This is a genomic window from Ideonella sp., from assembly GCF_041287625.1.
In the GTDB taxonomy this organism is placed as follows: Bacteria; Pseudomonadota; Gammaproteobacteria; order Burkholderiales; family Burkholderiaceae_C; genus Ideonella.
On the sequence record NZ_JBGGNH010000027.1, the window covers coordinates 55,899 to 169,488 of the forward strand.

The following is a 113,590-nucleotide window of genomic DNA, read 5'->3' on the forward strand; positions in this document are numbered from 1 at the left end:
ACTGCGCGAGCTTTCGGGCGGCAAACCAACCGGCTTCAAGCTCTGCATCGGCCATCCGTGGGAATGGTTTGCGCTGTGCAAGGCCATGCTGGAAACCGACCTGCTGCCGGACTTCATCGTGGTGGACGGCGCCGAAGGCGGCACTGGCGCCGCGCCGCTGGAGTTCACCGACCACGTGGGCGCGCCAATGCAGGAAGGCCTGCTGCTGGTGCACAACAGCCTGGTCGGCCTGGGCCTGCGCTCGCGCATCCGCATTGGCGCTGCCGGCCGCATCGTCAGTGCCTTTGACATTGCACGTGCGATGGCGCTGGGCGCCGACTGGTGCAACTCCGGCCGCGGTTTCATGTTCGCGCTGGGTTGCATCCAGGCCCAAAGCTGCCACACCGGCAATTGCCCGACGGGGGTGGCCACGCAGGATCCGGTGCGCCAGCGCGCACTGGTCGTGCCCGACAAGATCGAGCGCGTGACCCGTTTCCACCGGAACACGCTGCACGCGCTGAAGGAGCTGGTGCAGGCCGCCGGCCTGCACCACCCGAACGCCATCTCGGCCCGCCACATCGTGCGCCGCACCGCGGGCGACCAGATCCGCCTGCTGTCCACGCACCTGCAATTCCTCAAGCCCGGCGAACTGCTGGCCGCCGCCGCCGGCCAACAGCCGTGGCCACACAAGGTGTTCGAGATGTACTGGCCGATGGCCCGCGCCCACAGCTTCCAGGCTGCGGAGGCCGAGTTGGAGGCAGCAGGCTGACTTTCAGCTGCTGTCCATTTTCACGCCGACAGAAGGAGGGCCGCGAACGGCAACTTCCGTGTGGTCCTCTTGCTTGGGTGGCTCCCCAAAGCGGTACTTTCTGCCGAGCACCTGGTGACCTTACGTGTGGCGCACGCTTTCTGCTGAAGCGCGCTTGGCCGCAGCCGAAACTGCGAGCCAGGGGCGGGCAATCAATCGCCAAACGCAAAGGTTGAAACCCTGCAGCTAGATCAAGGTTTCGTCATCAATTGAAAAGACAAAGGCTCCGCCCACACGGAATCCGTTCCAATATCGAACCGAACATTGGATTTCTCGAACTGCCTCATCATCGATACACAAATGGCAAGGGCATCGGAAATCGATGCTGGCGCGTGTTCACCGGGGCAGTTGTACGAGACAAAATTGACGCCATCTTCCCGAGGCTTCTCGATGGACGTGTTGAACGCCGTAAACCCTTCCCAGGCGATGACATAGCCGCCATCAGTGCCCGAGCCATCCTTGTTGAACTTGATATACGGCAAAGCATAGTAGAGGCCGCCGCTCAGCGGCGCGTCAAGGTCAACGTGATAAATCACCTTGACTTTGGAGCCCACCTTCAGGAATGACGGGGGCTCGAAGCCCTCCGTGGTGCTCCGGACTTTGGCAATCAGCTGCCACTGCTGAATTTCGGCGTGGGTTGACATGGACATCAACGTCATTACCAACGCGGCTGCCAGAATGTGTTGTCGTTGCATTGAACTCTCCCTGTAAATGGATTTGCGCGATGGGGTCGGCCGACATCGCTTGGTCGAGTTTATTGCAACGGCTTCGGTTGTGGAATCGTCAAATTGTCGAGCTCCTGCAGTTTGCGTGCAGGCTGGGGTTTGTCCTTGAGTCAGTTCGCGACGAAGCATCGCCACCTTGCAATTCCCATCCCGTTTGCGCAGGTCGTAGCAGACAGGCGCCGGCAGGAATTTGGAATGCCAAGCTTCGGGGGCGTCCGCGCCCTTCATTACGGAGAACGAGCGCATCGGCAGGTTGATGCGGCGGCCTTGTTCGCTGAACGCGAGGTGGCTCAACTGTTTGTAGCACAGGCCGACATGTGCCGGCTTTCCGAGGGCAGCGTCCGACGCGTTTTAAGCAGGCACGGTATCGATGAAGCTCTGCCGGGCCGCGAGCTTGTCGTAGAGCTTCTGGAGATTCGGGTAGGGCGTGCGCCAGTCGATCTCGGGGTAGCGGAAGTCCAGGTAGCCGAGCGCGACGCCGACGGCGACGTCGGACAGCGTGAAGTGGATGCCGACGCAGAAGGGCTTGTCGCCCAGGCCGCGGCTCATGGCCGCCAGTGCGGATTGCACCCGCGCCATGTAGCGGTCGATCCAGGCCTGCGAGCGTTGTGCTTCGGTGCGGCCGGCCCAGTGCTTTTCCAGCCGGGCAGTGATGCTGGCGTCCAGCAGGCCGTCGGCCAGCGCTTCCCAGGTGCGCACTTCCACCCGCTCGCGGCTGTTGGCGGGAATGAGCTTGCCGACCGGCGACAGCGTGTCGACGTATTCGACGATGACGCGCGAGTCGAACACCGCCTCGCCGCCTTCCATCACCAGGCAAGGCACCTTGCCCAGCGGGTTGGCGGCCAGGATGGCGTCATTGCCCCAGACGTCCTCCAGCACGAACTGGCAATCCAGCTTTTTCTCGGCCAGCACGACGCGTACCTTGCGAACGTACGGGCTGGTGAGTGATCCGATCAGTTTCATGCTTGTTGTCGTCTTTGGGCTGTCCCTTGGCGGCGATTCTATCGAAGCTGCCCATGGGCCCGCCGAGGGGCCTCGCTGGCTGCCCCCGTAAAATGAGGCGCTTCGCAGACGCGCCCCGCGTGTGCGCCTTGCCTGGCTTGCGCCCCCGCTCCTATGCAGAACTCCTCCTCGCCGTCCTCGCTGTCATCCCATTCGGCCCTGATGGCCCTGTCCCCGCTGGATGGCCGCTACGCCGCCAAGGTCGCGCCGCTGCGCCCGCTGCTGTCCGAGTACGGCCTGATGCACCGCCGCGTGCAGGTCGAGGTCGAGTGGTTCATTGCCTTGTCCGACGCCGGCTTGGCCGGTTTTGCGCCGCTGTCCGAAGCCTCTCGCGGTCTGCTGCGCGGGCTGGTGGCGCGCTTCTCGGAGGCCGATGCGCAAGCCATCAAGGACATCGAAAAGACCACCAACCACGACGTCAAGGCGGTCGAATACTGGCTCAAGGCCCGTTTCGAGCAGAACGCCGAGCTGACCGCCGCGGCCGAGTTCGTGCACTTCGCCTGCACCAGCGAAGACATCAACAACACCAGCCACGCGCTGATGCTGAAGGCCGCGCGCAGCGAGGTGCTGCTGCCCGGGCTGGAACGTGTCATTGCCCAGCTGACCGACATGGCGCACGGCTTCGCCGATGTGCCCATGCTCTCGCGCACCCATGGCCAGACGGCCAGCCCGACGACGGTGGGCAAGGAATTCGCCAACGTCGTGGCCCGCCTGCAGCGTGCCCGCGAGCGCATTGCCGAGGTGCCGTTGCTGGCCAAGATGAACGGCGCGGTGGGCAACTACAACGCCCACTCGGTCGCCTACCCGGACAAGGACTGGGAGGCCTTCTCGCGCCAGGTCGTCGAGAGCGGCCTGGGGCTCACGTTCAACCCGTACACCATCCAGATCGAGCCGCACGACTACATGGCCGAGCTGTTCGACGCGGTGACGCGCTGCAACACCATCCTGATCGACTTCTCGCGCGACGTGTGGGGCTACATCTCGCTGGGCTACTTCAAGCAGAAGTTGAAGGACGGCGAGGTCGGCTCCTCGGCCATGCCGCACAAGGTCAACCCGATCGACTTCGAGAACGCCGAGGGCAACTTCGGCCTGGCCAATGCACTGCTGGCCCACTTGAGCCAGAAGCTGCCGATCAGCCGCTGGCAGCGCGACCTGACCGACTCCACCGTGCTGCGCAACATGGGCGTGGCGCTGGGCTACGCGGTGCTGGCGCACGAATCGCTGTCGCGCGGCCTGGGCAAGCTGGAGATCAACACCGCGGCGCTGTCCGCCGACCTGGACGGCGCCTGGGAAGTGCTGGCCGAGGCCATCCAGACGGTGATGCGCGCCCATGCATTGCCGCAGCCCTACGAGCAACTCAAGGCCTTCACCCGCGGCAAGCCGATGACACGCGACATGATGCAAGGCTTCATTGCCAACCTGGCGCTGCCGCAGAGCGAAAAAGACCGCCTGCTCGCGATGACCCCGGGCCGCTACGTCGGCCTCGCCGCAGCGCTGGCAAAACGGGTCTAAACGGTAACGAAATGCAAGGGGGCCGGGGTGCGTGCCCCGCGTCCCGCAAAAGCACGTCAGGCCGGCAGCGGATTCACTTGTTCGGTCACCCCTGCGGCAGGGGGCGCTCATTAGAATCGCCCCATGCATTTTGCTTCCCAGCTGGCGCGCGCCACCGCTCGCCACGAATCCCTGCTGTGCGTTGGCCTGGACCCGGACCCGGCGAAATTCCCCGCCGGCCTGCGCGGCGATCCCTCCCGCATCTTCGATTTTTGCGCCCGCATCGTCGACGCGACCAAGGACCTGGTCTGCGCCTTCAAGCCGCAGATCGCCTATTTCGCCGCCCACCGCGCCGAGGACCAGCTCGAACAGCTGATGGCCTACATCCGGCGCAACGCGCCCGAGGTCCCGGTGATCCTGGACGCCAAGCGCGGCGACATCGGCAACACCGCCGAGCAGTACGCCCGCGAAGCCTTCGAGCGCTACCAGGCCGATGCGGTCACCCTGTCGCCCTACATGGGCTTCGACTCGATCGAGCCCTACCTCAAGTTCGACGGCAAAGGCCTGATCCTGCTGTGCCGCACCTCCAACCCCGGCGGCAGTGACCTGCAGTTCAAGCCGCTGGCCAATGGCGAGCGCCTGTTCGAGGAGGTGGCCCGCCAGGCGGCTGGCAAGTGGAACCGCGACGGCCGGCTCGGTCTGGTCGTTGGCGCCACCTTCCCGGCGGAGCTGGCGCGGGTGCGCGAATTGGCGCCCACTTTGCCGCTGCTGATCCCCGGCGTGGGCGCCCAGGGTGGCGACGCTGCGGCCACCGTCGAGGCTGGCTGGCGCCCCGAGGCGCCCATCATCGTCAGCTCCTCGCGTGCCGTGCTGTACGCCGGCAGCGGCGAGGACTTTGCCCAGCAAGCCCGCGCCGCGGCGCAGGCCACACGCCTTGAGCTGCGCGGCGCGCAAAGCGCCTTGCTGGCCCGCTTGTCGTGAAGTCGCCGCAGTTTGCAGTCCCCGCCAGGTCGGCCCAGCCGACCGGCGCGGCGGCGCACTGACCCGCGCCCGTCGAGCAGGTCGTCGTCATGGCTCGCCGTCCTGCTCGCCTGACCCCTCCCGCGGCGTCGCACCTGCGTGCGATTTCGCGCTGGCGCGCGCTGGCCGGCGCCGGCACCAGCGGCTTGCTGCTGGCGCTGGCCGCGATGTCGCTGTGGCAGCTGTACCCCGGCGAATGGCCGGCGCCGCTGCGCTGGGGCCTGGGGGCGCTGATCGGCGTGGCCGGCGGCGTGTGGCTCAGCGTGCGGCTGCAGCGCAGCCGGGCCGTCGCCCAGCCCGAGGTTCTGCCCGTGGCGGCACCTGCTGCGGCAGCCTCGCCTGTCCGCGACCCGCTGGCCGCCGGCTTGCTTGCCATGACCGCCGACGCGGTGCTGACGCTGGACGACCAAGGCCGCTTGCTGGGCCTGGTCGAACAGGACGGCCGGCAGCGCCTGGCCGCGCTGGGCGCGTTGACCGGCCAGCCCCTGTGGGCCTTGCCTGGCGCACGGCTTTCGCCGCGTGACCTGCCCGCACTTCAGCGTGCGCTGAAGGAAGGTCGGCCCTGGCGCGACCTGGACTGGCATTGGCAGGCGCCTGACGGCCACGCCTGGCATTTCGCCCTCAGCGGCCTGCCGCGCCACGGCAGCGGCGGCCGCTTGCTGGGTTTTGGTGCCGTGCTGCGCGACCTGCGTGGCGAGCAGCGCTTCCAGGCCTTGTTTGCCGAACTGCCGCAGCCGCTGCTGCTGCACCGTGGCGCCCGGCTGCTGGACGCCAACCCGGCAGCCCTGCAACTGCTGGGCGTGGCCCAGCGCGAAGCCTTGCTGGCGCGCGACCTGCTCGAAAGCTTTGCGCCTGGCGACAGCCGGGCACAGGTGGCGCGCCAGTTCGAGGCCGCGCGCAGGCAGCCTGCGGGCGCTTCACCGCTGATCGGCCGCTTCCTGCTGGACGCGGCTGGTGGCGTGCCGCAGCCGGTGCAGGTGCGCAGCCAAGTGCTGGACGGTGGTGGCGCCGGCGAGGCGCCGGCCACGCTGTCGCTGCTGCTGCCCGAAGACATCGCCTCGCACGGCAGCAGTGGCCGCACGCATGCGCTGATGTCGCACCTGGTCGACACCAGCCCCGACGCGATCACGCTGACCGAGCTGGCCAGCTCGCGCTACGTGATGGTCAACGCCAGCTTCGAGCGCCTGACCGGCTACCGCGCCGCCGATGTCGTGGGCCGCAGCGCGCTGGAGGTCGGCATCTGGGCCCTTCCTTCGCAGCGCGGCGAGCTGCTGGAGGCCTTGCGCCGCCAGCCCACGGTGCTGGACATGCCAGTGGCGCTGAAGGCTCGCAACGGCCGCCGGCTGGAGGTGCTGCTGTCGGCCGCACGCTTCAGCGTCGAGCAGGTCGACTACCTGGTGGTCACCTTGCGCGACGTGACCCAGGTCGAGCAGACCCGGCTGGAGTACCAGGCGATCCTGGACAACGCGCTGATCGGCATCGCGTTTGCGCGCGACGAGCACTTCGTGATGGCCAACCCCCGCTTCGAGGCCATGCTGGGCTGGCCGCCGGGCACGCTGGTCGGCCAGCATGCGGCAGTGATCTGGCCCACCCGGGCCGACCATCTGGAGGCCCAGCGGCGCTTCGATCCGCGGCTGACGGCCGGCGAGCCGATCGAGCTGGAGCACCTGCTCAAGCGGCGCGACGGCAGCGTCTTCCTCTGCCGCCTGATGGCCAAGGCCATCAACCCGCACAAGCCCGGCCCGCGCGGCAACCTCTGGCTGGCCGAGGACGTGACCGAGCGCCGCCAGGTCGAGCAGCAGCTGGCCAAGGCGCGTGATGAGGCCCAGGCCGCCAACCGCGCCAAGAGCGACTTCCTGGCCAACCTCAGCCACGAGATCCGCACTCCGCTGAATGCCTTGCTCGGGCTGGCCCGGCTGGCGCGCCAGCCAGAGGTCGGCGAGCGCCGCCGGCAGGACTACATCGAGCAGATCAGCGAAAGCGCCGAAACCCTGTCGGCCATCATTTCCGACATCCTGGACCTGTCCAAGATCGAGGCCGGCAAGATGCACCTGGAGCACATGCCGTTTTCACTGCAGGCCCTGCTCGACAGCCTCTACCAGGCCTATGGCGCACTGGCCGACACCAAAGGCCTGGCGATGCGCCTGGCCTGCGACGCGGACGTGCCGGCCATCGTCATCGGCGACTCGGTGCGGCTGCGCCAGATCCTCAGCAACTACCTGACCAACGCGCTGAAGTTCACCCAGGCCGGCGAGGTCGTGCTGGCGGTGCAGCGCATCGGTGGCAACGCGCTGCGCTTCGAGGTGCGCGACACCGGCAGCGGCATTGCGCCGGCTTCGCAGGCCCAGCTGTTCACGCCCTTCACCCAGGTGGACAACTCGGTCAACCGGCGTTTTGGCGGCACCGGCCTGGGCCTGTCCATCTGCCGCCAGCTGGCGCACCTGATGGAAGGCGAGGTGGGGATGCTCAGTGAACCGGGCCGCGGCAGCGTGTTCTGGGCCGAGCTGCCGCTGCCCAGCGGCAGCAGCGAGGACCTGGAAGCCAGCACCGGCAGCGGTGGCATGGACCCGGTCAATGGCGCACGCGTGCTGATGGTCGAGGACAACCCGGTCAACATGATGATCTCGGTCGCCCTGCTGGAGCAGTGGGGTGCGCTGGTCACGCAGGCACACGACGGCGCCCAGGCCATTGAGGCAGTGGAGCAGGCCTTTGCGCTGGGCCGGCCTTACGACGTGGTGCTGATGGACGTGCAGATGCCCGGCATCAGCGGCCACGAGGCGACCCAGGTGCTGCGCCGCCGCCACTCGCGCGAACAGCTGCCCATCATTGCGCTGACGGCTGCCGCGCTGGTCTCCGAGCGCAACCAGGCGCTGGCCGAAGGCATGAACGACTTCCTGACCAAGCCCATCGACGCGCAACGCCTGCGCGCTTCGCTGGTGCGCGCGCTGCGCGCCCTGCACGGCGACTCGTGACGGTCCCCTGGGCCCGGCTGCGCCCGGCCCACCCCGAGTTCCTTGCGGCCTCTGTCAGGCGGCCAACGTCAGCGGCAGGCTGCGCAGCCGCTGCCCCGTCAGCGCAAACAAGGCATTCGCCAGCGCTGGTGCCACCGGTGGCACCGCGGGCTCGCCAATGCCGGTCGGCGTGCGGGTGCTGGTGATGAGATGGGTCTCGATCAGCGGGCATTCGCGCAGGCTCAGCAGCGGCTGGTCCGGGAAGTTCTTCTGCTGGACTTCGCCGCCCACGATGTCGATGCGGCCGTAGAGCGCGGCCGTCAGCCCGAACACCACGCTGCTCTCGACCTGTTGGGCCACGATGTCGGGCTGCAGCACGCTGCCGCAGTCCACCGCGCAGACCACGCGCAGCACACGCGGCTTGCCGTCGCTCAGCGTGACTTCCAGCACCTGCGCCACCACCGTGCCGAAGCTCTCGTGCAGCGCCAGCCCGCGGGCGATGCCGGCCGGCAGCGGCTGGCCCCAGCCGGCCTTGTCGGCGGCGCGCTGCAGCACCGCGGCATGGCGCGGCTGGTCGGCCAGCAGGCCCAGCCGGAAGGCCAGCGGGTCGGCCCCGGCGGCATGCGCCAGCTCGTCGACGAAACCTTCGCTGAAAAACGCATTGTGCGAATGGCCGACCGAGCGCCAGTTGCCGATCGGCACGTCGTGCTGCGTGGCGACATGCGCCATGCGCTGGTTCGGCACCGCGTACGGCAGGTCGAACAGGCCTTCGGCCGCGGTCTTGTCCGGCAGGTCCACCGGCCCGGCCAGCTGCGGCGCGTTGCGCGCCATCCAGCGTGGCGTGATCGCGTCGCCGGCGCTGTGGATGCTCAGGGCCTGCAGCTTGCCGTCGGCCGCGAGCACGCCGCGCAACAGCGCCGCGCCGGCCGGGCGGTAGAAGTCGTGCGTGAAGTCTTCCTCGCGTGGCCACAGCAGCTGCACCGGCCGGCCGCCCGTTTCCAGTGCCACGCGCACCGCCTGGCCCACGTGGTCGGTCTCCAGCCGCCGGCCGAAGCCGCCGCCGATCAGCGTCATGTGCAGTTTGACCTTCTCCAGCGGCACGCCGGCCACGCGCGCCGCGAGCTGGCGCGCCATTTCAGGCACCTGTGTCGGCGCCCAGATTTCCACGCCCTGCTCCGTGACCTGCACGGTGCAGTTCATCGGCTCCATCGTCGCGTGGGCCAGGTACGGTGCCTGGTACGCGGCTTCCAGCCGGTGGGCGCCGCCTTGTTCGCCGGCCCGCCAACTGGCCGCCGCGTCTCCCAGGCTGTAGAAGCCAAAACCATGACTGGCGTCGGCCGCGTTGCGCGCGGTCTGCGCCAGGCTGGCGGCAATCGCCGCCGAGTCCAGCGCGCCAGCCGGCCGGCCTTGCCAGCTCGCGTCCATCGCCAGCGCCGCCTGCTTCGCATGCCAGCTGCTGTGCGCTACGACGGCCAGCCCGGCGGTGCTGCCAGCCACCGGCCCCAGCCGCACCACGCGCTGCACGCCGGGCCGGCGCAGCAGCGCGTCCATGTCCACCGCGCCGGGCGCGCCGCCGAGTGCTGGCGCATGGCGCATCACCGCGAACAGCATCTCCGGCAGCCGGGTGTCGATGCCGTAGCGCGCCGTGCCGGTGCTCTTGGCCAGCGTGTCGCTGCGGGGCTGCGGCTTGCCCAGCAGGCGCCACTGGCTGCTGGCTTTGAGTTTGATGCTGCCGGCCGGCACGCTGGCCGCGGCCTCGGCCAGCTCGCCATAGCCGGCGCTGTTGCCGCTGCTGGCGTGTTGCACCACGCCGTCCTGCACCTGGAATTCGTCCACCGGCAGGCGCCAGCGCAGCGAGGCCGCGCCCAGCAGCTGGGCCCGCGCGGTGGCCGCGGCCAGGCGCAGCGGTTCCCAGGCGTCCGCCACGGTGGACGAACCGCCGGTGATCACGATGCCGAGCTCGCGCGCCACCTTGCGCACCATCCACTGGCCCAGCCGCGCGCCGGTGGTCTCATGGCCGGGCTCCAGCGAGCGCGGGTGCACCGGCAGGCTGGCGGCCAGCACCGCCACGTTGCCGTACAGCGTCTCACCCGCGGCCGGCGCGGTGAGCCGCACGCGCGTGGGCGCGACGTCCAGCTCTTCGGCCACCAGCAGCGCCAGCGTGCTGTGCACGCCCTGGCCCATCTCGGCATACGGCATCGCCAGCAGCACGTCGCCGTTGCGCGCGACCTTGATCCAGCCGTTCAGCCCGACCTCGCCCGCCACCGGCGGCAAGGTGTCGGCCCGGCCCAGCCGGCCGCGCGGCGGCAGCCCGCTCCAGCCCACGATCAAGGCACCGGCGCCGGCCAGGCCGGACCACAGCAGCGTGCGGCGCTTCAGCGTCATGCGGCGCTCCGGTCCTGGCCCGCCGAGGCCGTCTTGACGACCGACTTCGCCCCGGGATTGCCGGCCGGCGCCAGCGCCGCCGCCGCGGCATGGATGGCCGCGCGCACCCTCGGGTAGGTGCCGCAGCGGCACAGGTTGGTGATGGCCGCGTCGATGTCGGCGTCTGTCGGCTGTGGCTTCTGGCGCAGCAGCGCCTCGGCCGCCATGAGCATGCCGCTCTGGCAATAGCCGCACTGCGGCACCTGGTGGGTGACCCAGGCCTGCTGCAGCGGGTGCAAACCTGCGCCCGCCAAGCCTTCGATCGTCTTCACGGCCTTGCCCTGCACCGCGCCGACCGGCGTCACGCACGAGCGCACCGCCTGCCCGTCGACCTGCACCGTGCAGGCGCCGCAGGCGGCGACGCCACAGCCGTATTTGGTGCCGGTCAGCCCCAGTTCATCGCGCAGCACCCACAGCAGCGGCATGTCCGGCGGCACGCGTTGCTCGTCGAGGGCATGGGCTTGGGTGTTGACGGTCAACTGCACGGGCGCGTCTCCTACGCTCCTGGAAATAGGAGCGCCGCGAGTTTGGCAGAAGCCGGCCCGCTGCCGACTGTCGCGAGGGTGTCCACCGGTGACAAGCCTGCCCGGACTAACCCGAGGTGACGTGGCGTTTGAAGCTCACTGCCCCTTGAACAGGCCCTGGAAGTGGCGCGACACCGGCAGCTTCTCGCCGCGGCCGCGCAAGCTCAGCAGCATCGTGCCCTCGTCCACCCGCAGCGCGCTGGCGATGTGCCGGTGGTTGACGATCACCGAGCGGTGCACCTGCCAGAACTGCTGCTCGTCCAGCTGGGCCAGCAGCTCCTTCAGCGGCGTGCGGATCAGCGCTTCGCCGGGGCCGGCCTCGTCCTGGTAGACGACCCGTGTGTAGCGCGCGTCCGACTCGAAATACACAACCTGTTCCACCGGGATCAGCCGCACTTCCTTGCCGACGCTGGCCTGGATCATCGGCGCCGGCCGGCGCGTGGGCAGCAGTTGCTGGCTCAGCTGCGCGAGCAGCGCCGTCATGTCCGGCGCCGCGGCGGCAGGCTGCGCGGGCTGCAGCCGCTGCTTGAGCCGCGCCACCGTCTGCGCCAGCCGGGCCGGGTCCACCGGCTTCATCACGTAGTCCACCGCGCCGGCCTCGAAGGCCTGCAGCGCGTGGTCGCCATAGGCGGTGACGAACACCACGTCGGCCCGGCCCTGGATGCGCTGCGCAACCTCGATGCCGCTCAGGCCCGGCATGCGGATGTCCAGGAAACACAGCGCCGGCTCGTGTTCGAGGAAGGCGTCCCAGGCATCCACGCCGTTGACGGCTTCTGCCACCAGTTCCAGCTCCGGCCAGGCTTGGGTCAATGCGGCTTTGAGTTGCCCGCGCGGGGCTTCTTCGTCGTCGGCGATCAGGGCGGTGATGGGGCGCATCGAGTGATCCGGTGTCATGCAGAAAGGGGCAGGGACAGCAGCGCGCGGCAGCCGCCTTCGGCGCGGTTGCCGAGGCTCAGTTCGGCGCGTTGGCCAAAGGCCTGTGCGAGCCGGGCGCGGCTGTTGACCAGGCCGACGTGGCCTTCGGCCGGGCCGGGTTGCAGCGGCAGGCCGGGGCCGTCGTCGTCAATGGCGATGCAGAGCTGGCCGGCTTCGCGCCAGGCGCTGATCTGCACGCTGCCACCGGCCAGTTGCGGCGAGATGCCGTGTTCCACCGCGTTTTCGACCAGCGTCAGCAACAGGCCCGGTGGCAGCGCGCTGGCGCCCAGCGCCGGCTCGGCGCGGATCTCGAAGCGCAGCCGCTCGCCCAGGCGCGCCTGCATCACTTCGAGGTAGCGACGCACGGCTTCCAGCTCCTGGTCCAGCCTCAGCAGCGGGCGGTCGAACAGCGGCAGCGTGGCGCGCAGGTAGCCGGTCAGCGAGTCCAGCAGCGGCGCGGCGCGCGGGTCGCTGCTGGCTACCCAGTGCTGCAGCGAGGCCAGGGTGTTGAACAGGAAATGCGGCTGGATCTGCGCGCTGCCGAGCTGGCGCGCCATTTCCAGCGCGCGCTCGCGTTCGTCCAGTTCGGCCAGGCGCAGCGCGATGTGCTGGCTGCGGTGCATGGCGGTGAACCACAGCCCCACCATGCCCATGCCGAACAGCGCGCCCAGCACGCCGGGGCCGGCCGGCGCGTGGGACAGGTTCTGCGCGGTGTGCAGCACCTGCCCGAAGGATCCGCCGTGGGTGAGCATCGGCACCAGCAGGAAGCCGCTCGCGGTGGCCATGGGCATCACGTAATAGGCCCAGCGCCCGGCTCGGCAGCCGGGGTCATGCCACAGCGCCCACAGGCCGCCGAGCAGGCCCAGCAGGTAGAAGCCCATCACGAACCAGATCGGCGCGGGCACCATGGCATGGAAGGCGACCGCGTACATCGCCATCACGAAGATCACGTTGAACAGCACCGCGCCGACGATGGAGGGCGACGGGCCGTGCGGCACGGCGCGCGCCAACTCGGCCATCGTGAAGCGCCGCCTGGGCAGCATCATCATCACGCAGCGCCAGTCGAACCAGCGGGCGTCGGAGGGCACGGCGGCGAAGGCCACATCATTCTTTGGGGGCGCGGGACCCTTTCCCGTTTGGGCTGAGCCCTCCGCCGTTCGGGCTGAGCCCTCCGCCGTTCGGGCTGAGCTTGTCGAAGCCCCTGGCCCTTCGACAGGCTCAGGGTGAACGGATGCCGATGCACGTTGTCCGTTCGTGCCGAGTCCCCCACCGTTCGGGCTCAGCACCCCACCGTTCGGGCTGAGCTTGTCGAAGCTTGCGGGCCCTTCGACAAGCTCAGGGTGAACGGGGGAGGCGGGCCCTTCGACAGGCTCAGGGCGAACGGGGGAGGTGGGTCCTTCGACAGGCTCAGGGCGAACGGACGCGCGGAGCTCAGGGTGACCGGAGACCGGTTGTGCGCGGTTCACCGCACGGCCTCCGGCAACCACAGCGCGGCGCGTGTGCTGCCATCGGCCTGGCGCTGCAGGGCCAGCGTGGCCTGCGGACCGGCCAGGCGCTGCAGGCGCTCGCGGCAGTTGCGCAGGCCCACACCTTCGGGTGGCAGCGGCTCGGCCAGCGGCTGGCCGGTGTTGTCGACCCAGATGGCCCAGCCATCGGTCTGCCGCGCGCCACCGAGGCGGATCTCGCCCCCGGCCAGCGCCGGGCTCACGCCATGCTCGATGGCGTTTTCCACCAGCGTCAGCAGCAGCCCCGGCGGCAGCGGCAGCGCGCCGGCTTCGGGCGGCAGCGACTGGGCGGTCTGCAGCCGCGTGCCGAGGCGGGCCTGCTGGATGGCCAGGTAGTGCGCCACCGTGGCGGCTTCCTCGGCCAGCGGGATGTGCGCGCGCGACAGCGTCTCGGTGCTGGCGCGCAGGAAGCCGGTGAGGGCGCGCAGCAGGCTTGGCGCGCGCGCGTCGCCGCTGTCCACCCAGTGCTGCAGCGCGGCCAGGGTGTTGAAGATGAAGTGCGGCTGGATCTGCACCTGCAGCATGCGCAGCCGGGTCTCGGCCAGTTCGCGGGCGGCCTGGTCGCGTTCGCGCTTGAGTTGCAGCGTGCCCAGGGCCTGTTCCAGCTGGGCCTTGCGCCCGGCGGAGATCAGCCAGAGGAACAGCATCGTCATCAGGCCGATCAGCAACTGCAGCGGCGTGGCGGCCCAGAGCAGCGCGGGCCATTCGTCCCAAGCCGGCCAGCCGCTGCCTTCACGCTGGCGCCAGGCCAGCGCCAGCGTGCTGGAGTAGGTGGCCACGGCCATCAGCAGCGCAATGCGCAGCATGCGCTTGCGGCCCTCGGGCGAGACCATGCGGCCGGGCTGGCGCCAGGCGCGCAGGCCCACCATGCACAGGCCCGCGAAATACAGCGTGCTGAGCAGCAGCGCCACCGGCCAGCGCAGGCCGTTGGCATGCAGGCCGGCGGAGGCGCCGATCACGGCGCCCAGCAGCCCGGTGCCCAGGCCCACGCCGAAGCGGCCGACGATCAGCCGATCCAGCGACTCGGCCAGCTCGCGCTGCTCCGTCGGCCAGGTGGCCCGGTCCAGCGCCATGCGGGACAGCAGCCAGCGCTGCAAGGCGTTGGGCGGTGTGTTGGCAGGCGGGGCAAAGGATGTCATGGCCTCAGCATCGCTGCTGCGGTGGCCGCGCAGCGGCCTGGCGCGGCGAATGGCGGGATGGGCGGTGTGAAGGGTGGCTGCTGCGCATGAACGGCGGCCGGCGTGCGCGGATGGCGCTCAGCCCCTGGGCTGGCCGTCGACAAACACCTTCAACTCACCGCAGGTGAAGGCGGTCCAGGCCTCGTGCTGGGTCAGCGGCTCGGTGGCGATCACGGCTACCCGGTCCTGGGGCGTGGTGTGGTGCGCGAAGTCCACGCTGAGGTCCTCGTCTCGCAGCGCGACCGCGCCGAACGGATGCTGGCGCACGACCCAGTGCAGGTGGGTGGACGCATGGGCCCACAGCGCCTGGCCGTTGGACAGCAGCATGTTGAAGGTGCCGTGGCGGTGCAGCGTGGGCATCAGCTCGGCGAGCGTGCGCGTCAATTCGTCGATGGCCGGCACGCCGGCATGCGCCTTGGCGAGTTCCTGCATCAGCCAGCAGAAGGCGCGCTCGCTGTCGGTGTCGCCCACCGGGCGGAACGCGGCGTGCAGCCGGGGATGGAAGTCCACCAGGTTGCCGTTGTGGGCGAAGACCCAGTAGCGGCCCCACAGCTCGCGCTGGAACGGGTGGGTGTTCTCCAGCGCCACGCGGCCCTGCGTGGCCTTGCGGATGTGGGCGATGACGTTGTCGCTGCGGATCGGGTAGGTCTTGACCAGCTGCGCCACCGGCGACTGGCGGGCGCTGTGATGGTCCACGAACAGCCGCACGCCGCGGTCCTCGAAAAAACCGATGCCAAAACCATCCTTGTGCTCGTCCGCGCGCGTGGCCAGGCCGGTGAAGCTGAACATCACATCGGTCGGCGTGTTGGCATTCATGCCGAGCAGCTGGCACATGGTGGTGACCTCAGACGCCGATCATCGCGCGCGCCAGGCCACGCACGGTCACCAGGCTGCCGGGGTTGCTGGTCTCGTCGAGGATCTTCGCCATGCGGCCGCGCAGGAAGGCGCTGTGGCGGCCGCGCCAGATCAAGAGGTCGGCCAGCCAGGGGTGGCTGTTGATCAGGTTGGCCTTCTCGTACAGCGCGAAGCGGGGCTGCAGCGCGCGCAGCCGGGCCTCGTAGGCGGCGCGCTGCACGCCTTCATCTTCCGACACCAGCAGCGCCTCGGCGGCCAGCATGCCGGTTTCCATCGCCTTGCCAATGCCTTCGCCGGTGAAGTGGTAGGTGGCGCCCGCGGCCTCGCCGGTGACCAGCACGCCCGGCGCACTCCATTTCGCGCCGTCCAAGGAGCAGCGCAGCGGCGCACCCTTGAGCGCCCAGCCGCCGGCCTCGCGCTTGATGTCGCCCAGCACTTCGCCGTCTTGCATCAACAAGCGGGCGGGCTCGTAGGCTTCCAGGAAGGCATTGAACACCTGGCGCAGATTCGGGGCAGATCTTGGGCGCCCCCAGGTCCGGGCTGTGCCCGGCCCGCCCCCCGAGGGGGACCAGGAATCTTGGGACGGCCCGGCGATTCCTTCCGAGTCCGTCTGGAACAGCCCCACGCCGATGTTGAACACGCCGTCCTTCATCGGGAAGATCCAGCCGTAGCCCGGCCGCAGCTTCTCGTGCCAGATCAGCTCCAGCCCGCGGATGCGGTCCACCAGTGCCGGGCAGCGCACATGCGCGCGCAGCGCGATGGCGCTGGGCGTGCGGCGTTCGCACAGGTCGGCCGCCAGCAGGCCCTGGGCGACGGCGCCGGTCGCCAGCACGACGCGGCTGGCGCGCACTTCCTGCTGCGTGCCGTCCGCGCCTTTCAGGCGCGCACCGGTGGCAGGGCGGCCCGCTCCGTCGGCATGCAGCAAGGCTTCGAAGCGCCACGGCGCGTGGAAGGCGGCGCCAGCGCGGCGGGCGGCTTCCAGCAGGATGACGTCCAGCTCGCGCCGGGCCAGCGTGGCCAGGTGGCCCGGGATCTCGATGCGCCCGCCACGCGGGCCCACGCAGACCAAGTGAGGGACGGGGTGCGCATAGGCGCGGATCTGGTCGGCCACGCCCAGGCGGGCGAAGGCGGCGTGGGCATCCGGGATCAGCCCGTCGCCGCAGATCTTCTCGCGCGGGAAGCTCTGCGCGTCCATCAGGCAGACCGCCTTGCCGGCGCGCGCCAGCAGCTGGGCGCAGGCGCTGCCGGCCGGGCCCGCGCCGATCACCAGCACGTCGCAGGCTTCGGGCAAAGGGGATGCGGAAGGAATGGCGGCCAGCGGATCCATGGGGGCGAGGTGATCGGTGGAAGCGGGCATCGTAACGCCGCGCCCGTCTCACTCCGGGCTGGCGAGCAATTTCAGCGTGCGGTCCAGCGCCTGGGCGACCGGGGCCAGCGCCTCGGGGCCGGTCGTGGCGGGCGTGTCGCCCGGGTTGTGGAAAAAGCGGTGGCCAGAGGCCAGTCCGAGGTAGCGGCTGTAGCCGGCGGCGTGGATCTCGCGCAGCTCGCCCGGCGGCGCCGCGCTGCCCACCTGCACCCGCCGCAGCGGCAACAGGCCTTCGCTGCCGACATTGGCGGCTGGTGCCAGTGCGGCGCTGTAGAACAGCGTGCGGCGGGCGTCCACCGCGCGGTCGGTGACCCATTGCTGGCTGGTTTCGTCCTTGCGCCACTCGTAGCAGGCCAGCGAGGCGCCCAGGTGCAGCCAGCTGACCGTCTCGGCTGGCGGCGGCTCGCGCTGCAGGAAAACTTCCATGCCGCCGTGGCCGATCTCGTGGCCGGCGGTGGCCACGAAGACGAAGTTCGCGCCCAGGTCGCTGGCCGCCACGCTGCGCGCCAGCGCCAGGAACACCGCGATGCCCGAGCCGCGTTCGCAAGCGCTGGTGAACCAGCCGGTGGTCGGCGTGGAGACGACGATGGTGCGCGCGGCGTGGCGGTCCAGCCGGGCCACGACGTTGCGGCCGGCGACCTGTTGTTGGTAGCGGCCTTTGACGGCGATGTCCACCTTGCGGCCGGCGGCTTGCGCAGCGCGCAGCACGCCAGCGTCTGCCGTGCCAATGGTGAGCACCGGCACCGGCCACGGCACGTCTGACTGCGCAACGTTGTAGGCATACGGCTGCTCGCCGGGGCTGGCAATGCTCAGCAGGATCGCTGCCGGGTGGCGCAAGGCGGCGGCGGCAATTGCGTCGCGCTGCGCGTTGCCGAGGTAGGCGGACTGGTCGGAGGGCAGCGTGAGCCAGACGATCTGGCCGCTGGCGTCTGCCGTGCCGTCGGGCGCAATCGGGGCGCTGAGCCGAAAGCTCGCCTGGTCGGCCGGTGGCCACCAGAACGGCAGCGCCTGGAGCCTGGCTTCGCCGACCGTGACGCTGGCGCTTTCCAGTTGGTACTGGCGGCCCATCGTGAAGGGCTGGAAGCTGGTTTGCAGGCCGACGTGCTTCAGCTCGGCGGCCAGCCAGTCGCTGGTGGCCTGGTCGGCGGGCGAGCCGAAGCGGTGTTCGCCAAGGCTGGCGTAGTGCTGTACGTCGGCATACAGCTGCGTGCCGGCGAGCGGGTCGGCAGCTGGCGCTGGCGGGAGCGGCGGGCTTGCGCAGCCGCTGGCCAGCAGCGCCAATGCAACGAAGAAGCCGCTCACCCAGCGCATCGCGCCTGCCTTGTCAGTTACGCCGCAGCGCCTTGCCAGCCCTTGGGCACCGCACTGATCAGCTTGCGGGTGTATTCCTGCTTGGGCGCATGCAGGATTTCCTCCACGCCGGCCTGCTCGACGACTTCGCCGTCCTTCATCACCAGCACTTCGTCCGAGATGAAGCGCACGACCGACAGGTCATGGCTGATGAAGATGTACGACAGGCCCAGCTCATCCTGCAGGTCCTTCAGCAGGTTCAGCACCTGGGCCTGAACCGACACGTCCAGCGCACTGACCGATTCGTCCAGCACCAGCACTTCCGGGTTCAGGCTCAGGCAGCGGGCAATCGCCACGCGCTGGCGCTGGCCGCCGGAGAACTCGTGCGGGTACTTGCCGAAGGCCCGGCCGTCCAGGCCCACCTTGACCAGCAGCTCGCGGGCGCGTTGCTCGCGGTCGCGGTCGTCCTTGCCAATGCCGTGGATGCGCATCGGCTCGATCAACGCCTGGCCAATGGTGAAGCGCGGGTTCAGCGAGGCATACGGATTCTGGAACACGATCTGGATGCGGCGGCGCATCAGCTGGCGCTCGGCGGCCGACAGCGCCAGCAGGTTCTTGCCGTCGAAGATCACCTCGCCGCTGGTTGGCTCGTGCAGGCGCAGCAGCGTCAGGCCCATGGTCGTCTTGCCGGAGCCCGACTCGCCAACGACGCCCAGCGTGTGGCCCTTGCGCAGCTTGAAGTTGACGTTGCGCACGGCCTTGAACTCGCGCTTGCCGAACAGGCCTTCCTTCATGAAGAAGCTCTTGGCCAGCGACTTGACTTCCAGCACCACCGGCGCGGCCGGGTCCTTGGCCTTGCTGTCGGTGCGTGCGGCGCGGCCCTGGATGTAATCGTCGATCACCATCAGCCGCGGCGGGTTGTGCTCCAGGCTGGGCCGGCAGGCCAGCAGCGCCTTGGTGTACGGGTCCTTCGGCGCGCTGAACAGCTCGGCCGTGGTGCCGGCTTCGCGCACCGTACCCTGGCGCATCACGACGACGTGGTCGGCAATCTCGCCGACCAGCCCCAGGTCATGGCTGATGAACAGCACCGACATCTTGTGCCTGGCCTTCAGCGAAGCCAGCAGCTCGATGATCTGGCGCTGGATGGTCACGTCCAGCGCGGTGGTGGGTTCGTCGGCGATCAGCAGCTTGGGCTCGCAGGCCAGTGCCATCGCAATCATCACGCGCTGCTGCTGGCCACCCGAAAGCTCGTGCGGATAGGCCTTGAGCCGGCGCGCCGGCTCGGGGATCCCGACTTCCTGCAGCAACTGCTCGGCGCGCGCCAGCGCGGCCTTGGCCGAGAGGCTCAGGTGCACCTTCAGCGTCTCGACCAGTTGCTGGCCCACGGTGAAGACCGGGTTCAGCGAGGACATCGGGTCCTGGAACACGCAGGCGATTTCGGCGCCGCGCAAGGCGCGCAGCTCGGCCGGCGTGGCTTCCAGCAGGTTCTTGCCGCGCCACAGCACCTGGCCCGAACGCTCGGCGTTCTTGGGCAGCAGGTTCAGGATGGACATCGCGGTGACGCTCTTGCCCGAGCCGGACTCGCCGACCAGGGCCACGGTGCTGTTCTCCGGCACGTCGAAGCTCACGCTCTCGCCGCCGCGGCCCACGGCCTCGGCACGCACCATCTCGCCGTTCACGCGCCCCATGCGGAACGCGACCTTCAGGTTCTGAATGCTCAACAACATGGTGGCTTACTCCTGGCCGCGCAGCTTGGTGTCCAGCGCGTCGCGCCAGGCGTCGGCCATCAGCGAGAAGGCCGTGACGAAAACCGCCATGAAGACGGTGGCGGCAGCCAGTTGCCACCAGTAGCCGAGGATCAGCTCGGCCTGCGATTCGGCCAGCATCGTGCCCCACGACACCTGGTCCACCGGCACGCCCAGCCCCAGGTAGGACAGGATCACCTCGCTCTTGATGAAGCCGACCACCATCAGCGACATGCGCACCAGCACCACGTGGCTCACGTTGGGCAGGATGTGGCGGAACATGCGCGAGAACGACGATGCGCCGATGGCCTCGGCCGCGCGCACGTATTCGCGCTGGCGGTGCTTGATGAACTCCGCGCGCACCTGGCGGTACAGGCTGGTCCAGCCGGTCAGGCCCAGGATCAGCACCACGGTGCCAATGCCACGGCCCAGCACTGCGGCGAAGGCGAAGATCAGCAGGATGTCTGGGATCGCCGTGAAGACGTTGTAGAGCCACTCCAGGAAGTCGTCCACCTTCTTGCCGAAGAAGCCGGCCGAGGCGCCCAGCAGCGTGCCGAGGATGGTGGCCACCAGCGCAGCCAGCACGCCGACGAAGACCGAGATCTCGGTGCCCTTCTGCGCCTTGGACAGCACGTCCCGGCCCAGCCGGTCGGCGCCCAGCGGCAGCGTCGTGGCCTTCACGGTTTCGGTCGTGTGGTACTGCTTGGCCTTCTCGGCCCACTCGGCGTAGCGCGGGGCCAGCGGATCGATGTCGCTGAGGTCCACATTGGGGGTGAGCGGTGCGGCCACCGCGGCTGCGGCCTTCTCGGCCGCACGGGCGCCGAGGAAGGTCGGCGGCGCGTTTGGCACGGCCACTTCCTGCTGGAAATTGCGCGCCACCACGCCGGTGGCCGACAGCAGGATCATCACCAGGAAGGCGCACACCACGGCCATGGACACCAGGCCCACGCGGTCAGTCTTGAAGCGCCGCCAGGCCGCGCGCCACACACCCTCAGACCGCTCGTTCATCTCGGCGGCCGTTGCATTCATCACTGCGCTCATTTCAGCACCACCCGCGGGTCCACAACCTTGTAGAGCAGGTCGGTGGCCAGGTTGATCAACATCGTCATCATCGCCAGGTAGACGGCCGAGGCCTGGATCACCGGGTAGTCGCTGCGGTTGACCGCCAGCAACACCTCGCGACCCATGCCGGGAATCGAGAAGAAGAATTCGATCAGGAACGAACCCACGAAGATGCCCGGCAGCGCCAGGCCGACGTTGGTCAGGATCGGGATCATCGCGTTGCGCAGCACGTGCTTGAACAGCACGCTGCGCTCGCTCAGGCCCTTGGCGCGCGCGGTGCGCACGTAGTCATGGCTGAGCTCGTCGAGGAAGAAGGTGCGGTAGAGGCGGGTCTGTGGCGAGATGCCCACCGCCACGGCCAGCAGCACCGGCAGCGGGCAATACACGATCAGGTTGGTCCAGACCGAATCGCTCCAGCCCTGCACCGGGAACCAGCCCAGCTGGAAGCCGAACACGTACTGGCCGATGATCACGTAGACCAGGAAGGAGATCGACAGCGCGATGGTGGTGGCCACCATCAGCGTGCGGTCGGTCCAGGAGCCGCGCACATAGGCCACGCCCAACGCCACCGGAATGGCCAGCAGCGTGTCCAGCAGCACGATGGGGATCATGACGGTCAGTGTGGCCGGCATGCGGGTGGCGAACAGGTGGCTCACCGCCTCGTTGGTCGCCCAGCTCTTGCCCCAGTCGAAGGTGGCGATCTGCTTGATGAAGATCCACAGCTGGAACCAGGCGGGCTGGTCCAGGCCGAGCTGCTGGCGGATGGCGGCGATCTGGGCCTGGGTGGCGTTCTGCCCGGCCAGGATCACGGCAGGGTCACTGCCGAAGTACTTGAAAAGCACGAACACCAGCAGCACCACACCGATCAAGGTGGGAATCATCTGCCACAAGCGCCGTATCAGGTAAGCGAGCATGGGGGCAACAGCGGAAGTTGAGGCGCACCCAGCTTGTGGCGGGCTGCCAGTTGGCGAAAACGCGAGAGTGTAGGGCCACGCCCTTGTTGAGCTTTCCTCACGCAAACCCTGTGCCAGCAGTGGATGCGCCGCCAGCCCGGATAGACTCCGCAGCTTTTGCAACGGAAGCAGCGGCATATGGGCCGGATTCGCAGTTTGGCGCGGGCCACAAGCCATGCGCTGAGAATCGCTTTGATCTTCGGGCTGGCGGGCGCCGGCCATTGGGCTACCTCTGCACCCGCGCCTTCCGTGGCGACGCCGCAGAAGGTCTTGCGTTATTCGCTCAACGCCGCAGAGACCGGCTTCGATCCGGTGCGCGTGTCCGACGAATACTCGAACACGGTGATTGCGCACATCATCGAATCGCCGCTGACCTACGACTATCTCGCCGATCCACCGGTGGTGGTGCCGCGCACCGCGGAGGCGCTGCCTGAGCACTCGGCTGACTTTCGCACCTGGACGGTCCGCATCCGGCCTGGCGTCTACTTCGCGGATGACCCGGCATTCGACGGCAAGCGGCGCGAGCTGACAGCAGCGGATTACGCTTACAGCCTCAAGCGCTATTACGACCCGCGCTGGAAGAGCCCGATCTACACACAGTACCGCGAGAAGGATCTGCTGGGCCTGGAAGCGCTGCGCCAGCGCTCGCTCGACACCCGCCGGCCTTTCGACTACGACGCGCCAGTGGCCGGGCTGGAACTGAAGGATCGCTACACGCTCAGCATCCACCTCGGCCGGCCTGATCCGCAGTTCCTGCTCAACATGGCCAACCCGAACTACTTCGGCGCGGTGGCGCGCGAAGTCGTGGAGCGCTACGGAGAAGACGTGGACGCCCATCCGGTGGGCACCGGGCCGTTCAAGCTGGCGCAATGGCGACGCTCGTCGCGCATCGTGCTGGACCGCAATCCCGGCTTCCGCGAAGAGCGCTTCGACGCCCAGCCCGCTGCCGACGATGCCGCGGGCCAGGCTTGGCTGGCCCGCCACAAGGGTGACCGGCTGCCCATGGTGGACCGCATCGAATTCGCGATCATCGAAGAGGCCCAGCCGACCTGGCTGTCTTTCCTGACACGGGACTTCGACCTGGTGCGCGTGCCGCTGGAATTCGCGCAGATCGCGGTGCCGGGCGGCAAGCTCGCGCCCAACCTGGCCAAGCAGGGGGTCACGCTGAGGAAGGTGCTGCAGGGCGACCACGCCTACACCTACTTCAACATGGACGATCCGGTTGTGGGTGGCTACACGCCGGACAAGGTGGCCCTGCGGCGCGCCATCAGCCTGGCCTACGACAACAACCTGGAAATCTCGCGTGTGCGCCGCGGCCTGGGCATTCCGGCGACCAGCATGCTGGTGCCGCACACGCTGGGCTACGACGCATCGCTGGACTTCGGCTTCAGCGAGTACGACCCGGCCAAGGCCAAGGCCTTGCTGGACCTGTACGGCTACGTCGACAAGGATGGCGACGGCTGGCGCGACCTGCCCGACGGCAAGCCCATGGTGCTGAACTACTACTCGCCCGGCAGCGAGACCTATCGCCAGTTCAACGAACTGTGGGCGAAGGCGATGAAGGAAATCAACGTTCGCATGGTGTTCGTGCAAGGCCTGTGGCCGGACCAGTTCAAGCAGGCACAGGCCGGCAGCTTGCAGATCTGGGGTCTGGGCAACACTGCGACCTCGCCAGACGGTTCGGACTTCCTGCACGAGGCCTACGGCCCTGAAGCCGGCGCCAACAACCTGCCGCGCTTCAAGTTGCCCGCCTACGACGAGCTGGTCAAGCGGGTGGACCAACTGCCCGATGGCCCGGAGCGCCATGCGCTGCTGAAGCAGGCGCAGTCCTTGCTGGCGGTCTACCTGCCGATCAAGCCGCATGTGCACCGCATCCGCCTCTACCTGTCCCAGCCCTGGCTGACGGGCTATCGCACCCATCCATTTGCGCTGGACTTCGGCCGCTATGTGGATGTTGACGCAGCCAAGCAGGCGGCGGCGATTCGCTAAGCGCCACACGCCCCACAAGGACGTTTCACCCGAGAGTTGTCGTGAAGAAGAAGAGTTTTGTCCCCACGGCCCCGCGCCTTCCAGCCCGGCGCCGCGGCCTGCAAGCCGCTGGCGCTGTCGCCGGCCTCTGGGCCAGCGGCCTGGGCTGGGCCGCGGACCCCGTGGCTTCTGGCACGCCGAGCAACACGCCGGCGGGCCAAAAGGTCATGCGCTACGCATTCAAGACCTCCGAGACCGGCATGGACCCGGTGCGGCTGTCGGACCTCTATTCGCGCTACCTCACGGCCCACATCTTCGAGAGCCTGTACACCTACGACCATCTGGCGCGGCCGGCGCTGATCAAGCCTTTGACGGCCGACGGCATGCCCGAGGCCTCGGCTGATTTCAAGGTCTTCACGATCAAGGTCCGGCCCGGCATCTTCTTCGCCGACGATCCGGTCTTCCAGGGCAAGCCGCGTGAACTGGTGGCCCAGGACTATGTCTACACCTTCAAGCGCTTTGCCGACCCGGCCAACAAGGCGCAAAGCTGGAGCGACCTGGAAGAGCTGAAGTTCGTCGGCCTGAACGAGCAGCACGACGAGACCGTCGCTTCGCGCAAGCCGTTCGACTACGACCGCGTGGTGCCCGGCATCCGTGCGCTGGACCGCTACACGCTGCGCCTCGAACTGCGGGACACGCGGCCGCGGCTGATCGAGTCGCTGGCCGACTGCAGCCTGCGTGGCGCGGTGGCGCGCGAAGTGGTTGAGCACTACGGCGATCAGATCAACGCCCACCCCGTGGGCACCGGGCCGTTTGTGCTGGCCGCCTGGCGGCGCAGCTCGCTGATCACGCTGGCGCGCAATCCAGCCTACCGGGAGCGCTACTACGACGCCCAGCCGGCCGCCGACGACGCCGAAGGCCAGGCCTTGCTGGCACGCTTCAAGGGCCGTCGGCTGCCGATGCTGGACCGGGTCGAGGTCTCCATCATCGAGGAGCCGCAACCGCGCTGGCTGTCCTTCCTGAACAAGGAGCACGACTTCCTGGATGTCGTGCCCGAGGAGTACATCAACCAGGCCATGCCGGGCGGCAAGGTCGTGCCCAGCCTGGCCCACCACGGCGTGCAGGGCTACCAGTCGCTGGCGCCGGACCAGTTCCTCACGCTCTACAACATGGAGGACCCGGTGGTTGGCGGCTACACACCGGAGAAGATCGCGCTGCGCCGGGCGATGAACCTGGCGATGGATGTCCGACGCGAGATCGACTTCGTAAGGCGGGGCCAAGGCATCCCTGGGCAGTCGCCCATAGTGCCGCACACCTCGGGATACGACCCGAAGTTCCGCTCCGAGATGGGTGAGTACGACCCAGCCAAGGCTAAGGCGCTGTTGGACCTCTACGGCTACGTGGACCGCGACGGCGACGGCTGGCGGGAGCAACCCGACGGCAGCCCGTTGCGCCTCTGGCATGCCACCCAGAGCGATCAGCAATACGTGGCCTTGTCCGAGCGCTGGCAGCGCGACATGACCGCGATTGGCATCAAGGTCGAGCTGCGTGTGGCGCAGTGGCCGGAGAACCTGCGCGCGGCCGAGGCCGGCAAGCTGATGATGTGGTTCCTGGGCTTGAGCGCCGCGCAGTACGACGGCCAGGGCGCATTGACGCTCTACTACGGCCCGCAGGCCGGCGCCGGCAACCTGGCGCGCTTCAAGAACGAGCAATTCGACGAGGTCTACCGCAAGATGCTGGTGCTGCCGGACGGCACGGAACGCGAGGCGCTGTTCCTGCAGGCCAAGCGCATTGCCGTGGCCTACGCGCCCTACAAGATCCACCTGCACCGCTACGTGACCGACCTGGCCCGCCCGTGGATCGTCGGCTACCGCCGGCCGCTGTTCTGGCTGGACTGGTGGCAGTACATCGACGTGGACGACAGCCAGCGCAAGGCCTGAGCCGTGATGAGCAAAGACGATTTCCATGGCCCCGTCGACCACGGGCGACGCCTGGGCCTGGGCTTCGCTGCGGCCGCCGCAGGGGGGCTCTTCGCGCCCGCGCTGGGTCTCGCCGCCTCGGCTCAAACTGACGCTGGTGGACTGAAGGTCTTGCGCTACTCCCTGGTCAAGGCCGAGACCGGTTTCGACCCGGCCAAGATCTCCGACCTGTACTCGCGCATCGTCACCAGCCACATCTTCGAGAGCCTCTACACCTACGACCACCTGGCGCGGCCGCCGGTCATCAAGCCGCTGACGGCCGACGGCATGCCAGAGGCTTCGGCGGACTTCCAGGTCTTCACGGTCAAGGTCCGGCCCGGCATCTTCTTTGCCGACGATCCTGTGTTCAAGGGCAAGCAGCGTGAACTGGTGGCGGAAGACTTCGTCTACGCCTTCAAGCGCTTTGCCGACCCGGCCAACAAGGCACCGACCTGGAGCGATCTGGAAGAGCTGAACATCGTCGGCCTGAACGAGTTGCGCGACGAGACCATTGCCTCGCGCAAGCCGTTTGACTACGACCGCATGCTGCAAGGCATCCGGGCGCTGGACCGCCACACCTTGCGCATCGAGTTGAAGGAGCCCAGGCCGCGGCTGATCGAGTCGCTGGCCGACGCCGGCTTGCGCGGTGCGGTGGCGCGCGAGGTGGTGGAAGCCTACGGGGACCAGATCATGGCGCACCCGGTCGGCACCGGCCCGTTCAGGCTGGCCGCGTGGCGCCGCAGCTCGCTGATGACGCTGGTGCGCAACCCGGCCTACCGTGAGCGCTACTACGACGCGCAGCCCGCGGTGGACGACGCCGAAGGCCAGGCCTTGCTGGCCCGCTTCAAGGGCCGCCGCCTGCCGATGGTGGACCGCGTGGAAGTCGCGGTCATTGAGGAGCCTCAGCCGCGCTGGCTCTCGTTCCTGAACCAAGAATACGACTTCATCGAGCGCGTGCCGGAGGCCTACGTCAACGAGGCCATGCCTGCCGGCAAGGTGGCCGCCAACCTGGCGCGGCGAGGCGTGCAAGGCTACCGCTCGCCAGCGCCGGACATGGTCATCTCCGTCTACAACATGGAGGACCCGGTGGTCGGCGGCTACACGCCGGAGAAGATCGCGCTGCGCCGGGCCATGAACCTGGCGATGGACATCCGCGCCGAGATCGACATCGTGCGCCGGGGCCAGGGCTATCGGGCGCAATCGCCCATCATCCCCAACACGTCGGGATACGACCCGAAGTTCAAGTCCGAGATGGGCGATCACGACCCGGCCCGGGCCAATGCGCTGCTGGACCTGTACGGCTATGTGGACCGCGATGGCGACGGCTGGCGCGAGCAACCCGACGGCAGCCCGCTGCGCATCTGGCGCGCCAGCCAGACCGACCAGCTTTCGGTGGCGCTGGACGAGCGCTGGCAGCGCGACATGAAGGCCATCGGCCTGAAGGTCGAGATCCGCCCGGCGCAGTGGCCGGAGAACCTGCGCGCCGTGCAGGCCGGTACATTGATGATGTGGTCGCTGGGCATCAGCGCCTCGCAGTACGACGGCCAGGGCGCGCTGGGCCTTTACTACGGCCCGCAGGTTGGCAGCGGCAACTATGCGCGCTTCAAGCTGCCCGCCTTCGACGAGATCTACCGCAAGATGCAGGTGATGCCAGACGGCCCCGAGCGCGAGGCCTTGTACCTGCAGGCCAAGCGAATCGCCGTGGCCTACGCCCCCTACAAGATCCACCTGCACCGCTACATCACCGACATGGCCCGCCCCTGGATCGTCGGCTACCGCCGCCCGGTCTTCTGGAACGACTGGTGGCAGTACGTGGATGTGGACGACAGCCAGCGCAAGACCTGAGATTCCGATGAGCACCGATTCCGATACCTCTTCACTGCCAATCGACCCGAGCCGCCGCCAAGTCCTGGGCTTGTCCGCCGCCGCGGCAGCCGGCTTGGTGATGCCGGCGCTGGGCATGGCCGCGCCTGCACCGACGGAGGCCGCTGGCGGCAAGAAAGTGCTTCGCTACGCGTTCCAGATCGCCGAGACCGGCTTCGATCCGCCCAAGCTGTCGGACATCTATTCGCGCATCGTCACGCAGCACATCTTCGAAGGGCTGTTCACCTACGATCACCTGGCGCGCCCGGCGAAGATCAAGCCGCTGACCGCCGCTGCGATGCCGGAGATCTCTGCCGACTTCCGTGTCTACACGGTCAAGATCAAGCCCGGCATCTACTTCGCGAGCGATGAAGCCTTTGGCGGCAAGCCACGCGAGCTGGTGGCGCAGGACTATGTCTATGCGCTCAAGCGTTTTGCCGACCCGGCCAACAAGGCGCCGCCCTGGGGTGACCTGGAAGAGGCGGACTTCATTGGCCTGAACGCCCTGCGCGAAGAGTCGCTGGCCAAGCGCACGCCGTTCGATTACGACCGTGAAGTGCCGGGCTTGCGGGCGCTGGACCGCTACACGATCCGTTTCGAGGTGGCCGCCGCGCGGCCGCGTTTGCTGGAACTTCTGGCCGGCGGCGACCTGTATGGCGCCGTGGCCCGTGAGGTGGTTGAGCACTATGGCGAGCAGATCCCCGCGCATCCAGTGGGCACCGGTCCGTTCAAGCTGGTGCAGTGGCGTCGCAGCTCGCTGATCGTGCTGGAGCGCAACCCGGAGTATCGGGAGATGCTCTATGCGGCGGAGCCGGCTGCGGACGATGCCGAAGGCCAGGCCTTGCTGGCCAGGTTCAAGGGGCGCCGCCTGCCGATGATCGACCGCGTGGAAGTCTCCATCATCGAGGAAAACCAGCCGCGTTGGCTGTCCTTCCTGAACCAGCAGAACGACTTCGTCGAACGGGTGCCAGAGGAGTTCATCATCACCGCGATGCCGGGCGGGCAGGTGGCGCCGAACCTGAAGCGCCACGGTGTCCAGGGCTATCGCGTGCTGACGTCCGACATCGTGCTGACGCTCTACAACATGGAGCATCCGGTCATCGGCGGCTACACGCCGGAGAGGGTTGCGCTGCGGCGCGCCATCAACCTGGGTGTGGACATCCAGCGCGAGATCGACCAGGTCCGCCGGGGCCAGGGCATCAAGGCCCAGGCGATGGAAGTGCCCAACACGACGGGCTACGACCCGCACTTCAAGTCCGAGATGAGCGACTACGACCCTGCCAGGGCCCGGGCGCTGCTGGACATGTTCGGCTACGTGGACAAGAACGGCGACGGCTGGCGTGAGCAGCCTGATGGCAGCCCGCTGGTGCTCGTCAAGCACACCCAGCCGGACCAAAAGTCGCGCCAGCTGGACGAACTGTGGCAGCGCAACATGAATGCGCTGGGCCTGAAGATCGAGTTCAGCGCCAACAAGTGGCCGGAGAACCTGCGGGCTGCACAGGCCGGCAGCGTGATGATCTGGGGTGTGGCGTCATCTGCTGCGCAACCCGATGGCCAGGGTGCGCTCGGTCGCCTGTACGGACCGCTGAAAGGCAGTGCCAATCTCGCGCGTTTCGAAAACAAGACGCTCGACGAGATCTACCTGAAGATGCAGGGCCTGCCCGACGGCCCCGAGCGCAATGCCCTGTTCCGCGAAGCCAAGCGCATTGCCATTGCCTACGCGCCCTACAAGTGCCACCTGCACCGCTACGTGACCGACATGGCCCACCCGTGGATCGTCGGCTACCGCCGGCCGGACTTTTGGCAGGACTGGTGGCAGTACGTGGACGTGGACGACAGCAAGCGAAAAGCCTGAGATGCGCATTGACCTTGATGCCCCCGTGAACACGGGCCGCCGCACCGCCCTTGGCATGGCCGCTGCCGCTGTGGGCGGCTTTCTGGCGCCGAGCTTGGCCAGCGCAGCACCTGCAGCAGGCGACAGCGGCCCCAAGGTCCTGCGCTATGCCTTCCGCGTCGCCGAAACCGGCTTTGATCCGGCCAAGCTGTCGGACCTCTATTCGCGCATCATCACCGCGCATCTGTTCGAGGGCCTGTACGGATACGACTACCTTGCCGAGCCGGCCAAGATCAAGCCGCTGACGGCGGCAGGCTTGCCCGAGGTGTCGGCTGACTTTCGCGTCTTCACCGTCAAGCTCAAGCCCGGCATCTTCTTCACTGAAGATGAGGCCTTTGGCGGCAAACCACGCGAGCTGGTGGCGCAGGACTACGTCTACAGCATCAAGCGCTTTGCCGATCCTGCCAACAAGAGCCCGGCTTGGGGGGAACTGGAAGAGCTTCGCCTTGTCGGCCTCGCCGAGGTGCGTGAAGAAGCGCTGAGCAAGCGCACGCCATTCGACTACGAGCGAGAAGTGGCTGGCCTGCGGGCATTGGATCGCTACACCATTCGCTTTGAAATGCGTGAGCCACAACCGCGGTTGGTCGAGTTCCTGGCGCAAGGCGACCTGTACGGGGCTTTGGCGCGCGAAGTTGTGGAACGCTACGGCGACCAGATCCCGGCTCACCCCGTGGGCACTGGCCCGTTCAAGCTGGTGCAGTGGCGGCGCAGTTCGCTGGTGGCGCTGGAGCGCAACCCGCAGTACCGCGAAGTGCTGTACGACGCCGAACCGGCAGCCGACGACGCCGAGGGGCAGGCGATGCTGGCGAAATACAAGGGCCGCCGCCTGCCGCTGGTGGACCGGGTGGAGGTGTCCATCATCGAGGAGAACCAGCCGCGCTGGCTGTCCTTCCTGAACCAGCAGCACGACTTCATCGAGCGTGTGCCCGAGGAGTTCATCAACATCGCGATGCCAGGTGGCAGGCTGGCGGCCAACCTGAAGCACCAAGGCATCCAGGGCTATCGCACGCTGTACTGGGACGTGGTGGTCACGCTGTACAACATGGAGCATCCGTTGATCGGCGGCTACACGCCGGACAAGGTGGCCCTGCGCCGCGCGATCAACCTGGGCACCAACATCCAGCGCGAGATCAGCCTCGGCCGCCGTGGCCAAGCCATTCCGGCGCAGGCGATGGAAGTGCCGCACACGACCGGCTACGACCCCAAGTTCAAGACCGAGATGAGCGACTTCGACCCGGGCCGGGCGCGGGCTCTGCTGGACCTCTACGGCTACCTGGACAAGGACGGCGACGGCTGGCGCGAGATGCCCGATGGCAGCCCGCTGGTGCTGGTCAAGAATACCCAGCCCGACCAATTCACCCGCGGGCTGGAGGAGATCTGGCAACGCGACATGCAGGCCATCGGCCTGAAGGTGGACCTGCGCATCGCCAAGTGGCCTGAAAACCTGCGCACTGCGCAGGCCGGCAAGGCCATGATCTGGGATGTGGCCTCGTCATCGTCCCAGCCCGACGGGCAGGGTGCGTTGGGCCGGCTCTATGGGCCCATGAGCGGTGGCGCGAACCTGGCGCGCTTCAAGAACAAGCAGTTCGACACGATCTACGAAAAGATGAAGGCTTTGCCCGACGGGCCGGAGCGCCTGGCCCTGTTCCAGGAAGCCAAGCGCATTGCCGTGGCCTACGCACCCTACAAGAACCACGTGCACCGTTACGTGACGGACATGGCGCACCCGTGGGTCCAGGGCTACCGCCGACCGGTCTTCCACAGCGACTTCTGGCAGTACGTGGACGTGGACAACAGCCTGAAGAAGGCCTGAAGTTTTCAGGCCCCGGGGCAGCCCGGATGGCGCGGTGCAGCAAAGCTGCCTAGTCTGCCGGCATGACACGTGATGCCGCTGCCCTGCCGGAACCTCAGTTGATTCGTTTCGAGCGCTGGCTGGAGGCGCGCAGCGGGCGGCGTTTCGCCAGCTACGACGCGCTGTGGCAGTGGTCGGTCGACGAGCTGGAGAATTTTTGGCAGGCGGTGTGGGAGTACTTCGACCTGGCGTCGCCCACGCCACACCGCTGCGTGCTGGCCGAGCGCTGCATGCCGGGCGCGCAGTGGTTTCCCGGCGCCCAGGTCAACTATGCGCAGCAGGTGCTGCGGCATGCAGACGCGGCACACGCCGCCGGCCATCCGGCCATCGTGTGGACCGACGAGCCGGGCTTGGCGCGCGGCGAGCTGCGCCAGCTGGACTGGCCTGCGCTGCGGCGCCAGGTCGGCCTGCTGGCCGCGCGGCTGCAGGCGCTGGGTGTGCAGCGCGGCGACCGGGTTGCGGCGCTGCTGTCGAACCGGCCCGAAACCATGGTGGCCTTTCTGGCATGTGCCAGCCTGGGCGCGGTGTGGTCGGTCTGCTCGCCGGACATGGGGCCGGTGGCGGTGCTGGACCGCTGGCGCCAGATCGGGCCTGTGGCACTCATCGCATGCGACGGCTACCGCCACGGCGGCCAGGCGCACGACCGGCGTGCGCTGGTCGCGCAGCTGCAGGCGTCGCTGCCCAGCCTGAAGCTGCGGGTGGACGTGGATGTGCTGGGCCTGAGCACGGAGGCGCTTCCCGTCGACTGCCCGCGCTTTGCCTTTTCGGCGCTGGTGTCGGACGCGCCGCTGCCCGGTGAGGCCGATGCGCCTGCGCCGCTGGCGCCCGCCTGGCTGCCCTTCGACCACCCGCTGTGGATCGTCTATTCCAGCGGCACGACAGGGCTGCCCAAGCCCATCGTGCATGGCCATGGCGGCGTGGTGCTGGAGGCGCTGAAGATGGGCGGGCTGCACAACGACCTCGGCCCCAGCGCGCAGACCGGCGACCGTTTCCACTGGTACAGCAGCACCGGCTGGATCATGTGGAACAGCCAGGTTGCCGGCCTGCTCAGCGGCACCACCGTCTGCCTGTTCGACGGCTCGCCGGCGTGCCCCGCCAATGGGCACTCGGGCGCGCCGGATTGGTCCACGCTGTGGCGCTTTGCCGGCCTGGCCAGCTGCACCTTCTTCGGTGCCGGCGCGGCGTTCTATGCCGCTTGCCTGAAGGCTGGCGTGGCGCCGCAGCAGATGGCCGACCTGCACCGCCTGCGCGCGGTCGGCTCGACCGGCTCGCCGCTCGCGCCGGAGTGCTACGAGTGGATCTGGCAGCAGTTGCCCAAGCCTGGCGGTCGGCCAATCTGGATCTCGTGCATCTCCGGCGGCACCGACTTCGCCGGCGCCTTCCTGGCCGGCACGCCCGCACTGCCGGTGGTCGCCGGCGAGATGCAGTGCCGCTGCCTCGGCGCCGCAGTGCAGGCCTTCAGCGAGCCCGATGCACAGGGCCGGGGCCGGCCGCTGATCGACGAGGTTGGCGAGCTGGTCTGCACCGCGCCGATGCCGTCCATGCCGCTGTACTTCTGGGGCGACCAGCCGCCGGGGCCGCAAGGGCGCCGGCTGTACGACAGCTACTTCGACACCTACCCCGGCGTCTGGCGCCATGGCGACTGGTTGCGCCTCGTGCCGCACCCGGACATGGGTGCGACCGGCGCCATCATCTACGGCCGCAGCGACGCGACCATCAACCGCCACGGCATCCGCATGGGCACGGCCGAGCTGTACCGCGCGGTCGAGGCCGAGCCCGAGGTGCTGGACAGCCTGGTGGTGGACCTCGAATACCTGGGCCGGCCGTCGTTCATGCCGCTGTTCGTGGTGTTGCGCGAAGGGCTGGCGCTGGACGAGCCGCTGGTCGCGCGGCTGAAGGCCGGCATCCGCCAGGCGCTGTCGCCCCGCCACGTGCCGGACGTGGTGCTGCAGGTGCCGGCCGTGCCGCGCACGCTGTCGGGCAAGAAGATGGAGCTGCCGGTCAAGAAGCTGCTGTTGGGCGAGGCGGCAGAGAAGGTGCTGAACCCGGACGCGATGGCGAACGCCGACGCGGTGGGGTGGTTCGTGGCGTACGCGAGGCAGCGAGCGGGCTGACAGGCAAGGGCTTCGACAAGCTCAGCCCGAACGGTTTGGCTCAGCCCGAACGGGAAGGTGGGCCTTCTCAGCCCGCGAACTGGGCAATCGCCGCGGCCGGCCGCGCACCGGATTGGCGCGCTACTTCCTGGCCGCCCTGCAGCTTGAGCAGCGTGGGAATGCTGCGGATGCCGTAGCGGCTGGAGACTTGCGGGTTTTCGTCGCTGTTGACCTTGGCGAACACCACCTTGCCCTTGAGCTGGGCGGCGGCCTGCTCGAACTGTGGCGCCATCATGCGGCATGGGCCGCACCATTCGGCCCAGAAGTCGACCACCACCGGCAGGCCGCTGGCGCGCACGAAGGCGTCGAAATTGGCGTCGGTGAGGGTGACGGGGTGGCCATCGGCCAGTGCCGTGCCGCAGCGGCCGCAGACCGGGTCTTCGGCCAGGCGTGCGCTGGGCACGCGGTTGGTGGCGCCGCAGTGCGGGCAGGCGAGCAGGGTGCGGGCTTCGGTGTCCATGGCCTGATCGTGAGGCCGGGCCGGCGGATTTCAAGCCGCCAAGGCCTTGTGCCTCAGGACTGCGGCGGGCGCACTGCCGTGGTGGGCGCCGCCGCGGAGGCAGGCGGGTCCTCGAACTGGGTGCTCTGAAACGCGCTGGGCAACATCGGCTGGCCCTGTTCGACCGCGTCGATCAGGTGCAGCAGCTTGGTCTGCGCCCGCTTGAGTTCTTCGTCGGCCTGGGCCATGGCCGCGGCGTGGATGGTTTTCAGCTGTTCGAGCTGCTGGCTGTGGCGGGCGGTGGCATCGGCCAGCCGGCCGCGCAATTCGGTCTGCAGCTCACGCATGCGCTCCACGTCGCGCTTCAGGCCGGCTTCGTTGCGCAGCGCGGTGGCCAACTGCGAAGCGGCCTTGGGGTGCCGGCCAGGGCCCAGGCGCCAGCCCAGCACCAGGCCCAGGACCAGCCCGGCCAGCAGCCAGGCGGCGTGGATCAGGGCGGGCGAAGTCAGCAACATGCGGGCGCGAGCGGCAGCGGCGGCTGCCTCAGTGCGAAGAGGAACGCGGGCGCGTGGGCGGGCCGGGTGGGGCCGCTGGCAGTGGCCGCATGTCGCCGCCCATGGTCATCGTCACCGGGCGGGTCAGGGCTTCGGAGGCGGCGGCCTCGGCGCTGGTCTGAGAGGCGCGCTTCAGGCGCTCGATCTCGCCTTCCAGCGTGTGCACCTGGGCAGCATGCTCGCGCTGCATCGCGTCGACCTGCTCAACCATGGCGGTCATCAGGTGCGAGAGTTCGGACGAATGGGCCTGGCGCAATTCTTCCAGCTGGCGCTCGTGGCGCATCTGGTCGGATTGCTGGGCCTGGCTGCGCTCCAGGATGTCGCGTGCGTGCTGGTCGGTCGAGGCGCGCAGCTTGGCGTTCAGGTCGAGGTTGGTTTCGCGCAGCTTTTCCAGCAGGCGCTGGGAAGGGCCGGCCTCCGCGGCGGCGGGCTGGGCGGCGGTGGCGGCTGAGGGCAGGCCGGTGGCGCCGGGCGGGCGACTGGGCCGAGCCGGCAACGGCACCGTGCTGGACGGCCCGACGGTCTGTGCGCGAGGCGCATTGGCGGCATTGCCCTTGCTGTTTCTGCGCTTGTGCAGCGCACCCAGCACCAGGCCCAGTCCCAGGCCGCAAATTGCGCCCAACACTTGCCAGTACCAGGCGGGAACATCTGCCATCAAGCCCACACGCGCCACCCCATTGGTTGTTGACATGGCCGACGCGCGCACCCTGGCGGTGGGCTGTCGTGCCCGAAGGGTCATTCCATCACATTTTCCCGGCACCACCGCAGAGCCACCGGCCCCGGTGTCGCGCTTTTGCTGCCAATTTGCTGAATCTGGCGTCAGCGCCGCGTCAGAGGCGGCATCTCGGGGCCAGGCCGGTGCGGCAGGACTGGACGATCGCGCTTCGCCATCGAAAAAGCCGGCCCGCTTGCACGGACCGGCTTGAAGGAGGCGACCCATGGCCGCCAGGGAGGGAGCGAAGCCTGCTTACCAGGTCTTCAGCGCAGCGCGCACTTCATCGCGGTACAGCTCGGTCGACGCGTCGTTGTAGGCGTTGACGTAGTTGGTTTCTTCGGTGCAGCTCCAGCAGGAGACCGGCACATCCGAGATCAGGCGGGCGAAGCTGTAGACCTTCGGTGCGATCACGCCGCCGCTCTTGAACGGCAGGCTGATCAGGCCGGTGCCGGAACGGATCGTGACCTTCTGGCCGCAGCCGCCGTTGGCGTCCGGCAGGCAGGTGCCGTAGCTGCCGCCCTTGCCCCAGCGCTTGATGTTGGCGCCGAAGCTGGACGCGATCGCCGACTTGCCCAGCGCCGCCGCTTCTTCGTTGATCAGCGTTTGCAGTGCGGGGTCCGAGCCGGCCGACGGGTTGGCCGATTCCAGGAACTCGGTGCGGGCGTTGAAGTTGTTGCTCAGCAGCGTGCTGTTCCACACGCCTTCATAGATGCGCGCCAGGTTGCTGGCCGTGGTGTCGTTGCGCATGTTGGTCGGGTCGTACTTGCCGGTGTTGAGGTTCTTGTAGCCGCAGCCGATGTTGTGGCGCAGCGTGGTGCCCGTCAGGCCAGTTGCCGCAGCGGTGTTGTTGAAGGGCGTGAAGCCGCCGTAACGGATCACCGTGCCACGCGTGGTGCGGTTGTCCGAAATGGCCATCATCTGGTCCAGGCCGGTCTCGAAGTTGTAGTTGGTGCGCAGGTTGGCGGCGGTTTCCAGCGCCGGGTTCGGGCAGGCGTCCTTGCCCTTGACCGGGTCGTACTCGTAGTAGCTGAAGGCCGAGGCCAGCGTGTCCGCGCCGGCGGCCACTTGCCGCATCGAGTGCAGCAGGTGCACCGACTTGAACGAACTGGCGGTTTCGGCGCGGCGGCTGCCGTTGAGGTCCACCTTGACGCTGCCGCTGACTTCCTTCAGATAGGCCTCGAAGATGCCCTTGGTCGGATTGCCGTTGGCGTCCAGGAAGGTGGGGGCGAACTCGCCGCGCATGCGGCGGGTGCTGGTGTTGGCGTTGTCGATGAAGGCCGCGTCGTAGCGGCGGGCGCCGTTGGCATCCACGTAGGTGGTGATGTCGACCGGGCGCGAGGCCAGCTGCAGCGCGTAGTTGTTCATGTCGGCCATCGAGGCGAAGCCGTACTGGTACCACCAGGCGGAAGCGTCGCTGCCGGTGTTCTTCACCTGGATCATGTTGTAGGTGCCGTCGCTGGCGCGGTCCAGCTTGACGATGCGGCCCTGGAAGGCTGAAACCTTGCTGGCAATGCTGGCGGGCGTCTGGCCGTAGAACCACTGCCAGGACTTGGCGTCGGCGCCGGTGTTGGCCACGAACACTGCGCTGTACTTCTTCACGCCGCCTTCGACGTAGCTGTCCAGGTCGATCAGGCGGTGGCCGCTGTTGGTGATCTGGGTGCTGATCTGCGAAGTGCTGGCCCCCATCAGGTAGCTCCAGGCGCGCGCCGCGCCGCCGGTGTTGGAGACCATCACTGCCGCGTAGCGGATCGTGCCGCCGCCGGCGTCGTAAGGCTGCAGGTCGATCAGGCGCGCGGTGTTGGCATTCACCTTGGCGGTCACGTCGGCCGATGTCAGGCCGTAGTACCACCACCAGCCGGGCACGGCGTAGGCGCCGCTGTTGGCCACCATGCGCACGCTGAAGGTCGGCGTGCCGTTGCTCACGCCATAGACCTTGACTTCGGTCAGGCGGGCGTTGTTCTGCGACAGGTAGGTGCCGATGGTGGAGGCGCTGACGTTGGTGTACGTCCACCAGCCGGTCGGCACGTTGACCGAGTGGTCATCGGTCATCGACGTGGTGTCGAGGATCTGCGGGGTCGGGTTGGCGCCGGCCGACAAGGCTTCGTCCTGGGCGACCATCATGTCGGCCTGGGCCGAGAGGTCTTGTGCGTGGGCGCTGGAAGCAGCGGCCAGTGCGGTCATCGTCGCAACGGTGGCGAGGGCGGCCAGTGCCGAGTGGGTCAGGTGCTGGCGGGCGGTCTTGCGGGTCTTCATGTTGATCTCCGAGGGTGTGAATCAATGCGTCAGCACCGGTGTTTGTTGAGGTGCTTACCTATCAATTCGCACTGCCGGGACGAAACCGGACACGCGCTGTCTCCCTCCGATGGGGGGATTTCCGAAAGTATTTTCAGAGCCGCTTCAGAACACGTAGCTTGGCCGCTCCGGCAAGGTGCCGCCGGAGCGCTCGGTGTAGCGCGCGCGGGCCTGGTTGCGCATCGCCTCTGCGGCCGCTGCCTGGCCGCTGGCCTGCAGCAAGGTGGACCGGACCCAGGGCAGCAGCTGGCGGTCCGGATGCTCGGCCGGCAGTTCGGCGCTGAACAGGCGCTCGGCCTCGGCCAGGCTTTGCGCGGCCTCGTCCGGCCTTTGCAGCGTCACCAGGGCCAGCGTCTGCATCAGCAGGCACTTGGCGCGGCCGAGGCGGCCGATCGCGTTGTCACTGCGGCCGAACAGCGCGGCGCCGGCCTGGGCGCTGGCCAACGCTTCGCGCGGCTGGCCCACGGTGTTCAGCGCGCCGGCCTGCAGCAGCAAGGTGGTGGCATGGCGGGTGTCCAGGCCACCGGCGGCGCGCTCGTCGTCCGCCAGCGTGGCAAATTCGGCCAGCGCCTGGGGTGTCTGGCCGGCGGCCAGCAGCGCACCTGCGAAGCGGCGCCGCACCCCGCGCTGTTCCGAGACCGACAGCGTGCCGGGCCCGGCGCCGACCAGTCGCCAGGCCTCGCGCGCGGCCACCAGCGCGCCGGCCACGTCATTGGTGCGGTACAGCGGCAGCACCAGGAAGGACAGGTTCAGCGCCGTCTCGCTGTCACCTGGCCCGTAGAAAGTGCGGGAGCGGGCGACGTTGCTGCGCAGCACCTCGGCAGCGCGTGCGTATTGGCCACTGTCCATGTAGAGCATGCCCAGCGTGCGGCTGGCCTGGATGGTGCCGGCATTGCGCGGCCCGGCCAGCCGCTCCAGCTCGGTGATCGAGCGCCGCAGCAGCTCGCCGCTGGCCTCGAACTCGCGCAGCTGCCACAGCGCGTAGCCCACGTCGGCCCGCAGCTCGGTGGCCTCCAGGCCTTGCTCGGGCCAGTCGCGCGCCAGCAGCGGCGCCAGCTCTTCCAGCAATTGCCGGCTCGGGGCCGTCTCGCCTGTGGCCGCCAGCAAGGTGGCTTCCTGGACCTTCGCGCGGATCACCGGCCAGCTCTGTGCGCCATCCCGGGCCACCAGTTGTTGCAGCGTGAGCTGCACCAGCTTCAGCGCGTCGGTGGGGCGTTGCAGCGCCTGCAGGTTGTCGGCCTTCATCATGGCCAGCGCCAGCCTGGCCTCGGCGCGTGCTTCGCCGTGGCGCGCCAGCACCGCATCGGCCCCGGCCAGCGTGGTCATGGCCCGCTCGTGGTGGCCCAGCATCGTGTGGATGCTGGCCAGCGCCATCAAGGCATCCCCGTGGGCCAGGCTGCCGGCGCCTTGCTGCTGCAGCGCCCAGGCCACCTGCTGCTCGGCCAGCGGCAGCGCGCGCACGCCGTCGCCCAGCTTGCGGTACAGCGTCATCAACACGCCGCCGAGCTGGGCCGACAGGTCGGGCTCGGCGGCCAGCCGCGTCAGCTCGCGCTCGCCACGCGCCAGCAGGTCGTGCGCCGACAGCTCGCGGCCCTGCGCGTGCGCCGGGTCGGCTTCGTTGAACAGGCCGATCAGGAAGTCCTGCACGGCCAGCGTGCGCTGGGCCTGGCGGCGCGCGGCCTCGGCCTGGTGCAGCGCCATGCCCAGGCCCACGGCCAGGCTCAGCGTGGCGACCGCACCGGCGGCCACCGGCAGTGCATGGCGGCGCATGAACTTGCGCGTGCGGTAGGTCCAGTGGCTGGGGTGGGCCAGCACCGGCTCGTGGCGCAGCCAGCGCCGCAGGTCCTGCTCGAAGGCTTCGGCCGAGACATAACGCTCGGCCGGCGCCTTGCGCAAGGCCTTCAGCGCGATGGTGTCCAGGTCGCCGCGCAGCTCGCGCCGCAGCAGCGGCTGCTCGGCCCCCACCAGCTGGCTGGGCCGGCTGGGTTCAGTGTGCAGGATGGCGTCTTCCAGCGCGCCGCGGCTGGCGCGCGCCAGGCGGTAAGGCCGCTGGCCGCTGAGCAGCTCGCACAGCACCACGCCCAGCGAATACACGTCCGACGCGGTACCCAGCGGCTCGCCGGCGATCTGCTCCGGCGAGGCGTAGTTTGGCGTCATCGGTGCGTTGGCCCATTCGGTGGCCGGGCCATGGCCGGGCTCGGCTTCGTCGGCCAGCAAGGTGGCAATGCCGAAGTCCAGCAGCCGCACCTGGCCCTCGCGGTTGACGAAGATGTTGGACGGCTTCAGGTCCCGGTGCACCACCAGCTGCGAGTGCGCATGCTGCACCGCCTGCAGCACCTGCAGGAACAGCTCGATGCGTGCGCGCAGCGGCAGCGCCTGCTGTTCGGCCCAGGCGGTCAGCGGCTGGCCGTCCACATATTCCATCGCCAGGTAAGGCTGGCCGTCGGGGGCGATGCCGGCGTCGTACAGGCGCGCGATGTGCGGGTGCTCCAGCGCCGCGAGGATGTCGCGCTCGCGCTCGAAGCGGCGTGCGAGGCGCTGCGGGTCGGCGCCGGCCGGGCGCGCCGGCAGCTTCAACGCGACCTCGCGCTGCAGCCCGCCGTCCACCCGCTCGGCGAGCCAGACCTCGCCCATGCCGCCTTCGCCAATGCGGCGCAGCAGGCCGTAGGGGCCGACGCGGCTGTTGCTTGCGTTGGCCGGCTGGCCCAGCGCCTGGCGCGCAGCGTTGGCGGCCATCGCGGGCAGGCGGTCCAGCAACGAGATCGGCCCCGGCGCCACCGCTGCGCGCGACAGCGGCGCAGCGTCGTCCGCCAGCAATTCGGCCAGCAGCGGGCGCAGGTCGGCGTCTTCCGGCGGCAGGTTCTGCAGCCACGCCTCGCGGCCGGCTTCGTCCAGCGGCAGGGCCTCGTCCAGCAGGCGGGAGAGCCGTGTCAGGTCGGCTGCGGGCAGCGGCATGTCCGACGGGTCAGGCCAGCGCGGCCTTCAGCATCAGCCTGGCCTTCTGCCAGTCGCGCCGCACGGTGCGATCGGTGATGCCCAGCGCTTCGGCGATGGTGGCCTCGTCCAGCCCGCCGAAGCAGCGCATGTCGACGATGCGCGCCAGCCGCTCGTCCACCTGCGCCAGCTCTTCCAGCGCCTCGTGGATGCGCAGCACCTCGGTGTCGTCCACCGCCAGCGAGTCGCCGATCTCGGTGTTCAGCGTGACCTGGAACTGTCCGCCGCCGCGCCGCTCGGCATGCCGCTGGCGCACGAAGTCGATCACCACGAAACGCATGCTGCGCGAGGCATAGGCCAGGAACTGCCCCGGCGGCAACTCGGCCAGCGCCGCGTCTTCCTGCTGCTGCATGCGCAGGTAGGACTCGTGCACCAGCGCAGTGGTGTCCAGCAGCGTGATGTCTTCGCTGCGGCGCAGCCGCGCCCGCGCGAGGCGGCGCAGGTCCTGGTAGAGCTGCTGGAACAGGGCGTCAGCGGGCGGCGGCTCGGCGGCAATCATCGCGGGCTCTCCGAGGGCGAAGGAAGGGGGCCGGGCGAGTATGCCAGCGGGTGATGACGGCTGGGATCGGTGTTTTGACCCTCAATCCAGGGTCTGCCGGTAACGCGCCAGCGCCACGGTCCCGGCGACGACGAGGAAGCCCAGCAGCGGCCACAACTCCGGCAGCACCTGGCCCACGGTGTTGCCCTTCAGCAGGATGCCGCGCACGATGCGCAGGAAGTGCGTCAGCGGCAGCAGCTCGCCCAGGTGCTGGGCCCAGACCGGCATGCCACGGAACGGGAACATGAAGCCCGAAAGCAGCATCGACGGGAGGAAGAAAAAGAAGGTCGCCTGCAGCGCCTGCATCTGGTTTTTCGCCAGCGTGGAGAAGGTGAAGCCCACGGCGAGGTTGGCCAGCATGAACACGCCGATCATCGCCATCAGCAGCGTGAAGCTGCCTTCCATCGGCACCTCGAAGAGGAACGCGCCCGCGGCGAGGATCACGCCGAGCTGGATGTAGCCCACCAGGATGTACGGCAGGATCTTGCCGGCCATCACCTCGAACGGGCGCACGGGCGTGGCCAGCAGGTTTTCCATCGTGCCGCGCTCGCGTTCACGCGTCATCGCCAGCGCGGTCAGCATGACCATCGTCATGGTCAGGATGGTGCCGATCAGGCCGGGCACGATGTTGTAGCGCGACAGGCCTTCGGGGTTGTAGCGGCGGTGGATGCGCATCTCGAACGGTGCCCGCGCCGGCTGCAAGTGCGCCAGCGGGCCTGTGAGCTCGCGCCGCAGCGCGGTGGCCCCGAGCTGAGACAGCGCGGCCAGCGCGTTGCCGGCAGCTGAGGGGTCGGTCGCGTCCACGCTGACCAGCAGCGCCGGCTGCTCGCCACGCACCAGGCGGCGGCTGAAGTCCGGCGGGATCACGATCAGGAACTGCACCTCGCCGTCGGCCACCAGCGCGTCGCCCGCGGCCTCGCTGGCGGGTTGATGCGTCACCTTGAAATAGCCGGTGTTCTGCAGCGCGGCCAGCAGGCTGCGCGACATCGGCCCGCTGTCCTGGCTCACCACCGCGGTGGGCAGGCCTTTCGGGTCGGTGTTGATCGCGTAGCCGAACAGCACCAGCTGCAGGATGGGCACGCCGACCGCCATCGCGAAGGTCGGCCGGTCGCGCATCATCTGCTGGAATTCCTTGAGGAAGATGGCCCACATGCGGGCCAAGCTGAAACGCTTGCCTGCGTTCATTTGCCTGCCTTGGCCGGTACCGCGCCGAAGTTGTCGCTGCTCTGCGAGATCAGGCTGATGAACACGTCTTCGAGCGATGCCTCGGCGGGCGCCCAGCGCAGGCCGGGCTGGTGCTCGAACGGCGCGATGGCTTGCCGCAGCGCCGCTTCGTCCTGGCTTGCGACGTGCAGCGCGCTGCCGAACGAGGCCACGCTCTGCACGCCTGCCGCAGCCTTCAGGGGCTCGACCAGCGGCGTCAGCGCGGCCGGGTCGTCGCGGTCCGACTGCACTGCCCACACCGTGAGCTTCGCGCCTTCGATGATCTCGCGCTCGCTGCCACGCGCCAGCAGCTTGCCGTAGGCGATGTAGACCAGTTCGTGGCAGCGCTGGGCCTCGTCCATGTAGTGGGTCGAAACCAGCACCGTGATGCCTTCGGCGGCCAGGCGGTGGATCTCGTCCCAGAAGTCGCGCCGTGCCTTCGGGTCCACGCCGGCGGTGGGTTCGTCCAGCAGCAAGAGGCGCGGCTCATGCAGCAGGCAGGCGGCCAGCGCCAGACGCTGCTTCCAGCCGCCCGATAGCGTGCCGGCCAGTTGCTGCTGGCGGCTGGCCAGGCCCAGGCGCACCAGCCCTTCGTCCACCCGGCGCTTGCGGTCTGGCAGTTCAAACAGCCGGCCGATGAAGTCCAGGTTCTCGCGGATCGACAGGTCCTCGTACAGCCCGAAGCGCTGCGTCATGTAGCCGACCTGGCGCTTGATTGCCAGCGCCTCGCGCCGGATGTCCAGCCCCAGGCACTGGCCTTCGCCAGCGTCCGGCGTCAGCAGCCCGCACAGCATGCGGATGGTCGTCGTCTTGCCGCTGCCATTCGGGCCCAGGAAGCCGCAGATGCGGCCGGGACGGATCTGCAGGTCGATCTGGTCGACGACGGTGTGTTGGCCGTAGCGCTTGGTCAGCCCGCGCACGTCGATGGCGAGGCCTGTTTCAGTTGAGCTCATGGCGCGCTGCTCAACTTCACATCCAGCGGCTGCCCCGGCTGCAGCCGCAGCGCATCGGCCGCTGCCGGCACCGCTTCGACCAGGAACACCAGCCTGGCGCGCTGCGCGTTCGAGTAGATGACGGGCGGCGTGAATTCGGCCTGCGGTGACAGGTAGCTGATGCTTGCGGCAATCGGCGCGCCGCAGCCGTCGCAGCCCAGGCTCACCGCCTGGCCCACGCGCAACCCGCCCAGCTCGGCCTCGGGCACGTAGAAGCGCGCCTTGCGGCGCGCCGGTGGCAGCAGCGACAGCACGGGTTGGCCGGCCGGCACGTACTCGCCTTCGCGGAAGAAGGTGTCGGCGACCAGACCGGCCGCCGGGGCGCTCTGCTGGGCCTGCTGCGCGCGCCAGGCGGCCTGCGCCAGCGCCTGCTTCGCCGCCTCGGTGTTGGCCTGCGCGGCTTTCAGCTCCTCGGGCCGGGCCGCGGGCAACTCGCCGCTGCGCAGTGCGGCCTGCAGCTCTGCCACATGATCGTGCGCCTGGCGGGCGGCGGTCACCGCGTCGTCCAGCCGTGAGCGCGAGATGAAGTTCTGTGCCACCAGCTGCTGCTGGCGCTGCAGCTCGGTGTCGGCCCGCTGCGCGGCGGCCTCGGCCTGCGCGAGCTGCGCGCGGGTCACCTCCAGCTGCGGCGTGCGCTGCCCGCTGCGGCCGTTGTCGGCCTCGGCCTGCGCGGCAGCCACGCGGGCCTGGGCCTCTTCGTTGGCGGCCCGCGCGCTCACGTCGTCCAGCGTGAACAGCGCCGCACCAGCCGCCACTGTCTGCCCGCGCTGCACCGCGAGCTTCGTCAGCGTGCCTGCCACCGGCGCGGCGACCAGCACGTAGTCACCTTCCACGTAGCCGGACCAGCCGGCTGGCGGCGCCTGGTGGCAGGCCGCCAGCGACAGCAGCAGGGCTGCTGCGCCACCGTTGAACCTCGGATCCAGTTGCTTCATGTGACGATCATTCCTCCGCTGCGCGCAGCCGCTGCAGCGCATTCATTATTTGCCGGGGGTTCAGCAATGCCAAGTCAGGATGGGTGGCTGTTAAACTGCACGCATTGGCGCCGATTTGTTCCGGATTGCGGGCGCCGGGAAGCCGAGAGGCCGTCCCGAAGAAATGCCGCTAAAGAGGGACGCCCCGACCCAACAGTCACCCGGTGTCCGCTTCTTGTGCGGTGCCGGGTGTTCTTGTTTTGGGGTTTGCAACATGGCTTCGCTGGGCGTCGTCACACCGCAGCAGATGTTTTTCGAGCAGCCGCTGCCGCTGCAAAGCGGCGCGCAGTTGGCCGGCTACACGCTGGTCTACGAGACCTACGGCACGCTGAATGCCGCGCGCAGCAACGCGGTGCTGGTCTGCCATGCACTGAATGCCTCGCACCACGTGGCCGGCCTGCATGCCGGCGAGCCCAAGAGCGAGGGCTGGTGGGACAACATGATCGGGCCCGGCAAGCCGCTGGACACCGACAAGTTCTTTGTCATCGGCATCAACAACCCCGGCTCCTGCTTCGGCTCGACCGGGCCGATGCACACCGACCCGAACCCGGCGAAAAGCGGCCAGCCCTATGGCGCCGACTTTCCCGTCGTCACGGTGGAAGACTGGGTGGACGCGCAGGCGCGTTTGATCGCGAACCTGGGCATCACGCAGCTGGCGGCGGTGCTCGGTGGCAGCCTGGGCGGCATGCAGGCGCTTGCCTGGACGCTGCGCTACCCGGAGCGGCTGCGCCATTGCGTGGCGGTGGCCACGGCGCCGAATCTTTCAGCCCAGAACATCGCTTTCAACGAGGTGGCGCGGCGCGCCATCGTGACCGATCCGGACTTCCACGGCGGGCACTTCTACGCCCACGGCGTGGTGCCCAAGCGCGGCCTGCGCGTGGCCCGCATGATCGGCCACATCACCTACCTGAGCGACGACTCGATGGAGGCCAAGTTCGGCCGCGAGCTGCGCAATGGCGCGCCCAGCTACAGCACGCAGGACATCGAGTTCCAGATCGAGAGCTACCTGCGCCACCAGGGCGACAAGTTCAGCGACTACTTCGATGCCAACACCTACCTGCTGATCACCCGCGCGCTGGACTATTTCGACCCGGCGCGCGCGCATGCCGGCGACCTGACGCGGGCTTTTGCAGTGGCGCGTGAAAAGAAGTTCCTCTTGGTCAGCTTCACGACCGACTGGCGCTTTTCGCCGGCCCGCTCGCGCGAACTCGTCAAGGCGCTGGTCGACAACCGCGTGGACCTGAGCTACGCCGAGATCGCCGCGCCGCATGGCCACGACGCCTTCCTGCTCGAAGACCCTCGCTACCACGGCGTGATGCGGGCGTATTTCGAGCGTGTCCTGTGAGCCCCCACGCTCCCTGCCGGTCGCTGCCCCCCGCGGGGGCGCTTGCAGCGGACCGGCAAAGCCGGATCCGCGCCAGAACCTTGGACAACACCGCCCTGAGCCGAACCTATGAGTGAACGCAAGGACCTCGAAGTCATCGCCAGCCTGGTGCCGGAAGGCGCGCGCGTGCTCGACCTGGGCTGCGGCACCGGCGAGCTGCTGGCCTATCTGCAACGGCACCGTGGCTGTACCGGCTATGGCATCGAGCTGGACGACGCCAACGTGCTAGCCTGCGCGCAGCGCGGCGTCAACGTGATCCAGCTGAACCTGGAAGAAGGCCTGGACCTGTTCGACGACCGCAGCTTCGACGTGGTGCTGCAGCTCGAAACCCTGCAGCACCTGCGCAATGCCGAGCGCATGCTGCGTGAAACCGCCCGCGTGGGCCGCATCGGCATCGTCAGCTTCCCGAACTTCGCGCACTGGCCCAACCGGCTCAGCGTGATGCGCGGCCGCATGCCGGTGACCCGCGCGCTGCCTTACGAGTGGTACGACACGCCGAACATCCGGGTGGGCACGCTGGCCGACTTCGAAGTGCTGGCGCGAAAGAACGGGCTGAACATCGAGGACAGCTTCGGCCTGCAGGGCGGGCGCGTGGTGCGGCGCTGGCCCAACCTGCGCGCCAGCGTGGCCGTGTTCAAGTTTTCGAAGTAACGCCCGCGCCGGACCGGGTTGGGGTGCTCAGAACCCGACCTTCACGCCCAGGCTGTATTGGTCGATGTCCTGGTGGTCGGAGAAGGCGTCGAAGCGGTAGCGGTTCCATTCGCCGCGCAGCGCCACCTGCTTGCTCAGGTCGTATTGCACGCCGGCGCCCAGCTTCAGGCCGTTGCCGTGGTCGTCGCCCGCGGTGGTCTTCAGGTTCGCGCCGGCATAGCCCAGGCGGCCCAGCAGCGAGAAGCCTTCGCCGACCGGCAGTGTGCCGACGGCATCCAGGTAGCCGCCCTGGGCCTTGGCGGAGGTGCTGAGGCCTTCCACGTCGCCCTTCAGCCGGCCGAGGTTCATGTAGCCGGCTTCGAGTGACCAGTTCGGTGTGAACGAATAGCCGCCGTAGAGGTTCACGCCCACGCCCTGGTTGTCGCCATCGCTGCCGTTGACCGGCCCGTGCCACTGTGGCGCGGCCAGGCTGCCGCCGAGGTAAAGCCCTTCGGCGCGCGAACTGGCGGCAAAGCCCAGCGCCGCAAGGCCCAGCAGCGCGACGCCGATCTGGGCGGCGCGTCGGCCATGGCGCGGCGTCACCAGCCGCAGCACCTGCGGCTGTCCTGAACGGGGGGCCGCCGCCACACCTGCGGTACCGGCAGCCGCAGCGCGGGCTGCGGCGTTGGAACGGGAGAAGAAGCGAGTCATGTGTGATGCCTTTCTGTATTGCACAGCCACGGGGCTGCGAAGCGCAGTGCGAGGGCGGCGGGCTCGGTGCAGGGCCCGCCACGGCACCGCTGTCAGGTAGACCCGCGGGCAAACCCGGATGTTCCGTTGCCAGGCGTAAAGAAGCCTGAAGTGGCACGTTGGCGGGTGCGGGTGAACGCCAAGGGCCGATGGCAAGTTGACTCGTAGACTGCCCCGATGAGCGCAAACCCAGAATTCCTGGCGCCGATCTGGCGCAGCCCCGACGGCCTGAACCTGCAGCGTTACCGCTGGTTGCCTTCAGGGCAGGCGCGCGGGCAGCTGCTGATCGTGCACGGCCTGGGCGAACACGCCGGCCGCTACCAGGCGGTGGCGCAGGCCTTGGCTGGCGAAGGTTGGCTGGTGCAGTCTTATGACCAGCGCGGCCATGGGCGTTCGCAAGGCGCGCTCGGCCGCATCGCGGCAGACGACAGTTTGCTGAGCGACCTCGGTGGCATCTGGGACGCGGTTTCGGCCGAAGCCCCGGCCGGCGCGCCGCGGGTGTTGCTCGGTCACAGCCTGGGTGGCCTGGTCGCCGCGCGTTTTGTCGCCGAGGCGCTGCAGCCGCGGCCGGCCGCGTGGACGCGCACGGTGGACGCGCTGGTGCTGTCGTCGCCCGCGCTGGATGGCGGCATGAGCGCGTTCCAGAAAAAGCTGGTCTCGCTGGTCTGCGCCATCTCGCCGTCGCTGGCGGTCAACAACGGCCTGGACGCCGACTGGATCTGCCGCGACCCGGCCGTCGTCAAGGCCTACCGCGACGACCCGCTGGTGCACGACCGCATCAGCGGCCGGCTCGCGCGTTTCGTGCGCGACCAAGGCCCGGCCGTCGAAGCGCTGGCTTCCCGCTGGTGCGTGCCCACGCTGCTGATGTGGGCTGGCGCGGACCGCTGCGTCGCCCCGGCCGGCAGCGCGCGCTTTGCGCAACAGGCGCCGGCCCTGGTCCGCACCCGCGAATGGCCAGGCCTGGCGCACGAGATCTTCAACGAGCCCGAACGCGCGCAAGTCGTCGCCGCGTTGCTGGCCTGGCTGCAGGCGGTGGACCAGCGCGCGGCGGTCACGGCACCGGTGGCTGCCGCCGCCTGAGCCACTGCTGCGGCGCGGGCAGGCTCGGCAGGCGCAAAATGAGAGGCTTGCGCCCATGGGGCGCATGCCACAGGGCCCATCCGGCCCGTTCCCGTCCTGCACCGCGCCGGTCTTCGGCGCGCCGGAGGCTTCACACCATGAATGCACCTGAAAAACTGCCCGGCCTCGATTCGGCACAACTGAATCGGTTCGTCACCGAGGCCTGGAACGAGCGCATCGTTCCGAACCTGGTCGACTACATCGCGGTGCCGGCCAAAAGCCCGATGTTCGACCCCGACTGGGCCGCGCATGGCCTGATCGACCGCGTGGTGCGCGACGCCGCGGCCTGGGTCGAAAGCCGCAAGGTGCCGGGCCTGAAGCTGGAGGTCATCCGCGGCGAAGGCCGCACGCCGGTGATCTTCTTCGAGGTCGAATCGACCAAGCCCGGCAGCACGCAAACGGTGCTGATGTACGGCCACCTGGACAAGCAGCCCGAGTTCAACGGCTGGCGCTCGGACCTGGGCCCATGGACGCCCAAGCTCGAGGACGGCAAGCTCTATGGCCGCGGTGGCGCGGACGATGGCTACGCGGTCTACGCCGCGGTCAGCGCGATCGAGGCGCTGAAGGCGCAGCACACGCCGCATCCGCGCATCGTCGGGCTGATCGAGAGCTGCGAGGAATCCGGCTCATTCGACCTGCCGCTGTACCTGGCGCAGCTGAAGGACAGGCTGGGCGACGTGAGCCTGGTGGTCTGCCTGGATTCGGGCGCCGGCAACTACGACCAGCTGTGGCTGACGACCAGCCTGCGTGGCAACATCACCGGCGCGCTGAAGGTCGAGATCCTGACCGAAGGCATCCATTCGGGCGACGCCAGCGGGCTGGTGCCGTCCAGCTTTCGCATCATGCGGCAGGTGCTGGACCGGCTGGAAGACTCCGCCACCGGCCGGCTGCTGCCCCCCGTCTTCCACTGCGAAGTGCCGGCCTCGCGCGTGGCGCAGGCGCAGGCCACGGCCGACATCCTCGGCGACGAGGTCTGGAAGCGCTACCCATGGGCCTGCGGCGCCGACGGCGGCGCCACGCTGCCGACCACCACCGACCCGGTGCAGGCGTTGCTGAACCGCACCTGGCGGCCGACGCTGTCGGTCACTGGCGTGGAGGGCATGCCGTCGCTGGCCAATGCCGGCAACGTGCTGCGGCCGTACACCGCGTTCAAGCTTTCGCTGCGGCTGCCGCCGCTGGTGCAGGGCCACGAGGCGGCGGTGCAGCTGAAGGCGCTGCTGGAAGACAACGCACCGTACAACGCCAAGGTGACCTTCGTGCCGGACGGCCGCGTCGGCCAATGGGGCGCGACCGGCTGGGATGCACCCGAGCTGTCGCCGTGGCTGGAAGCGGCGATGGACAAGTCCTCGCGCACGCATTTCGGCGCACCGCTGGGCTACATCGGCCAGGGCGGCACCATCCCGCTGATGAGCCTGCTGCAGCAGGGCTTCCCGAAGGCGCAGATGATGGTTTGCGGCGTGCTGGGCCCGAAGAGCAATGCGCACGGTCCGAACGAGTTCCTGCACATTGGCTACGGCACGCGGCTGACGGCGGCGGTGGCCGAGGTCATCGCGGCCCATCCCTGAACATTCGGCTCAGGCAACGAAAAAGCGGGCTTGAGAGGCCCGCTTCGGTTCTGGTGAGTCTGGCAGGCCCGGCCCGTTTGGGCTGGCCTGCCGTGGCCGCGCGCTCACTGGGCGCTGGTCTTGGCTTCGGTGCTCGGGGTCTTGGTCGTCGCCGGGGCGTTGGCAGCAAACGCGGTCTGCGCCTGGACGTGCACGCGACGCGGGGTCTGCATGACTTCCTGGTCGGCGAAGTTCATTTCGCCGTTGGCGCGGGCCTGGGCCAGTTCGGCCAGCACTTCGGCGCGGGTACGGGGCTGGTCGGCCTTGTCGGCGGCCTGGGCCAGGTTCAGGGTGGCGACAGATGCCAGCAGCAGGCCGGCAACCAGGGAAGCGGAGGAGAAGCGGGTCATCTGAGTTCCTTTTCGTTTCGGCCCAGGGTTAGTGCCGATAGGGTTGAACTGTAGAGATTTGGATCGAAGGAATAAATAAGGTTTGCGGACACGCAGTGTTCTCGTTTCGCAAACAATCGAAACGCGCTGCCAGCCCCACCGCCCTCGTGTTTTCTGGAGGTTTTGCATGCCCACCTTGCGCGCCATGCGGGTGTTCGCCCGTGTTGTCGACGAAGGCAGCCTGGCCGCCGCGGCCCGCGCGCTGGACCTGGCGCCGGCCGTCGTCACGCGGTTGATCTCGGAGCTCGAAACCCACCTCGACGCCCGGTTGCTGAACCGCACCACGCGCCGGCTGTCGCTGACCGAAACCGGCGAGGGCTACCTGGAGCGGGTGCGGCAGATCCTGGCCGACATCGACGAGGCCGAGGCGATGACCTCGGCCTCGGTGCACGAGCCGCGTGGCCATGTGCGCTTGCTGACGGCGCCGGCTTTCGCGGTGCACCAGATCGCCAAGCTGCTGCCGCGTTTCCACGCGCTGTACCCGCACGTGACGCTGGAGATCACCGCGCCGGGCGCGGTGGAGGCGGTGGACGAGAGCTTCGACCTGACGCTGGTGCACACCCGCAAGCCGCTGGACGGCCAGTTCGTGGCCCGCCGGCTGGCGCGCACCGAGGTCATCTGCTGCGCCTCGCCCGAGTACCTGGACAAGCGTGGCCGGCCGCAGCACCCGGCCGAGTTCAAGCAGCACGACATGCTGATCCCGCCGTCCTCGGAGCTGATACGCGGCGTGACGTTCTACCGCGGCTGCGCCAAGGAGGGCGATACCGGGCCGGACGTGTTCCAGACCGTGCCACCCCGCGGCGTGCTGAGCACGCTGCACGTGGACGCCAACTACGCGGCGGCGCTGGCCGGGCTGGGCATTGCCGGCCTGCCGTCCTTCGTGGCCGAAGACGCGTTGATGGAGCATGCGCTGGAGCGTGTGATCCCCGAATGGCGGCTCTACAGCCAGACGCTGTGGCTGTGCATGCCCACCCGCCACCACCTGCCCGCCCGGACCCGCGCGCTGCGGGACTTCCTGGTCGAAGCCTTCGGCGGCGAGGACCGTGATCCGTGGCTGGCCGCAGCCGGCTGCGAGACGCGCAGGCCGGGCGGTCCCGGGTGTCCCTTGGTTGCGGCGGCGGCGGCAGCCTCTGCGCAGGTGGCACCCAGCCCGGCGGAGTGATCCGCTCAGGCGCGGGTCAGAACGTGTAGCCGGTGCTCAGCTTCGCTTGCTGCATCGGCTCGATCAGCGCGAGCAGCGGTTTCAGTGGCTGATAGCGCAGCGCGACCTTGTTCGCATAGGCGAAAAAGCGCGGCAGGTCTTCGCTGTAGCGTGGCTTGCCGTCGCGGTGCTTCAGGCGGCAGAAGATGCCGAGGATCTTCAGGTGGCGCTGCAGGCCCATCCATTCGAGCTGGCGCCAGAACTCGCCGAAGTCCTCGTCCACCGGCAGCCCGGCCTTGCGTGCGGCCTGCCAGTAGCGCACCGCCCAGTCCAGCTCCTGCTCCTCGTCCCAGGACAGGAAAGCGTCACGCAGCAGCGAGGCCACGTCGTAGCTGATGGGGCCGCGCACGGCGTCCTGGAAGTCCAGGATGGCAGGGTTCGGGTCGGCCACCATCAGGTTGCGCGGCATCCAGTCGCGGTGCACCGCCACGGTCGGCTGCGCCAGTGCGCTGGCCACCAGCCGGTCGCACACCAGCTGCCAGCGGGCCTGCTGCTCGGCCGCCCAGGTGATGCCGAACTCGCGCTGCACGCACCACTCGGGGAACAGCGCCAGCTCGCGGCGCAGCAGCGCGTCGTCGTACGGCGGCAGCGGTGCCGCGTCGACATGGCCCTGCCAATGCACCAGCGCGCGGATCGCGTCGCGCATCAGCTTGTCGGCCTGGGCGCAGTCCTCGGCCTGCAGGGCATCGAGGTACAGCGTGCGGCCCAGGTCGCTGAGCAGCAGGAAACCTTGGGCGGCGTCGCAGGCCAGCACCTGCGGGCCGTGCAGGCCGGCCTGCTGGATCAGCCCGGCGACCTGCACAAACGGCGCCACGTCTTCCAGCGGCGGCGGTGCGTCCATCACGATCAGCGTGACGGAGCGGCCCACCTGCTGCGCCTGCACGCGGAAGTAGCGCCGGAAACTGGCGTCGGCCGAGGCGGCTTCCAGGCTGGCCACCTGCAGGCCGTGCGAGGCGACCAGCGGCTGCAGCCATTGCTCGAAGGCTTGGCGCCGGGCCGGGTCGCTCCAGGCGATGCGCGCAGGGCATTGCACGGCGGCTGTGGCGAAAGAAGCAGGGGCGGGGGAATCAGGTGTCATCGGGGGCGCCTTCGCCTGGAAGGGCTTCGGAGCAGGCCGCTTGGGGCGGCCGGGCAGGGCTCATGGATAATCTTCATTCTAATGACGCCCCGGGCGGCTGCTGCCGGCCCGCCTTGTGTTGAGCCGCTTGCCATGACCGGCGGGGCTTGCACACCACCGCGAGTTGCTGCGCTTGTTTCTCCCGCTGCCCGACCACCGCCGCTCCCGCCGCCCCCGCCCCGTGCCTTTCGCCTGGCTGCCGCTGGCCGCCGGGCTGGCGCTGGCCTACGGCGTGGCAGCACCGGCCCTGGCCCAGTCGACCGCTGCTGCGCTGCCTGCGCCGGCGCTGACCACGCCCGCCCAGTCCCGGCCCGGCAGGGTCAGCCCGCGGCCACCGGTCGATGGCAACACCGACAGCCCGGTGCAACTGACCGCACGCGAAGTCCACAGCCAGATCAACCAGGAAACCCAGGCGCTGGGTGACGTGGAGCTGCGCCGCGGCGGCCTGCTGCTGACCTCTGACACCTTGCGCTACCTGCAGTCCCAGCGATTGGTGATGGCCAATGGCCAGGTGCGGCTGAGCAGCGGCGGCGACATGTTCAACGGCGAGCAGGCCCAGCTGCTGCTGGACAGCCACACCGGCTACGTGACAGAGCCAACGTATTACTTCGCCCGCACCGCCGCTGGCGGCAATGCGCGCCGGATCGATTTCACCGGGCCGCAGCAGCTCACTGCCTACAACGCCAACTACAGCAGCTGCACCCGCGAGGCCGATGGCGAGCCGGGCTGGGAGCTGCGCATGGACAAGCTGGACCTGGACTTCGACGCCAACGAAGGCAAGGCCACCGGCGCGGTGCTGCGTTTCCTCGGCGTGCCCATCCTGGCCTTGCCGTCGATGAGCTTCCCGACCAGCGATGCCGCCAAGTCCGGTTGGTTGCCACCGACGATCGACTTCTTCGACAGCCGCGGCGGCTTCGGTTTTTCGGTGCCGTATTACTGGCGCTTCGCACCGAATTACGACCTGATGCTCACCCCGGTGCTCTCGTCGCGCCGTGGCACGGCACTGCGCAGCGAATTCCGCTACCTGCAGCCCAATGACAGCGGGCGGCTGGAACTGCACTGGGTGCCGGAAGACCGCACCACCGACACGCGCCGCTACTCGGTGCAGGCCGAGCACGAAGGCGCGCTGGACAACGGCGTGCGCTACGAACTGGCCTACGAAGATGCTTCGGACGACCGCTACTGGAAGGACTTCTCGCGCCTGCTGCCCAGCCTGGCGCCGCGGTTGCTGCCTCAGCAGGCGGGCGTCTGGCGTTCGTGGGCGGTGGACCAGGGCAACCTGTCGGTCTATGCCCGGGTGCAGGACTGGCGGGTGCTGCAGGACGTGGACACGCCCATCGAGGTGCCTTACCAGCGCGCGCCGCAGATTGGCGCGAGGCTCAGCAATGTGGGCTGGCAGTCGCTGCGCTTCGACCTGGAGACCGAGGCCAACCGCTTCACGCTGAACGACCGCGCGGCCGGCGACACCCGGCCGCAGGGCAGCCGCGTGCATGCGCTGGGCGCCGTGGCCCGACCCTACGACTTCGGCTGGGGCTGGCTGACGCCGCGCCTGGCTGTCAACGCCGCAGCCTACGACACCGACGAGCCGATGAGCGACGGCCGCACCCGCGCCCACCGTGTGATCCCCACCGCCAGCGTCGACGGCGGGCTGCGCTTCGAGCGCGATTCGACCTGGTTCGGCACCCGCTTCGTGCAGACGCTGGAGCCGCGGCTGCACTACCTGAACACACCCACGCATGGCCAGGATGCGCTGCCGCTGTTCGACACGGCAGCCAGCGACTTCAACTCGCTGTCCATCTATGCCGACAACGAGTTCACCGGCATTGACCGCGTCAGCGATGCGCACCAGATCACGCTGGGCGCAAGCACCCGCTGGATCGAGCCGGACACCGGCGTGGAGCGCTTCAGCCTGGGCGCCGCGCAACGCTTCCAGTTCCGCGACCAGCAGCTGACGGCCGACGGCCAGGCCAGCGACAACCATGTCTCGGACCTGCTGGTGTTTGCCGCCGGCCGGCTCGGTCACGACTGGCGCACCGACACCACGCTGCAGTACAACCCTGACACCGGCCGCACGGTGCGCTCCATCATCTCGATGCGCTACAACCCGGCCCCGTTCCACACGCTGGCCGGCACCTACCGCTACTCGCGCGGCCTGAGCGAACAGTTCGAGCTGGGCTACCAATGGCCGCTGTTCAGCGGCAAGGGCACGCAAAGTGCCGATGGCAGCTGCCAGGGCACGCTGTATGGTGTGGGTCGCGTCAACTACAGCCTTAAGGACCACCGCACCACCGATTCCATCGTCGGCCTCGAATACGACGCTGGCTGCTGGATCGCGCGGGTGGTGGCCGAGCGGGTTTCCACCGGCCAGTCCGAAGCCACCAAGCGGCTGATGATCCAGCTGGAGCTGGTCGGCCTGTCCCGCCTGGGCAGCAACCCGCTGCAGGTCCTGAAGGACAATATCCCCGGTTACCGGCTGCTGCGTGATGACAACGCAGCGCCACCGTCCACGGTGAATCCATGATGTCTTCCTCGCGTTCCCTTTTCCGCCTGCTGCCGCTGATGGTGGCGCTGGCCTTTCCGCACCTGGGGGCGCTGGCCCAGCGCGTGGGCACCAAGCCCGCGCCGGTGATCCCGGCCCCCCGCACCGCGGACTACATCGTGGCCGTGGTCAACAACGAACTGGTGACCCAGGTCGAGGTCCAGCAGCGCATCGCCAGAGCCAAGGAAGAGGCCGCGCGCTCTGGCGCCAAGCTGCCTGATGACGCTGCGCTGCGCAAGGAGATCGTCGAGCAGTTGATCGACGAGCGGGTCATGATCACCAATGCCCGCGACAGCGGCGCCAAGGTCGACGATGCAGAGTTGGACCGCGCGGTCGACAACATCGCCAGTGCCAACAAGATGACCGTGCCCCAGCTGCGCGAGCGGCTCAAGGCCGACGGCATGGACTACACGCGCTTCCGGGCCAACCTGCGCGACCAGATCCTGGCCGAGCGAAGCCGCGAGCGCGAGGTGAATTCGCGCGTGAAGATCACCGACGCCGAGGTCGACGCCTACCTGGCCGAGCAGCGCGCCGCCAAGGCCACGCGCAACGAGATCAACCTTGCGCAAATCCTGCTGACCCTGCCGGAAAACCCCAGCGAGGCCCAGGTTGCCGAAGTGCAGGCCCGCATGAAGGCAGTGCAGGGCCGGATCCAGAGCGGCGAGCCATTCGAGCTGGTCGCCAAGGCGGTTTCGGAAGACAACAACAAGGAGCGCGGTGGCGAGATCGGCTCGCGCCCAACCGACCGGCTGCCGGACCTGTTTGTTGCCGCGGTGAAGGACCTGCCGGTCGGTGCGGTCACGCCGCAGCCGCTGCGCAGCCCGGCCGGTTTTCACTTGCTGAAGGTGCTCTCGCGCGCCAGCGCGGACGTCAACACCGTCACCCAGACCCGTGCTCGCCACATCCTGCTGCGGCCGTCCGAACAACTGTCCCAGGACGCGGCGCAGCGCCGCCTGGCCGACTTCCGCGCCCAGATCCTCAGCGGCAAGCGCAGCTTCGAGGACCTGGCCAAGGCCTACTCCGAAGACGGCAGCGCCTCGCGCGGTGGCGACCTGGGCTGGGCCGCGGCCGGCACCTTCGTGCCCGAGTTCGAGATCACGATGAACGCGCTGCAGCCAGGTGGCATTTCGACGCCCATCGTCTCGCGCTACGGCGTGCACCTGATCCAGGTGATGGAGCGCCGAGAGATCCCCATCGACCCGATCAAGGCACGTGAGCAGGCCCGTGCCGCGCTGCGCGAAAAGAAGTTCGACGCGGCCTACGCCGAGTGGATCGACGAGCTGCGTGCCAAGGCCTTCATCGAGATGCGCGAGCCGCCACTGTGAGCAAGCCTCACTTGGCGCGCAAGCGCTTTGGCCAGCATTTCCTGACCGATGTCGCGCTGATCGACGACATCGTCCGCGCGATCGATCCGAAGCCGGGTCAGCCGCTGGTCGAGATCGGCCCTGGCCTGGGCGCCTTGACGCTGCCGCTGCGCGAGCGCTGCCCGGCCTTCACCGTCATCGAGCTGGATCGCGACCTGGCTGCCCGCCTGCGCAAGCAGGAAGGCCTCAGCGTCATCGAATCAGACGTGCTGAAGGTCGACTTCGGCGCGCTGGCCGGTGAGCTGGGCGCCAAGCTGCGTGTCGTCGGCAACCTGCCATACAACATCTCCACGCCCATCCTGTTCCACCTGCTGGACCATGTGCAGCATGTGGAAGACCAGCATTTCATGCTGCAGAAGGAAGTTGTCGACCGCATGGCTGCCGGTCCTGGCAGCAAGACCTATGGCCGGCTGTCGGTGATGCTGCAGTGGCGCTACGACATCGAGTCCCTGCTCGACGTCCCACCCGAAAGCTTCGACCCGCCACCGCAGGTCGATTCCGCCGTGGTCCGCATGACCCCGCTGCCGCAACCCGCCACCCTGGACCTGCCCCGCTTCGGCGCCATGGTGCAGGCCGCGTTTTCCCAGCGCCGCAAACTGCTGCGCCATGCACTCGGCCGCTGGCTCGAAGAGCAGGGTTTCGAAGGCACGTTCGACATGCAACGCCGCGCCGAAGAAGTCCCTGTGGCCGAGTTCGTTGCGCTGGCGCAGTCGCTGCCGCCACGCTGATCGGCGCGCGCTCGGTCCGAACGCAAAAAAGCCCCACGGGACAAGCCCGGCGGGGCTGTTGCGGCGAGCGCTGAACTCAGGGTTGCGCGGGCAATGGTTTGCCGTATGCGGGCGAGCGCGGGCCCGGCAGCACGCCGTTGAACTGCGGCGCACCGAGCAGCCTCGCGTCGGCAATGCCGGCGTAGTTGAAGGAGGCGTCCGTGGTCGAGTTGATGATCTGCTTGACCACCGCGGCGATCAGCAGGCCGGCGATGCCGCCTTGCTGCTGCTGGCCCTGCTCTGCAGAGCTGGCAACAGCGGCGCCCTTCCACAGGAGCTGCCCGCTGCGCAGGTCGATGATGCGCGCTTCCACTTCCACGCGGGTTTCGCTGTCCACGATCTTGTACGAGGTGCCATAGCGCGAAACCTTCAGGTACACGGCGGCGTCTGCACCGAACACCTCACGCAGCTTGGCCGTGGGAATGGCCTGCGCATCGACCGCCGTCTGCACGCCGTTCTGCTTCAGCGTCTCGTCGACCAGGGTCACCGGCAGCACGTAGTAGCCGGCCTCCGCCAAGGGGCGCGTGGCCTGCGCCCAGACGCCCGGCGTGGCCTTGACGTCGGGTGCATCGTTGATGGGTGGCAGCACCAGCAGCGAGGCTGGTTTCGCGGCGTTGAACGCGGTGTAGTCGTACGGCGCGATCCTCGGCGCGGCGCAGCCGGTCAGGGCCGCGGCTGCCGCAAGGACCGCGAATTTGATGCTCAGGCGATTCATGCCGGGTTCCCCTTGTCCTGTGCGCCAGCAGCGCCGGGCTTGCTGTCAAGGCGCTGGAGCAGGGTGTCGAGGAAAGGCGCGGATTCCGGGAACGCGCGCTTCTCCGCTTCCCAGGCTTCCCTCGCCCGATCTGCGTCGCCGGCAGACAGGTACAGCATGCCCAGGTGGGCGCGGAAGCCTGGTGGCAGCGCACTGCGGCCGCTCGCTGCTTTCGCGGACACCTTCTCCATCGCCTGGATCTGCTGGCCCGGCGATGCGCCCTGGTTCAGCAGCGTGTCGTACTGGTGCCGGGGGAAGTCGCCCCAGGCATACAGCGGCGCGGTCTGGTGGGCACAGCCAGTCATGGCCATCAGCGCCAACGCGCCGATCAACTGCGACATGCCGCGAAGCGAGCGCGTCATGGGCGGGCCTCCGTTCCCCACTGGCCGCCATCGCGTCCGTTGACCAGGTTGTTCACAGCCTCGCGCATCGCAAGGTCGAGCACCTTGCCGGTGAGCGTCGCGTCATAGCCTGCCGAACCACCGAAGCCGAGCACTTCCCGGCTGGACAGCTCGTACTCGCCTGCACCGCGGGCAGAGAACACGACTTCCGAGCTGACACTGTTGACGATGTTCAGCGTGACCTTGGCATAGGCAATCTGTGCCTTACCGCGACCGAGCAAGCCAAACAGCTGCTGATCGCCAGTCTCCTTGCGGCCGAACTCGGTGACGTCGCCGGTGACGACGTAGGCGGCGCCGCGCAGCTTTTGCGTGACGCCCTGCAGCTTCGCTTCCTGGCTGGTCTCGCTCAGGTTTTCGCGGTCCTGCACTGCAAAACGTTGAGACTGCTGCAAGTGCGCGACCAAGCTGGTCTTGGCTTGGCTGCCGAGGCGATCCACGCCATCGGAGAACACGCCCCGCATGTAGCTGGAGTGGTTGTCAAAGCGGGCGACCGTGATCGGCAAGCGGGTGCCGGCATACGGCGCTGCAGCGCTCTGAACGGTTTCCACGCGCAGCGCACGTGAGCTTTCGGTGGCACAGCCGCCCAGGGCTGCGCCGGACAGGGCCGTCGCCGTGGCGATGACCCATGCACGATGGTTCATTGGTTTCCCTCCCTCGAGGAAATGTTGTTTGAACAAGTCCACCAACCGCCACCGGCGATGGATCGAGGGAGTGTAACGAAACGAAATGTCAGATCGAAGAGGTGCCGCCAATACAAAACGGCCCGCAAGCGCGGGCCGTCTTTCATGTCTTTCAGCAACCGTGCGCGGTGCTACGCCAGCGCGGTCGGCGCCGGGCCGCCCCAAGGCGACCGCGCCAACCCGCCCGGCGGGCGGTCTCGCGTACCCGCGAGACCGGGTGCACCAATCAAGCGGCGTTCTGCCACATGGCGGTGTCGAAGGCGCTGCTCATCATCGGCATGTTCATGCCGAAGCTGGGGTTGCTGCCTGCTTTTGTACTGGCCTTGCTGGCCGGTTTTTCGGGGGCCGTTTCCGCAGCCCGCTCCCATGACCCGTTTTCTTGGGAGCGGGCTACTGAAAAGAATAGAAACATCTGAACGGTATTTTCCGTTCGGCCCAGAAGTCGGCCGCGTCGCGGAATACGTCCAGAAGCTGTTCTCGGGATTCGCGGTCGAAACGCGAGTTGTCCGGCAACTGCTCCAGCACGACAACAAAGCCGGGCTGCTGGCCCGATTTGTGCACGAGGTCGGTCATGCAGTCATACAGCGCGTCCAGGTTCTTCCCAAAATGCTGGGGGAACAAGAACGAGGTGGCAATGCCCTCAAGCACGTCCTGCTTGGACTGGGCTTCAGTCAGATTGGCGAACAGGAAGTGCTGGCCCGATTCCTGGGCCGCGCGCATCAGGTCATCCACCCGATAAGCGCGTATCGCCTGCACGATGTTGGGACGGACGGTCTGCAAAAGCATGGTCGCGTTCCTCCTTGGTCAAAGAAATCCAGATCCCGAAATGGCGTTCACGGCACCAGGCGGCGAAAGCTGGCGTAGTGGTCGTCGGTATAGAAACAGGCTTCAGGCTGTTGCGGTTGACGACCGCCGCACACCAAACGCCTTGCCCCACGATTCTTTGCATGGGGCGTGGGCACGGTGTACTCGCGGTAGTAGCCACGCGCCTGAGACGGCAGCCTGCGCTCCCGGTTGCCGAAGGTCACGCCATCCTTGTCGAAGGGAAACGGACCGCCGGCACGCACCAGGCGTTCGGTTTGCTGCGCCTCGGGCGGCAGGCTGGCCAGCGACACCGTGCCGAGCGAATCGGCGGTGACGACCATCGGTTCCCGCGCAAGGGCTGCGCCGGACCCTGCCAGTTGGACCACGGTGGCGGTTCCCAGCACCGCTGCCACGCCGAGAGAACGAATCGTTTGGCGTGCCAGATTTCGCATCTGGCGCCACGACCGCTCCATCGACGTTGTCGACAGCCGACCAAGAAAAACCACGGGTTTGCCCTGAAGAATCAAACCGCGATCCTATCTGATTGGCACAAATACCACAAGTCCACTGCCCGAAAAGCGTGCAGTGGACCGGTATTGAAGTAATTACTTACTTTGTTTCTGCTGCCGGCCTGGATGCGCGGTTTTGGTGCCGGTTGGTCGGGCGATCAGCGCCCGGCGTTGGCATCCGCCACGGTCAATGCGGTCATGTTGACGATGCGGCGCACGGTGGCCGAAGGCGTCAGGATGTGCACCGGCTTGGCCGCACCCAGCAGCACCGGGCCGATGGCAATGCCGCCGCCGGCGGCGGTCTTCAGCAGGTTGTAGCTGATGTTGGCGGCGTCGATGTTGGGCAGCACCAGCAGGTTGGCCTCGCCCTTGAGCGTGCTGCGCGGCATCAGCTCGGCGCGGTAGGCGGTGTCCAGCGCCACGTCGCCGTGCATCTCGCCATCGATCTCCAGCCAGGGCGCCTGGGCCTGCACCAGCGCCAGGGTGTCGCGCATCTTGACGGCGGACGGCTGGTTGCTGGAGCCGAAGTTCGAGTGCGACAGCAGCGCGGCCTTGGGCTGGATGCCGAAGCGCAGCATTTCCTCGGCCGCCATGATGGTGATCTCGGCCAGCTGCTCGGCGGTCGGGTCGTAGTTGACGTGGGTGTCGACCAGGAACAGCTGGCGGTTCGGCAGCACCAGGCCATTCATGCAGGCGTAGGTCTTGACGCCGGGGCGGCGGCCGATCACCTGCTCGATGTGGTTCAGGTGCAGCGCGGTCGAGCCCCAGGTGCCGCAGATCAGGCCGTCGACCTCGCCCTTGTGCAGCAGCATGCTGCTGATCAGCGTCAGGCGGCGGCGCATCTCGATCTTGGCGAGCTGCTCGGTCACGCCCTTGCGGTCCATCATCTGGTGATAGGTCTGCCAGAAATCGCGGTAGCGGCGGTCGTCGTCGGTGTTGACGATCTCGTAGTCGCGGCCTTCTTCCAGGCGCAGGCCCAGCTTCTTGATGCGGGCGGTGATGATGTTCGGCCGGCCGACCAGCACCGGTCGGGCCAGGCCCTCGTCGACCACCACCTGCACCGCGCGCAGCACGCGCCGGTCCTCGGCCTCGGCGTAGGCCACGCGGTTGGCCTTGGCCTTCTTCGCGACCGAGAAGATCGGCTTCATCATCGTGCCGGAGGCATAGACGAAGGTGTGCAGCTTCTCGCGGTAGGCCACCATGTCGGTGATGGGTCGGGTGGCCACGCCCGAGAGTTGCGCCGCCTCCGCCACGGCGGGTGCGATCTGCGTCATCAGCCGCGGGTCGAAAGGCTTGGGGATCAGGTATTCCGGGCCGAAGCTCAGGTTGATGCCGGCGTAGGCGGCGGCGACCACGTCGTGCTGCTCGGCCTGGGCCAGCTCGGCGATCGCACGCACCGCGGCGATCTCCATCTCGTCATTGATGGTGCTGGCACCGCAGTCCAGTGCGCCGCGGAAGATGTACGGGAAGCACAGGACGTTGTTGACCTGATTCGGGTAATCAGTGCGGCCGGTGGCCATCACCGCGTCGTCGCGCACCGCCTTGACCTCTTCGGGCATGATTTCCGGGGTCGGGTTCGCCAGCGCGAAGATCAGCGGCTTGGGGGCCATGGCGGCGACCATCGCGGGCTTCAGCACGCCGCCGGCCGACAGGCCCAGGAAGATGTCCGCGCCTTCGATGGCCTCCGACAAGTGGCGCTGCGGGGTTTCCTGCGCGAACTCGGCCTTGTCAGGGTCCATCAGCTCGACCCGGCCCTTGTAGACCACGCCGGCCAGGTCGGTCAGCCAGATGTTTTCCTTGGGCAGGCCCATCTTGACCAGCAGGCCGATGCAGGCAAGCGCCGCGGCGCCAGCGCCGGAGGACACGAGCTTGACCTGCTTGATGCTCTTGCCGACGACCTTCAGGCCGTTCAGCAGCGCCGCACCGACGACGATGGCCGTGCCGTGCTGGTCGTCATGGAAGACCGGGATCTTCATGCGCTCGCGCAGCTTGCGCTCGACGTAGAAGCAGTCCGGTGCCTTGATGTCTTCGAGGTTCACGCCACCGAAGGTCGGCTCCAGCGCGGCGATCACGTCGACCAGCTTGTCCAGGTCGTTCTCGGCGATCTCCAGGTCGAAGACGTCGATGCCGGCGAACTTCTTGAACAGCACGCCCTTGCCTTCCATCACCGGCTTGGAAGCCAGCGGGCCGATGTTGCCCAGGCCCAGCACTGCGGTGCCGTTGGTCACCACGGCCACCAGGTTGCCGCGCGAGGTGTAGCGGAAGGCATTCGCCGGGTCTTCGACGATCTCTTCGCAGGCCGCGGCCACACCGGGCGAATAGGCCAGCGCCAGGTCGTGCTGGTTGATCAGCTGCTTGGTGGCCGTGACGGCGATCTTGCCCGGCGTCGGGAACTCGTGATACTCCAACGCCGCACGGCGCAGTTCGGCTTTTCGTTCTTCGGCTGACGGCATCGCAAAGTGTCCTTTTCATTCCCAACCCCGGGGTCGGCGATTGTAGGAGCCGGATGTGAACAGCGGGGCGGGGGGCGCAGTGTGCGCGCGCCGGCAGGCACGGCGCATGCGAGGAACTGCTTACCGGTTGCCCTTGCCCAGCGCAGATACTTCGGCCCCGTTCCCTGCACGACCATGCGCCCGCGAGACCCCACGCCGATGAGGATGGACACCCCCGCCGACGCGCCCCGGCTGCGCCGCGGCATGCGCTGGCTGCTGTGGGGCGCGCTGGTGGTGCTGCTGCTGGTCGCGCAGTCGCTGCTGGTGCTGCTGACGCTGCGCTACGAGGAAGCCCGCACCCAGGACGAGACCGATGCGGTCGCCACCTCGGCGGCCATCGAGATGCGGCGGGTGCTGCTGCGCAGCCAGCAAAGCGTGCAGTCGCTGCTGTGGAACGAGCCGGACGAGCGACAGTGGCGGCTGGACGCCACCGAGATGCTGCGCCAGCGCCGCGAGGTGCTGCGGCTGGAGCGGCGGGACCTGGAGCTGCGCGTCCAGCTGGCGCTGGACGGCAGGCCCGAGCTTTCGCTGTTCACCGTGATCGGCCGCAGCGAGCTGGAGGTCGAGCTGCAGGCCGCCTGCGCCACCGCCCGCCGCAGCAGCGCGCCGGCCTATTCGCGCTCCTACTTCGTGCCCCAGCCCAGCGGCCTCGGGCTGGAGGTGCTGGACCTGTGCATGCCGATGACACGCGGCGGGCACCCGGTCGGCTTCATGGTGGCCACGCTGGGGTTGGCGGCCATGCTGGACGACACGGTGCGCCAGGCCGAGGTCGGCCGGCACGAGCTGTCGCTGGTCGAGGCCGACGGCACGCGGCTGGTGCGTGCCGGGCCGATGCGCGGCGCCGGCATCTACCATGCCAGCCGGCTGGTCGACCTGCCCGGCAGCTCGCTGCAGCTGCGCGCCGATGCCGTGGCCGGCCGGCCGGGGCTGATCCCGAACCTGGCGATTGCGCTGGTGCTGGGCCTGTCGCTGGTGCTGCTTGGGCTGGTGGTGTTGCTGGTGCGCGATGTGCGCCGCCGCGGCCAGGTCGAGACCGCGCTGGCCGAGTCACTGGCCTTCCGCCGGGCGATGGAGGATTCGCTGGTCACCGGCCTTCGGGCGCGCGATGTGCAAGGCCGCGTCAGCTATGTGAACCCGGCCTTCAGCGAGATGGTGGGCTATGCGCCGGAAGAGCTGATCGGCCGCTTTCCACCGCCTTACTGGCCCCCCGAGCAGGTCGAGGAATACCTGCGTCGCCAGGACACCCGGCTGCAGCTGGGCGTGGACGGCGGCGGCGTGCACCGTGAGGGTTACGAAACCGTCTTCATGCGCCGCAGTGGCGAGCGCTTCCCGGTGATGATTTACGAAGCGCCGCTGCATGACCGGGTCGGCCACCACGTGGGCTGGATGGGCGCGATCCTGGACGTCAGCGCCGAGCGCCGCATGGAGGAGTTGTCACGCCAGCAGCAGGAGCGGCTGCAAGCCGCGGCGCGCCTGGCCACTGTCGGCGAAATGGCCTCTCTGCTGAGCCACGAGCTGAACCAGCCGCTGGCCGCCATTGCCAGCTATGCCACCGGTTCGCTGAACCTGATGGCCGAGCCCGAGCCGGACACGCTGGCGCTGGTGCGCCAGGCCATCGAGCGCATTGCGGAGCAGGCCGAGCGGGCAGGGCGGGTCATCAAGAGCGTGCACGGCTTCGTCCGGCGGCGCGAACAGTCGCGCGAAGTGGTTGCGGCGGACCAGTTGATCGAGGCCGTGCTGCCCTTGGTGCGCCTGCAGGCGCGCAAGAGCGGCACCCGCATCGAGCTGGACCTGCCCAGGCCGGTGCCCAGCGTGCAGGCCGATCGCACGATGGTCGAGCAGGTGCTGCTGAACCTGACGCGAAATGGCATCCAGGCGATGGAAACCGAGCAGACGCCGCTGGCCCAGCGGGTGCTGACGCTGAAGGTGCGCCAGCACGAGCCGCGCTGGGTGCAGTTCAGCGTGGCCGACGCCGGCCCCGGCATCGCCCCGGAAGTGGCCGCGCGGCTGTTCACGCCGTTTTTCACCACCCGCCAGGAAGGCATGGGCCTGGGCCTGTCCTTGTGCCGCACCGTGATCGAGCAGCATGGCGGTGTGCTGGATCACTCGCCCGCGAATGTCCCGGCTGGCAGCGAAGAAGCACCGAGCGGCACCGAATTCCGGTTTACCCTTCCTGCGCCCGACAGCCCGCGCCGCAACGCGCCTCCTCCTCCCGTGCCATGACGCCCACCTCGTCCCGCTTCGGCCTGCCCATGGTCTACCTCGTTGACGACGAGGACGTGGTGCGCGACGCCCTGGCCTGGCTGCTGCGCTCGCGCCGCCTGCTGTCCGAGGGCTTTGCCAGCGCCGAGGCCTTCGAGGAACTGCTGGCCCAGCGTGGCGCCCATGCCGAGCTGGCCGCCCACTGGCCCACTGCACCGTCCTGCCTGGTGCTGGACGTGCGCATGCCCGGCATGAGCGGGCTGGCGCTGTTCGACCGGCTGGTCGAGCGTGGCCTGGCCCAGGTGCTGCCGGTGATCTTCCTGACCGGCCACGGCGACGTGCCGACGGCGGTGGCCGCCGTCAAGCGCGGCGCCTTCGACTTCGTCGAAAAGCCGTTCTCGGACAACGCGCTGGTCGATCGGGTCGAACATGCCTTGCAGGCCAGCGAAGCGGTGCTGCTGCAGCGCCTGGCCAAGCGCGAAGTGCAGCGCGCGCTGGCCGACCTGACCGAGCGCGAACGCGAGGTCATGCAGCTGGTGGTCGAAGGCCGGCCGAACAAGCTGATCGCCGACGCACTGGACATCAGCGTGCGCACCGTCGAGGTCCACCGGGCAAGGGTCTTCGAGAAGATGAACGTGAAATCCGCCGTCGAGCTGGCCAACTTGCTCCGTCCCTGACCAAGCCCTTGCTGCAGTGATCGCGCTGCGACAATGCCGCCCATGGCCCTGGGCGAATTCGAACTGATTGACCGCTTCTTCAAGCGCCCCGTGCAGCGCGCCGCGCTGGGCGTGGGCGACGATTGCGCGCTGCTGCAGCCCACGCCCGGCATGCAGCTGGCGGTGTCGACAGACCTGCTGGTCGAAGGCCGGCATTTCCTGTCCACCGTGGACCCGGCGCGGCTGGGCCACAAGGCGCTGGCCGTCAACCTCAGCGACCTGGCCGCCTGTGGCGCGCAGCCGCTGGGCTTCACGCTGAGCCTGGCGCTGCCGCGGGCCGACGAACGTTTCCTCGCGCCGTTTGCGCAAGGCTTGCTGGCGCTGGCCGACCGGCACCAGATCGAACTGGTCGGCGGTGACACCACGGCCGGCCCGCTGACGGTGGGCATCACCGTGTTCGGCGAAGTCCCGCCCGGCCAGGCCTTGCTGCGCGGCGGTGCGCGCGTGGGCGATGGCATCTGGGTCAGCGGCTGGCCCGGCGAGGCGCGGCTGGCGCTGGAGGTCTTCCGCGGCACGCTGGCGCTGGGCGCCGAAGACTTTGCGCAGGCCAGGCTGGCGATGGAATGCCCGGAGCCACGTGTGGCCCTCGGCCTGGCGTTGCGTGGCCTGGCCACCGCCGCCATCGACGTCAGCGACGGCCTGCTGGGCGACCTGGGCCATGTGCTGCGCCGCTCCGGCGTCGGCGCCGAGCTGGCGCTGGCGCGCATGCCGCGCCGCGCGCTGTTGGCCGGCCAGCCGGCGGCCGTGCAGCGCATGGCCTGGCTGACCGGCGGCGACGACTACGAACTGCTGTTCTGCGCGCCCGAAGGGGCCGACGCGGCGCTGCAGGCGATCGCGGTGCAAACCGGCGTGCCGCTGCACCGCATCGGCCAGGTGCTGCCGAAAGACGCCGGGCTGCGCGTCCTGGACGAGCGGGGCGTGCCGCTGGATGTGGCCCAGCTCGCGGGTTTCGACCATTTCAAATCATGAACGACGAGCCCACTGCCGCTGCACCGGCTTCGACCAGCGACGCCCACGTCATCGCCGAGACGCAGCGGCCCGGCTTTGAATCGGTGCACACGGCCGATGCCGCCTTGCCGCCGCGCCGTGCGGGCGTCTGGCTGCTGCGCCGCTCGCCGCTGCACTGGATCTCGCTGGGCATGGGCAGCGGGCTGTCGCCGATCGCCCCCGGCACGGTCGGCACGCTGTGGGCCTGGGCGGCCTTCCTGCTGCTGGACCCGATGCTCAGCGACGCGCTGGGCGAGGCCGGCTGGGGCTGGGTGCTGCTGGTGGGCTTCTTCGTCGGCTGGTGGGCCTGCACCCGCACTGCGCAGGCCATGCGCATTGGCGATCCCGGCGCGGTCGTCTGGGACGAGGTGCTGGCCTTCTGGCTCATCCTCTGGCTGGTCACGCCGGCCAGCTTCGGCGTGCAACTGGCCGCCTTCCTGATCTTCCGCCTTTTCGACGCCGCCAAGCCCGGCCCGGTCGGCTGGGCCGACCGCCGCTACAAGGGCGACCCCGGTGCGCTGCCCGGCTGGCGCCAGGGCTTCGGCATCATCTTCGACGACCTGGTGGCCGCGCTGTGCACGCTGCTGGTCATGGCACTCTGGCACGCATGATGGCCGTCGGAAGTTGCGCGCGGCGCAATTCAGCGATCACGCCAATATCCGGGTTCCCGCCTCTGGTGCGAAACGGCAAGCACGAACACGACCGCGCCTTCAATCTCATAGAAAACGGTGTACGGGAATCGTCGAAGCAAACAATGGCGCGTGTCATCGTCATCCTTCTTCCATTTCTCCGCCGAGTTGGCCAGTGCGTCAATGCAGTCCAACGCTTCCGTTCGAAATGCTTCAGCCGCAAGCGGATTGCGTTCGCGATACCACTGGAATGCACCCGCTATCTCGGTTTCTGCGTCGGGAAGAATGACAACTTCGAACTGACTCACAGTGCACGGAGTCGTGCCTTGGCGGCAGCCCACGGAGCCGGGACGATGGTGCCATCCCGAAGCCCGGCGCGCCGCCTGCGAATCTCTGCACGCCAAGCCTCAGAAACGCAGGCATCGTCGCTGCCTTCTAGGCTGTCAAGCAATGCAACAACCAGCGCGGACCGTTCGTCCGTCGGCAAGGACAAGGCTTCATCCAGAAGCTGGTCAACGCGAGCAGTCATGCATCAAAGTCTAGCATCGGGCCCAACCTCAATGCAGGCGTCTGCGGCGCAACTCAAGTGATGGACACGCTGCTCACCAACGCCGCCTCGCTGCAGACCCGCCTGCCGGCGCTGGCCGATGCCTTGCGCGCCCGCGGCTGGCGCATGGCCACGGCCGAGAGCTGCACCGGCGGCCTGATTGCCGCTTTATGCACCAGCGTCGCCGGCTCCAGCGACTGGTTCGACCGCGGTTTCGTGACCTACAGCAACGAGGCCAAGACCGATCAGCTCGGCGTGCCGCCTGCGCTGATCGCCGCGCACGGCGCCGTCAGCCAGGAAGTGGCCGAGGCGATGGCCCGCGGCGCGCTGGCGCACAGCCGCGCGCAGATTGCGGTGGCGGTCACCGGCATTGCCGGGCCGGGCGGCGCGGTGCCGGGCAAGCCGGTGGGCACCGTGTGGCTGGCGCTGGCATCTGGCGCTTGGGTGAGCAGCGAGCTGCTGCAGTTGCCGGGTGACCGCACCGCGGTGCGCTCGGCGACGGTGGCCGCAGCGCTGGCACGTTTGGTCGAGCGCGCGGCCTAAGGCTGCAGCGCCATCGGCGTTGGCGCAGCTTGACCACGCCGCGGCGGCGGCTGCATCAGGTCCAGCGTCATCAGCATCAGGCGGCGCAGGCCGTCCCAGGCTTCGGTGGGCCAGTCGGGGTGGCGCAGGCCTTTGACCAGGCCGTCGCAGATCGCGGCGGCCTGCACCAGCGCGGTGAGCTTGGCATCGTCCAGCTGCGGCAGCACGCGCTCGAAGGCGCGCTCCTTGTCGCCCCAGACCCGCGCTTCGCGCAGCGCCATCGGCAGCGGCTTGCCGCCGGCCATCGCGTCGCGGGCGCGCTTCATCGCGCGGATGTCCTCGGCCAGGTTCCAGTGCACCAGCACCGCGGCTTCGCCTTCCGCGCGCAGGCCGTCCAGCATGCGCAGCGCGCGCTCGGCCTGGCCGGCCAGCACCGCGGCGCCAAGCTTGAAAACGTCGTAGCGGGCCACGTCCAGCACCGCGTCCTGGATCTGCTCGAAGCTCAGTTCGCCTTCGGGGTACAGCAGCGCAAGCTTTTGCAGTTCCTGGTGCGCGGCCAGCAGGTTGCCTTCGACCCGGTCGGCGAAAAACGCCAGCGCGTGCTGGCCGGCCTCGCCCGCGGGCAGCGACTGGCCTTGCGCCGCCAGCCGGCGCGAAATCCATTGAGGCAGCTGATTGCGCTCGATCGGGTCCAGCCGCACCGTCACCCCCGCCCGGTCCAGCGCCAGGAACCAGGCGCTTTGCTGCTGCTGGCGGTCCAGCCGCGGCAGGTGAACGATGGTGAACAGGCCTTCGCCCAGCCGGTCGCAATATTGCTGCAGCGCGACCGAACCTTCCTTGCCGGGCTTGCCCGAAGGGATGCGGATCTCGATCAGCTGCTGGTCGGCAAACAGGCCCATGGACTGCGCGGCGCCCAGCACGCTGCTCCAGTCGAAATGCGCGCCGCTGACGGTGAAGACCTGGCGTTCGGAGACACCGGCCGCACGTGCCGCGGCGCGGATCGCGTCCGCCGCTTCCTGCGCCAGCAGCGGCTCGTCGCCATGCAGCGTGTAAAGCGGCTTCAGGCCACGCGAGAGCTGCGTGACCAGGGCGTCTGAGCGGACCTGCATCGCGTGGCCTTCAGCGCGCGGCCGAGGCCGGCGCGGATGCCGCGGCCGCGCCCCAGTTGCCGGCGGGCGCCGGCACGAAGGCAGGCTCCGGCGCCGATGCGGCTTCCGGTGCGGACGCCGCCGAAGCCGCTGGCGCCGGCAGCCGCGCCGCCAGCTCGGCCGAGGCCGACAGCATGCGCAGCAACTGGCGCGCCATGTCGGCGCGCATGTCGTGCAGCAGCGTGGCCTCTTCGGTCTGCTTGGCCAGTGCCGCGGTTTCGGTGTAGCTCATGTCGCGGCTCTGTTCCAGCTCGGTGTCGCCGAGCAGCACGGTGCCGTCCGGCCGGGTCAGGCGGAACTTCAGCAGCACGCGCAGCCGGAATTCACGCACCTGGCCGGCCGAAGTTGAGGCTGCGACGGTGCGTTCCAGCTTGTCCTCCATCGCCGCCAGCACCACCTGGGCCTGGGCCGGGCTGTCGACGATCTTGGTGCCGCTGGGCAGCGCCAGGCGCACGGCTTCCGGCATTTCGGAATGGCGCGCGAAGCCGGTCAGCGCAATGCGCTGGTAGGGCAGTTGCGGCGGCTGGCGCAGCTCGAAGCCACAGCCCGCCAGCGTGGCCAGCACGGCCGCCAGGGCCAGCCGGCGCGAAGACAGCAAGTGCGCGGCCACCCGCTCAGACCACCACGTTGACAAGCCGGCCCGGCACGACGATCACCTTCTTGGGCGGTTTGCCTTCGGTGAACTTCTGCAGCTCCGGGTCGGCGAGCGCGGCCATCGCCGCGGCTTCAATGGCGGCCTTGTCGGCACTCGCCGGCACCTTCACGGCACCGCGCAGCTTGCCGTTGATCTGCAACACCAGTTCCAGCTCGTCCTGCACCAGCGCGGCCTCGTCCACTGTCGGCCACGGCGCGTCCAGCAGATCGCCCAGGCGGTCGGCATAACCGAGCTGGGTCCACAGTGCGTGCGTGACATGCGGGCAGGCCGGGTACAGCCCACGCAGCAGCACCGAGAAGCCTTCGCGCAGCACGGCGCTGTCGCCGGCACTGCCGGTGGACTTGAAGCCTTCGAGCGCGTTCAGCAGCTTCATCGCGCCCGAAACCACGGTGTTGTATTGCATGCGCTCGTAGTCGTACGAGATCTGCTTGAGCACCAGGTGCACCTCGCGGCGCAGCGCCTTGGCGTCGGCCGACAGGGAGGTGGCGATGTCGCTGGCGGCCTTCAGCGCCTCGGCGTTCTTGGCGCCAAAGCCCCACACGCGCTTCAGGAAACGGTGCGCACCTTCCACGGCGGAGTCGTTCCACTCCAGTGTCTGCTCCGGCGGCGCGGCGAACATCACGAACAGGCGTGCGGTGTCGGCGCCGTAGCGGTCGATCAGCGCCTGCGGGTCGATGCCGTTGTTCTTGGACTTCGACATGGTCGTCATCTCGTACTCGACCGGCGAGCCGTCAGACTTCAGCTTGTAGCCTTCGATGGCACCCTTGTCGTTGAGCACGGTCTCGACGTCCTGCTCCCAGAAGTAGTTCTTGCCAGCGTCGGCCGGCTTCTGGAAATAGGCACCTTTGAGCACCATGCCCTGGGTCAGCAGGTTCTTGAAGGGCTCGCCGAACTTGATGAGCTTCAGGTCGCGCATCACCTTGGTCCAGAAGCGCGCGTACAGCAGGTGCAGGATCGCGTGTTCGATGCCGCCGATGTACTGGTCCATCGGCATCCAGTAGTCGGTGCCGGCGCCGACCATCTGCTGCTCGTTGGCCGGGTCGCAGTAGCGCATGAAGTACCAGGACGAATCGACGAAGGTGTCCATCGTGTCCGTCTCGCGGCGCGCGGCCTTGCCGCATTTCGGGCAGGCCACGTTCAGGAAGCCGGCATGCTTGTTCAGCGGGTTGCCGGAACCGTCCGGGATCAGGTCTTCCGGCAGCACCACCGGCAAGTCCTGCTCAGGCACCGGCACCACGCCGCAGCCGGGATTCTCGTCGGTTCCGCAGTGGATGATGGGGATCGGCGTGCCCCAGTAGCGCTGGCGGCTGACACCCCAGTCGCGCAGCCGCCAGGTGGTCTTCTTCTCGCCCAGGCCCTTGGCGCCAACGAGTTCCGCGACCTTGCTGACGGCCGCCTTCTGGCCCAGGCCGTTCAGCTCACCTGAGTTCACGCAGACGCACCTCTGCTTGTCGCCGTACCACTCGGCCCAGGCCTCGGTGGAGAAGGTTTCGCCTTCCACGGCGACGACTTGCTTGATCTCGATGCCGTACTTCTTCGCAAACGCGAAATCGCGCTCATCGTGCGCCGGCACGCCCATCACGGCGCCGTCGCCGTAGCTCATCAGCACGTAGTTGCCGACCCACACCGGCACTTCCGCGCCGGTCAGCGGGTGGGTGACGAGCAGCGAGGTCTTCACGCCCTTCTTCTCCTGCGTGGCCAGCTCGGCTTCTGTCGTGCCGCCCTGCGCGCATTCGGCAATGAAAGCCGCCACCTCGGGCTGGCTGGCGGCGGCGTGCGCGGCCAGCGGGTGTTCCGGCGCCACGGCGCAGAAGGTCACGCCCATGATGGTGTCGGCGCGGGTCGTGAACACAAACAGCTTGCCGCCCTGGATCAGCCCGCCGTCGGCACTGGCGATCTCGTGCGGGAACGCAAAGCGCACGCCTTCGCTCTTGCCGATCCAGTTCTCCTGCATCAGCCGCACACGCTCTGGCCAGCCGGAGAGGTACTCGGGATCGCTCGGGTCGGTCACGGCCGACAGCAGCTCTTCGGCGTACTTGGTGATGTTCAGGTAGTAGCCCGGGATCTCGCGCTTTTCCACCGGCGCGCCCGAGCGCCAGCCGTGGCCGTCGATCACCTGCTCGTTGGCCAGCACCGTCATGTCCACCGGGTCCCAGTTGACGATCTGGGTGCGGCGCTCGCAGATGCCCGCTTCAAGCATCTTCAGGAACAGCCACTGGTTCCACTTGTAGTACGAGGGCTGGCAGGTGGCAACCTCGCGCGACCAGTCGATCGCCAGGCCCATGGCCTGCATCTGCCCCTTCATGTGCGCGATGTTGTCGTAGGTCCACTTCGCGGGTGGCACCTTGTTCTTGATCGCGGCGTTTTCGGCCGGCAGGCCGAAGGCGTCCCAGCCCATGGGCATCAGCACGTTCATGCCCTTCATGCGCAGCTGGCGCGCGAGCATGTCGTTGATCGTGTAATTGCGCACGTGGCCCATGTGCAGCTTGCCGGACGGGTACGGCAGCATCGAGCAGGCGTAGAACTTCGGCTTGTTCTGGTCTTCGCTCACGCGGTAGGCGTCGCGCGCGTGCCAGTGCGCCTGGGCGGCCGACTCGACTTCGGCGGGGACGTATTTCTCGTTCATCGCCAAATTATCGCGCGTGGCCGGCCGCCTGGCCTTTTGGCATCATGAGCGCCAACAAGGGAGAGGGCCGCCACCGGCGGGCACACGCATGCAGCAGTACATCCACCGGGCGCTGGCCGCCACCGCGCTGGGCCTGGCCACGGCCGCCAGCGCCCAGCTGGCCGAAAAGCCCAGCGGCCACCAGGCCGGCCGCGCCGTGGCGTCGCCCGGTGCAGCCAACGCCGTGCCGGCCGGCTGGCTGCCCCGGCTGGCCAGCCGCCAGGAACTGGACCGCCTGGCGCGGGTGTACGACGCCGGCACCGCGCTGGCGCTGCCCCATGTGCTGTTCATGATTGACCGCACCAACGGCGAGCAGGTGATGTTCCTGGACAGCCGCCGCTTCGCGCTGCATGAGCAGTTCCTGCGGGCGCGCGACGGCGCAGCGGCCTGGCCGCATGCGGCGGTGGCGCAGAACTACCGCTCGCCGCAGCGACGCTACCTGATGGGCACCTTGAGCTGGCAGGCCGCAGCGGGCGCCTGGACCTACGAGTTCTGGGAGGGCGATCCGCTGTCGCCCGCATTGCTGCGCCTGGCCGACCAGCGGCTGCGCGCGGCGTTTTTCGCGCCGCTGCGTTTCAAGCCCACCTCGTCGGCCCAGCAGGCGCTGGCCGAAGGCCTGCAGCCAGGGCTGGACCAGCCGCTGCTGAGCCAGGCGGCCGTCATCGCCAAGCAGGGCTTTCTGCCGCTGAACCCGGGCAGCGCGGTCGGGCAGCTGCGGGTGCGCGACGACCCGGAGGCGACGGAAGACCTGCAGCGCGGCGACATCGTGCTGCTGGGCACGCTGCCGCAGAACCTGCCACCGGTGGCGGGCGTGCTGACGCTGCAGCCGTCCACCGCGCTGTCGCATGTCAACCTGCTGGCGCGCGGTTGGGGCATTCCGAATGCCTGGTCGCGCGACGCCGAACGCTGGCGCGCGCTGGACGGGCAATGGGTGCGGCTGACGGTGGCCCGCACCGGCGTGACGCTGGTGCCGGCCAGCGAGGCCGAGGTGGCGCAGGCGCAAGCCAGGCCACTGGTGGCCAAAGCGACGAACTGGCCGCAACCGGACCTGGCGCACAGCGCGCTGGCGCCACTGGCCGAGCTGCGCCGGGCCGACAGCCGGCGCTGCGGCAGCAAGGCCGCGAACCTGGGCGAGCTGACAGCCGCGCGGCGCCAGGGCCAGCTGCCCGGCGCCGCGCCGGTGCCCTCGGGCTTCTGCATCCCGTTCGCCCGCTTCGCCGCCTTCATGGCCCAGCCGGCGGCGCGCGTGGCGCTGGCGGAGGCGGTGGGCACGCCTGACTTTGCGCTCAACCGTCAGGTCCGGGCGCAGGCGCTGGCGCAGTTGCGCGAGGCGCTGGTCGCGCTGCCGGTGTCGGAGGCCGAGCTGCGGCGCTGGCACGAGGCGCGCGGGCGTGCTGTCCCTGGCGGCCGCGGCGTGTTCGTGCGCAGCTCGTCCAACTCCGAGGACCTGTCCGGCTTCAGCGGCGCCGGGCTTTACACCACGGTGCCCAACGTGGCCGACGACGATGCGAAGCTGGCCGAGGCGGTGAAGACCGTCTGGGCCTCGGTCTACAACACCGAGGCCTGGGAGGCGCGGCGCGCGGCCGGTGTGCCGCACGACAAGGTGGTGATGGGCGTGCTGGTGCAGCAGGCGGTGGACGCACAGGCGGCCGGCGTGATGACCACCGCCAATCCCTTCGACGTGACGCAGCCCGGCATGAGCTTCATCACCGCCAAGCGCGGCCTGGGCATTCGGGTGGTGGACGGGCTGCGCCAGGCCGAGCAGGTGCTCTACCACCGGCGCAGCGACAGCATCCAGGTGCTCAGCCGCACCGAAGACCCGGTGGCGCTGCTGCTGGACCCGCAAGGCGGCGTGCGCGAAGCCCCGGCCGAGCCTGGCCGCGCGGTGCTGAGCGACGCGCTGGTGCGGCAACTGGCGCGGGTAGGCGAAGCGGTGCAGCGGCGCCTGGGCCCGGCACCGCAGGACATCGAATGGGCCATCGACCCGGCCGGGCAGGTGGTGCTGCTGCAGTCACGGCCGCTGGTGACGCGGCGCTAGCAGCCTGCTTCGATCAAGGGGCGGCGGGCTTGGCTGGCGGGCCGGCGGTGATGAAGCCGATGTGGCTGAGGCCGGCGTCCTGCAGCAGGCCGATCAGCTCGGCCACGCGGCCGTAGGGCACCTTCTCGTCGGCGCGCAGCTGCACCTCGGTGTTTGGATCTTGCTGCGAGGCCTGGCGGGCGCGCAGCGTCAGCTGGGCGTCGTTGACCTGCTCGTCGCCCAGGTGCAACTGGCCGTCGAGGCTGACGGCCACCGAGAGGAACACCGGGTTGTCGCCTGGCGACGCGCCTTCGGCCTTGGGCAGGTCCAGCTTCAGGCTGCTGGCCATCAGCGGGGCGGTGATCATGAAGATCACCAGCAGCACCAGCATCACGTCGATCAGCGGCGTCATGTTGATGTCCGCCATCGGCTGCGGCGGGCGGGTGCGTTCCAGGCGTCCGAAGGCCATGACGAGGTCTTGCGCCGGCGGCTCAGCGGCGCGTCAGCACGAGGTCGCGCAGGTCGTGCGCAAAACCTTCGAGCTCGGCTTCCAGCGCGCCCAGCCACTTGCCGAACAAGTTGTAGGCCAGCACCGCCGGGATGGCCACGGCCAGGCCGGCGGCGGTCATGATCAGCGCTTCGCCGACCGGGCCGGCGACCTTGTCGATCGACAGGCTGCCTGCCGTCGAGATGCCCAGCAGCGCGTGGTAAATGCCCCAGACGGTGCCGAACAGGCCGATGAAGGGCGAGGTGGCGCCCACCGAGGCCAGGAACACCTGGCCGCTCTGCAGCCGGCCCAGGCCTTCGTGCAGCGCGTCGCGCAGGCGGCGGGTCAGCTGCGCTTCGGCGCTGGCGCTGCCTTGCAGCGTGCCGGCCATCGGTTGCGCGGCCGCCGCATCCACCATGCCCAGCAGCACCTGCTCGCGGTCCAGCTTGGCCACGCGTTCGCGGCCATCCTTCAGGTTTGGCGCCTGCCAGAAGGCCGCCACACTGTCGCGCTGGCCGCGCAGCGCGCGGCGCAGCAGCCAGCTCTTCCAGACGATCAGCACCCACGCGCCAACCGACATCGCCAGCAGCAGCAGGGCCACCGTGCGGCCAATGCCGTCGCTGCCCGCCCAGAAGTCGCTGAGCCCGTTCATGTCAGGACAGCCCCAGCACGTCGTTCATGTCGAACAGGCCGCTGCTTTTATCGGCCAGGAAGCGCGCGGCGCGCAGGCTGCCCTGGGCGTAGGTCACGCGGCTGGCGCTCTTGTGGGTGATCTCGATGCGCTCGCCAATGCCGGCGAACAGGACGGTGTGGTCGCCGACGATGTCGCCGCCGCGCACCGTGGCAAAGCCGATGGTGCTGGGGTCGCGCGCGCCGGTGACGCCTTCGCGGCCGTAGACGGCACATGCCTTGAGGTCGCGGCCGAGCGCCTTGGCGACGACTTCCCCCATCGCCAACGCGGTGCCGCTGGGCGCGTCGACCTTGTGGCGGTGATGGGCCTCGATGATCTCGATGTCGTAGCCTTCGTTCAGCGCCTTGGCGGCCTGCGCCAGCAGTTGCATCACGACGTTGACGCCCACGCTCATGTTGGGCGCCATCATGATGGCGATGCGCTGCGCGGCGGCACCGATGCGGGCCTTGTGTTCCGGCTCGAAGCCGGTCGTGCCGATGACCATCTTCACGCCCAGGCGTTCGCATTCGGCCAGGTGGGCCAGCGTGCCTTCGGGGCGGGTGAAGTCGATCAGCACCTGGGCGTTGGCCAGGCCGTCGGCCAGGTTGGCGGTGATCTTGACGCCGCTGGCCTGGCCCAGCCAGGCGGCGGCGTCGCTGCCCAGCGCGGGGCTGCCTTCGCGGTCCAGTGCGCCGGCCAGCACGCAGTCGTCAGCGGCCTGCACTGCCTCGATCAGCATGCGGCCCATGCGGCCGCTGGCACCGGCAATGGCGATGCGCAAGGGGCCGCCAGAGCTCACAGCGTCTCCAGCGGCGGGTAGCTGCGGGTCGGGCCGGTGGGGGCTGCGGCGGTGCTGGCGGCTGCGGCGGGCGGCAGCGGCAGCGCGCCGCGTTCCTCGTCGGTCAGCATCAGCTTGCGTTCCTTGCTCGGGTCGGCCTTGTAGCGGGTGATGGACGCGACGAACTCGCGTTCGGACGGCATGTCGGGCGGCGCGTCGACCGTCTCCACCGTGTCGCCCTTGAAGCGGATCACCACCGAGCGCTTCTGCGCTTCTGTGCCGGGGCGGCGCAGGGTGAACACGTAGTCCCAGCGTTCGCCGTGGAAGGGGTCGGCCAGCAGCGGTGAGCCGAGGATGTCGCGCACGTCGTTGCGGCTGCGGCCCGGCTTGATCTGTGCGATCTGCTCCGAGGTCACGACGTTGCCCTGGACGATCTCGACCTTGTACGGCGTGATCACGCTGGTGATGCCCTCGCTCATGGTGCGCGAGACATAGGCGCAACCGCCCAGCAGGCTGGCCGCCATCAGCGCGGCCGCGACCGCGACGGGTCGAACAGAACTCAGCAAAGGCATACGGCGAATCGCCCTGCGGGCGGCGATGGAGCGAAAAAGAAACCGCGCGACACGAGGCGAAGGCGGCCGAAACGGCTTGCCTGTCGCTTGAGGCGGACAGGCTGGCTATGATTGGACGATTCTAGGGCAACGCCAAACAAGTCTCACCAAGCCCCGCGGGGCCAGGGATTGACACCATGAGCAACCAGGTTGACGAACTGAAGAGCAGCGGCTTGAAGGCCACGCTGCCGCGCATCCGCATTCTGGAGGTCTTCCAGAAGACCCAGCAGCGGCACATGACGGCTGAAGACGTGTTCAAGGCCTTGATGAACGAGGGCGCGGACATCGGGCTGGCGACGGTCTACCGCGTGCTGATGCAGTTCGAGCAGGCGGGCATCCTGGCGCGCAGCCATTTCGAGTCGGGCAAGTCGGTCTTCGAGCTCAACGAGGGCAACCACCATGACCACCTGGTCTGCCTGAGCTGCGGCCGGGTCGAGGAATTCTTCGATCCCGAGATCGAGTCGCGGCAGCGCGCTGTGGCGCAGTCACGCGGCTTTGCGCTGCAGGACCATGCACTGGCGCTGTACGCCACCTGTGTCAAGACCGATTGTGAACACCGCCCGGCAGGCGGCGTCAAACATCAGAACCCGAACTCATGGCCGCCTGGTGGCGTGCGATGAATTCCTGGTAGGTGTCGATGCCGCGCAGTTGCAGGATGGTGTTGCGCACCGCGGCTTCCACCAGCACCGCCAGGTTGCGGCCGGCGTCCACGGCAATCACCACCTTGCGGATCGGAATCTCGAGGATGTCCTCGTGCAAAGGTTCGTAAGGCAGGCGCTCGAACTCGCGCTCCATGGTTTCCTTGCGGACCAGGTGCACGATCAGCTTCAGCCGCATCTTGCGCCGCACCGCCGTCTCGCCAAAGATGGCCTTGATGTCCAACAGGCCGATGCCTCGCACCTCCAGCAGGTTCATCAGCAGCTCCGGGCAGCGGCCTTCCAGCGTGGCCTGCGAGATGCGGAACAGGTCCACGGCGTCGTCGGCCACCAGGCCGTGGCCGCGTGAGATCAGCTCCAACCCGAGTTCGCTCTTGCCCAGGCCCGATTCGCCCGTCAGCAACACGCCCAGGCCCAGGATGTCCATGAACACGCCGTGGCGCGTGGTCCTGTCGGCCATCAGCTGGCTCAGGTAGGCACGCACCACGTCGATCACATGGCCGGCCGAGTGGCTGGTGGTGAACAGCGGGATCTCGGCCCGGTCGCACATCGCCACCAGGCGGTCCGGCGGGCGCTGGCCATCGGCCACGATGATGACCGGCGGCTCCAGCGTGACGATGCGCTGGATGCGGCGCTCCTGGATCTCCGGCGCGGCGGCTTCGCCCAGGTAGTCGACCTCGCGGCGGCCGACCAGCTGCACCCGGTACGGGTGGATGTAGTTCAGGTAGCCGACCAGGTCGGCGGCCGAGCGGGCGTCGCGCACGGCGGCTTCGTCGAAGCGGCGCTCCGGGTGGGCGTGGCCGGCGATCCATTCCCAGCGCAGGGCCGGCTGGTGCTCCTCAAACAGCGCCTCGGCGCTGATCGAAATGGCTTTCACGCCACCGACTTCAGCGGTTCCCAGCCTTCGATCAGGCGGTGCACGGCGGCTGCGTCCGGCTCGCTCTTGAGCTTGTCGCGCAGTTCGCGGTCGGACAGCAGTTCGGCAATCTCGGACAGGATTTCCAGGTGGCGCTGGGTCGCGGCTTCGGGCACCAGCAGGAAGATCAGCAGGCTGACCGGTTCGTCGTCCGGCGCATCAAACGGAATGGCTTGCTGCACGCGCAGCACCGCCGCCAGCGGGTTTTTCAGGCCCTTGACACGGCCGTGCGGCACGGCGACGCCATGGCCCAGACCGGTGGAGCCCAGGCGTTCGCGGGCGAACAGGTTGTCGGTGACCGTGGCCCGGGCAATCGCATGCTGGTTCTCGAACAGCAGGCCGGCGTGCTCGAACGCGCGCTTTTTGCTGGTGGCGTCCACACCCACCAGCACATTGGCGGCGGGCAGGATGGCGGCAAGGCGGTTCATGAAGAATGGTCTCCGACTACGGTCACAACTGGAGCGGCAGGCTGTTCAAGCGTGCGGGCGGGGAGCGGATTATAGAAATTGTCATGCTCACCATGAACTTGAAAGAAGCCTGAATCAAGTGGTTGACGGATGGGGTGCTGCGTTGCAGCAACAGTTCACGATTTCGCTGGTGTAACAGTCTTGCGCTTTGCCCAGGCAGCAAAAACGGCCCCGCAGGGCCGTGTTGGGTCGACAAAAGCGAAGCCATTCAGAGCGGTGCGGCCACCTGGCGCTTGGCCGATTCGTGGTGGTGGTCCTGCATGCGGTCCTTGTGACGGCAGACCTGGCGGTCCAGCTTGTCCATCAGTTGGTCGATTGCCGCATAAAGGTCCTCGTGGCAGTGTTCCACGAAGATGTCGCGGCCTTTGACATGGAGGGTGACCTCCGCCTTTTGTCGTCGATCCTTTTCCTTCTGGTTGTCTATCGTCAGCAGGACGTTGACATCGACCACCTGGTCGAAATGGCGTGTGACCCGGTCCAGCTTGGTCAGCACGTACTCGCGAAGCGCGGGGGTAACGTCTAGGTGATGTCCGCTGATCGTCAGGTTCATCGAGGACTCCTTTCAGGAAAGGGGAAAACAAGGGCAGGCTCATCGCCTGCATTTGGTCGCTCGCAGCCGGTGCCTTTGGGGGCTCCGGTCGAATTCAGTGTGCTCGTGGACCTCCGCTTTGACAAGCGTGGTCAGCCCCGGCGCAGGGGGTTAGACTCCCAGGTTGTGAGCATTACTGCGCAGGCCGGTTGAGGCGGCGTTTGGCCCCGTGAGGGCCAAGCCCGCGCCAATGCAGCGCAGCCCGGTATCACGGCGCTTTTGAGCCGCCGGGGCGTTCGGGCCCTGGCATTCGAAAGCGCCACTGGCTGGGCAAAAACCCAGGGAAAACCCCGGGAGGCTCGCCGTTTTTAGACCCTGCCTGCAAGGCCGGTTTTGCCTATTTTTGATTGTCGAGAGCACGACTTGGACACCCCTCACCCTCGGTGACCGTCCATTCCAGCTGCCGCTGGGGTGAGACGGTCTGCCCCGAACACCCCGACTTGATCCTTTTGCCCGCGCAGCGCCCGCCTCATCCGGCCGCCGTGCCGGGCCGATCCGCTGGAAGTACCGCATGCTCAACGTGTTCACGCTGGACAAAGGCCGCCTGAGTGGCCGCCTCGTGCAAGAGGAAATCGAAACCGCGGCCGAACTGGCCCAGGTGCAGCCCGTGTGGGTGGACCTGGAGGCGCCTTCGGCCGAGGAGATCGGCTGGATCGCCGGGCGTTTCGGCCTGCAGATCCCCGGCAACATCGTCGACGATGACCTGGAAGAGTCCGCCCGCTTCTACGAGGAAGACAACGGCGAGCTGCACATTCGCTCTGACTTCCTGATCGATGACGACATCACGCCGCGCAACGTGCGCGTGGCCTTCATCCTGTTCAACAACGTGCTGTTTTCGGTGCACGCCGAGGATCTGCCGGTGTTCCGCCTGCTGCGGCTGCGTGCGCGCCGCATTCCGGCCCTGATCGAAGACGCCAAGGACGTGCTGCTGAAGCTCTACGACGCCGACGCCGAATACTCGGCCGATGCGCTCGAGAGCATCTACGACAGTCTGGAAAAAGTTGGTTCCCGGGTGCTCAAGCAGGACGTGGACGACCGCGTCGCGGCCGAGATCCTGGCCGCCATTGCCAAGGAAGAAGACTTGAACGGCCGCATCCGCCGCAACGTGATGGACACGCGCCGCGCGGTCAGCTTCATGATGCGCAGCCGCATGCTCAACGCCGAGCAGTTCGAGGAATCGCGCCAGATCCTGCGCGACATCGACTCGCTGGACAGCCACACCGCCTTCCTGTTCGACAAGATCAACTTTCTGATGGACGCCACCGTCGGCTTCATCAACATCAACCAGAACAAGATCATCAAGATCTTCTCGGTGGCCTCGGTCGCGCTGCTGCCGCCGACCTTGATCGCCAGCATCTACGGCATGAACTTCCAGGCCATGCCCGAGTTGACCTGGAAGTACGGCTACCCCTATGCGCTGTGCCTGATGGTGGCCTCGGTCGCCGCGCCGCTGCTGTACTTCCGCCGCAAGGGCTGGATGCGGTGAGCGGCATGCCGAGCTGGCGCGCCATCACGCTGGACCTGGACGACACGCTGTGGCCGGTCTGGCCAGCCATCGAAGCGGCCGAGGTCGTGTTGCACGGCTGGCTGCGGGCCAACGCGCCGGTCACGGCTGCGGCCTTCGACACCGCTGCGCTGCGCCGCATCCGCGAGCAGGTGGGCCGCGAACATCCCGAGCGCGGCCACGACCTCAGCTGGCTGCGGCTGACCAGCATTGCGCGTGCGCTGGCCCAGTGTGGCGAAGACCCGGGACTGGCCGGGCCAGCTTTCGAGCTGTTCTTCGAACACCGCCAAAAGGTCCAGCTTTACGACGACGTGCCCGCCGCGCTGGCCCGGCTGGCCGCGCGTGGCCCGGTGCTGGCGCTGACCAATGGCAATGCCGACCTGCAGCGCATCGGCGTGGCCGGGCATTTCGTCGGCACGCTCGGCGCACGCGAGTTTGGCGTTGGCAAGCCCGAGCCTGCGTTTTTCCATGCTGCCTGCGAGCGCCTGGGCTGCGCGCCGCACGAAGTGCTGCACGTGGGCGACGACTGGGCGCTGGACATCGAAGGCGCGCATGCCGCCGGCATGGCCAGCGTCTGGCTGCACCGGCCTGGCCATCGCCCCAAGCCGCTGCGCACCACCGCCACGCCGTGGCGCGAGCTGGATTCGCTGAGCGCGCTGGCCGATGCGCTGGACCTGTTCGACGCCGCGCCGGCGTCCTGATCAGTCCCGGGTCTGTTGCGCGGCGGGCCCGGCAATGCGGCGCTTGAGCCAGCGCAGCAGCCCGCCCAGCAGCGGCAGTTGTTCGTACAGCTCCTCGGCGGCGTCCCAGTAGTCGCGGTGCAGCGCCACCCGCCCCTGCAGGTCGAACAGCAAATGGCTGCTGCCATGGATGTGCAGCGGCCGGCCGTTGCGCAGCGCGTCGAAATCCCAGGTCATGAAGCATTGCGCGCCTTCGGCGATCACGCTGTGCACCGTGAAGCGAGGTGCTTCGAGGTTGGTGAACATGCGGCGGAAGATCGCATCGATCTCGGCCACGCCTTGCACGCTGTGGAACGGGTCCTTGAAATAGGCCTCGGGCGTGTAGAGCCTGGGCAGCTGCGCCAGGTCGCACAGTTGCAGGTGCTCGAAGAAGTGGATCAGCTTCTGCACCCGCGCGTCGGCATGGCGAGGCGCGGGGCGCTGCTGGTCCTGCAGCTTGGCAGAAGTGGGCAAGGCATCTTTCAGCATGGTCACAGCCCCGTCACCCGGCGCACAGCCGGGAAGTACAAGGCGTCCGGCAGGTAGCGCGCGGCGCGCATCCAGCGGGTGAAACGTTTGGGGAAGTGCAGCGAGAAGTCGCCCGCGGCCCAGCCGGCCAGCATCTGCCTGGCGGCTTCGTCGGCGCTGATCAGGGCCGGCATCGCATGCTCGTTCTGCTGCACCAGCGGCGTGTCGACAAAACCCGGGCAGACCACCGACACGCCGATCCCTCGCGCATGCAAATCGCAGTAAAGGCACTCGGCCAGGTTGATCAGCGCCGCCTTGGTCGGCCCGTAGGCCAGAGAGTTCGGCAGCCCGCGGTAGCCGGCCACGCTGCTGACCAGGCTCAGGTGGCCGCCGCGCTGGCGCAGCAGCACCGGCAGCACCGCGTCCAGCAGGTGCAGCGCGCCGACGTAGTTGATCTGGTCATGGCGCAGCGCGTCGACCAGGTCGAAGGCTGTGGCACGTGCCGCTCGGTAGTGGCCGGCGCAGAACACCACCATGTCCAGGCGGCCATGCCGCGCCACCAGGGTCTGCGCGGCGGCCTGCAGAGAGTCGCGGTCCGTCACGTCCAGCGCAATCCCCTGGCTGCCCGGGTGGCGGGCCACGAATTCGTTAAGAGGAACCTCATTTCGGGCCGAGCAGACGACGACAGAACCGGCGGCATGCAGCCGCTCGGCCAGCGCCCGGCCAATGCCCGAAGAGGCGCCGACCAGCCAGACCACCTGGCCTTGCCAGCCGGAAATGCGGGGGTTCAGGGACATCGAGGGCTTTCGCAGCAGTGCAAGCGGGCGGGCATGGCCGGGTTCATGGCTTGTAGAAGGCCAGCGTGACCTCGCCGAGCTGGACGCCGAACTTGCGCATCGCCGCCTTGTTGAACATCACGTGGGCATCCATCAGGTACATCCAGTCGTCGAACTGCACCTCGTAGACCGCGCCGTCCACCGGCAGGCGCAGCGTGTAGTGCCAGTTCAGCGCATTGCCTGCGGCCTGGCCGATGGCTTCGCCCACCACGTCGTCTGCCGTGCCCGTGTAGCGGCCATCGGGCAACTGCCGCAGGTGCCAGACCCGGCGCTGGCGCTCGCCGTCGCTGTAGACAAAGTCCTCTTCAAGCACACCCTCGTTGCCTTCCCAGCGGCCGTTCAGGGCGACGCTGAAGCGGCGGACGACCTTGCCCGAGCGGTCAGTGAACAGCCCCTGCGCGCTCATGGGGCCGTTGAAATAGCTGCGCAGGTCCAGCACCGGGGTCTGGCTGGCGTAGTCGGCTGGTGTCGGGCTGGCGCAGCCTGACAGCAAGGCCAGGCACAGCGGCGTGCTGAGCGCGAGCCCGGCCACGCGAGGCCAGCGGGTGTTCAGGCGGGCAAACATTCAGGCACCTTTTTTCGCAGCCAGCCGTGCCACAGCAGTAGGCCAGCCAGGGTTTTCAACACACAGGGCAGCACGCCATACACACTGGCCAATGCCAGGCCGGCGGCCGCATCGGCATGGCCTGGCGCATAGCCGAGCGCCTGCAGCAGCGGCAGCGCCACGCCGGCCGCAAGCGCCAGGTTCAGCTTGGTGCAGAGCTGCCACCAGCCGAACCAGGCGCCTTCGCTGCGGCCATGCAAGCCTGCTTCGCGCAACAGGCCGGCCAGCAGCGCGGGCGGCACGCTGAGGTCCGCGCCCAGCGCCACGCCGCTGGCCACGCAGATCAGGCCGTAGGCCAGCGTGTCGCCCGCGCCCAGCGCCACCGCGCCGAGGAAGCTCAGCACCGCCAGGCCCATGCCCAGCGCCCAGCAGCCCGCCAGCCCCAGCCACTTCACGCCGCGCACCCACAGCGGCAGCGACAGTGCAGCGGCGAGGAAATATGCGCCCAGGAACAGCGGCGCCAGCGCGGGCGCCTGCAGCCGGTCGCGAATGAAAAACAGCACCAGCGTGGCCGCGATCGCGCTGGCCATGCCGTTCAGCAGGTAGACGCCCAACAGGCGCCGGAAGCGCGCATGGCGCAGCGGCGCCAGCAGCGAAGGGGCGGCTTCGGGAGCGGCCATCGCCAGCTGCGGCCGCGGTGCGCGCGACAGGCCGATCAGGCCCGCGGCCAGGGTGGCGGCCAGCACCGCGCTGGTCCACTGCAGGCTCACGCCGGCCAGCAGGCTGGCCGTGATCACGCCCAGCAGCCCCAGCCCTTCGCGCCAGGCCACCACGCGGGCCCGCTGGGCTTCGTCACCGCCCAGGCTGGCGCCCCAGGCCTGGTGCAGCACGCTGAGTGCGCTGTAGGCCAGGTAGCAGCCGGCCAGCATCAACGCGCACCAGGCGAGCAATGCCGGGCTGCCACGCACGGGTGGGAAAAACAGGCCGTGGAAGCTGGCGGCCAGCAGCAGCGCGGCGGCCAGCGCCATCGGTGCCCAGTCGCGCGGCGGCCGGCGCAGCAGCCTGTCCATGCCGCGGCCGATCAGTGGGTCGATCACCGCGTCCCCGGCGCGCGCCAGCAGCAGCAGCGCGCCCAGGCTGGCCAGCGGCACGCCGAAACTGCGTGCGTAGTGCTCGGGCAGCACCACGTACAAGGGCAGGGCCACGAAGGCCAGCGGCAGGCCCAGCCCGCCGTAGGCCAGGCCGGCGCGCCAGCCGGGCAGCGGTGGGGCGGCGGCTGTGGCCAGGCTCACGGCGCGCGGCCCAGCAGCTGCTGGCGCAGCGCGGGCTCCGAGGTCGCTTCCGACAACCAGATGCCGAAGAATCGGTCGGCGAATGCCGGGTCGCGCAGCTCACCGACCGCGCGGCCGTTGACGTAGAAGCGCGCCGCCTGGCTGGGTTCGAGCACGCCGGTGATGCGGTCGCCCGGCTTCACGTCGGGAAAGAGTTCCTTCATGCGCGCCAGCCAGGCCGCGCCCTGGGCCGCGCTGAAGCTGCCCTGGCGCCGCATCTCGTCCAGCGAGCGCTCGGCGATCTTCGCGCCGTCCAACCCGTGGTCGTAGCGGATCTCCAGCGCCAGCGGCTTGGCGGTCCAGTCGCTGGCGCTGACGGGGGCCGCCGCCCACAGGGCAATCTCGTAGATGGCGATGCCGAGGAACCGCATGCGGCCCTGGCCCTGGGGCCGCGCGGCTTCGCCCAGCGCCTCGCGCACCTCGGCCGGCGCGGGGCTAGCGGGCGTTGCAGCCTGTGTCCACAGCGGCAAGGCCAGCAGTGCGGCAAGCAGGTGGCGGCGAGGGTGTGGGGCCATGGCCGTGGGCCTCAGTCGCGCTGCAGCGTGAACTGCATGACGTTGGTGTTGCCGCTCTCGAAGGCTGCCTCGCAGTAGGCGAGGTAGAAGTCCCACAGGCGCAGGAAGCGGTCGTCGTAGCCCTGGCGGCGCACGGCTTCTTCGTGGGCCAGGAAGGCGGCGCGCCAGCGGCGCAGCGTCTCGGCATAGTCCGGGCCGAAGGCCATTTCGTCGACCACCCGCAGCCCCGCCTGCGCCGCCTGTTCGCGAAAGGCCGCGGGGCTGGGCAGCATGCCGCCGGGGAAGACGTATTGCTGGATGAAATCGGTGCCACCGGCGTAGCGTTCGAACAGCTCGTCGCGCAGCGTGATGGACTGGACGCAGGCCCGGCCGCCGGCCTTGAGCTTGGCATGCACGCCGCGGAAGAACTGTGGCCAGTAGGCCTGGCCCACGGCCTCGAACATCTCGATCGAGACCACCGCGTCGAAGCCGCTTTCCGGCACGTCGCGGTAGTCCTGCAGGCGCAGCTCGGCCAGGCCGTCCAGGCCCTGGCGCGCCAGCCGTGCTTGCGCAAAAGCCAGTTGCTCGGTGGACAGTGTCACGCCCGTCAGCGCCAGCCCGCGCTGCGCCGCAGCCTCGGCCACCGCGCCCCAGCCGCAGCCGATTTCCAACACCCGCTGGCCCGGCCGCAGGCCGCAGGCGTCCAGCGTGCGGCCGACCTTGGCGCGCTGCGCCTGGTCCAGCGGCTGCTGCAGGTCGCCGTCAAACCAGGCGCTGGAATAGTTCATGGTTTCGTCCAGCCAGAGCCGGTAGAAATCATTGCCCAGGTCGTAATGGGCTTCGATGTTGCGGCGGCTGCCTTCGCGCGAATTGCGGTTCAGCGCATGGCGCACGCGGTGCAGCAGGCTGCCCCACCAGCTGCCGTAGACGGCGCGTTCGAGCTGCTCGCGGTTGGCCATCAACAGGCGCAGCAGTGCTGGCAGGTCTGGCGAACTCCACTCTCCGGCCATGTAGGCCTCGCCAAAGCCCACGTCGCCAGACTTCAGCACCACCGCAAAGGCGCGCCAGTCGTGCAGCCGCAGCACGGCGCCGGGCGCGTCCCGCGGGCCGAAGTGCAGCTGTTCGCCGGCTGGCGTGTGCAGCGTCAGGTTGCCGTGGCCAAGGCCTTGCAGCAGCCGCAGCACCTGGCGGGCGGCAAACGGCGGCCTGGCCTTGCGCGCCCGCGAGTGCACCGGCGTGTTCGGGGCCGACGCATGCTGGGCAGGCGAGGCGGTGGGCGCAGTGGACACATTCATGGGCGGGCACCAGGGTCAGGCCAGGGGGCGCCGCGCGAGGCAACGGCCGCGGGCGCTTCGGGTTTGCGGAAAAACGGCACGCGCTTGCGCCACAGCAGCAAGGCTTGCCAATGGATGCGCGCGGTGATGCCCAGCGTCAACAGCGGCATGCGGCAGAAGATGGCCAGCAGCGCAACGCGCGTGAGCGGCTGCAGTGCGCCACTGACGCTGGTGCGCAGCAGCAGGCCGTGGGCGTCGTCGTGTTCGATGCGCACGACGGTGCGCGGCCGCGCGGCCGGTCGCGAGCCGAGGTCGTTGCGCAGAAAGCGGAAGCGGTAGCCGCCGGTGACTTCGCAGAACGGCGAGACGTGCAGCTGCTTGCGCGCCTGCAGCTCACGGCCCCAGGGCAGGGTGTCGCCAGGCTCGCCGTGCAGCACGTAGCAATGCCGCTCGCCAAAAGTGTTGTGCACCTCGGCGACCACTGCGACCAGCGCGCCGTCGGCACTGTGCGCGTACCAGAAGCTCACCGGCTTGAAGGCATAGCCCAGCACGCGCGGCAGGCAGTGCAGCCAGATCTCGCCATTGGCCCGGGCCAGCAGGCCTTCGCGCGCCAGCAAGCCCTCGACCCAGGCCAGGCTGTCGGCAGCGCCGTCGCCATGGTCGCGGTCATGGAAGGCGATCAGGCCGAAGCGGTTGCGCGGCAACGCGGCGCAAGGCTGTCGGCGCAGTGTGCGCATCGGCAGCAGCAGGAAGAAGCTGGGGTAGGCAAAACCATGGGCGACCGGCCGCAGCCGCTGGTGCCGCACCTCGCCAATGCCCAGCAGGGCTTGCGGGTGGCGAAGCATGGCGTTCGACATGTGGCTTCAGGCGCTCAGTGGCCAGGAATGGGCGCGCTGCGTGGTCGCCAGCGCGCTCGCCACGGACAGGCCGGACTGCAGGCCGTCTTCATGGAAGCCATAGCGTGTCCAGGCGCCGCAGAACCAGACATGGCTGGCGCCCTGGATGCGTGGCAGGGCCTGCTGGGCCGCCACCGCGGCCTGGTCGAACACCGGGTGCGCACAGGCGAACTCGCCGTGCACCGTGGCCGGGTGCGGCTCGCGCACCGGGTTCAGCGAGACGACCACCGGCTGCTGCCAGGGCAGCGGCTGCAGCCGGTTCAGCAGGTAGTGCAGGCAGACGGGGTTGCGTTCCTGGTCTTGCCCCGCGGCACGTTCGTAGTTCCAGGCCGCCCAGGCAAGCTTGCGGCGCGGCAGCAGCGAGGCGTCGGTGTGCAGCACCGCGCGGTTGGCGTGGTAGCGGATGGCGCCCAGCAGCCGGCGTTCGTCGCCGCTGGCGTCCGGCAGCAGCGCCAGCGCCTGGTCGCTGTGGCAGGCCAGCACGACTTCGTCGAAGCGCTCGCTGTGCGCCGTGCCATCTGCGCGCCGGCCGTCCAGCATCACGCCGCCCAGGCCGGAGACAGGCGGCAGCCGGCGCACCGCCTGCACCGTGTGGCCGGTGCGCACATCGGCCAGTTGCGCGCGCAGCTTGTCCACATAGACCCGCGATCCGCCTCGCACCGTGTACCACTGCGGCCGGTCCTGCACCTGCAGCAGGCCATGGTTGTGGCAGAAGCGGATCAGCGTGCCGACCGGGAACTGCAGCATCTGCTCGACCGGGCAGGACCAGATGCAGGCGACCATCGGCAGCAGGTAGTCGAGCCGGAATCGTTCGCCGAAGCGGTGTCTGGCGAGAAAGTCCGCGATGGGCTCGGCCAGGGCTGCGTCGTCGCCGGCTTCTGCCATGCGGGTGCACAGGCGGTTGAAGCGCAGCAGGTCGGACAGCATGCCCCAGAACGGTGGCGAGACCAGGTTGCGCCGCTGGGCGAACACCGTGTTGAGCGAGCTGCCGCTCCATTCCAGCGCGCCTGACTGCACCGAGAACGACATCTCGGCCGCTGCGGTTGGCACCTGCAGCGTTTCGAACAGCGAGATCAGGCCCGGGTAGGTGCGCTCGTTGTAGACCAGGAAACCGGTGTCCACGCCGTGACGTTCGCCGTTCAGCAGCAGGTCCACGGTGTGGGCATGGCCGCCGCAGCGGGCTTCGGCCTCGAACAGCGTGACCCGGCTTTGCGGCAGCTCACGCTGCAGCTGCCAAGCGGCGGCTAGGCCCGAGATGCCGGCGCCGACGACGGCGATGCGGGCGCTCACGAACGACGCCTGCGCACAAGGCGCAAAGGGAAAGTCGGGGTGTGTGGCCGAACCGGGTGCCGGGATGCCGCGCGTGCGGGCCGGTTTGGCTCGGGTGGGGAGAAGAAGGAAGCCGCGCAGCGCCCGGGAGCGCAACAGGGAGGGAGGGAGGAGGAGAGGCCCTCCCGGGTGACAGCCAGATCAACTGACAGGCTGCGCGGCTTTAAGAAGACAGCCCCAGGTGTTGCCAGCCTGAGACCGGGGTCGGCACCGGAGTGCCAAAACCCAACCCACGTCTGTCTGACAGGCCCGTGTTCGGTTGGTTCCATCTTTTTTCACCCCGGAGTTGTAACAAATGACGCGGTGCAGCGAACCCGCCCAGGCTGGCCTGGATGGCGTAAAAACTGACTGGTTCAATTTTGATACTAATCAGTTCAATTTGTCTACTGATAAGTATTGCTGGCGATGGGGCGAAAAAAAGCCGGGCGGACCCGGCTGCGGCAGCGCTTCGGAGTGCTCAGGCCGGCTTGCTGGCCTTCAGCGAGGCGAGCTGCGCCTCCTGCTCGGCCACGCGGTCGGCCGTGACGCGCTGCGCGCTGGGCCGCTGGCCGACCAACTGCACATAGGCCTTCCAGTTGACGCCACCCGCGGCCAGCAGGTCTTCGCCCAGCACCAGCTTGGTGGACAGCGCCACCAGCGGCAGCGAGACAAAGGCCGCGCAGTCTGCCGTGGTGAACTGCTCGCCAGCCACGTAAGGCGCGAACTTCGCCAGGCGCTGGAAGGCCGCGATGTTGCGCACCAGCAGCTTGCGCAGCCGTGCCTGGTTGCCTTCGCTGACGGTGCCACCGAAAAACGCCTGCGGGTACAGCTCACGCGCCACCAGTTCCAGGTGCAGGTCGATGAAGGTCGTCAGCTCGCGCACCTTGGCCTGGCCCCAGGCATCGGTCGGCGCGAGGGCTGGCTGAGGGTAGGTGGCTTCGAGGTACTCGACGATGGTCTGGCTCTCGCAGAGGTTGCCCTGCGCGGTGCGGATGAACGGCACCTTGCCCAGCGGTGAGCAGCTCAGCACGTCTTCGCCCTTGGCGCCCATGACCCGTTCCTCCACGAACGGGATCTGCTTTTCCAGCAGCACCATCTTGACCTTGTTGTAGTAGTTCGAAAGCGCGAAACCGCAGAGCGTGATCATGGTGTGTCTCCTGATGTTGTGGGGCGAAAGCGCCAGTCTAGTCAGCCCGCGGGGTGGACCCTGGCGCCTGCGCGACAACCCGCAGCGGCGCGGGCCGGCTGACCAGCGCCGTGCCCAGCACCACCGCAGCCAGTGCCACCAGCAGCCGCACGGTCAGCGGCTCGTCCAGCAGCCACACGCCGGCCAGCAGGCCGAACACCGGCGTCAAGAGCGTGAAGGCGGAGATGCGCGTGGCCGGGTAGTGCCGCACCAGCCAGAACCACAGCAGGTAGCTGGCGAAGGTGATGATCACGGTCTGGAATGCCAGCGCGGCCCAGGTCACCCCGCGCAGCGGCCCGGCCGGCCAGGCTTCGCCGCTGAACCAGGCTGCCGCGCCCAGCGCCACGCTGGAGACCAGCAGCTGGCACATCAGCGTCTGCTCCGGCGGCGCCTGCGACAGCGACGAGCCGCGGATGGTCAGCGTGGTGCCTGCCCACAACGCGGCGGCCACGACGCCCAGCGAGTCGCCCAGCCATTGGCGCGGGCCGGCGGCGGCGGCGCCCCAGCCTTCGGCAAAAGCCCAGACCACGCCGGCAAAGGCGACGATGAGGCCGCCGAACTGCAGCGCGCCCAGGCGCTCGCCCGGTGCCACCAGCGGCATGGCCAGCGCGACGATGAACGGCGCGAGGTAGACGAACACGACCATGCGCGAGGCGCTGGTGTACTGCAGGCCGACGAACATGCAGCCGAACTCGGCCGCGAACAGCAGGCCGGCCAGCAGCCCCGGCGCCCACGTGCCGCGCGCCAGCTTCAGCGGCAACCCGCGCAAGCTGGCCCACAGTCCGAGCAGCACAGCGGCGCCCAGCGAACGCCCTGCGGCCTGCAGCAGCGGCGGCACTTCCTGCAGCGCGAGCTTGGTGGCCGTCTGGTTCACACCCCACAGCAGCGCGCAGCCCACCAGGCAGGCCACGGCCAGCGCGTCGAGCTGGGTCTTGCGATCGGTCATTCGAACAGTCCTGAAACGGGAAAGGGCGGCCGGGGCCGTTGGCTCAGGCGGGGCGCGCAGTGTCGCGCCGCGTCAGCAGCAGGCCGCACAACAGGCCGGCCAGCGCGCCGCTGAGGTGCGCCGCAGGTGCCAGTGCGAAATCCCAACCCGGCACTTGGCGCAGAGGCCCGGCCCAGGGCTGCTCGGTGGCGATCTTCAGCAGCAACCCGCCGGCGATCAGCCCACCCAGCCAGCGCTCACGGCCGGGCCGCCGCAGCAACTGCACTGCCAGCACCGCCAGGCCGGCATGCAGCACGCCAGACAGCCCGCCGTAGTGCGCCAGTGCCGGCTGCAGCAGCAGGCCCAGCTGGGTCACGGGCCAGGCCAGCGCCCAAGCCGCGCTGGCGCGCCAGCCCAGTGCGGCGCGCCAGCCCAGCCAGGCCAGCAGCACGGCGCCCGCCAAGTTCATCTGCAGGTGGTGGGCGCTCCAGTGCACCGCGGCGGCGCTCCACCAGCGCCAGGGCTGTTGCCAGGCGAGGGCGGGTTGCCAGTCCCAGCGTTCGGTGGGCTGGGACTGCAGCAGCAGTGCCGCCAATGCCAGCAGCAGTGCCAGCACGGGCCAAGCGGCGCGGGTCAGCCGCGAGTGACTCAAGCCTCGAACACCGCGTGCCACAGCGCCAGCACCGCGTCGCGTTCGCTGGCCAGGGTCTCGGGGTCGAATTGCGTGGGCTGTTCGTCGAGGCGGGCCCGATGCTGGGCGCGGCGCAGCTCGCGGTAGGCATTCGCCGCTGCGCTGCCCACGCCGGCCGGCAGCAGGCCGGCCGTCTCGGCGCGCTGCAGCAGCGCGATGTTGCCGGCGTTGTCCAGCAGCGTGGGGTGGCTGCCGCTTTGCGACAGCACCAGGTACTGCACAGCGAATTCGGCGTCCATCATGCCGCCGGGGCTGTGCTTGACGTCGAACAGCCCGCTTTTCACCGGCACCGCGGCGCGCACCTTTTCGCGCATGGTCCGCACCTCGTCCTTCAGCGCCTGCGCTTCGCGCGGCGCGCTGATGACCACGCGCCGCGTGGCCTCGAAGCGCTCGCCCAAATGCGGGGTGCCGGCGCAGAAGCGGGCGCGGGTGATGGCCTGGTGCTCCCAGGTCCACGCGGTGTTGCCGCCGCGGCCGCGCTGGTACTTGTCGAAGGAGTTGATCGAGCTGACGAGCAGGCCGGAGCCGCCGTTGGGCCGCAGCGCGGTGTCGATCTCGAACAGCTCGCCGGCGGCGGTGCGCAGTGTCAGCCAGCTGATCAGCTTGCGCACAAAGCTGGCGTAGACCTCCTGCGCCAGGTCCGGGTCGGCCTCGTCGGCGTCGTCGTAGACAAACACCACGTCCAGGTCGCTGCCGTAGCCCAGTTCCAGCCCGCCCAGCTTGCCGTAGGCGATGACGGCGAATTGCGGTGTGTCGCGGTGGCGTTGCTTCAAATGCTGCCAGGCCCAGCGCAGCGTGCAGTCCAGCATCGCGTCGGCCAGCGCCGAGAGGTCGTCGGCCACCTGTTCGACGGTGATGCGCTGCTCGACGTCGCGCACCAGCGTGCGGAAGACCTCGGCATGGTGGGCGCGGCGCAATGTGTCCAGCAGCGCGCCTTCGTCGGCCTCGCCGGAACGCTGCCAGGCGGCGTGGCGCTCGTCCAGGTCGGCGACGAAGGCCGCGCGGTCGAAGCGCTCGGCCATCTGGCGCTCGTCGGCCAGCTCGTCGATCACGCCGGGATGCAGCATCAAATAGCGCATCGGCCAGCGCGCCAGCCCCAGCAGCTTCAGCAGCCGCTGCTGCACGCCGGGCCGCTCGACCAGCAGCGCCAGGTAGCTTTCGCGCCGCAGCAGTGGCTCGATCCAGTCGACAAAGCGCTGCGCTGCCGCCAGGCTGCAATGGCCTTGGGCCACCGCGCCGGCCGCGCGCAGCATCAGCTTGCCCAGGCGCAGCTTGCTGTCCTCGCGCAAGGCCTTCACGCGCGGGCTGGCGATCAGGGTGCGCACCCGCTCGGCCAGGCCTTCGGGCAGCTTGGCCATCAGTTGCTCGCTGTCCAGCGGCAGCGGCGCACCGCAACTGCCGGCCTTGCAGCCGCCGCGACCGGGCGCCTGGCCGTCGTGCAGCAGGGTGTCGAATTCGGTGGCCACCAGCTCGCGCACCTCGCAGAGCTTGTCGGTCAGCGGGCAGGTGTAGGGGCCGCAACTCATGGCCAGGCTGGCGGCGATCCAGCCCAGGTCGGCGTCGGCGGTCGGCAGCACATGCGTCTGCTGGTCGTCCAGGTACTGGATGCGGTGCTCGACCTGGCGCAGGAAGCTGTAGGCATCGGCCAGTTTCTGCGCCGTGTCGACCTTCATCAGCCCGCCGGCGGCCAGCTTGTCCAGCGCCTTCAAGGTGGAGCGGGTGCGGATCTCGGGGAACTGCCCGCCGCGCACCACCAGCAGCAGCTGCACGATGAACTCGATCTCGCGGATGCCGCCGCGTGAGAGCTTCACGTCATTGGCGCGCTCAGGCCGGCCGGCGGCGCGGCGCTGGGCCTCCTCGCGGATGCGCCGGTGCAGCTGGCGCAGGCCCTCGAACACGCCGTAGTCCAGGTACTTGCGGTAGACAAACGGCGTGACCAGCGCGCGCAGCTGCAGCGCGCGGCCGCTGCTGACCGCCTCGCGCGGCGCGACCACGCGGCTCTTCAGCCACGCGAACCGCTCCCACTCGCGGCCCTGGACCAGGAAATACTCCTCCAGCATCGCCAGGCTCACCACCGGCGGGCCGGAGTTGCCATTGGGCCGCAGCGCCAGGTCGACGCGGAAGACAAAGCCATCGTCGGTCACGTCGCCGATCAGCGTGTAGAGCTGGCGCGCCACCGTGCTGAAGTATTCGTGCGCCGAGACCGGCTGCGGGCCGGCGGTCTGGCCGTCGTCTTCGTAGACGTAGATCAGGTCGATGTCCGACGAGACGTTCAGCTCGCGGGCCCCCAGCTTGCCCATGCCGACGATCCAGAAGTCGATCGCCTCACCGTTGGCGTCGCGCGGCGCGCCATGGCGTGCGTCGGTGTCCTGGCGGGCCTGGGCCAGCGCCAGGCCCAGCGTGACCTCGGCCAGCGCAGTCATCGCGTGGGTCACGGTGGCGAGCGGCGCGCGTTCCTCCACGTCCAGCACCGCCAGCCGTTCCAGCACCAGCTGGCGCGCCACGCGCATCGCACTGGCCAGGGACCGGCCCTCGGCCTGCAGCTGGGCGATGACGGCGGCGATGCTGGCGTGGTCGGGTCCGCCCGGCGGCAGCAGGCCCAATTCAGCGGCATGGCGGCGGCGCACACGCTGCACGAAGCGGCTGTGGTCGGCGAGCGCGGCCGCCGTGGCGGTCACAGGATGTAAGGAACCCATCGAGGCAGCAAAATGTCTGTGCTAGATTGCGCTGGAACTCAGGCGAGCGACAACGTTGCGGAGCGTCCGCCCTTCAGCCCGCCCATTTCCCGGCAGCCGAAGGCGGGGCGTCGTACGCCTGGACATCGATTCCATGCCGTTGATGCCGTCCGATTCTGAGCGAGGCCTGAAGCCTCGCCGTCACTTGCTCGTGTCCCTCTCACGCGGTGCCTTCCGTGCCGTGCTGCTGATGCTGATCGCGCTCTGGAGCTTATTGCTTCTTGGGTGGCTGATATTGCACTGGGGGATTCTGCCGCACATCGACGAATGGCGCCCCCAGCTGGAGGGGCATGCATCACGCTCGCTTGGTGTGCCGGTGCACATCGGTCGCATCGAGGTGCGCTCGCCCGGCTGGGTGCCGGTGCTTTCGCTGCATGACGTGCAGCTGTCCGACCCTTCCGGCCGGCCGGCGCTGACGCTGCCGCTGGTCTCGGCCGCCGTGTCGCCACGTTCGCTGCTGGTGTTTTCGCTGCGCTTCTCCCAGCTTTACATCGAAGGCGCACAACTGGAAGTGCGGCGGGACCGCGCCGGCCAGCTGCACGTCGGCGGGCTCGCCTTCAACAGCGGCGCTGACGGGGCCGACGGCCAGGCCAGCAACTGGTTCTTCGAGCAGCCCGAGTTCGTGGTGCGCCACGGCCAGCTGCGCTGGGTCGACGAACTGCGAAACGCGCCGCCGCTGGCGCTGGACGACGTGGACATCGTCGTTCGCAACAGCCTGCGCCATCACGACCTGCGGCTGGACGCCACGCCACCGGCCGGCTGGGGCCAGCGCTTCAGCGCCCGCGGCCGCTTCACCCAGCCGCTGCTGGCCGCGGCTGGCGACTGGCAGCGCTGGACCGGCACGCTGCACGCGGCGCTGCCCTATGTCGACGTGGCCCGCCTGCATCAGCATGTGCAGTTGCCGTTTGACCTGCTGGCCGGCCAGGGCGGCTTGCGCGCCTGGCTGGACCTGGCGCAAGGCCAGTGGCGCGCCGCCACGCTGGACATGGCGCTGGAAACGCTGCAGCTGAGGTTGGGCCGTGAGCTCGCGCCGCTGGCCTTGCGCAGCGTCAGCGGCCGGCTGCAGGCCGAGCGCGAGCCGGACCGCGTGCGGCTGGATGCCCGCGAGCTGGCTTTTTCGACCGAAGACGGCGTGGCCTGGCCGGCCAGCCGGTTGGCCTTGAGCTGGCTGCAGCAGCAGGAGCTGGTGAGCAGCACAGCCGAACCCCGGGCGCCTCGTGTGCTGCTGGCCGCCGCCGCGGCGTCCGAAGTCCCGCCCGAAGCGCCCACCGCCACGCCGCAGCCGGCCGCTTCCGTTCCCGCTTCTGCCGGCTCGGCCATCCCCTTCGCCACGGCCAACGCCGCGCCCATCACCGGCGGTGAATTCAGCGCCGACCGGCTGGACCTGGCCTTGCTCGCGCGCATTGCCAGCCGCCTGCCGCTGCCGGCCACGCTGCTGCGCACGCTGCAGGACAGTGCGCCGCAAGGCCTGGTGCAAGGCCTGCAGGCGAGCTGGAGCGGCCCGCCGCAGGCGCCGCAGCATTACCGCTTCAAGGGCCGGCTGCGCGGCAGTTCGCTGTCGGCCCAGTCGCCCGAGGCCGGCCACGGCCCGGGCCGGCCGGGTTGGCGTGGCGCCGACCTGGACCTGGAGGCCAACGAGACCGGCGGGGAAGGCCGGCTCAGCGTGACCGATGGCGCGCTGGAGCTGCCCGGCGTTTTCGAGGATCCACTGGTGCCGCTGGTGCGCTTCCAGGCCAAGCTGGTCTGGCAGCTGCAGCCGCGCCCCGGCCTGTTGCCGGCCATCCAGCTGCTGGTGCAGGACGGCCATTTCGCCAACGATGACGGGCAGGGTGAGGTGTCCGCCCGCTGGCAGACCGGCGAAGGCCTGGCCGGCGCGGCTGGCGAGCCGGCCGGCAGCGTGGCCGACCATGGCGCCGGTGCCCGTTTCCCCGGCCGGCTGGAACTCAGCGGCCATGCCACGCAGCTGAAGGCCGCGCGGGTGGCGCGCTACCTGCCGCTGGGCGTGGGCCCCAGCGCGCGGCAGTATGTGTCCGGCGCGGTGTTGGGCGGGGACATTTCGCAGCTGAACTTCAAGCTGCGCGGCGACCTGTGGCACTTCCCTTTCCCCAAGGCCGCCGAGGGTGAGTTCCACATTGCCGCCAAGGTGCAGAACCTGGACTTCGCCTACGTGCCGGCCGAGCCCGGCGCGGCGCCCGCCTGGCCGGCCTTCAGCCAGCTCAGTGGCGACCTGGTGTTCGACCGCGTCAGCATGCAGATCCGCAATGCCCAGGCCAGGCTCTGGGGGCTGGCGCTGACCAACGTCAATGGCGACATCCGTGACCTGATGGTCAAGCCGGCGCTGAGCATCGACGGCACGGTGCGCGGCCCGCTGGCCGACGGGCTGCGCTACGTCGCCGCGTCGCCGGTCGACAGGCTGATCGGCGGTGCGCTGCACGACACCACCGGCAGCGGCCCGATGACGCTGCAACTGGGGCTGGTCATTCCGTTCGACGACGTCGACAGCACCAGCGTCAAGGGCCAGGTGCAGCTGGCTGGCAACGAGATCCGGTTGCGGCCGGACCTGCCGGTGTTCGCCAACACCCAGGGCCGGGTCGACTTCAGCCAGCACGGCTTCAGCGTCAGCGGCGGCGCGGCGCGGCTGGTGGGCGGCGACGCCACGTTCGAAGGCAGCATGGGGCCGGACGGCATCGTGCGCTTCCAGGGCCAGGGCATGGCCACTGCCGAAGGGCTGCGCCGCGCCACCGAGCTGGGCTGGGTCGCCAAGCTGGGCACCCAGCTCAGCGGCCAGGCGCCCTACAAGCTGCAGCTGGGCGTGGTGCACGGCCAGACCGAGCTGCAGATCACCAGTCCGTTGACCGGCATGGCCAGCGCATTGCCGGCGCCGCTGGGCAAGGCGGCCGAAACGACACTGCCGCTGCGCTACCAGACCACGCTGGGCCCTTCGGCGCCAGCTGCTGGCGGCGCTGCGGCGATCACGCGCGACACCTTGCGCATCGAGCTGGGCAACCTGCTGCAGGCCGAATACCAGCGCGACATTTCGCAGCCCTCGCCGGTGGTGCTGCGCGGTGCGCTGGCGGTGGGCGACACCCTGCCCACGCTGACGCCCGGTACGGTGCAGGCGCTGCTGAAGCTGGGCACGGTGGACGTGGATGCCTGGCGCCAGCTCGGGGCCCAACTGTCAGGCCCGTCCACGGGCGATGCACCGGGCGCCAGTGCGCATTCCTCCTATGAGCCGACCGACATCAGCCTGCGCGCCCAATCGCTGGCCATGGGCGGACGGAAGCTGACCCGGCTGACCGCGCAGGCCCAGCGCCGCGCCGGGGCCGATGGCGAACACTGGCGCGCCAACCTGCAGGCCGACCAGCTGCAGGGCCAGATCGACTACCGCCCGCAGGCCGGCGAGCGGGCCGGCCTGGTGCACGCACGCTTCGCGCGGCTGGCGCTGCCGCAGTCCGAGGCCGATGCGGTGGACGAGATCCTCGACGATCCGGGTGACCACCCGCCGGCGCTGGACATCGTCATCGACGATTTCGAGCTGGCCGGCAAGAAGCTCGGCAAGCTGGAGGTGGACGCGGCCTACAAGGGGGCCGACTGGCGGCTGGCCAAGCTGAACCTGACGTCGCCCGAGGCCAGGCTCGTGGGCAGCGGCCAGTGGTCGCCCGGCCCACGCCGGCGCATGGCGCTGGACTTCCGGCTGGACCTGAGCGACAGCGGCGGCCTGCTGGAGCGCATGGGCATGGGCCGGGTGCTGCGCGGCGGCAAGGGTCACATCCAGGGCCAGCTGGCGTGGACCGGCTCGCCGCTCACACCGGAATGGGCCGAGATGACGGGCCAGATGCAGCTGGCGCTGGACAGCGGGCAGTTCCTGAAGGTCGACGCCGGTGCCGGCCGGCTGCTGGGCGTGCTCAGCCTGCAGACGCTGCCTCGCCGGCTGCTGCTGGATTTCCGCGATGTGTTCCAGGAAGGTTTTGCCTTCGACAACGCCAGCGCCGACATCGGCCTGGTCGACGGCGTGGCGCGTACCAACAACCTGCGCATCCGCAGCGCGCAGGCGGTGGTGCTGATGGAAGGCAGCGCCAACATGCGCCAGGAAACGCAGAACCTGCGCGTGGTCGTGGTGCCCGAGATCAATGCCGGTACCGCCTCGCTGGCCTACGCCGCGATCAACCCGGTGATCGGCCTGGGCACCTTCCTGGCCCAGTGGTTCCTGCGCAAGCCCTTGATGCAGGCCAGCACGCGCGAATTCCAGGTCACCGGCCCCTGGGACAAGCCCAATGTCGTGCCGGTCGAGCGCAAGGCCAACGAGCCGCTGCCGGACCTGGACGCACCACCGCTGGCGACATCTGCGGCCTCCGCAGCATCGGCCCCCACCGCGCCCTGAATCCGCTGCGGCGGTATGCTGCACGGCATGAAGATCGCCGCCCTGCAAATGGTCGCCACGCCCAACGTGGACCGCAATCTCGCCGCCGCCGCCGAGCTGGTCGCCCAGGCCGCCGCGCAAGGCGCCCGGCTCGCCGCGCTGCCCGAATATTTCTGCCTGATGGGCCGGCGCGACGATGACAAGCTGGCCATCGCCGAGGCCGACGGCCACGGCCCGATCCAGGACGCACTGGCCGCGATGGCGCGTGAACACGGCCTGTGGCTGGTGGGCGGCACGCTGCCCATCCAGGGCACCCAGCCGGGCCGCGTGCGCAACGCCTGCTGTGTCTGGAGCCCGGATGGCCAGCGCGTCACCCGCTACGACAAGATCCACCTGTTCTCGTTCGACAACGGCAAGGAGCGCTACGACGAAGCACGGGTGCTGGAGCCTGGCGACACGCCCACCACCTTCGACGCGAAATTGGACGGAGTGGGCCTGCGCGTGGGCCTGTCCATCTGCTACGACCTGCGCTTCCCCGAACTCTTCCGCGCGATGATGCAGCCGGCCTGCGACCTGATCGTCGTGCCCGCCGCCTTCACCTACACCACAGGCCGCGACCACTGGGAGCTGCTGCTGCGCGCCCGCGCGGTCGAGAACCAGTGCTACGTGCTGGCCAGCGCGCAAGGCGGCGAGCACGAAAACGGCCGCCGCACCTGGGGCCGCAGCATGGTCATCGACCCCTGGGGCGAAGTGTTGTCCGTCGTCGAGGAAGGCCCCGGCATCGCCATCGCCGACTTCGCACAGACCCGGCGCGACGCCGTCCGCATGCAACTGCCGGCGCTGGCGCATCGCAAGCTGTGATTGGCAGGTTGGCAAACAGCTGCCCCATGATCCCCACCGAAATGGATGGCAGCGACCAACAGATGCAGCGCTACTACGCGGCGCGTGCGCCCGAGTACGACCTTGTCTATCAAAAGCCGGAGCGGCAGGCCGACATTGCCCTGCTGCAGGCCGAGCTGCCGAAGCGCGTCGAAGGCTTGCGGGTGCTGGAGGTGGCGTGTGGCACCGGGTTCTGGACCCAGTTCATCGCGCCGGCAGCAAAGCATGTGCTGGCGCTGGATGCGTCGCCCGAGACGATGGCGATTGCGCAGCAGCGCGTGGCGCCGGGCCGGGTCACGTTCCGCGAGGGCGATGCCTATGCGCTGCCCGAAGACTGGCGCGGGCTGGACGCGGCGTTTGCGGGCTTCTGGTTTTCGCATGTGCCCATCGCCCGCCGACGCGAGTTCCTGCAAGGCCTGCATCGCTGCCTCGCGCCGGGCGCGCGGGTGCTGCTGATCGACAACCGCTTCGTTGCCGGCAGCAACCATGCGATCAGCGAAACCGATGCCGAGGGCAACACTTTCCAGGCGCGTCAGCTGGCGGACGGCAGCACCCACCGTGTGCTGAAGAACTTCCCGCGCCGGGACGAACTGGTCGCACTGATCGAGGGCATGGGCACCCCCCTGCCGAATCCAGCGGTGCTGGCCGGGTTGACCTGCTACTGGTGCTTCGAGTACCAACTGCCGGGCTGAGCAACGGCCCCGTTCAGGCGTCGTCTTCCGTCAGCTGGGCGATGAAGTTGCGGGCCACGCGTTCGGCGCTCTGCACCGCGTCCAGCTCGCTGGGGGCTTCGACCCAGCTGCCGACCACGTCGGCCACGGCGCCGGGTTCGGTGTCGAAGTCCGAACCGGGCGCCGGCTTGTGGTCGAAGACCTTGGCGAAGCCTTGCCAGCCACCGTGCCGGTACTCAGCCCGAGCGGCGACGTAGTGGCCCGCGTAGGGGCCGGTGATGCGGCGGATCGGCATGGCCGTAGCCTAAGGCATCAGGTTGCCTGATGGGCTTGGAAATGACACGCTGAAACGCCTTGTGGCGTCAGCGCGTCTTTTCCAGCCTGGCTCAATGGCCGATGAGCGATTCCAGCTCGGCGAAGCTGCGGGCGTGCAGGTCGCTGCGCAGGTCCATGCCGAGTGCGGTTTCGAGGCGGCGGGCCGAGAAGATGCCGTGCAGCACCGGGCGCGGCGTGCCGGGGTCGACCACCAGCAGGTAGCGCAGGCCGTGCTCGCGCAGCGTCGAGACAATGTCGCCGACGCGGGCGTGCGCCAGCTGCTTGGAGCTCAGCACGCGCCATTCGGAGACCGGCGTCATCAGCTGTTCCAGCGTCAGTTCGTCGAAGCGAACATGGTCGGCCTGGGCGCGCTGCATCGGGCGCTCGCCCTGCAGGTCGTCGGTGGTGATCATGCCTACCACCTGCTCGTCGACACCGGTCACGAAGGCCATGTGCACATGGGCCCGCACCATTGTGTGGATGGTGGCGTCCAGGCCGTCGAGGTGGTCGGCCATCACGCAGGGGGCGTGGCTGAGGTCGGTCAGCAGGCTGAGCGCGGGATCGGTCAGCTTGGCGGTGGTGAAACCTTCGTCGCGCAGCGGGGGGGCGCTGACGATGGACAGGGGCAGGGCGTGGAATCCGGTCAGAGCAGCCATGGGGCCCTCCAGTCAATGTTGTCGCTTACAGCGGTATTGCTGCAGTGCGACAGATTCTGAAACCGGGCCCGTATGGATTGCATATGGAAGCTGGACCGAAGCTGTCGGCAGGCCGTCGGGTGGGCGGCCTGGCCCGTCTTCAGGCGACGCGACGCAGGCGCGCGGGGCCTGCCGCGGCGCTGCCCAGCGTGCCGCCGAACAAGTCCTTCGGGTCGTCCAGCCGAGGCACCAGGTCGATCTGGCGCGTGCCATGCAGGCCGCTGCTGAGCAACTGGTGCAGGAAGCGCAGGGCCGAGAAGTCTTCCAGCGCAAAGCCGACCGAATCAAAGATCGTCACTTCGGCAGCGCTTCGCCGCGCCGTCTGGCCGCTGGCGACCACGTCGGCGAACTCGGTCACTGCGAAGTCGGCCGGCAATTGCTGGATTTCGCCTTCGATGCGGGACTGCGGCTCGTATTCGACGATCACGCGCGCATCGGGCCGCAACAGGATCTCACGCGCCAGCTCGGTCTTGCCTGGACAGTCGCCGCCCACGGCGTTCAGGTGCATGCCCGGCTCGATCATGTCCTGGGTCAGGATCACCGCGTTGCGCTTGTCGGCCGTCACGGTGGTGACGATGTCGGCGCCGCGCACCGCCTCGGCCACGTTGGCCGCGCGCACCAGGCGCAGGCCAGCCAGTTCGGGCAGCGAGCGCAGGTTCTGTTCGAGCTTGGCGCTGGCCAGCGGGTCCACGTCGTACAGCCGCAGCTCGCGAATGCCCAGCATGCGGTGGAAGGCCAGGGCCTGGAATTCGCTCTGCGCGCCGTTGCCGATCAGTGCCATCACGCGGCTGTCCGGGCGTGCCATCCACTTGGCCGCCAGCGCCGACATCGCCGCAGTGCGCAGCGCGGTGGTCACGGTCAGCTCCGACAGCAGCAGCGGGTAGCCGGTGGCCACGTCGGCCAGCACGCCAAAGGCGGTCACGGTGAGCAGGCCTTCTGCCGTGTTCTTCGGGTGGCCGTTGACGTACTTGAAGGCGTAGAGCTGGCCGTCGCTGGCCGGCATCAGCTCGATCACGCCAACCGAGGAATGGCTGGCCACGCGGGCCGACTTCTCGAACTGCGCCCAGCGCCGGTAGTCGGTTTCGATCTCGCCGGCCAGTTGCTCGATGAAGGCGGCTGCGCCGATGGACCGCACCAATTGCTGGATGTCGGCCACGCCGATGTAGTTGACCATGATGTCTCTCTGCCTTGTCTCGGTTGCTTTGCCGGCTCGAGAAGCGGGCAGGCCGCACATCGCGCGCAGCGCCCGGACGCGCACGATGGGCGCGTCAGTGGCCTCGCAGCGCGGGGCATGCGGGCCGGCCGGTGGCGCGGGGAGCGCCGGGGTGCCCCGATTTTCGGCAGGCCGGCGGCCAACAAGAAGCAGGCATTGCGCCCACATCGTCTGGTCTTCGACGCACTTTGCCAAGCGGAAGTGGCAAATTGATCAATGCCGCTGGCCGGGTCGGTCTCAGGCGTCAGGCGTCAGGCAGTCACGGCGGCCGGGCGCGCAACCGGAGTTGCTTCAGTGCATCAGCGCATCGGCGCTGGCAGTGGCCAGGCGGTGATCGGGCAGGTGGGCCTCGACCCAGTTCAGGTCCAGGTTCACGTGGCTGATCAGCGCGGCCTGCGTGGTGCGCAGGCTTTCCAGCGGGTCGAGCTGGGTTTCCGCGGCGTCGCAGACCACGCTGGCCAGGCGCAGCACCGCGCCCAGGCGGCAGAACGGGCGGGCGGCCATCGGGTCGGCAGCGGCGCCGAAGGCGGCGACCAGTGTTTGCGGGAAGTGCCAGTGGCGGGCCAGTTCGGCGCTGACCTGCGGATGGCTGCAGCCCAGCAGCGTGGCCTCGAAGCCGATGCGGCTGTCTGGTGCGCGCGCATGGCGCGTCACTTCAGCCATTGCCGCCGGCTCGGCCATGGTCATCAGGATCTGACCGGTGCGCACCACCAGGCCGCCCAGGTAGGCGGTGTCGGGGTCGGCGTCCAGGGCCGGTGCCAGGGCTTGCGCATAGGCTGCCACGGCCAGCGTCGAGCGCCAGAAGCCGACGCGGTCGAAGCCGTCCATCTTCGGAAATGCGCCTGTCATGCAGGCCGACAGCGTCAGGTCGCGCAGCGTGCGCAGGCCCAGCGAGGCAGCGGCGTCGTTCAGCGTGCTGACCGTGTGCGAAGGCGAGTAGCGGGCCGAGTTGGCCAGCCGCAGCACCTTGGCTGCCAACGACTGGTCGCGTCCGATCAACTGGGACAACTCGCCCAGCGACAGGTCGTCGCGGTCGAAGGACTGCAGCAGCTTGCGCGCCACTTCCGGCATTGCCGGCAAGGTGGTGGCTTGCTGGACATAAAGATCGAAATGGGACAAGGCGGCCTCCGGCACGGAAAGGGACTCCGTTGCTTTCGGTCGCTGCGGGGCCAGGTTGATGCGCGCAACTCCCGATGCGGCGCGGTCGGCGTGTGAATCTGCACGAAGATCGCGGCCGCCATGAAAAACGCCGGGACAGGCCCGGCGCGCGTTGTGAGGGTGAGTGCCTGCTTCAGGCGGCTGCGGCGTTGCTGTCGCCCAGCAGCCCGCGGCGCGTGGCCGGCCGCACCTTCGGGCCCATCCAGATCTTCATCAGCATGCGGAAGAAGCTCTCGCCCTGCATCGCATCGCCGACCTTCTGGCCGTTGAGCGTCATCTCGGTCAGGTTGGTGGCGGGGTTGAAGTCCATCACCACGAAGTCGCCCCGCACCAGCTTGCTGCGGTTGCTGAAGGCCGAACCGAACTGGGCGATGGCGATGAAATTCGCCGCGATTTCCTCGCTGGCCGCGTTCTGCCGCAGCCGGTCCAGGAAGGTGTTGGACAGGTCCTTGGCCGAGACCTCGCGCATGCTGTAGAAGCACAGCCGCTTGGCGCCCGGCTCTGCCAGCGCGGCCTCGGGCGTGGTTTGCTTGTGCGGCAGGTACAGCGCGACCACGGTGGTGCGGACCGACAGGATCAGTGACACGGTCGCGCCGTTCAGCAACAAGGGCTTGCCGGCGACAGTGGCCGTGGGCTCGAACTTGAAGCCCTCGACCTCGACCGGCGTTACCGCGGCGCCCGCAGCGGCCGGTGCGTCAGCCGCATGGCCCACCATTGGCAAGCCAGCCAAACCGGCCAGCGCCAAGCCCATGCAATCCCTGCGCGTGAAAGTGCTCATGGCCCGAATCATGTCTGTTTTTGCACTGCGTCGCGACGGCATTCATCCGTCAACTTCATCGGGACGTGGCGTGTGTCACGGCAACAAGTGGCAACTTCAATACAAGCCGCGTCACAACCGCTGACGCAATGACACATCCCAAGGTATCTTCTCGCCCTTGCCTTTAAAACGCCACAGAGCTTTCCATATGCGCTATCAACCGGTGCGATCTGCATTCATCCTGACTTTGGCGGCCATCGGGTTGTCTGCGCAGGCCACGGAAAACCAGCAGCTGCGCGCGCTGCTCGGCGCACCCGGCCAGGAAATGACGCTGCCCCAGTTGCCGGGCGTGTACGGCCAAGTCTGGGCCCAGCACTATGAAGCGACAAAGTTCCGCAATGGCGATGGCGACGACCAGGTCACCGACCTGGGCAACGGCGTGTCCGCGGTGCGCGGCGGCAAGATCACCGCCAACGTCCTCGTGCCGCGCGTGACCTGGGTCAGCGAAGCCCACCTGGGTGACGGCCGGCTGGGCGTGTCCGTCACGCTGCCCATCATCGACCTGGATGTGCACACCACGGCCACCGGTCGTTTCCCGGCGGGCTTCCCCAGTTCGATGGCCAGCGCCATCCAGGCCCAGCTCAACGGCGTGGCCGCGGCCAATTCCGGCTCGCAGACAGGGCTGGGCGACACCGAGATCGCGCCGTTTGTCGATTTCCAGGACGACGAGTCGCGCCTGGTGTTGCTGGCCGCGCTGGTCGCGCCCACCGGCGACTACAAATCCAGCCGTGCCATCAACCCAGGCGCCGGCAAGTTCTGGACGATCCGGCCCGGCTTCCTGTACGGCCGCGCCTGGGAAAACGGCTTTGAATTCGGCACCCGCGTGACCTATTCGATCAACACCGAAAACACCGCGACCGATTACAAGTCCGGCCAGTATGTGCACGCCGACTACTCGCTGATGTACCGCGTCAACGACAGCTGGCGCGCCGGCCTGCAGGGCTACTTCCTGAAGCAGCTGACCAAGGACAAGGGCGACGGCGTGGCCTCTGATGGCAACAAGGCCCAGGTGGTTGCGGCAGGCCCGGCGGTGGGCTATTCGTCGGAAGACGGCCGCTGGGGCGCCGAGGTCAAGGTGCTGCCCGAATTCCTGGTGCGCAACAAGTCCGAAGGCACGACCAGCTGGCTGCGCCTCATGTTCCGGGTGGATTGACGACACCCGGCCTCAGGGGTACCTGAGTCCACCCTCCGAGAGGGTGCGCGGACCGCTTGGGGCGGCCCGGCGCTGGTCCGCGCCATGCCTTGATCAGGCGGCGGTCAGCGGCGGCCGAACATCATCTGCCGGGCCAGCGCTGATTTGACCGGCGGCAAGGCCTGCAGCGCGGCCAGGCCCAGGCCGCGGGCGGTGGCCAGGCCGGGCAGCTGCCAGGTGAAGCTGCGGGCCAGGAAATCGGTGGCGGCGATCATGCTCCAGCGGTCCGGTGCGCGGGCCCAGGCGACGCGGCGCAGCGCGGCGTCCAGGTCGGTCGCCCCGCGCAGCGCGTGCACCAGCGACCAGGCGTCCCGCAGGCCGAGGTTCAGGCCCTGGCCGGCGACGGGGTGCAGCGTTTGCGCCGCATTGCCGATGCGCACCTGCCGGCCAGTCACCAGTCCACGCTCGGCATTCAAGCCCAGCGCGAACGACTTCAGCGGGCCCACGGACAGCACCTGGCCCGCGGCATCCGCCAGCAAGCTGTTCAGCACGATGCGGCGCTGCGTGGCGTCCAGCGGGGCGACCGGGTCGTCGCGGCTGTCCACGCACCACACCAGCGACGCACGCGCCGTGCCGTCCGCTGCGGGCTTCAGCGGCAGCAGGGCGACCGGGCCGTGGCGGGTGAAGCGCTCGAACGCGGCGCCGGTCGGCGCGTGGCCGTCCAGCGTCACGCTGCCGACCCAGGCGGTCTGCTGGTAATCGCGGCTCAAGGCCTTGCGCGCCTGCTCGGCAAACACGCCGCCTTCGGCCACCACGGCCAGGTCGAAGGTCTCCACCGTGCCGGCATCCACCTCCACGCCGCCGGCCACGTTCTTCAGCGCCTGCACCGGCGTGCCAAAGCACATGCGGTGGCGGGCCGGCTCGGCTGCGCAGCGCTTTGCCCAGGCCGCCTGCAGCGGCGCCACCAATTGCCCATAGGCCAGCACGGCACCCAGCATCGGCACCGCCTGCTCGTCGGCGCGAATGCGCACCTCGGCCTGGGGCAGGTTCAGGTTGGGCAGCAGCCCGCGCAGCAGGTTGGGTGCGGCCTGCGAGACATGCACTTGCGTGATCGGCTGCGCCTGCGCTGCCGGCCATGCGCCCAGCTGCTGCAGCAACTGCACGCTGCCCAGCGACAGCGCCAGCGTGCGCGGATCGGCAGAAACGTCCTTGTCGGCCGCCCGCGCGTCGAACACGGTCACCTGCGCCTCCGGCCAGCGCGAACTGGCGAGCAGGGCCAGCGCCAGCCCGGCCGGCCCGGCGCCAATCACTGCCAGGCGCACCGGCGCGGGTGCGGGCGGCGTCGCCGAGGGCGACGCGGGGCTCAGTGCTTCGAGGGGAGCGGTTTCGGCGGGGTCGTGCATGAGCGGCGGGGCAATCAGGTCAGGCGAACAACAGTCAGTCGAGCGCGGGCGATGGACGGCAGCGCCCTCGCGCGTATTATTCGCCGCGCCGGCAATCGGGCCGTGCTGCGAAGCCAGAAGGGGGTGCTGTCATGGGTTTGATGGATTTCATCAAGAAACAGTTCATTGACATCCTGGAGTGGACCGAGTCCGGCGATGGCACGCTGGCCTGGCGCTACCCGATGGCGGGCAACGAAATCCAGTACGGCGGCTCGCTGACCGTGCGCGAGAGCCAGATGGCCGTCTTCGTCAACGAAGGCAAGATCGCCGACGTCTTCGGCCCCGGCATGCACAAGCTGACCACGCAGACGCTGCCGGTGCTGACCTACCTGAAGAACTGGGACAAGCTGTTCCAGAGCCCGTTCAAGAGCGACGTCTACTTCTTCAGCACCCGTCAGCAGATCGACCAGCGTTGGGGCACCAGCCAGCCGATCACGATCCGCGACAAGGACTTCGGCGCGGTGCGCCTGCGCGCGTTTGGCAACTACGCCTATCGCATTGCCGACCCGAAGCTGTTCCACACCGAGATCTCCGGCACGCGGGACCGCTACACGGTTGAAGACCTCGACGGCCAGCTGCGTGGCCTGATGCTGCAGCACATCAGCGACGCGGTCGCGCAAAGCGGCATCCCGTTCCTGGACCTGGCGGCCAACCAGATCGAGTTCGCCAAACAGTTGCGAGATGCCACCGCTCCGTCCTTCGAGGCGCTGGGCCTGAAGCTGGAAAGCGTGACGCTGCAAAGCGTCTCGCTGCCCGAGGAACTGCAGAAGATCCTGGACCAGAAGATCGGCATGGGCATGGTCGGCAACGACATGGGCAAATTCATGCAGTACCAGACCGCGCAGGCCATTCCGAAGTTCGCCGAAGGTGCCGGCCAGGGCGGCGGCATCGCAGGTGACGCGATGGGGCTGGGCGCCGGTGTGGCACTGGGCCAGGTGCTGGCGCAGCAGCTGGGCCAAGGGCTGGGTGGCGTGGGGCCGGCGGTCAGCGCGGCGCCCGCCGTTGCCGCAGCTTCACCGGCGGTGGCCGCGTCGGTCGATGAGGTCATGGCGCTGCTGGAAAAGCTCGGCGAGCTGAAGGCCAAGGGCATCCTGACCGACGAAGAATTCCTCGCCAAGAAGACCGAATTGCTGAAGAAGCTCGTCTAGCCAGGTGGCAGCCGGAAGTCCCCCCGCGACGCCTGGGCGGCCCCAGCGCGTCTATCGCGCTGCGTGCCCGAATTGCGGCGCGCCGGTCGAGTTTGCCTCGGCCGCGTCGGCCAGCGCCGTCTGCAGCTTTTGCCGCAGCACGCTGGTGCGCGACGGTGAAGCGCTGCGCCGCATCGGCGTCAGCGCCGAGTTGTTCGACGACCACTCTCCGCTGCAACTGGGCGCCAGTGGCCAGTACCAGGGCGTGCCGTTCACGTTGGTCGGCCGTTTGCAGTACCGCTATGAAGCCGGCACCTGGAACGAGTGGCATGCGCTGTTCGACGCCGGCGCCGATGCGACGCCGCGTGTGGCCTGGCTCAGCGAGGACAACGGCGCCTACGTGCTGGCCTTCGACCAGCCGCTGCCAAGCGATGCGCCAGCTCTCACCGAGCTGAACCCCGGCGAGCGCCGCCTGCTGGCCGGCCAGCCGTGGAGCGTGGCCTCGGTGCAGCGCGCGTCGCTGCTGGCCGCGCAAGGTGAGCTGCCGCGGCCGCCGAAGCTCGAAGGCGAATTCACCGTCGCCGACCTGCGCAGCGAGCGCGGCGAAGTCGGCACGCTGGACGATGCGGACGCAGGCCAGCTGCAATGGTCCATCGGCCGCTCTGTCGCGTTGTCCGAGTTGAAGCTGCGCGGCCTGCGCGAGGACAGCGAAAAGACGCTCAGCAGCAAGGGCTTCAGCTGCCCCAGCTGCGGTTTTGCGATCACGCTGAGCCTGTCGACCACGCAAAGCGTCAGCTGCCCGCAGTGCAAGGCGGTGGTGGATGTGTCGAAAGGGCCGGGCGCGGACCTGGCCTTTTACGCGCAGAACAACAGCGGCCCCGGCAACCTGCAGCCGCAGATCCCGCTGGGCCGCATCGGCAAGCTCGAACTGGGCGCCGAAGGCCTGCTGGACTGGCAGGTCGTCGGCTACCAGGAGCGCTGCGACCTGCCGGCACCGGGGGACGACGACGAGCAGACCTTCTGGCGCGAATACCTGCTCTACCACCGCACGGCAGGCTTTGCGTTCCTGGTCGACGCCGAAGACGGCTGGAGCTGGGTGCGGCCGCTGACCGGCGCGCCGGTGGTGCAGGGCAGCACCGCCCGTCTGGAAGCGACGAGCTTCAAGCAGCGTTACCGCTACCAGGCCAAAGTGACATGGGTGCTGGGCGAGTTCTACTGGCGGGTGCAGCGCGAGGAGCGCGCCGAGGTCACCGACTACGACGGCCCCGGTGGCGCGATGCTCTCGCGCGAGCGCACGGCCAACGAGGTCGTCTGGTCGCTGGGCAAGGCTTTGCCGGCGGATGCGGTGGCCAAGGCCTTCGGCCTGAGCGGGCCGCAGGCGGCGGCGCTGCGCAGTGACGCGTCGCCGCTGTCCAGCCTCACCAGCAGCAAAGGCATTGGCGGGCTGAGTCAGGGCGTGATCATCCTGGTGGTGGTCATCGTCGTGATCCTGCTGACGACCCGCTGCAGCAGCAGCGACGATTGCGCACAGCAGCGCGCCACCTTCGGCGAGGCCAGCGCCGAGTACCAGCAATGCCGGCAGAACCAGCGCAGCCACGGCGGCGTCTTTGTTGGCGGCGGTGGCGGCTCGTTTGGCGGCTATTCCAGCGGCGGTGGCGGTCACAAGTGACCGCCACCATCCTCACTTCCATGGAGAAAACACGATGAACCTCGAATGGCTGCACCCGGAAGTGGTGCTGGGCTCGGTGCTGTACGCGGTGATCGGCGTGCTGGTGCTGTGGATCAGCTTTGCCATCATCGACAAGCTCACGCCCTACAAGCTGTGGGAAGAGATCGTCGAGCACAAGAACATCGCGCTGGGCATCGTCGTGGCGGGCATGTTCGTGGCCATCGGCCAGATCGTGGCCGCCGCCATCCACGGATGAATTCTGAGTCTCCTTCGGGTGATCTGAAAGAGGTGCCTGAAGAGTCGCGTCGGGTGCAGCCGGCCGAGGTGCTGCTGCTGGCCTCCGTGTTCGTCATCGCGGCCTGCGGGCTGGTCTACGAACTCGCAGCCGGGGCACTCGCCAGCTATCTGCTCGGCGACTCGGTGCTGCAGTTCTCCACCATCATCGGCGGCTACCTGTTCGCGATGGGGCTGGGCTCGTGGCTGAGCCGGTATGTGGAGCGGCAGCTGGTGGCGAACTTCCTGCGTGTGGAACTGCTGGTCGGCTTCGTTGGCGGGCTGATGCCGGCCGCGCTGTTCGCCTCGCATGCCAGCCTGCCGCCCACGGCGGGCGCGTCGTTCCGCGTGCTGCTGTACGGCCTGGTCGGGCTGGTTGGCGTGCTGGTCGGGCTGGAGATTCCGCTGGTCATGCGCATCCTGAAGCGCCAGTTCAGCCAGCGCTACGGTTTGAAGGACCTGGTCTCGCAGGTGCTGACCTTCGACTACCTGGGCGCGCTGGTTGTCGCCGTGGCGTTTCCGCTGCTGCTGGTGCCGCACCTGGGGCTGATCCGCACCGGCATCTTCTTCGGGCTGCTGAATGCGGTGGTGGCCGTCTGGGCGCTGTGGATGTTCCGCGCCCAGCTGCGGGCCTGGCGCGCGCATGCGCTGGCCTGTGCCGGCGTGCTGCTCGCGCTGCTCGCGGCCATGGCCGGTGCCGAGCAGCTGACCACCTGGGCCGAGGACCGCTTCTACGGCGAAACCATCCTGCTGCGCGAGACCAGCGCCTACCAGCGCGTGGTCGTCACCCGCAGCCGCGCCGGCATCCGCCTGTTCCTCAACGGCAACCTGCAGTTCCACTCCAAGGACGAGTACCGCTACCACGAGGCGCTGGTGCACCCGGCCATGGCCGCGCAGGGCGCGCCGCGGCACGTGCTGGTGCTGGGCGGCGGCGATGGCATGGCCGCGCGCGAGATCCTGAAGTACCCCTCGGTCGAACAGGTCACGCTGGTGGACCTGGACCCGAAGATGACGCAGCTGTTCCGCACCGAGCCGCTGCTGGCCGCGCTGAACCAGAACGCCCTCAATTCGCCCAAGCTGAAGGTCGTCAACGACGACGCCTTCGGCTGGCTGGCTGCGCATGACGAAAACTTCGACGTCATCGTCATCGACTTCCCCGACCCCAGCAACTTCGCGCTCGGCAAGCTCTACACCACCAGCTTCTACGAGCTGGTCGACCAGCACCTGGCCGCGGGTGGCTATGCGGTGGTGCAGACCACCTCGCCGCTGATCGCCCGCAAAAGCTTCTGGACCGTGGCCAGTACGCTGGAAGCCGCGGGCATGACCATCACGCCGTACCACGCCCACGTGCCCAGCTTCGGCGAATGGGGCTACATCCTCGCCAGCCGCAGGCCGTGGCACACGCCCGCCGCGCTGCCCGCCGGCCTGCGTTTCCTGACGCTGCCCGGCCTGCCCACGCTGTTCGACTTCCCGCCCGACATGGCGCGCGTGCCCGCCGAGCCGAACCGGCTGTCCAACCAGGTGCTGGTGCAGACCTTCGAGGAAGAGTGGGGGCAGGTGCATTGATGAGGGTTCGGCGCCGCACGGTGTTGGCAGGTGCGGCGCTGCCATGGCTGGCTGGCTGCGAGCCGCGAGTCGAGGCGCCCGTGAGCCGCTGGGTTGGCGCGTCGTTCGAGCGTGGGCACCGGCTGCGCACGCTGGCCAAGTCTGGCGCGTTGCCAACGCCCGCCGTGCAGCGCCGCGCGGGCGTGCTGGTGATCGGTGGTGGTGTCGCCGGACTGTCGGCACTGCGCGCGCTGGCCGAGGCCGGCCATGCGGACGCGCAGCTGCTGGAGCTGGAGGACCAGGTCGGTGGCAACAGCCGGGGCCACGCGGTCGCCGGCCTGGGCTGTCCGCTGGGTGCGCACTACCTGCCGGTGCCAGGAGAGAGCACCTACGAGCTCAGCGCCTGGCTGCACGACATCGGCCTGCTGCGATCGGACTCGGCCGGCGTGCATGCCAACGAGCGCTACCTCTGCCACAGCCCGCAGGAGCGGCTGTTCATCGACGGCGCCTGGCAGGACGGCCTGCTGCCGTCGGCTCAAGGGCGGCTGGCCACGCTGGCGCAGTACCGCCGCTTCGCTGCACTGGTGGACCAGGCGCAGCGCGAACTCGGCTTTGCGCTGCCCACGCACCGTGTGCGCTGGACGGCCGGCCATGCCGCGCTGGATGCGCAGCGCTTTGACGCCTGGCTGGCCGCCAACGGCCTGGACGACACGCGCCTGCTCGGTTACCTGGACTATTGCTGCCGCGACGACTACGGCGCCGGCATCGACACCGTCTCGGCCTGGGCCGGCCTGCACTACTTCGCCAGCCGGCACGGCTTCCACGCGCCTGGCGACGACAGTGCCGAGCGCGACGCCGTGTTCACCTGGCCTGAAGGCAACGCCTGGCTGGTGCGCGAACTTGCCGGGCCGCTGAAGCCGCGGCTGCGCACCGGCCGCACCGTGCTGCGGGTCGAGCTGCAAAAGCACGGCGTGCAGGTGCTGGCCTGGGACGAAGCCGCGGGGCAGGCCGAAGCCTGGACGGCCGACGCGGTGGTGCTGGCACAGCCGTTGTTCGTCGCCAGCCGGGTCGCGGCCGGGCTGGACGCTTCGCTGGCCGGCGCGCTGCAGCAGGCCGCCGCGGCCACGCGCTACGCGCCCTGGCTGGTGGCCAACCTGTTGCTGAAAGCGCCGCTGCTGGACCGCCTCGGCGCCCCGTCTTCGTGGGACAACGTGGCCTTCGCGCCGGCCGGCAGCAGCCTGTCGCTGGGCTACGTGGACGCTCAGCACCAGAGCCTGCGCCCTGACACCGGCCTGGCCGGCCCGCAACTGCTGACCGCCTACTGCGCGCTGCCCCAGTCGCGCCGGCCCGAACTGCTGGCTGGCAGCGCCGCCGACTGGACCGCCGAGATCGTGCGCCAGCTCACGCCACTGCACCCGGACCTTGCACCCAAGCTGCA

Annotated in this window: 98 protein-coding genes (2 of these 98 only partly in view); 37 read left to right on the forward strand and 61 right to left on the reverse strand. The window is 68.8% G+C overall.

Annotated elements, in window-relative coordinates; genetic code table 11:
• Positions 1-748, forward strand: partial view of an FMN-binding glutamate synthase family protein gene (locus tag ACAH41_RS10245; protein ID WP_325656106.1) — the 3' portion only. 923 nt of this gene lie to the left of the window's left edge; only the last 748 of its 1,671 coding nucleotides appear in the window; its start codon lies off the left edge, out of view; its stop codon occupies positions 746-748.
• A 230-nt stretch (positions 749-978) separates the two neighbouring features.
• Here the strand turns inward: ACAH41_RS10245 and ACAH41_RS10250 are convergent, their stop codons facing one another.
• Together ACAH41_RS10250 and ACAH41_RS10255 are read right to left on the reverse strand one after the other, a co-directional pair.
• The gene (locus ACAH41_RS10250) at positions 979-1,806 is read right to left on the reverse strand and encodes a hypothetical protein (RefSeq protein ID WP_325656108.1); all 828 of its coding nucleotides are present in this window, start codon (positions 1,804-1,806) and stop codon (positions 979-981) included.
• A 57-nt stretch (positions 1,807-1,863) separates the two neighbouring features.
• Positions 1,864-2,475 carry a glutathione S-transferase N-terminal domain-containing protein gene (locus ACAH41_RS10255; protein ID WP_325656110.1) on the reverse strand — a complete coding sequence of 204 codons (612 nt, stop codon included), beginning with the start codon at positions 2,473-2,475 and terminating at the stop codon, positions 1,864-1,866.
• A 153-nt stretch (positions 2,476-2,628) separates the two neighbouring features.
• Here ACAH41_RS10255 and purB point away from each other — a divergent pair, with 153 nt between their 5' ends.
• From purB to ACAH41_RS10270, 3 genes are all read left to right on the forward strand, one after another.
• Positions 2,629-4,026, forward strand: a complete 1,398-nt coding sequence (purB, locus tag ACAH41_RS10260; RefSeq protein ID WP_325656112.1) for an adenylosuccinate lyase — start codon at positions 2,629-2,631, stop codon at positions 4,024-4,026.
• 123 nt (positions 4,027-4,149) lie between these two features.
• A complete protein-coding gene (pyrF, locus tag ACAH41_RS10265; RefSeq protein ID WP_325656114.1) occupies positions 4,150-4,986 on the forward strand; it encodes an orotidine-5'-phosphate decarboxylase in 837 nt (278 codons plus the stop codon).
• An 89-nt stretch (positions 4,987-5,075) separates the two neighbouring features.
• Positions 5,076-7,997, forward strand: a complete 2,922-nt coding sequence (locus tag ACAH41_RS10270) for a PAS domain S-box protein (protein WP_325656116.1) — start codon at positions 5,076-5,078, stop codon at positions 7,995-7,997.
• Between the two features lie 54 nt (positions 7,998-8,051).
• Here the strand turns inward: ACAH41_RS10270 and ACAH41_RS10275 are convergent, their stop codons facing one another.
• The 11 genes from ACAH41_RS10275 to ACAH41_RS10325 form a co-directional block, all read right to left on the reverse strand.
• Complete coding sequence (locus ACAH41_RS10275) at positions 8,052-10,361, reverse strand: molybdopterin cofactor-binding domain-containing protein (protein WP_325656118.1); 2,310 nt, start codon at positions 10,359-10,361, stop codon at positions 8,052-8,054.
• A complete protein-coding gene (locus tag ACAH41_RS10280; RefSeq protein ID WP_370538279.1) occupies positions 10,358-10,885 on the reverse strand; it encodes a (2Fe-2S)-binding protein in 528 nt (175 codons plus the stop codon). Before ACAH41_RS10280 ends, ACAH41_RS10275 begins: the two co-directional genes overlap by 4 nt.
• A 135-nt stretch (positions 10,886-11,020) precedes the next feature.
• Positions 11,021-11,800: a LytTR family DNA-binding domain-containing protein gene (locus ACAH41_RS10285; RefSeq protein WP_325656120.1), complete on the reverse strand. Its 780-nt coding sequence runs from the start codon at positions 11,798-11,800 to the stop codon at positions 11,021-11,023.
• 14 nt (positions 11,801-11,814) lie between these two features.
• A complete protein-coding gene (locus tag ACAH41_RS10290) occupies positions 11,815-12,942 on the reverse strand; it encodes a histidine kinase (protein ID WP_325656122.1) in 1,128 nt (375 codons plus the stop codon).
• 359 nt (positions 12,943-13,301) lie between these two features.
• Positions 13,302-14,483 (reverse strand): histidine kinase, encoded by a 1,182-nt coding sequence (locus ACAH41_RS10295; RefSeq protein ID WP_325656124.1) that lies wholly within the window; start codon positions 14,481-14,483, stop codon positions 13,302-13,304.
• Between the two features lie 117 nt (positions 14,484-14,600).
• Positions 14,601-15,356, reverse strand: coding sequence for a class II glutamine amidotransferase (locus ACAH41_RS10300; RefSeq protein WP_325656126.1), 756 nt, complete (start codon positions 15,354-15,356; stop codon positions 14,601-14,603).
• 10 nt (positions 15,357-15,366) lie between these two features.
• A complete protein-coding gene (locus tag ACAH41_RS10305; protein ID WP_370538280.1) occupies positions 15,367-16,704 on the reverse strand; it encodes an NAD(P)/FAD-dependent oxidoreductase in 1,338 nt (445 codons plus the stop codon).
• A 48-nt stretch (positions 16,705-16,752) separates the two neighbouring features.
• The gene (locus tag ACAH41_RS10310) at positions 16,753-18,054 is read right to left on the reverse strand and encodes a hypothetical protein (protein WP_325656130.1); all 1,302 of its coding nucleotides are present in this window, start codon (positions 18,052-18,054) and stop codon (positions 16,753-16,755) included.
• A 17-nt stretch (positions 18,055-18,071) separates the two neighbouring features.
• A complete protein-coding gene (locus ACAH41_RS10315; protein ID WP_325656132.1) occupies positions 18,072-19,760 on the reverse strand; it encodes a dipeptide ABC transporter ATP-binding protein in 1,689 nt (562 codons plus the stop codon).
• A gap of 6 nt (positions 19,761-19,766) precedes the next feature.
• Positions 19,767-20,807 (reverse strand): ABC transporter permease, encoded by a 1,041-nt coding sequence (locus tag ACAH41_RS10320; RefSeq protein ID WP_325656134.1) that lies wholly within the window; start codon positions 20,805-20,807, stop codon positions 19,767-19,769.
• Positions 20,808-20,815: 8 nt separating this feature from the next.
• Positions 20,816-21,754, reverse strand: a complete 939-nt coding sequence (locus ACAH41_RS10325; protein WP_325656136.1) for an ABC transporter permease — start codon at positions 21,752-21,754, stop codon at positions 20,816-20,818.
• 288 nt (positions 21,755-22,042) lie between these two features.
• Here ACAH41_RS10325 and ACAH41_RS10330 point away from each other — a divergent pair, with 288 nt between their 5' ends.
• From ACAH41_RS10330 to ACAH41_RS10355, 6 genes are all read left to right on the forward strand, one after another.
• Complete coding sequence (locus ACAH41_RS10330; protein ID WP_325656138.1) at positions 22,043-23,782, forward strand: ABC transporter substrate-binding protein; 1,740 nt, start codon at positions 22,043-22,045, stop codon at positions 23,780-23,782.
• Positions 23,783-23,823: 41 nt separating this feature from the next.
• On the forward strand, positions 23,824-25,701 hold the full coding sequence (locus ACAH41_RS10335) for an ABC transporter substrate-binding protein (RefSeq protein ID WP_370538281.1): 1,878 nt from the start codon (positions 23,824-23,826) through the stop codon (positions 25,699-25,701).
• 6 nt (positions 25,702-25,707) lie between these two features.
• Positions 25,708-27,564, forward strand: coding sequence for an ABC transporter substrate-binding protein (locus tag ACAH41_RS10340; protein ID WP_325656142.1), 1,857 nt, complete (start codon positions 25,708-25,710; stop codon positions 27,562-27,564).
• Positions 27,565-27,571: 7 nt separating this feature from the next.
• Positions 27,572-29,437 carry an ABC transporter substrate-binding protein gene (locus tag ACAH41_RS10345; protein WP_325656144.1) on the forward strand — a complete coding sequence of 622 codons (1,866 nt, stop codon included), beginning with the start codon at positions 27,572-27,574 and terminating at the stop codon, positions 29,435-29,437.
• 25 nt (positions 29,438-29,462) lie between these two features.
• Positions 29,463-31,289 (forward strand): ABC transporter substrate-binding protein, encoded by a 1,827-nt coding sequence (locus tag ACAH41_RS10350; protein WP_325656146.1) that lies wholly within the window; start codon positions 29,463-29,465, stop codon positions 31,287-31,289.
• A gap of 62 nt (positions 31,290-31,351) precedes the next feature.
• The gene (locus ACAH41_RS10355) at positions 31,352-33,442 is read left to right on the forward strand and encodes an acetoacetate--CoA ligase (RefSeq protein WP_325656148.1); all 2,091 of its coding nucleotides are present in this window, start codon (positions 31,352-31,354) and stop codon (positions 33,440-33,442) included.
• Positions 33,443-33,509: 67 nt separating this feature from the next.
• On the opposite strand, the gene trxC is transcribed toward ACAH41_RS10355, so the two are convergent.
• The 9 genes from trxC to ACAH41_RS10400 form a co-directional block, all read right to left on the reverse strand.
• The gene (gene trxC / locus ACAH41_RS10360; RefSeq protein ID WP_325656150.1) at positions 33,510-33,941 is read right to left on the reverse strand and encodes a thioredoxin TrxC; all 432 of its coding nucleotides are present in this window, start codon (positions 33,939-33,941) and stop codon (positions 33,510-33,512) included.
• Between the two features lie 53 nt (positions 33,942-33,994).
• The gene (locus tag ACAH41_RS10365) at positions 33,995-34,435 is read right to left on the reverse strand and encodes a hypothetical protein (RefSeq protein WP_325656152.1); all 441 of its coding nucleotides are present in this window, start codon (positions 34,433-34,435) and stop codon (positions 33,995-33,997) included.
• Between the two features lie 28 nt (positions 34,436-34,463).
• Entirely contained in the window at positions 34,464-35,129 is a 666-nt protein-coding gene (locus ACAH41_RS10370; protein ID WP_325656153.1) for a hypothetical protein, read from the reverse strand.
• A 312-nt stretch (positions 35,130-35,441) separates the two neighbouring features.
• Positions 35,442-37,442: a serine hydrolase gene (locus ACAH41_RS10375; protein WP_325656155.1), complete on the reverse strand. Its 2,001-nt coding sequence runs from the start codon at positions 37,440-37,442 to the stop codon at positions 35,442-35,444.
• Between the two features lie 144 nt (positions 37,443-37,586).
• Positions 37,587-40,436, reverse strand: a complete 2,850-nt coding sequence (locus ACAH41_RS10380) for a serine/threonine-protein kinase (protein WP_325656157.1) — start codon at positions 40,434-40,436, stop codon at positions 37,587-37,589.
• A 10-nt stretch (positions 40,437-40,446) separates the two neighbouring features.
• On the reverse strand, positions 40,447-40,974 hold the full coding sequence (locus ACAH41_RS10385; protein ID WP_325656159.1) for an ECF-type sigma factor: 528 nt from the start codon (positions 40,972-40,974) through the stop codon (positions 40,447-40,449).
• An 81-nt stretch (positions 40,975-41,055) separates the two neighbouring features.
• Positions 41,056-42,198: an ABC transporter permease gene (locus tag ACAH41_RS10390; RefSeq protein ID WP_325656161.1), complete on the reverse strand. Its 1,143-nt coding sequence runs from the start codon at positions 42,196-42,198 to the stop codon at positions 41,056-41,058.
• Positions 42,195-43,169 carry an ABC transporter ATP-binding protein gene (locus ACAH41_RS10395; RefSeq protein ID WP_325656163.1) on the reverse strand — a complete coding sequence of 325 codons (975 nt, stop codon included), beginning with the start codon at positions 43,167-43,169 and terminating at the stop codon, positions 42,195-42,197. The genes ACAH41_RS10390 and ACAH41_RS10395 overlap by 4 nt, the downstream gene beginning before the upstream one ends.
• The gene (locus ACAH41_RS10400) at positions 43,166-44,140 is read right to left on the reverse strand and encodes an HlyD family efflux transporter periplasmic adaptor subunit (protein ID WP_325656165.1); all 975 of its coding nucleotides are present in this window, start codon (positions 44,138-44,140) and stop codon (positions 43,166-43,168) included. The genes ACAH41_RS10395 and ACAH41_RS10400 overlap by 4 nt, the downstream gene beginning before the upstream one ends.
• Before the next feature lie 253 nt (positions 44,141-44,393).
• On the opposite strand from ACAH41_RS10400, the gene ACAH41_RS10405 reads away from it, so the two are divergent.
• Complete coding sequence (locus ACAH41_RS10405) at positions 44,394-45,524, forward strand: homoserine O-acetyltransferase (RefSeq protein WP_325656167.1); 1,131 nt, start codon at positions 44,394-44,396, stop codon at positions 45,522-45,524.
• Between the two features lie 108 nt (positions 45,525-45,632).
• Entirely contained in the window at positions 45,633-46,214 is a 582-nt protein-coding gene (gene metW / locus ACAH41_RS10410; protein WP_325656168.1) for a methionine biosynthesis protein MetW, read from the forward strand.
• 27 nt (positions 46,215-46,241) lie between these two features.
• Here the strand turns inward: metW and ACAH41_RS10415 are convergent, their stop codons facing one another.
• Positions 46,242-46,904 carry a porin family protein gene (locus ACAH41_RS10415; RefSeq protein WP_325656171.1) on the reverse strand — a complete coding sequence of 221 codons (663 nt, stop codon included), beginning with the start codon at positions 46,902-46,904 and terminating at the stop codon, positions 46,242-46,244.
• A 216-nt stretch (positions 46,905-47,120) separates the two neighbouring features.
• Between ACAH41_RS10415 and ACAH41_RS10420 the strand changes: the two genes are divergently transcribed.
• Both ACAH41_RS10420 and ACAH41_RS10425 read left to right on the forward strand, forming a co-directional pair.
• Entirely contained in the window at positions 47,121-48,023 is a 903-nt protein-coding gene (locus ACAH41_RS10420; protein WP_325656173.1) for a lysophospholipase, read from the forward strand.
• A gap of 137 nt (positions 48,024-48,160) precedes the next feature.
• Positions 48,161-49,627: a M20 family metallopeptidase gene (locus tag ACAH41_RS10425; protein ID WP_325656175.1), complete on the forward strand. Its 1,467-nt coding sequence runs from the start codon at positions 48,161-48,163 to the stop codon at positions 49,625-49,627.
• A 104-nt stretch (positions 49,628-49,731) separates the two neighbouring features.
• On the opposite strand, the gene ACAH41_RS10430 is transcribed toward ACAH41_RS10425, so the two are convergent.
• The gene (locus ACAH41_RS10430; RefSeq protein ID WP_325656177.1) at positions 49,732-50,016 is read right to left on the reverse strand and encodes a DUF4148 domain-containing protein; all 285 of its coding nucleotides are present in this window, start codon (positions 50,014-50,016) and stop codon (positions 49,732-49,734) included.
• Positions 50,017-50,182: 166 nt separating this feature from the next.
• Here ACAH41_RS10430 and ACAH41_RS10435 point away from each other — a divergent pair, with 166 nt between their 5' ends.
• Complete coding sequence (locus tag ACAH41_RS10435; RefSeq protein WP_325656179.1) at positions 50,183-51,217, forward strand: LysR substrate-binding domain-containing protein; 1,035 nt, start codon at positions 50,183-50,185, stop codon at positions 51,215-51,217.
• A 16-nt stretch (positions 51,218-51,233) separates the two neighbouring features.
• On the opposite strand, the gene ACAH41_RS10440 is transcribed toward ACAH41_RS10435, so the two are convergent.
• A complete protein-coding gene (locus ACAH41_RS10440; protein ID WP_325656181.1) occupies positions 51,234-52,334 on the reverse strand; it encodes a phosphotransferase in 1,101 nt (366 codons plus the stop codon).
• A gap of 220 nt (positions 52,335-52,554) precedes the next feature.
• Between ACAH41_RS10440 and ACAH41_RS10445 the strand changes: the two genes are divergently transcribed.
• The 3 genes from ACAH41_RS10445 to rsmA are packed head-to-tail and all read left to right on the forward strand — an operon-like array spanning position 52,555 to position 57,004.
• Positions 52,555-54,894: an LPS assembly protein LptD gene (locus tag ACAH41_RS10445; RefSeq protein ID WP_325656183.1), complete on the forward strand. Its 2,340-nt coding sequence runs from the start codon at positions 52,555-52,557 to the stop codon at positions 54,892-54,894.
• Positions 54,891-56,237, forward strand: a complete 1,347-nt coding sequence (locus ACAH41_RS10450; protein ID WP_325656185.1) for a peptidylprolyl isomerase — start codon at positions 54,891-54,893, stop codon at positions 56,235-56,237. Before ACAH41_RS10445 ends, ACAH41_RS10450 begins: the two co-directional genes overlap by 4 nt.
• Complete coding sequence (gene rsmA, locus ACAH41_RS10455) at positions 56,234-57,004, forward strand: 16S rRNA (adenine(1518)-N(6)/adenine(1519)-N(6))-dimethyltransferase RsmA (RefSeq protein WP_325656187.1); 771 nt, start codon at positions 56,234-56,236, stop codon at positions 57,002-57,004. Before ACAH41_RS10450 ends, rsmA begins: the two co-directional genes overlap by 4 nt.
• A gap of 76 nt (positions 57,005-57,080) precedes the next feature.
• Here rsmA and ACAH41_RS10460 read toward each other — a convergent pair whose 3' ends face one another.
• Genes ACAH41_RS10460 through ACAH41_RS10470 form a run of 3 tightly spaced genes read right to left on the reverse strand, consistent with a single transcriptional unit; the run spans position 57,081 to position 58,839 of the window.
• On the reverse strand, positions 57,081-57,758 hold the full coding sequence (locus ACAH41_RS10460) for a DUF799 domain-containing protein (RefSeq protein WP_325656189.1): 678 nt from the start codon (positions 57,756-57,758) through the stop codon (positions 57,081-57,083).
• Positions 57,755-58,159: a DUF4810 domain-containing protein gene (locus tag ACAH41_RS10465; protein WP_325656191.1), complete on the reverse strand. Its 405-nt coding sequence runs from the start codon at positions 58,157-58,159 to the stop codon at positions 57,755-57,757. The genes ACAH41_RS10460 and ACAH41_RS10465 overlap by 4 nt, the downstream gene beginning before the upstream one ends.
• Positions 58,156-58,839, reverse strand: coding sequence for a CsgG/HfaB family protein (locus tag ACAH41_RS10470; protein WP_325656332.1), 684 nt, complete (start codon positions 58,837-58,839; stop codon positions 58,156-58,158). The genes ACAH41_RS10465 and ACAH41_RS10470 overlap by 4 nt, the downstream gene beginning before the upstream one ends.
• 284 nt (positions 58,840-59,123) lie before the next feature.
• On the opposite strand from ACAH41_RS10470, the gene ACAH41_RS10475 reads away from it, so the two are divergent.
• Positions 59,124-59,294, forward strand: a complete 171-nt coding sequence (locus tag ACAH41_RS10475; RefSeq protein ID WP_170200914.1) for a hypothetical protein — start codon at positions 59,124-59,126, stop codon at positions 59,292-59,294.
• Here the strand turns inward: ACAH41_RS10475 and ACAH41_RS10480 are convergent.
• The 3 genes from ACAH41_RS10480 to ACAH41_RS10490 form a co-directional block, all read right to left on the reverse strand.
• Positions 59,269-59,664, reverse strand: a complete 396-nt coding sequence (locus ACAH41_RS10480) for a barstar family protein (RefSeq protein WP_141288262.1) — start codon at positions 59,662-59,664, stop codon at positions 59,269-59,271. The genes ACAH41_RS10475 and ACAH41_RS10480 overlap by 26 nt on opposite strands.
• A 47-nt stretch (positions 59,665-59,711) precedes the next feature.
• On the reverse strand, positions 59,712-60,134 hold the full coding sequence (locus ACAH41_RS10485) for a ribonuclease domain-containing protein (RefSeq protein ID WP_370538291.1): 423 nt from the start codon (positions 60,132-60,134) through the stop codon (positions 59,712-59,714).
• 215 nt (positions 60,135-60,349) lie between these two features.
• Entirely contained in the window at positions 60,350-62,644 is a 2,295-nt protein-coding gene (locus ACAH41_RS10490; RefSeq protein WP_325656195.1) for an NADP-dependent malic enzyme, read from the reverse strand.
• A 204-nt stretch (positions 62,645-62,848) separates the two neighbouring features.
• Here ACAH41_RS10490 and ACAH41_RS10495 point away from each other — a divergent pair, with 204 nt between their 5' ends.
• From ACAH41_RS10495 to ACAH41_RS10510, 4 genes are read left to right on the forward strand one after another with little or no spacing between them, the layout of a single operon-like run.
• The gene (locus ACAH41_RS10495) at positions 62,849-64,906 is read left to right on the forward strand and encodes an ATP-binding protein (RefSeq protein WP_325656197.1); all 2,058 of its coding nucleotides are present in this window, start codon (positions 62,849-62,851) and stop codon (positions 64,904-64,906) included.
• Complete coding sequence (locus ACAH41_RS10500) at positions 64,903-65,562, forward strand: response regulator (RefSeq protein ID WP_325656199.1); 660 nt, start codon at positions 64,903-64,905, stop codon at positions 65,560-65,562. The genes ACAH41_RS10495 and ACAH41_RS10500 overlap by 4 nt, the downstream gene beginning before the upstream one ends.
• A gap of 48 nt (positions 65,563-65,610) precedes the next feature.
• Complete coding sequence (gene thiL, locus ACAH41_RS10505) at positions 65,611-66,570, forward strand: thiamine-phosphate kinase (RefSeq protein ID WP_325656336.1); 960 nt, start codon at positions 65,611-65,613, stop codon at positions 66,568-66,570.
• Positions 66,567-67,199, forward strand: coding sequence for a phosphatidylglycerophosphatase A (locus ACAH41_RS10510; protein ID WP_325656201.1), 633 nt, complete (start codon positions 66,567-66,569; stop codon positions 67,197-67,199). The genes thiL and ACAH41_RS10510 overlap by 4 nt, the downstream gene beginning before the upstream one ends.
• Before the next feature lie 29 nt (positions 67,200-67,228).
• Here ACAH41_RS10510 and ACAH41_RS10515 read toward each other — a convergent pair whose 3' ends face one another.
• The gene (locus ACAH41_RS10515) at positions 67,229-67,525 is read right to left on the reverse strand and encodes a type II toxin-antitoxin system RelE/ParE family toxin (protein WP_325656204.1); all 297 of its coding nucleotides are present in this window, start codon (positions 67,523-67,525) and stop codon (positions 67,229-67,231) included.
• Positions 67,522-67,746 (reverse strand): addiction module protein, encoded by a 225-nt coding sequence (locus tag ACAH41_RS10520; RefSeq protein ID WP_370538282.1) that lies wholly within the window; start codon positions 67,744-67,746, stop codon positions 67,522-67,524. The genes ACAH41_RS10515 and ACAH41_RS10520 overlap by 4 nt, the downstream gene beginning before the upstream one ends.
• A 60-nt stretch (positions 67,747-67,806) precedes the next feature.
• On the opposite strand from ACAH41_RS10520, the gene ACAH41_RS10525 reads away from it, so the two are divergent.
• On the forward strand, positions 67,807-68,307 hold the full coding sequence (locus ACAH41_RS10525) for a CinA family protein (protein ID WP_325656206.1): 501 nt from the start codon (positions 67,807-67,809) through the stop codon (positions 68,305-68,307).
• Here ACAH41_RS10525 and holA read toward each other — a convergent pair.
• The 3 genes from holA to leuS are packed head-to-tail and all read right to left on the reverse strand — an operon-like array spanning position 68,304 to position 72,715.
• On the reverse strand, positions 68,304-69,395 hold the full coding sequence (gene holA / locus ACAH41_RS10530) for a DNA polymerase III subunit delta (RefSeq protein WP_325656208.1): 1,092 nt from the start codon (positions 69,393-69,395) through the stop codon (positions 68,304-68,306). The genes ACAH41_RS10525 and holA overlap by 4 nt on opposite strands.
• 10 nt (positions 69,396-69,405) lie before the next feature.
• Positions 69,406-70,032 carry an LPS assembly lipoprotein LptE gene (lptE, locus tag ACAH41_RS10535; RefSeq protein WP_325656210.1) on the reverse strand — a complete coding sequence of 209 codons (627 nt, stop codon included), beginning with the start codon at positions 70,030-70,032 and terminating at the stop codon, positions 69,406-69,408.
• A 16-nt stretch (positions 70,033-70,048) separates the two neighbouring features.
• Positions 70,049-72,715, reverse strand: a complete 2,667-nt coding sequence (gene leuS / locus ACAH41_RS10540) for a leucine--tRNA ligase (RefSeq protein ID WP_325656212.1) — start codon at positions 72,713-72,715, stop codon at positions 70,049-70,051.
• An 88-nt stretch (positions 72,716-72,803) separates the two neighbouring features.
• On the opposite strand from leuS, the gene ACAH41_RS10545 reads away from it, so the two are divergent.
• Entirely contained in the window at positions 72,804-74,792 is a 1,989-nt protein-coding gene (locus tag ACAH41_RS10545) for a PEP/pyruvate-binding domain-containing protein (RefSeq protein ID WP_325656214.1), read from the forward strand.
• A gap of 13 nt (positions 74,793-74,805) precedes the next feature.
• On the opposite strand, the gene ACAH41_RS10550 is transcribed toward ACAH41_RS10545, so the two are convergent.
• From ACAH41_RS10550 to ACAH41_RS10565, 4 genes are read right to left on the reverse strand one after another with little or no spacing between them, the layout of a single operon-like run.
• Positions 74,806-75,240, reverse strand: a complete 435-nt coding sequence (locus tag ACAH41_RS10550) for a biopolymer transporter ExbD (RefSeq protein ID WP_325656216.1) — start codon at positions 75,238-75,240, stop codon at positions 74,806-74,808.
• 22 nt (positions 75,241-75,262) lie between these two features.
• Positions 75,263-75,910, reverse strand: a complete 648-nt coding sequence (locus ACAH41_RS10555) for a MotA/TolQ/ExbB proton channel family protein (protein WP_325656218.1) — start codon at positions 75,908-75,910, stop codon at positions 75,263-75,265.
• 1 nt (position 75,911) lies between these two features.
• The gene (gene dapB, locus ACAH41_RS10560) at positions 75,912-76,727 is read right to left on the reverse strand and encodes a 4-hydroxy-tetrahydrodipicolinate reductase (protein ID WP_325656220.1); all 816 of its coding nucleotides are present in this window, start codon (positions 76,725-76,727) and stop codon (positions 75,912-75,914) included.
• Positions 76,724-77,278, reverse strand: coding sequence for an outer membrane protein assembly factor BamE (locus tag ACAH41_RS10565; protein ID WP_325656222.1), 555 nt, complete (start codon positions 77,276-77,278; stop codon positions 76,724-76,726). Before ACAH41_RS10565 ends, dapB begins: the two co-directional genes overlap by 4 nt.
• A gap of 176 nt (positions 77,279-77,454) precedes the next feature.
• Between ACAH41_RS10565 and fur the strand changes: the two genes are divergently transcribed.
• A complete protein-coding gene (gene fur, locus ACAH41_RS10570; protein WP_325656224.1) occupies positions 77,455-77,937 on the forward strand; it encodes a ferric iron uptake transcriptional regulator in 483 nt (160 codons plus the stop codon).
• Here the strand turns inward: fur and hprK are convergent.
• The 3 genes from hprK to hpf form a co-directional block, all read right to left on the reverse strand.
• Complete coding sequence (gene hprK, locus ACAH41_RS10575; RefSeq protein WP_141287743.1) at positions 77,891-78,850, reverse strand: HPr(Ser) kinase/phosphatase; 960 nt, start codon at positions 78,848-78,850, stop codon at positions 77,891-77,893. The genes fur and hprK overlap by 47 nt on opposite strands.
• Positions 78,847-79,317, reverse strand: a complete 471-nt coding sequence (locus ACAH41_RS10580) for a PTS sugar transporter subunit IIA (protein WP_325656227.1) — start codon at positions 79,315-79,317, stop codon at positions 78,847-78,849. Before ACAH41_RS10580 ends, hprK begins: the two co-directional genes overlap by 4 nt.
• 247 nt (positions 79,318-79,564) lie before the next feature.
• On the reverse strand, positions 79,565-79,906 hold the full coding sequence (gene hpf, locus ACAH41_RS10585; RefSeq protein WP_141287741.1) for a ribosome hibernation-promoting factor, HPF/YfiA family: 342 nt from the start codon (positions 79,904-79,906) through the stop codon (positions 79,565-79,567).
• Between the two features lie 550 nt (positions 79,907-80,456).
• On the opposite strand from hpf, the gene corA reads away from it, so the two are divergent.
• Complete coding sequence (corA, locus tag ACAH41_RS10590; protein WP_325656228.1) at positions 80,457-81,431, forward strand: magnesium/cobalt transporter CorA; 975 nt, start codon at positions 80,457-80,459, stop codon at positions 81,429-81,431.
• A 5-nt stretch (positions 81,432-81,436) separates the two neighbouring features.
• Entirely contained in the window at positions 81,437-82,150 is a 714-nt protein-coding gene (locus ACAH41_RS10595; protein WP_325656338.1) for an HAD family hydrolase, read from the forward strand.
• Here the strand turns inward: ACAH41_RS10595 and ACAH41_RS10600 are convergent, their stop codons facing one another.
• From ACAH41_RS10600 to glnE, 12 genes are all read right to left on the reverse strand, one after another.
• On the reverse strand, positions 82,151-82,657 hold the full coding sequence (locus ACAH41_RS10600) for a nuclear transport factor 2 family protein (RefSeq protein ID WP_370538283.1): 507 nt from the start codon (positions 82,655-82,657) through the stop codon (positions 82,151-82,153). It abuts the gene before it with no gap.
• Between the two features lie 2 nt (positions 82,658-82,659).
• Positions 82,660-83,433 carry an SDR family NAD(P)-dependent oxidoreductase gene (locus ACAH41_RS10605; protein WP_325656232.1) on the reverse strand — a complete coding sequence of 258 codons (774 nt, stop codon included), beginning with the start codon at positions 83,431-83,433 and terminating at the stop codon, positions 82,660-82,662.
• 43 nt (positions 83,434-83,476) lie between these two features.
• On the reverse strand, positions 83,477-84,037 hold the full coding sequence (locus ACAH41_RS10610) for a DUF3833 domain-containing protein (RefSeq protein WP_325656234.1): 561 nt from the start codon (positions 84,035-84,037) through the stop codon (positions 83,477-83,479).
• The gene (locus ACAH41_RS10615; protein WP_325656236.1) at positions 84,022-85,308 is read right to left on the reverse strand and encodes an MFS transporter; all 1,287 of its coding nucleotides are present in this window, start codon (positions 85,306-85,308) and stop codon (positions 84,022-84,024) included. The genes ACAH41_RS10610 and ACAH41_RS10615 overlap by 16 nt, the downstream gene beginning before the upstream one ends.
• Positions 85,305-85,862, reverse strand: a complete 558-nt coding sequence (locus ACAH41_RS10620; protein ID WP_325656238.1) for a chalcone isomerase family protein — start codon at positions 85,860-85,862, stop codon at positions 85,305-85,307. Before ACAH41_RS10620 ends, ACAH41_RS10615 begins: the two co-directional genes overlap by 4 nt.
• Before the next feature lie 11 nt (positions 85,863-85,873).
• Positions 85,874-87,136 (reverse strand): cyclopropane-fatty-acyl-phospholipid synthase family protein, encoded by a 1,263-nt coding sequence (locus ACAH41_RS10625; RefSeq protein ID WP_325656240.1) that lies wholly within the window; start codon positions 87,134-87,136, stop codon positions 85,874-85,876.
• A complete protein-coding gene (locus ACAH41_RS10630; RefSeq protein ID WP_325656242.1) occupies positions 87,133-87,972 on the reverse strand; it encodes a DUF1365 domain-containing protein in 840 nt (279 codons plus the stop codon). Before ACAH41_RS10630 ends, ACAH41_RS10625 begins: the two co-directional genes overlap by 4 nt.
• Before the next feature lie 6 nt (positions 87,973-87,978).
• A complete protein-coding gene (locus tag ACAH41_RS10635; protein ID WP_325656243.1) occupies positions 87,979-89,301 on the reverse strand; it encodes an FAD-dependent oxidoreductase in 1,323 nt (440 codons plus the stop codon).
• Between the two features lie 496 nt (positions 89,302-89,797).
• The gene (locus ACAH41_RS10640; RefSeq protein WP_325656244.1) at positions 89,798-90,466 is read right to left on the reverse strand and encodes a glutathione S-transferase; all 669 of its coding nucleotides are present in this window, start codon (positions 90,464-90,466) and stop codon (positions 89,798-89,800) included.
• A 37-nt stretch (positions 90,467-90,503) separates the two neighbouring features.
• Entirely contained in the window at positions 90,504-91,451 is a 948-nt protein-coding gene (locus ACAH41_RS10645; protein ID WP_325656245.1) for a DMT family transporter, read from the reverse strand.
• Positions 91,452-91,494: 43 nt separating this feature from the next.
• On the reverse strand, positions 91,495-92,046 hold the full coding sequence (gene rrtA / locus ACAH41_RS10650; RefSeq protein WP_325656246.1) for a rhombosortase: 552 nt from the start codon (positions 92,044-92,046) through the stop codon (positions 91,495-91,497).
• A gap of 32 nt (positions 92,047-92,078) precedes the next feature.
• Positions 92,079-94,817 carry a bifunctional [glutamate--ammonia ligase]-adenylyl-L-tyrosine phosphorylase/[glutamate--ammonia-ligase] adenylyltransferase gene (glnE, locus tag ACAH41_RS10655; protein ID WP_325656247.1) on the reverse strand — a complete coding sequence of 913 codons (2,739 nt, stop codon included), beginning with the start codon at positions 94,815-94,817 and terminating at the stop codon, positions 92,079-92,081.
• Between the two features lie 190 nt (positions 94,818-95,007).
• Here glnE and ACAH41_RS10660 point away from each other — a divergent pair, with 190 nt between their 5' ends.
• The 3 genes from ACAH41_RS10660 to ACAH41_RS10670 are packed head-to-tail and all read left to right on the forward strand — an operon-like array spanning position 95,008 to position 100,787.
• Positions 95,008-99,237: a YhdP family protein gene (locus ACAH41_RS10660; RefSeq protein ID WP_325656249.1), complete on the forward strand. Its 4,230-nt coding sequence runs from the start codon at positions 95,008-95,010 to the stop codon at positions 99,235-99,237.
• 27 nt (positions 99,238-99,264) lie between these two features.
• A complete protein-coding gene (locus ACAH41_RS10665) occupies positions 99,265-100,077 on the forward strand; it encodes a carbon-nitrogen hydrolase family protein (protein ID WP_325656251.1) in 813 nt (270 codons plus the stop codon).
• Positions 100,078-100,103: 26 nt separating this feature from the next.
• On the forward strand, positions 100,104-100,787 hold the full coding sequence (locus ACAH41_RS10670) for a methyltransferase domain-containing protein (protein ID WP_325656252.1): 684 nt from the start codon (positions 100,104-100,106) through the stop codon (positions 100,785-100,787).
• A gap of 13 nt (positions 100,788-100,800) precedes the next feature.
• On the opposite strand, the gene ACAH41_RS10675 is transcribed toward ACAH41_RS10670, so the two are convergent.
• The 5 genes from ACAH41_RS10675 to ACAH41_RS10695 all read right to left on the reverse strand — a co-directional run bounded on the left by ACAH41_RS10675 (position 100,801) and on the right by ACAH41_RS10695 (position 104,925).
• Entirely contained in the window at positions 100,801-101,061 is a 261-nt protein-coding gene (locus ACAH41_RS10675; RefSeq protein ID WP_325656253.1) for a hypothetical protein, read from the reverse strand.
• Positions 101,062-101,152: 91 nt separating this feature from the next.
• Positions 101,153-101,737, reverse strand: a complete 585-nt coding sequence (locus tag ACAH41_RS10680) for a hypothetical protein (protein WP_325656255.1) — start codon at positions 101,735-101,737, stop codon at positions 101,153-101,155.
• A gap of 139 nt (positions 101,738-101,876) precedes the next feature.
• The gene (locus tag ACAH41_RS10685) at positions 101,877-102,950 is read right to left on the reverse strand and encodes an ornithine cyclodeaminase (protein ID WP_325656257.1); all 1,074 of its coding nucleotides are present in this window, start codon (positions 102,948-102,950) and stop codon (positions 101,877-101,879) included.
• Between the two features lie 330 nt (positions 102,951-103,280).
• Entirely contained in the window at positions 103,281-104,108 is an 828-nt protein-coding gene (locus ACAH41_RS10690; protein ID WP_325656259.1) for an HDOD domain-containing protein, read from the reverse strand.
• Positions 104,109-104,280: 172 nt separating this feature from the next.
• Entirely contained in the window at positions 104,281-104,925 is a 645-nt protein-coding gene (locus ACAH41_RS10695) for a chalcone isomerase family protein (RefSeq protein WP_325656261.1), read from the reverse strand.
• A 187-nt stretch (positions 104,926-105,112) separates the two neighbouring features.
• Between ACAH41_RS10695 and ACAH41_RS10700 the strand changes: the two genes are divergently transcribed.
• Positions 105,113-106,117 carry a transporter gene (locus ACAH41_RS10700; protein WP_370538284.1) on the forward strand — a complete coding sequence of 335 codons (1,005 nt, stop codon included), beginning with the start codon at positions 105,113-105,115 and terminating at the stop codon, positions 106,115-106,117.
• A gap of 104 nt (positions 106,118-106,221) precedes the next feature.
• On the opposite strand, the gene ACAH41_RS10705 is transcribed toward ACAH41_RS10700, so the two are convergent.
• Complete coding sequence (locus ACAH41_RS10705; protein WP_325656265.1) at positions 106,222-107,499, reverse strand: FAD-dependent monooxygenase; 1,278 nt, start codon at positions 107,497-107,499, stop codon at positions 106,222-106,224.
• Between the two features lie 131 nt (positions 107,500-107,630).
• Here ACAH41_RS10705 and ACAH41_RS10710 point away from each other — a divergent pair, with 131 nt between their 5' ends.
• From ACAH41_RS10710 to ACAH41_RS10730, 5 genes are all read left to right on the forward strand, one after another.
• Entirely contained in the window at positions 107,631-108,686 is a 1,056-nt protein-coding gene (locus tag ACAH41_RS10710) for an SPFH domain-containing protein (protein ID WP_325656267.1), read from the forward strand.
• Positions 108,687-108,831: 145 nt separating this feature from the next.
• The gene (locus ACAH41_RS10715; RefSeq protein ID WP_325656269.1) at positions 108,832-110,334 is read left to right on the forward strand and encodes a DUF4178 domain-containing protein; all 1,503 of its coding nucleotides are present in this window, start codon (positions 108,832-108,834) and stop codon (positions 110,332-110,334) included.
• A gap of 34 nt (positions 110,335-110,368) precedes the next feature.
• Complete coding sequence (locus ACAH41_RS10720; protein ID WP_325656271.1) at positions 110,369-110,590, forward strand: DUF350 domain-containing protein; 222 nt, start codon at positions 110,369-110,371, stop codon at positions 110,588-110,590.
• Positions 110,587-112,173: a polyamine aminopropyltransferase gene (locus ACAH41_RS10725; RefSeq protein ID WP_325656273.1), complete on the forward strand. Its 1,587-nt coding sequence runs from the start codon at positions 110,587-110,589 to the stop codon at positions 112,171-112,173. The genes ACAH41_RS10720 and ACAH41_RS10725 overlap by 4 nt, the downstream gene beginning before the upstream one ends.
• An 80-nt stretch (positions 112,174-112,253) precedes the next feature.
• On the forward strand, positions 112,254-113,590 hold the 5' portion of the coding sequence (locus tag ACAH41_RS10730; RefSeq protein ID WP_325656275.1) for an FAD-dependent oxidoreductase. 217 nt of this gene lie beyond the right edge of the window; only the first 1,337 of its 1,554 coding nucleotides appear in the window; the start codon lies at positions 112,254-112,256; the stop codon falls past the right edge of the window.

Excerpts from the sequence above, each read along its gene's own strand:
- ACAH41_RS10255 (WP_325656110.1), bottom strand. The coding sequence starts at position 2,475 with ATGAAACTGATCGGATCACTCACCAGCCCGTACGTTCGCAAGGTACGC.
- purB (WP_325656112.1), top strand. The coding sequence starts at position 2,629 with ATGCAGAACTCCTCCTCGCCGTCCTCGCTGTCATCCCATTCGGCCCTG.
- pyrF (WP_325656114.1), top strand. The coding sequence starts at position 4,150 with ATGCATTTTGCTTCCCAGCTGGCGCGCGCCACCGCTCGCCACGAATCC.
- ACAH41_RS10270 (WP_325656116.1), top strand. The coding sequence starts at position 5,076 with ATGGCTCGCCGTCCTGCTCGCCTGACCCCTCCCGCGGCGTCGCACCTG.
- ACAH41_RS10275 (WP_325656118.1), bottom strand. The coding sequence starts at position 10,361 with ATGACGCTGAAGCGCCGCACGCTGCTGTGGTCCGGCCTGGCCGGCGCC.
- ACAH41_RS10285 (WP_325656120.1), bottom strand. The coding sequence starts at position 11,800 with ATGCGCCCCATCACCGCCCTGATCGCCGACGACGAAGAAGCCCCGCGC.
- ACAH41_RS10295 (WP_325656124.1), bottom strand. The coding sequence starts at position 14,483 with ATGACATCCTTTGCCCCGCCTGCCAACACACCGCCCAACGCCTTGCAG.
- ACAH41_RS10300 (WP_325656126.1), bottom strand. The coding sequence starts at position 15,356 with ATGTGCCAGCTGCTCGGCATGAATGCCAACACGCCGACCGATGTGATG.
- ACAH41_RS10305 (WP_370538280.1), bottom strand. The coding sequence starts at position 16,704 with ATGGATCCGCTGGCCGCCATTCCTTCCGCATCCCCTTTGCCCGAAGCC.
- ACAH41_RS10310 (WP_325656130.1), bottom strand. The coding sequence starts at position 18,054 with ATGCGCTGGGTGAGCGGCTTCTTCGTTGCATTGGCGCTGCTGGCCAGC.
- ACAH41_RS10315 (WP_325656132.1), bottom strand. The coding sequence starts at position 19,760 with ATGTTGTTGAGCATTCAGAACCTGAAGGTCGCGTTCCGCATGGGGCGC.
- ACAH41_RS10320 (WP_325656134.1), bottom strand. The coding sequence starts at position 20,807 with ATGAATGCAACGGCCGCCGAGATGAACGAGCGGTCTGAGGGTGTGTGG.
- ACAH41_RS10325 (WP_325656136.1), bottom strand. The coding sequence starts at position 21,754 with ATGCTCGCTTACCTGATACGGCGCTTGTGGCAGATGATTCCCACCTTG.
- ACAH41_RS10340 (WP_325656142.1), top strand. The coding sequence starts at position 25,708 with ATGAGCAAAGACGATTTCCATGGCCCCGTCGACCACGGGCGACGCCTG.
- ACAH41_RS10345 (WP_325656144.1), top strand. The coding sequence starts at position 27,572 with ATGAGCACCGATTCCGATACCTCTTCACTGCCAATCGACCCGAGCCGC.
- ACAH41_RS10355 (WP_325656148.1), top strand. The coding sequence starts at position 31,352 with ATGACACGTGATGCCGCTGCCCTGCCGGAACCTCAGTTGATTCGTTTC.
- trxC (WP_325656150.1), bottom strand. The coding sequence starts at position 33,941 with ATGGACACCGAAGCCCGCACCCTGCTCGCCTGCCCGCACTGCGGCGCC.
- ACAH41_RS10365 (WP_325656152.1), bottom strand. The coding sequence starts at position 34,435 with ATGTTGCTGACTTCGCCCGCCCTGATCCACGCCGCCTGGCTGCTGGCC.
- ACAH41_RS10370 (WP_325656153.1), bottom strand. The coding sequence starts at position 35,129 with ATGGCAGATGTTCCCGCCTGGTACTGGCAAGTGTTGGGCGCAATTTGC.
- ACAH41_RS10375 (WP_325656155.1), bottom strand. The coding sequence starts at position 37,442 with ATGAAGACCCGCAAGACCGCCCGCCAGCACCTGACCCACTCGGCACTG.
- ACAH41_RS10380 (WP_325656157.1), bottom strand. The coding sequence starts at position 40,436 with ATGCCGCTGCCCGCAGCCGACCTGACACGGCTCTCCCGCCTGCTGGAC.
- ACAH41_RS10385 (WP_325656159.1), bottom strand. The coding sequence starts at position 40,974 with ATGATTGCCGCCGAGCCGCCGCCCGCTGACGCCCTGTTCCAGCAGCTC.
- ACAH41_RS10390 (WP_325656161.1), bottom strand. The coding sequence starts at position 42,198 with ATGAACGCAGGCAAGCGTTTCAGCTTGGCCCGCATGTGGGCCATCTTC.
- ACAH41_RS10395 (WP_325656163.1), bottom strand. The coding sequence starts at position 43,169 with ATGAGCTCAACTGAAACAGGCCTCGCCATCGACGTGCGCGGGCTGACC.
- ACAH41_RS10400 (WP_325656165.1), bottom strand. The coding sequence starts at position 44,140 with ATGAAGCAACTGGATCCGAGGTTCAACGGTGGCGCAGCAGCCCTGCTG.
- ACAH41_RS10405 (WP_325656167.1), top strand. The coding sequence starts at position 44,394 with ATGGCTTCGCTGGGCGTCGTCACACCGCAGCAGATGTTTTTCGAGCAG.
- metW (WP_325656168.1), top strand. The coding sequence starts at position 45,633 with ATGAGTGAACGCAAGGACCTCGAAGTCATCGCCAGCCTGGTGCCGGAA.
- ACAH41_RS10415 (WP_325656171.1), bottom strand. The coding sequence starts at position 46,904 with ATGACTCGCTTCTTCTCCCGTTCCAACGCCGCAGCCCGCGCTGCGGCT.
- ACAH41_RS10420 (WP_325656173.1), top strand. The coding sequence starts at position 47,121 with ATGAGCGCAAACCCAGAATTCCTGGCGCCGATCTGGCGCAGCCCCGAC.
- ACAH41_RS10425 (WP_325656175.1), top strand. The coding sequence starts at position 48,161 with ATGAATGCACCTGAAAAACTGCCCGGCCTCGATTCGGCACAACTGAAT.
- ACAH41_RS10430 (WP_325656177.1), bottom strand. The coding sequence starts at position 50,016 with ATGACCCGCTTCTCCTCCGCTTCCCTGGTTGCCGGCCTGCTGCTGGCA.
- ACAH41_RS10435 (WP_325656179.1), top strand. The coding sequence starts at position 50,183 with ATGCCCACCTTGCGCGCCATGCGGGTGTTCGCCCGTGTTGTCGACGAA.
- ACAH41_RS10440 (WP_325656181.1), bottom strand. The coding sequence starts at position 52,334 with ATGACACCTGATTCCCCCGCCCCTGCTTCTTTCGCCACAGCCGCCGTG.
- ACAH41_RS10450 (WP_325656185.1), top strand. The coding sequence starts at position 54,891 with ATGATGTCTTCCTCGCGTTCCCTTTTCCGCCTGCTGCCGCTGATGGTG.
- ACAH41_RS10460 (WP_325656189.1), bottom strand. The coding sequence starts at position 57,758 with ATGAATCGCCTGAGCATCAAATTCGCGGTCCTTGCGGCAGCCGCGGCC.
- ACAH41_RS10465 (WP_325656191.1), bottom strand. The coding sequence starts at position 58,159 with ATGACGCGCTCGCTTCGCGGCATGTCGCAGTTGATCGGCGCGTTGGCG.
- ACAH41_RS10470 (WP_325656332.1), bottom strand. The coding sequence starts at position 58,839 with ATGAACCATCGTGCATGGGTCATCGCCACGGCGACGGCCCTGTCCGGC.
- ACAH41_RS10475 (WP_170200914.1), top strand. The coding sequence starts at position 59,124 with ATGGCGGTGTCGAAGGCGCTGCTCATCATCGGCATGTTCATGCCGAAG.
- ACAH41_RS10480 (WP_141288262.1), bottom strand. The coding sequence starts at position 59,664 with ATGCTTTTGCAGACCGTCCGTCCCAACATCGTGCAGGCGATACGCGCT.
- ACAH41_RS10485 (WP_370538291.1), bottom strand. The coding sequence starts at position 60,134 with ATGCGAAATCTGGCACGCCAAACGATTCGTTCTCTCGGCGTGGCAGCG.
- ACAH41_RS10490 (WP_325656195.1), bottom strand. The coding sequence starts at position 62,644 with ATGCCGTCAGCCGAAGAACGAAAAGCCGAACTGCGCCGTGCGGCGTTG.
- ACAH41_RS10495 (WP_325656197.1), top strand. The coding sequence starts at position 62,849 with ATGGACACCCCCGCCGACGCGCCCCGGCTGCGCCGCGGCATGCGCTGG.
- ACAH41_RS10500 (WP_325656199.1), top strand. The coding sequence starts at position 64,903 with ATGACGCCCACCTCGTCCCGCTTCGGCCTGCCCATGGTCTACCTCGTT.
- ACAH41_RS10510 (WP_325656201.1), top strand. The coding sequence starts at position 66,567 with ATGAACGACGAGCCCACTGCCGCTGCACCGGCTTCGACCAGCGACGCC.
- ACAH41_RS10520 (WP_370538282.1), bottom strand. The coding sequence starts at position 67,746 with ATGACTGCTCGCGTTGACCAGCTTCTGGATGAAGCCTTGTCCTTGCCG.
- ACAH41_RS10525 (WP_325656206.1), top strand. The coding sequence starts at position 67,807 with ATGGACACGCTGCTCACCAACGCCGCCTCGCTGCAGACCCGCCTGCCG.
- holA (WP_325656208.1), bottom strand. The coding sequence starts at position 69,395 with ATGCAGGTCCGCTCAGACGCCCTGGTCACGCAGCTCTCGCGTGGCCTG.
- leuS (WP_325656212.1), bottom strand. The coding sequence starts at position 72,715 with ATGAACGAGAAATACGTCCCCGCCGAAGTCGAGTCGGCCGCCCAGGCG.
- ACAH41_RS10545 (WP_325656214.1), top strand. The coding sequence starts at position 72,804 with ATGCAGCAGTACATCCACCGGGCGCTGGCCGCCACCGCGCTGGGCCTG.
- ACAH41_RS10550 (WP_325656216.1), bottom strand. The coding sequence starts at position 75,240 with ATGGCCTTCGGACGCCTGGAACGCACCCGCCCGCCGCAGCCGATGGCG.
- ACAH41_RS10555 (WP_325656218.1), bottom strand. The coding sequence starts at position 75,910 with ATGAACGGGCTCAGCGACTTCTGGGCGGGCAGCGACGGCATTGGCCGC.
- ACAH41_RS10565 (WP_325656222.1), bottom strand. The coding sequence starts at position 77,278 with ATGCCTTTGCTGAGTTCTGTTCGACCCGTCGCGGTCGCGGCCGCGCTG.
- fur (WP_325656224.1), top strand. The coding sequence starts at position 77,455 with ATGAGCAACCAGGTTGACGAACTGAAGAGCAGCGGCTTGAAGGCCACG.
- ACAH41_RS10580 (WP_325656227.1), bottom strand. The coding sequence starts at position 79,317 with ATGAACCGCCTTGCCGCCATCCTGCCCGCCGCCAATGTGCTGGTGGGT.
- hpf (WP_141287741.1), bottom strand. The coding sequence starts at position 79,906 with ATGAACCTGACGATCAGCGGACATCACCTAGACGTTACCCCCGCGCTT.
- corA (WP_325656228.1), top strand. The coding sequence starts at position 80,457 with ATGCTCAACGTGTTCACGCTGGACAAAGGCCGCCTGAGTGGCCGCCTC.
- ACAH41_RS10595 (WP_325656338.1), top strand. The coding sequence starts at position 81,437 with ATGCCGAGCTGGCGCGCCATCACGCTGGACCTGGACGACACGCTGTGG.
- ACAH41_RS10600 (WP_370538283.1), bottom strand. The coding sequence starts at position 82,657 with ATGCTGAAAGATGCCTTGCCCACTTCTGCCAAGCTGCAGGACCAGCAG.
- ACAH41_RS10605 (WP_325656232.1), bottom strand. The coding sequence starts at position 83,433 with ATGTCCCTGAACCCCCGCATTTCCGGCTGGCAAGGCCAGGTGGTCTGG.
- ACAH41_RS10610 (WP_325656234.1), bottom strand. The coding sequence starts at position 84,037 with ATGTTTGCCCGCCTGAACACCCGCTGGCCTCGCGTGGCCGGGCTCGCG.
- ACAH41_RS10620 (WP_325656238.1), bottom strand. The coding sequence starts at position 85,862 with ATGGCCCCACACCCTCGCCGCCACCTGCTTGCCGCACTGCTGGCCTTG.
- ACAH41_RS10625 (WP_325656240.1), bottom strand. The coding sequence starts at position 87,136 with ATGAATGTGTCCACTGCGCCCACCGCCTCGCCTGCCCAGCATGCGTCG.
- ACAH41_RS10630 (WP_325656242.1), bottom strand. The coding sequence starts at position 87,972 with ATGTCGAACGCCATGCTTCGCCACCCGCAAGCCCTGCTGGGCATTGGC.
- ACAH41_RS10640 (WP_325656244.1), bottom strand. The coding sequence starts at position 90,466 with ATGATCACGCTCTGCGGTTTCGCGCTTTCGAACTACTACAACAAGGTC.
- ACAH41_RS10645 (WP_325656245.1), bottom strand. The coding sequence starts at position 91,451 with ATGACCGATCGCAAGACCCAGCTCGACGCGCTGGCCGTGGCCTGCCTG.
- glnE (WP_325656247.1), bottom strand. The coding sequence starts at position 94,817 with ATGGGTTCCTTACATCCTGTGACCGCCACGGCGGCCGCGCTCGCCGAC.
- ACAH41_RS10665 (WP_325656251.1), top strand. The coding sequence starts at position 99,265 with ATGAAGATCGCCGCCCTGCAAATGGTCGCCACGCCCAACGTGGACCGC.
- ACAH41_RS10670 (WP_325656252.1), top strand. The coding sequence starts at position 100,104 with ATGATCCCCACCGAAATGGATGGCAGCGACCAACAGATGCAGCGCTAC.
- ACAH41_RS10675 (WP_325656253.1), bottom strand. The coding sequence starts at position 101,061 with ATGCCGATCCGCCGCATCACCGGCCCCTACGCGGGCCACTACGTCGCC.
- ACAH41_RS10680 (WP_325656255.1), bottom strand. The coding sequence starts at position 101,737 with ATGGCTGCTCTGACCGGATTCCACGCCCTGCCCCTGTCCATCGTCAGC.
- ACAH41_RS10685 (WP_325656257.1), bottom strand. The coding sequence starts at position 102,950 with ATGGTCAACTACATCGGCGTGGCCGACATCCAGCAATTGGTGCGGTCC.
- ACAH41_RS10695 (WP_325656261.1), bottom strand. The coding sequence starts at position 104,925 with ATGAGCACTTTCACGCGCAGGGATTGCATGGGCTTGGCGCTGGCCGGT.
- ACAH41_RS10700 (WP_370538284.1), top strand. The coding sequence starts at position 105,113 with ATGCGCTATCAACCGGTGCGATCTGCATTCATCCTGACTTTGGCGGCC.
- ACAH41_RS10705 (WP_325656265.1), bottom strand. The coding sequence starts at position 107,499 with ATGCACGACCCCGCCGAAACCGCTCCCCTCGAAGCACTGAGCCCCGCG.
- ACAH41_RS10710 (WP_325656267.1), top strand. The coding sequence starts at position 107,631 with ATGGGTTTGATGGATTTCATCAAGAAACAGTTCATTGACATCCTGGAG.
- ACAH41_RS10720 (WP_325656271.1), top strand. The coding sequence starts at position 110,369 with ATGAACCTCGAATGGCTGCACCCGGAAGTGGTGCTGGGCTCGGTGCTG.
- ACAH41_RS10725 (WP_325656273.1), top strand. The coding sequence starts at position 110,587 with ATGAATTCTGAGTCTCCTTCGGGTGATCTGAAAGAGGTGCCTGAAGAG.